111 protein-coding genes, 3 pseudogenes and 1 riboswitch (2 of these 115 running past the window's edge) are annotated in these 114,111 nt (G+C 57.0%); of the genes and pseudogenes, 49 read left to right on the plus strand and 65 right to left on the minus strand.

Annotation, left to right across the window (positions count from 1 at the left end; translation table 11 throughout):
• Together ACR3ES_RS19810 and ACR3ES_RS19815 are read right to left on the minus strand one after the other, a co-directional pair.
• Window positions 1–598 carry the 5' portion of an aminotransferase class IV family protein gene (locus ACR3ES_RS19810; RefSeq protein ID WP_170429505.1) on the minus strand. The gene continues 50 nt to the left of window position 1, outside the view, so the window shows 598 of its 648 coding nt (coding positions 1–598); it begins with the start codon at window positions 596–598; its stop codon lies off the left edge, out of view.
• Window positions 553–1,680, minus strand: a complete 1,128-nt coding sequence (locus tag ACR3ES_RS19815; RefSeq protein ID WP_170429762.1) for an aminodeoxychorismate synthase component I — start codon at window positions 1,678–1,680, stop codon at window positions 553–555. The genes ACR3ES_RS19810 and ACR3ES_RS19815 overlap by 46 nt, the downstream gene beginning before the upstream one ends.
• A 177-nt stretch (window positions 1,681–1,857) precedes the next feature.
• Here ACR3ES_RS19815 and carB point away from each other — a divergent pair, with 177 nt between their 5' ends.
• Window positions 1,858–5,202 (plus strand): carbamoyl-phosphate synthase large subunit, encoded by a 3,345-nt coding sequence (gene carB, locus ACR3ES_RS19820; RefSeq protein WP_170429502.1) that lies wholly within the window; start codon window positions 1,858–1,860, stop codon window positions 5,200–5,202.
• Window positions 5,203–5,262: 60 nt separating this feature from the next.
• Here carB and ACR3ES_RS19825 read toward each other — a convergent pair whose 3' ends face one another.
• The 3 genes from ACR3ES_RS19825 to ACR3ES_RS19835 are packed head-to-tail and all read right to left on the minus strand — an operon-like array spanning window position 5,263 to window position 9,827.
• Window positions 5,263–8,313, minus strand: a complete 3,051-nt coding sequence (locus ACR3ES_RS19825) for an efflux RND transporter permease subunit (protein ID WP_170429499.1) — start codon at window positions 8,311–8,313, stop codon at window positions 5,263–5,265.
• 12 nt (window positions 8,314–8,325) lie between these two features.
• Window positions 8,326–9,363, minus strand: coding sequence for an efflux RND transporter periplasmic adaptor subunit (locus ACR3ES_RS19830; protein WP_170429496.1), 1,038 nt, complete (start codon window positions 9,361–9,363; stop codon window positions 8,326–8,328).
• A complete protein-coding gene (locus tag ACR3ES_RS19835) occupies window positions 9,351–9,827 on the minus strand; it encodes a MarR family transcriptional regulator (RefSeq protein ID WP_170429493.1) in 477 nt (158 codons plus the stop codon). The genes ACR3ES_RS19830 and ACR3ES_RS19835 overlap by 13 nt, the downstream gene beginning before the upstream one ends.
• Window positions 9,828–9,993: 166 nt before the next feature.
• On the opposite strand from ACR3ES_RS19835, the gene ACR3ES_RS19840 reads away from it, so the two are divergent.
• Window positions 9,994–11,118, plus strand: a complete 1,125-nt coding sequence (locus ACR3ES_RS19840) for a beta-ketoacyl-ACP synthase III (RefSeq protein WP_170429490.1) — start codon at window positions 9,994–9,996, stop codon at window positions 11,116–11,118.
• A 38-nt stretch (window positions 11,119–11,156) separates the two neighbouring features.
• Here ACR3ES_RS19840 and ACR3ES_RS19845 read toward each other — a convergent pair whose 3' ends face one another.
• On the minus strand, window positions 11,157–12,896 hold the full coding sequence (locus ACR3ES_RS19845) for a hypothetical protein (RefSeq protein WP_480426395.1): 1,740 nt from the start codon (window positions 12,894–12,896) through the stop codon (window positions 11,157–11,159).
• 203 nt (window positions 12,897–13,099) lie between these two features.
• Window positions 13,100–13,561 (minus strand): hypothetical protein, encoded by a 462-nt coding sequence (locus ACR3ES_RS19850; protein WP_480424294.1) that lies wholly within the window; start codon window positions 13,559–13,561, stop codon window positions 13,100–13,102.
• A gap of 358 nt (window positions 13,562–13,919) precedes the next feature.
• Between ACR3ES_RS19850 and ACR3ES_RS19855 the strand changes: the two genes are divergently transcribed.
• Window positions 13,920–14,498, plus strand: a complete 579-nt coding sequence (locus ACR3ES_RS19855; RefSeq protein WP_170429481.1) for a thymidine kinase — start codon at window positions 13,920–13,922, stop codon at window positions 14,496–14,498.
• Here the strand turns inward: ACR3ES_RS19855 and ACR3ES_RS19860 are convergent.
• The 5 genes from ACR3ES_RS19860 to ACR3ES_RS19880 form a co-directional block, all read right to left on the minus strand.
• Window positions 14,495–15,445 carry a 2-hydroxyacid dehydrogenase gene (locus ACR3ES_RS19860; protein ID WP_170429479.1) on the minus strand — a complete coding sequence of 317 codons (951 nt, stop codon included), beginning with the start codon at window positions 15,443–15,445 and terminating at the stop codon, window positions 14,495–14,497. The genes ACR3ES_RS19855 and ACR3ES_RS19860 overlap by 4 nt on opposite strands.
• A complete protein-coding gene (locus tag ACR3ES_RS19865; protein ID WP_170429476.1) occupies window positions 15,445–15,783 on the minus strand; it encodes a tRNA-binding protein in 339 nt (112 codons plus the stop codon). The genes ACR3ES_RS19860 and ACR3ES_RS19865 overlap by 1 nt, the downstream gene beginning before the upstream one ends.
• Complete coding sequence (proC, locus tag ACR3ES_RS19870) at window positions 15,776–16,591, minus strand: pyrroline-5-carboxylate reductase (protein WP_170429473.1); 816 nt, start codon at window positions 16,589–16,591, stop codon at window positions 15,776–15,778. Before proC ends, ACR3ES_RS19865 begins: the two co-directional genes overlap by 8 nt.
• Window positions 16,592–16,629: 38 nt before the next feature.
• On the minus strand, window positions 16,630–17,130 hold the full coding sequence (locus tag ACR3ES_RS19875) for a YbjN domain-containing protein (protein ID WP_170429470.1): 501 nt from the start codon (window positions 17,128–17,130) through the stop codon (window positions 16,630–16,632).
• 322 nt (window positions 17,131–17,452) lie between these two features.
• Window positions 17,453–17,701 (minus strand): accessory factor UbiK family protein, encoded by a 249-nt coding sequence (locus ACR3ES_RS19880; protein WP_170429467.1) that lies wholly within the window; start codon window positions 17,699–17,701, stop codon window positions 17,453–17,455.
• Between the two features lie 98 nt (window positions 17,702–17,799).
• On the opposite strand from ACR3ES_RS19880, the gene lgt reads away from it, so the two are divergent.
• From lgt to ACR3ES_RS19905, 5 genes are all read left to right on the plus strand, one after another.
• On the plus strand, window positions 17,800–18,687 hold the full coding sequence (lgt, locus tag ACR3ES_RS19885; RefSeq protein ID WP_170429464.1) for a prolipoprotein diacylglyceryl transferase: 888 nt from the start codon (window positions 17,800–17,802) through the stop codon (window positions 18,685–18,687).
• Entirely contained in the window at window positions 18,684–19,751 is a 1,068-nt protein-coding gene (locus ACR3ES_RS19890) for an SAM-dependent methyltransferase (protein WP_170429461.1), read from the plus strand. Before lgt ends, ACR3ES_RS19890 begins: the two co-directional genes overlap by 4 nt.
• Entirely contained in the window at window positions 19,748–20,506 is a 759-nt protein-coding gene (pgeF, locus tag ACR3ES_RS19895) for a peptidoglycan editing factor PgeF (protein ID WP_480424296.1), read from the plus strand. Before ACR3ES_RS19890 ends, pgeF begins: the two co-directional genes overlap by 4 nt.
• Before the next feature lie 271 nt (window positions 20,507–20,777).
• Window positions 20,778–20,906 (plus strand): hypothetical protein, encoded by a 129-nt coding sequence (locus tag ACR3ES_RS19900; RefSeq protein WP_480424297.1) that lies wholly within the window; start codon window positions 20,778–20,780, stop codon window positions 20,904–20,906.
• A 328-nt stretch (window positions 20,907–21,234) separates the two neighbouring features.
• A complete protein-coding gene (locus tag ACR3ES_RS19905) occupies window positions 21,235–22,017 on the plus strand; it encodes a Hint domain-containing protein (RefSeq protein WP_170429455.1) in 783 nt (260 codons plus the stop codon).
• Between the two features lie 117 nt (window positions 22,018–22,134).
• Here the strand turns inward: ACR3ES_RS19905 and ACR3ES_RS19910 are convergent, their stop codons facing one another.
• A complete protein-coding gene (locus ACR3ES_RS19910; protein ID WP_170429452.1) occupies window positions 22,135–22,635 on the minus strand; it encodes an Lrp/AsnC family transcriptional regulator in 501 nt (166 codons plus the stop codon).
• Window positions 22,636–22,859: 224 nt separating this feature from the next.
• On the opposite strand from ACR3ES_RS19910, the gene trxB reads away from it, so the two are divergent.
• The 3 genes from trxB (at window position 22,860) to ACR3ES_RS19925 (ending at window position 27,606) form a co-directional block, all read left to right on the plus strand.
• A complete protein-coding gene (gene trxB, locus ACR3ES_RS19915; protein ID WP_170429449.1) occupies window positions 22,860–23,801 on the plus strand; it encodes a thioredoxin-disulfide reductase in 942 nt (313 codons plus the stop codon).
• Between the two features lie 191 nt (window positions 23,802–23,992).
• Window positions 23,993–25,693 (plus strand): adenylate/guanylate cyclase domain-containing protein, encoded by a 1,701-nt coding sequence (locus ACR3ES_RS19920; RefSeq protein WP_480424298.1) that lies wholly within the window; start codon window positions 23,993–23,995, stop codon window positions 25,691–25,693.
• A 194-nt stretch (window positions 25,694–25,887) separates the two neighbouring features.
• Window positions 25,888–27,606 (plus strand): bifunctional sulfate adenylyltransferase/adenylylsulfate kinase, encoded by a 1,719-nt coding sequence (locus tag ACR3ES_RS19925; RefSeq protein ID WP_170429446.1) that lies wholly within the window; start codon window positions 25,888–25,890, stop codon window positions 27,604–27,606.
• Window positions 27,607–27,723: 117 nt separating this feature from the next.
• Here the strand turns inward: ACR3ES_RS19925 and ACR3ES_RS19930 are convergent, their stop codons facing one another.
• The 5 genes from ACR3ES_RS19930 to ACR3ES_RS19950 all read right to left on the minus strand — a co-directional run bounded on the left by ACR3ES_RS19930 (window position 27,724) and on the right by ACR3ES_RS19950 (window position 30,963).
• On the minus strand, window positions 27,724–28,386 hold the full coding sequence (locus ACR3ES_RS19930; protein WP_170429443.1) for a hypothetical protein: 663 nt from the start codon (window positions 28,384–28,386) through the stop codon (window positions 27,724–27,726).
• Window positions 28,387–28,514: 128 nt separating this feature from the next.
• Window positions 28,515–29,384 (minus strand): glycosyltransferase family 10 fucosyltransferase, encoded by an 870-nt coding sequence (locus tag ACR3ES_RS19935; protein WP_170429440.1) that lies wholly within the window; start codon window positions 29,382–29,384, stop codon window positions 28,515–28,517.
• Window positions 29,381–30,268 carry a PhzF family phenazine biosynthesis protein gene (locus ACR3ES_RS19940; RefSeq protein WP_170429437.1) on the minus strand — a complete coding sequence of 296 codons (888 nt, stop codon included), beginning with the start codon at window positions 30,266–30,268 and terminating at the stop codon, window positions 29,381–29,383. Before ACR3ES_RS19940 ends, ACR3ES_RS19935 begins: the two co-directional genes overlap by 4 nt.
• Window positions 30,269–30,319: 51 nt before the next feature.
• The gene (locus ACR3ES_RS19945) at window positions 30,320–30,544 is read right to left on the minus strand and encodes a DUF1150 family protein (protein WP_170429434.1); all 225 of its coding nucleotides are present in this window, start codon (window positions 30,542–30,544) and stop codon (window positions 30,320–30,322) included.
• Window positions 30,545–30,549: 5 nt separating this feature from the next.
• Complete coding sequence (locus ACR3ES_RS19950; RefSeq protein WP_170429431.1) at window positions 30,550–30,963, minus strand: Hsp20 family protein; 414 nt, start codon at window positions 30,961–30,963, stop codon at window positions 30,550–30,552.
• Window positions 30,964–31,128: 165 nt separating this feature from the next.
• Here ACR3ES_RS19950 and ACR3ES_RS19955 point away from each other — a divergent pair, with 165 nt between their 5' ends.
• From ACR3ES_RS19955 to ACR3ES_RS19970, 4 genes are all read left to right on the plus strand, one after another.
• Window positions 31,129–31,353, plus strand: coding sequence for a DUF465 domain-containing protein (locus ACR3ES_RS19955; protein WP_170429428.1), 225 nt, complete (start codon window positions 31,129–31,131; stop codon window positions 31,351–31,353).
• 86 nt (window positions 31,354–31,439) lie between these two features.
• Window positions 31,440–31,925, plus strand: a complete 486-nt coding sequence (gene purE, locus ACR3ES_RS19960) for a 5-(carboxyamino)imidazole ribonucleotide mutase (RefSeq protein WP_170429424.1) — start codon at window positions 31,440–31,442, stop codon at window positions 31,923–31,925.
• Entirely contained in the window at window positions 31,922–32,677 is a 756-nt protein-coding gene (locus tag ACR3ES_RS19965; protein WP_170429421.1) for an NAD(P)-binding domain-containing protein, read from the plus strand. The genes purE and ACR3ES_RS19965 overlap by 4 nt, the downstream gene beginning before the upstream one ends.
• Before the next feature lie 2 nt (window positions 32,678–32,679).
• Window positions 32,680–33,747: a 5-(carboxyamino)imidazole ribonucleotide synthase gene (locus ACR3ES_RS19970; protein WP_170429419.1), complete on the plus strand. Its 1,068-nt coding sequence runs from the start codon at window positions 32,680–32,682 to the stop codon at window positions 33,745–33,747.
• A 69-nt stretch (window positions 33,748–33,816) separates the two neighbouring features.
• Here ACR3ES_RS19970 and ACR3ES_RS19975 read toward each other — a convergent pair whose 3' ends face one another.
• The 6 genes from ACR3ES_RS19975 to ACR3ES_RS20000 all read right to left on the minus strand — a co-directional run bounded on the left by ACR3ES_RS19975 (window position 33,817) and on the right by ACR3ES_RS20000 (window position 39,592).
• Window positions 33,817–34,968 (minus strand): alpha-D-ribose 1-methylphosphonate 5-triphosphate diphosphatase, encoded by a 1,152-nt coding sequence (locus tag ACR3ES_RS19975; RefSeq protein WP_170429416.1) that lies wholly within the window; start codon window positions 34,966–34,968, stop codon window positions 33,817–33,819.
• Window positions 34,965–35,738 (minus strand): esterase/lipase family protein, encoded by a 774-nt coding sequence (locus ACR3ES_RS19980; protein WP_480424301.1) that lies wholly within the window; start codon window positions 35,736–35,738, stop codon window positions 34,965–34,967. Before ACR3ES_RS19980 ends, ACR3ES_RS19975 begins: the two co-directional genes overlap by 4 nt.
• Before the next feature lie 38 nt (window positions 35,739–35,776).
• A complete protein-coding gene (locus tag ACR3ES_RS19985; RefSeq protein WP_170429757.1) occupies window positions 35,777–36,619 on the minus strand; it encodes a DMT family transporter in 843 nt (280 codons plus the stop codon).
• Window positions 36,620–36,757: 138 nt separating this feature from the next.
• Entirely contained in the window at window positions 36,758–38,401 is a 1,644-nt protein-coding gene (groL, locus tag ACR3ES_RS19990; RefSeq protein ID WP_170429410.1) for a chaperonin GroEL, read from the minus strand.
• Between the two features lie 55 nt (window positions 38,402–38,456).
• Window positions 38,457–38,744 (minus strand): co-chaperone GroES, encoded by a 288-nt coding sequence (locus ACR3ES_RS19995; protein ID WP_170429407.1) that lies wholly within the window; start codon window positions 38,742–38,744, stop codon window positions 38,457–38,459.
• Window positions 38,745–38,917: 173 nt separating this feature from the next.
• Window positions 38,918–39,592, minus strand: a complete 675-nt coding sequence (locus tag ACR3ES_RS20000) for a DUF2161 family putative PD-(D/E)XK-type phosphodiesterase (protein ID WP_170429405.1) — start codon at window positions 39,590–39,592, stop codon at window positions 38,918–38,920.
• A gap of 120 nt (window positions 39,593–39,712) precedes the next feature.
• On the opposite strand from ACR3ES_RS20000, the gene ACR3ES_RS20005 reads away from it, so the two are divergent.
• The 8 genes from ACR3ES_RS20005 (at window position 39,713) to ACR3ES_RS20040 (ending at window position 46,490) form a co-directional block, all read left to right on the plus strand.
• Window positions 39,713–40,693, plus strand: a complete 981-nt coding sequence (locus ACR3ES_RS20005) for a TraB/GumN family protein (RefSeq protein WP_170429402.1) — start codon at window positions 39,713–39,715, stop codon at window positions 40,691–40,693.
• 110 nt (window positions 40,694–40,803) lie between these two features.
• Window positions 40,804–41,724: a manganese-dependent inorganic pyrophosphatase gene (locus tag ACR3ES_RS20010; protein WP_170429399.1), complete on the plus strand. Its 921-nt coding sequence runs from the start codon at window positions 40,804–40,806 to the stop codon at window positions 41,722–41,724.
• 120 nt (window positions 41,725–41,844) lie between these two features.
• The gene (locus tag ACR3ES_RS20015) at window positions 41,845–42,720 is read left to right on the plus strand and encodes a TIGR01459 family HAD-type hydrolase (RefSeq protein ID WP_170429396.1); all 876 of its coding nucleotides are present in this window, start codon (window positions 41,845–41,847) and stop codon (window positions 42,718–42,720) included.
• A 101-nt stretch (window positions 42,721–42,821) separates the two neighbouring features.
• Window positions 42,822–43,265, plus strand: a complete 444-nt coding sequence (locus ACR3ES_RS20020; protein ID WP_170429394.1) for a MaoC family dehydratase — start codon at window positions 42,822–42,824, stop codon at window positions 43,263–43,265.
• 133 nt (window positions 43,266–43,398) lie between these two features.
• Window positions 43,399–43,890, plus strand: coding sequence for a ClbS/DfsB family four-helix bundle protein (locus tag ACR3ES_RS20025; protein ID WP_170429391.1), 492 nt, complete (start codon window positions 43,399–43,401; stop codon window positions 43,888–43,890).
• Between the two features lie 163 nt (window positions 43,891–44,053).
• Window positions 44,054–44,986 (plus strand): bifunctional riboflavin kinase/FAD synthetase, encoded by a 933-nt coding sequence (locus ACR3ES_RS20030; RefSeq protein ID WP_170429754.1) that lies wholly within the window; start codon window positions 44,054–44,056, stop codon window positions 44,984–44,986.
• Window positions 44,983–45,456 (plus strand): YcgN family cysteine cluster protein, encoded by a 474-nt coding sequence (locus ACR3ES_RS20035; RefSeq protein WP_170429388.1) that lies wholly within the window; start codon window positions 44,983–44,985, stop codon window positions 45,454–45,456. Before ACR3ES_RS20030 ends, ACR3ES_RS20035 begins: the two co-directional genes overlap by 4 nt.
• The gene (locus ACR3ES_RS20040) at window positions 45,456–46,490 is read left to right on the plus strand and encodes a beta-eliminating lyase-related protein (protein ID WP_170429386.1); all 1,035 of its coding nucleotides are present in this window, start codon (window positions 45,456–45,458) and stop codon (window positions 46,488–46,490) included. Before ACR3ES_RS20035 ends, ACR3ES_RS20040 begins: the two co-directional genes overlap by 1 nt.
• 33 nt (window positions 46,491–46,523) lie before the next feature.
• Here ACR3ES_RS20040 and ACR3ES_RS20045 read toward each other — a convergent pair whose 3' ends face one another.
• Window positions 46,524–47,339, minus strand: a complete 816-nt coding sequence (locus tag ACR3ES_RS20045; protein ID WP_170429383.1) for an alpha/beta fold hydrolase — start codon at window positions 47,337–47,339, stop codon at window positions 46,524–46,526.
• On the minus strand, window positions 47,336–47,938 hold the full coding sequence (locus ACR3ES_RS20050; RefSeq protein WP_170429379.1) for a 2-hydroxychromene-2-carboxylate isomerase: 603 nt from the start codon (window positions 47,936–47,938) through the stop codon (window positions 47,336–47,338). Before ACR3ES_RS20050 ends, ACR3ES_RS20045 begins: the two co-directional genes overlap by 4 nt.
• 107 nt (window positions 47,939–48,045) lie before the next feature.
• On the opposite strand from ACR3ES_RS20050, the gene ACR3ES_RS20055 reads away from it, so the two are divergent.
• Together ACR3ES_RS20055 and ACR3ES_RS20060 are read left to right on the plus strand one after the other, a co-directional pair.
• On the plus strand, window positions 48,046–49,065 hold the full coding sequence (locus ACR3ES_RS20055; protein WP_170429376.1) for a ribose-phosphate pyrophosphokinase: 1,020 nt from the start codon (window positions 48,046–48,048) through the stop codon (window positions 49,063–49,065).
• Window positions 49,066–49,248: 183 nt separating this feature from the next.
• Window positions 49,249–50,067 (plus strand): M15 family metallopeptidase, encoded by an 819-nt coding sequence (locus tag ACR3ES_RS20060; RefSeq protein WP_170429373.1) that lies wholly within the window; start codon window positions 49,249–49,251, stop codon window positions 50,065–50,067.
• A gap of 33 nt (window positions 50,068–50,100) precedes the next feature.
• Here the strand turns inward: ACR3ES_RS20060 and ACR3ES_RS20065 are convergent, their stop codons facing one another.
• From ACR3ES_RS20065 to ACR3ES_RS20095, 7 genes are all read right to left on the minus strand, one after another.
• On the minus strand, window positions 50,101–50,451 hold the full coding sequence (locus tag ACR3ES_RS20065; protein WP_170429370.1) for an H-type lectin domain-containing protein: 351 nt from the start codon (window positions 50,449–50,451) through the stop codon (window positions 50,101–50,103).
• 115 nt (window positions 50,452–50,566) lie between these two features.
• Window positions 50,567–50,977, minus strand: a complete 411-nt coding sequence (locus ACR3ES_RS20070; RefSeq protein WP_170429367.1) for a F0F1 ATP synthase subunit epsilon — start codon at window positions 50,975–50,977, stop codon at window positions 50,567–50,569.
• A gap of 12 nt (window positions 50,978–50,989) precedes the next feature.
• Window positions 50,990–52,414: a F0F1 ATP synthase subunit beta gene (atpD, locus tag ACR3ES_RS20075; RefSeq protein WP_480424304.1), complete on the minus strand. Its 1,425-nt coding sequence runs from the start codon at window positions 52,412–52,414 to the stop codon at window positions 50,990–50,992.
• 20 nt (window positions 52,415–52,434) lie between these two features.
• Window positions 52,435–53,313, minus strand: a complete 879-nt coding sequence (locus ACR3ES_RS20080; protein ID WP_170429361.1) for a F0F1 ATP synthase subunit gamma — start codon at window positions 53,311–53,313, stop codon at window positions 52,435–52,437.
• Window positions 53,314–53,325: 12 nt separating this feature from the next.
• On the minus strand, window positions 53,326–54,864 hold the full coding sequence (gene atpA, locus ACR3ES_RS20085; RefSeq protein ID WP_170429357.1) for a F0F1 ATP synthase subunit alpha: 1,539 nt from the start codon (window positions 54,862–54,864) through the stop codon (window positions 53,326–53,328).
• Complete coding sequence (locus ACR3ES_RS20090) at window positions 54,865–55,425, minus strand: F0F1 ATP synthase subunit delta (RefSeq protein WP_170429354.1); 561 nt, start codon at window positions 55,423–55,425, stop codon at window positions 54,865–54,867. It lies immediately after the preceding gene.
• Window positions 55,426–55,740: 315 nt separating this feature from the next.
• Entirely contained in the window at window positions 55,741–56,475 is a 735-nt protein-coding gene (locus ACR3ES_RS20095) for a methyltransferase domain-containing protein (RefSeq protein WP_170429351.1), read from the minus strand.
• Window positions 56,476–56,536: 61 nt separating this feature from the next.
• Here ACR3ES_RS20095 and gloB point away from each other — a divergent pair, with 61 nt between their 5' ends.
• The 3 genes from gloB (at window position 56,537) to ACR3ES_RS20110 (ending at window position 60,863) form a co-directional block, all read left to right on the plus strand.
• A complete protein-coding gene (gloB, locus tag ACR3ES_RS20100; protein ID WP_170429348.1) occupies window positions 56,537–57,304 on the plus strand; it encodes a hydroxyacylglutathione hydrolase in 768 nt (255 codons plus the stop codon).
• 174 nt (window positions 57,305–57,478) lie between these two features.
• Window positions 57,479–59,803: an ATP-dependent Clp protease ATP-binding subunit ClpA gene (gene clpA, locus ACR3ES_RS20105; protein ID WP_170429345.1), complete on the plus strand. Its 2,325-nt coding sequence runs from the start codon at window positions 57,479–57,481 to the stop codon at window positions 59,801–59,803.
• 169 nt (window positions 59,804–59,972) lie between these two features.
• Complete coding sequence (locus tag ACR3ES_RS20110; protein ID WP_480424311.1) at window positions 59,973–60,863, plus strand: YHYH protein; 891 nt, start codon at window positions 59,973–59,975, stop codon at window positions 60,861–60,863.
• Between the two features lie 32 nt (window positions 60,864–60,895).
• Here ACR3ES_RS20110 and ACR3ES_RS20115 read toward each other — a convergent pair whose 3' ends face one another.
• The 3 genes from ACR3ES_RS20115 to ACR3ES_RS20125 all read right to left on the minus strand — a co-directional run bounded on the left by ACR3ES_RS20115 (window position 60,896) and on the right by ACR3ES_RS20125 (window position 64,426).
• A complete protein-coding gene (locus ACR3ES_RS20115) occupies window positions 60,896–62,638 on the minus strand; it encodes a peptidoglycan -binding protein (RefSeq protein WP_170429338.1) in 1,743 nt (580 codons plus the stop codon).
• A 3-nt stretch (window positions 62,639–62,641) separates the two neighbouring features.
• Complete coding sequence (locus ACR3ES_RS20120) at window positions 62,642–63,826, minus strand: biopolymer transporter ExbB (RefSeq protein ID WP_170429335.1); 1,185 nt, start codon at window positions 63,824–63,826, stop codon at window positions 62,642–62,644.
• A gap of 69 nt (window positions 63,827–63,895) precedes the next feature.
• Window positions 63,896–64,426 carry a gamma-glutamylcyclotransferase gene (locus ACR3ES_RS20125; protein ID WP_170429333.1) on the minus strand — a complete coding sequence of 177 codons (531 nt, stop codon included), beginning with the start codon at window positions 64,424–64,426 and terminating at the stop codon, window positions 63,896–63,898.
• Between the two features lie 67 nt (window positions 64,427–64,493).
• On the opposite strand from ACR3ES_RS20125, the pseudogene ACR3ES_RS20130 reads away from it, so the two are divergent.
• Window positions 64,494–65,494, plus strand: a pseudogene (locus tag ACR3ES_RS20130) (DUF2125 domain-containing protein).
• Here ACR3ES_RS20130 and ACR3ES_RS20135 read toward each other — a convergent pair.
• From ACR3ES_RS20135 to ACR3ES_RS20150, 4 genes are all read right to left on the minus strand, one after another.
• Window positions 65,491–66,351 carry an extensin family protein gene (locus ACR3ES_RS20135; RefSeq protein WP_170429328.1) on the minus strand — a complete coding sequence of 287 codons (861 nt, stop codon included), beginning with the start codon at window positions 66,349–66,351 and terminating at the stop codon, window positions 65,491–65,493. The pseudogene ACR3ES_RS20130 and the gene ACR3ES_RS20135 sit on opposite strands and share 4 nt — an antisense overlap.
• Window positions 66,348–67,268 carry a prephenate/arogenate dehydrogenase family protein gene (locus ACR3ES_RS20140; protein WP_170429326.1) on the minus strand — a complete coding sequence of 307 codons (921 nt, stop codon included), beginning with the start codon at window positions 67,266–67,268 and terminating at the stop codon, window positions 66,348–66,350. Before ACR3ES_RS20140 ends, ACR3ES_RS20135 begins: the two co-directional genes overlap by 4 nt.
• Window positions 67,265–68,350, minus strand: coding sequence for a histidinol-phosphate transaminase (gene hisC, locus ACR3ES_RS20145; RefSeq protein WP_170429323.1), 1,086 nt, complete (start codon window positions 68,348–68,350; stop codon window positions 67,265–67,267). Before hisC ends, ACR3ES_RS20140 begins: the two co-directional genes overlap by 4 nt.
• A gap of 64 nt (window positions 68,351–68,414) precedes the next feature.
• Window positions 68,415–69,830: an aminotransferase class V-fold PLP-dependent enzyme gene (locus ACR3ES_RS20150; RefSeq protein WP_170429320.1), complete on the minus strand. Its 1,416-nt coding sequence runs from the start codon at window positions 69,828–69,830 to the stop codon at window positions 68,415–68,417.
• Window positions 69,831–69,932: 102 nt separating this feature from the next.
• On the opposite strand from ACR3ES_RS20150, the gene ACR3ES_RS20155 reads away from it, so the two are divergent.
• Entirely contained in the window at window positions 69,933–70,394 is a 462-nt protein-coding gene (locus ACR3ES_RS20155; protein WP_170429317.1) for an Lrp/AsnC family transcriptional regulator, read from the plus strand.
• 60 nt (window positions 70,395–70,454) lie between these two features.
• On the opposite strand, the gene rpsD is transcribed toward ACR3ES_RS20155, so the two are convergent.
• The 7 genes from rpsD to ubiT form a co-directional block, all read right to left on the minus strand.
• Entirely contained in the window at window positions 70,455–71,075 is a 621-nt protein-coding gene (gene rpsD, locus ACR3ES_RS20160) for a 30S ribosomal protein S4 (RefSeq protein WP_170429314.1), read from the minus strand.
• 218 nt (window positions 71,076–71,293) lie between these two features.
• Window positions 71,294–71,815 carry a hypothetical protein gene (locus tag ACR3ES_RS20165; protein ID WP_170429311.1) on the minus strand — a complete coding sequence of 174 codons (522 nt, stop codon included), beginning with the start codon at window positions 71,813–71,815 and terminating at the stop codon, window positions 71,294–71,296.
• Window positions 71,816–72,225: 410 nt separating this feature from the next.
• A complete protein-coding gene (locus tag ACR3ES_RS20170) occupies window positions 72,226–73,350 on the minus strand; it encodes a SufD family Fe-S cluster assembly protein (RefSeq protein ID WP_170429308.1) in 1,125 nt (374 codons plus the stop codon).
• 30 nt (window positions 73,351–73,380) lie between these two features.
• Window positions 73,381–74,091, minus strand: coding sequence for an ATP-binding cassette domain-containing protein (locus ACR3ES_RS20175; protein WP_480424314.1), 711 nt, complete (start codon window positions 74,089–74,091; stop codon window positions 73,381–73,383).
• 483 nt (window positions 74,092–74,574) lie between these two features.
• Entirely contained in the window at window positions 74,575–75,495 is a 921-nt protein-coding gene (gene ubiV, locus ACR3ES_RS20180) for a ubiquinone anaerobic biosynthesis protein UbiV (RefSeq protein WP_480424316.1), read from the minus strand.
• A gap of 5 nt (window positions 75,496–75,500) precedes the next feature.
• Window positions 75,501–76,502, minus strand: a complete 1,002-nt coding sequence (ubiU, locus tag ACR3ES_RS20185) for a ubiquinone anaerobic biosynthesis protein UbiU (RefSeq protein WP_170429302.1) — start codon at window positions 76,500–76,502, stop codon at window positions 75,501–75,503.
• A gap of 10 nt (window positions 76,503–76,512) precedes the next feature.
• Window positions 76,513–76,962, minus strand: coding sequence for a ubiquinone anaerobic biosynthesis accessory factor UbiT (ubiT, locus tag ACR3ES_RS20190; protein WP_170429299.1), 450 nt, complete (start codon window positions 76,960–76,962; stop codon window positions 76,513–76,515).
• A 188-nt stretch (window positions 76,963–77,150) separates the two neighbouring features.
• Between ubiT and ACR3ES_RS20195 the strand changes: the two genes are divergently transcribed.
• A complete protein-coding gene (locus ACR3ES_RS20195) occupies window positions 77,151–77,567 on the plus strand; it encodes an Rrf2 family transcriptional regulator (protein WP_170429296.1) in 417 nt (138 codons plus the stop codon).
• Here ACR3ES_RS20195 and ACR3ES_RS20200 read toward each other — a convergent pair.
• A complete protein-coding gene (locus tag ACR3ES_RS20200) occupies window positions 77,543–78,064 on the minus strand; it encodes a DUF2478 domain-containing protein (protein WP_170429293.1) in 522 nt (173 codons plus the stop codon). The genes ACR3ES_RS20195 and ACR3ES_RS20200 overlap by 25 nt on opposite strands.
• A gap of 11 nt (window positions 78,065–78,075) precedes the next feature.
• Window positions 78,076–79,293 (minus strand): NnrS family protein, encoded by a 1,218-nt coding sequence (locus ACR3ES_RS20205; RefSeq protein ID WP_170429290.1) that lies wholly within the window; start codon window positions 79,291–79,293, stop codon window positions 78,076–78,078.
• A gap of 260 nt (window positions 79,294–79,553) precedes the next feature.
• Window positions 79,554–79,759: riboswitch (cobalamin riboswitch) on the plus strand.
• Between the two features lie 149 nt (window positions 79,760–79,908).
• Between ACR3ES_RS20205 and ACR3ES_RS20210 the strand changes: the two genes are divergently transcribed.
• From ACR3ES_RS20210 to cas2, 10 genes are all read left to right on the plus strand, one after another.
• Window positions 79,909–81,777 (plus strand): TonB-dependent receptor domain-containing protein, encoded by a 1,869-nt coding sequence (locus ACR3ES_RS20210; protein ID WP_170429287.1) that lies wholly within the window; start codon window positions 79,909–79,911, stop codon window positions 81,775–81,777.
• A 2-nt stretch (window positions 81,778–81,779) separates the two neighbouring features.
• Window positions 81,780–82,607, plus strand: a complete 828-nt coding sequence (locus ACR3ES_RS20215) for an ABC transporter substrate-binding protein (protein WP_170429284.1) — start codon at window positions 81,780–81,782, stop codon at window positions 82,605–82,607.
• Window positions 82,604–83,587, plus strand: a complete 984-nt coding sequence (locus ACR3ES_RS20220) for an iron ABC transporter permease (RefSeq protein WP_170429281.1) — start codon at window positions 82,604–82,606, stop codon at window positions 83,585–83,587. The genes ACR3ES_RS20215 and ACR3ES_RS20220 overlap by 4 nt, the downstream gene beginning before the upstream one ends.
• Window positions 83,584–84,351 carry an ABC transporter ATP-binding protein gene (locus ACR3ES_RS20225; RefSeq protein ID WP_170429278.1) on the plus strand — a complete coding sequence of 256 codons (768 nt, stop codon included), beginning with the start codon at window positions 83,584–83,586 and terminating at the stop codon, window positions 84,349–84,351. The genes ACR3ES_RS20220 and ACR3ES_RS20225 overlap by 4 nt, the downstream gene beginning before the upstream one ends.
• The gene (locus tag ACR3ES_RS20230; protein ID WP_480424319.1) at window positions 84,339–84,995 is read left to right on the plus strand and encodes an adenosylcobinamide amidohydrolase; all 657 of its coding nucleotides are present in this window, start codon (window positions 84,339–84,341) and stop codon (window positions 84,993–84,995) included. Before ACR3ES_RS20225 ends, ACR3ES_RS20230 begins: the two co-directional genes overlap by 13 nt.
• On the plus strand, window positions 84,988–85,989 hold the full coding sequence (locus ACR3ES_RS20235) for a DUF6925 family protein (RefSeq protein ID WP_170429275.1): 1,002 nt from the start codon (window positions 84,988–84,990) through the stop codon (window positions 85,987–85,989). The genes ACR3ES_RS20230 and ACR3ES_RS20235 overlap by 8 nt, the downstream gene beginning before the upstream one ends.
• A 266-nt stretch (window positions 85,990–86,255) precedes the next feature.
• A complete protein-coding gene (gene cas9 / locus ACR3ES_RS20240; protein WP_480424321.1) occupies window positions 86,256–88,058 on the plus strand; it encodes a type II CRISPR RNA-guided endonuclease Cas9 in 1,803 nt (600 codons plus the stop codon).
• A complete protein-coding gene (locus ACR3ES_RS20245; protein WP_480424323.1) occupies window positions 88,055–88,291 on the plus strand; it encodes a hypothetical protein in 237 nt (78 codons plus the stop codon). Before cas9 ends, ACR3ES_RS20245 begins: the two co-directional genes overlap by 4 nt.
• A 75-nt stretch (window positions 88,292–88,366) precedes the next feature.
• Window positions 88,367–89,278 (plus strand): type II CRISPR-associated endonuclease Cas1, encoded by a 912-nt coding sequence (cas1, locus tag ACR3ES_RS20250; protein ID WP_170429272.1) that lies wholly within the window; start codon window positions 88,367–88,369, stop codon window positions 89,276–89,278.
• Window positions 89,275–89,619, plus strand: coding sequence for a CRISPR-associated endonuclease Cas2 (gene cas2 / locus ACR3ES_RS20255; RefSeq protein ID WP_480426398.1), 345 nt, complete (start codon window positions 89,275–89,277; stop codon window positions 89,617–89,619). Before cas1 ends, cas2 begins: the two co-directional genes overlap by 4 nt.
• A 171-nt stretch (window positions 89,620–89,790) precedes the next feature.
• Here the strand turns inward: cas2 and ACR3ES_RS20260 are convergent, their stop codons facing one another.
• Genes ACR3ES_RS20260 through ACR3ES_RS20270 form a run of 3 tightly spaced genes read right to left on the minus strand, consistent with a single transcriptional unit; the run spans window position 89,791 to window position 92,824 of the window.
• Window positions 89,791–91,080, minus strand: coding sequence for a DUF6522 family protein (locus ACR3ES_RS20260; protein ID WP_480424325.1), 1,290 nt, complete (start codon window positions 91,078–91,080; stop codon window positions 89,791–89,793).
• Window positions 91,073–92,236 (minus strand): P-loop NTPase, encoded by a 1,164-nt coding sequence (locus ACR3ES_RS20265; protein WP_170429269.1) that lies wholly within the window; start codon window positions 92,234–92,236, stop codon window positions 91,073–91,075. Before ACR3ES_RS20265 ends, ACR3ES_RS20260 begins: the two co-directional genes overlap by 8 nt.
• A 24-nt stretch (window positions 92,237–92,260) precedes the next feature.
• Window positions 92,261–92,824, minus strand: coding sequence for a MarR family transcriptional regulator (locus ACR3ES_RS20270; RefSeq protein WP_170429266.1), 564 nt, complete (start codon window positions 92,822–92,824; stop codon window positions 92,261–92,263).
• 86 nt (window positions 92,825–92,910) lie between these two features.
• On the opposite strand from ACR3ES_RS20270, the gene ACR3ES_RS20275 reads away from it, so the two are divergent.
• The 3 genes and pseudogenes from ACR3ES_RS20275 to ACR3ES_RS20285 all read left to right on the plus strand — a co-directional run bounded on the left by ACR3ES_RS20275 (window position 92,911) and on the right by ACR3ES_RS20285 (window position 96,291).
• The gene (locus ACR3ES_RS20275) at window positions 92,911–93,774 is read left to right on the plus strand and encodes a sigma-70 family RNA polymerase sigma factor (RefSeq protein WP_170429263.1); all 864 of its coding nucleotides are present in this window, start codon (window positions 92,911–92,913) and stop codon (window positions 93,772–93,774) included.
• Window positions 93,775–94,320: 546 nt separating this feature from the next.
• A pseudogene (locus ACR3ES_RS20280) lies at window positions 94,321–94,449 on the plus strand (IS5/IS1182 family transposase); the annotation flags it as partial.
• Between the two features lie 1,032 nt (window positions 94,450–95,481).
• Entirely contained in the window at window positions 95,482–96,291 is an 810-nt protein-coding gene (locus tag ACR3ES_RS20285; protein ID WP_480634743.1) for a hypothetical protein, read from the plus strand.
• A 1,098-nt stretch (window positions 96,292–97,389) separates the two neighbouring features.
• Here the strand turns inward: ACR3ES_RS20285 and ACR3ES_RS20290 are convergent.
• Both ACR3ES_RS20290 and ACR3ES_RS20295 read right to left on the minus strand, forming a co-directional pair.
• Entirely contained in the window at window positions 97,390–97,515 is a 126-nt protein-coding gene (locus ACR3ES_RS20290; protein ID WP_480425520.1) for an integrase core domain-containing protein, read from the minus strand.
• A gap of 247 nt (window positions 97,516–97,762) precedes the next feature.
• A pseudogene (locus tag ACR3ES_RS20295) lies at window positions 97,763–98,003 on the minus strand (transposase); the annotation flags it as partial.
• A 307-nt stretch (window positions 98,004–98,310) separates the two neighbouring features.
• On the opposite strand from ACR3ES_RS20295, the gene ACR3ES_RS20300 reads away from it, so the two are divergent.
• Complete coding sequence (locus ACR3ES_RS20300; protein ID WP_170429249.1) at window positions 98,311–99,408, plus strand: hypothetical protein; 1,098 nt, start codon at window positions 98,311–98,313, stop codon at window positions 99,406–99,408.
• 341 nt (window positions 99,409–99,749) lie between these two features.
• On the opposite strand, the gene ACR3ES_RS20305 is transcribed toward ACR3ES_RS20300, so the two are convergent.
• A complete protein-coding gene (locus ACR3ES_RS20305) occupies window positions 99,750–100,679 on the minus strand; it encodes a helix-turn-helix domain-containing protein (RefSeq protein ID WP_170429246.1) in 930 nt (309 codons plus the stop codon).
• A 178-nt stretch (window positions 100,680–100,857) separates the two neighbouring features.
• Between ACR3ES_RS20305 and ACR3ES_RS20310 the strand changes: the two genes are divergently transcribed.
• The 4 genes from ACR3ES_RS20310 (at window position 100,858) to ACR3ES_RS20325 (ending at window position 103,572) form a co-directional block, all read left to right on the plus strand.
• On the plus strand, window positions 100,858–101,043 hold the full coding sequence (locus ACR3ES_RS20310; protein ID WP_170429243.1) for a hypothetical protein: 186 nt from the start codon (window positions 100,858–100,860) through the stop codon (window positions 101,041–101,043).
• 305 nt (window positions 101,044–101,348) lie between these two features.
• Window positions 101,349–102,128 carry an AraC family transcriptional regulator gene (locus ACR3ES_RS20315; RefSeq protein WP_170429241.1) on the plus strand — a complete coding sequence of 260 codons (780 nt, stop codon included), beginning with the start codon at window positions 101,349–101,351 and terminating at the stop codon, window positions 102,126–102,128.
• Window positions 102,106–102,810 carry a TetR/AcrR family transcriptional regulator gene (locus tag ACR3ES_RS20320; protein ID WP_170429239.1) on the plus strand — a complete coding sequence of 235 codons (705 nt, stop codon included), beginning with the start codon at window positions 102,106–102,108 and terminating at the stop codon, window positions 102,808–102,810. Before ACR3ES_RS20315 ends, ACR3ES_RS20320 begins: the two co-directional genes overlap by 23 nt.
• Before the next feature lie 444 nt (window positions 102,811–103,254).
• The gene (locus tag ACR3ES_RS20325; RefSeq protein ID WP_480425521.1) at window positions 103,255–103,572 is read left to right on the plus strand and encodes a DUF3768 domain-containing protein; all 318 of its coding nucleotides are present in this window, start codon (window positions 103,255–103,257) and stop codon (window positions 103,570–103,572) included.
• A gap of 1,175 nt (window positions 103,573–104,747) precedes the next feature.
• Here the strand turns inward: ACR3ES_RS20325 and ACR3ES_RS20330 are convergent.
• From ACR3ES_RS20330 to ACR3ES_RS20375, 10 genes are all read right to left on the minus strand, one after another.
• Window positions 104,748–105,773, minus strand: coding sequence for a LacI family DNA-binding transcriptional regulator (locus tag ACR3ES_RS20330; protein WP_170429233.1), 1,026 nt, complete (start codon window positions 105,771–105,773; stop codon window positions 104,748–104,750).
• A 26-nt stretch (window positions 105,774–105,799) separates the two neighbouring features.
• Window positions 105,800–106,237 carry an ester cyclase gene (locus ACR3ES_RS20335; protein WP_170429230.1) on the minus strand — a complete coding sequence of 146 codons (438 nt, stop codon included), beginning with the start codon at window positions 106,235–106,237 and terminating at the stop codon, window positions 105,800–105,802.
• A gap of 3 nt (window positions 106,238–106,240) precedes the next feature.
• Window positions 106,241–107,080 (minus strand): carbohydrate ABC transporter permease, encoded by an 840-nt coding sequence (locus ACR3ES_RS20340; RefSeq protein ID WP_170429226.1) that lies wholly within the window; start codon window positions 107,078–107,080, stop codon window positions 106,241–106,243.
• A complete protein-coding gene (locus ACR3ES_RS20345) occupies window positions 107,077–107,565 on the minus strand; it encodes a carbohydrate ABC transporter permease (RefSeq protein ID WP_480425523.1) in 489 nt (162 codons plus the stop codon). Before ACR3ES_RS20345 ends, ACR3ES_RS20340 begins: the two co-directional genes overlap by 4 nt.
• 78 nt (window positions 107,566–107,643) lie before the next feature.
• A protein-coding gene (locus ACR3ES_RS20350; RefSeq protein WP_480634744.1) for an IS3 family transposase occupies window positions 107,644–108,772 on the minus strand; the annotation gives its coding sequence in 2 pieces (ribosomal slippage) (window positions 107,644–108,538 and window positions 108,537–108,772; 1,131 coding nt in all).
• Window positions 108,773–108,816: 44 nt separating this feature from the next.
• Window positions 108,817–109,308 carry a hypothetical protein gene (locus ACR3ES_RS20355; protein WP_480473646.1) on the minus strand — a complete coding sequence of 164 codons (492 nt, stop codon included), beginning with the start codon at window positions 109,306–109,308 and terminating at the stop codon, window positions 108,817–108,819.
• A gap of 116 nt (window positions 109,309–109,424) precedes the next feature.
• Window positions 109,425–110,654, minus strand: coding sequence for an extracellular solute-binding protein (locus ACR3ES_RS20360; RefSeq protein WP_480424332.1), 1,230 nt, complete (start codon window positions 110,652–110,654; stop codon window positions 109,425–109,427).
• A gap of 28 nt (window positions 110,655–110,682) precedes the next feature.
• Window positions 110,683–111,894 carry an ester cyclase gene (locus ACR3ES_RS20365; RefSeq protein WP_170429218.1) on the minus strand — a complete coding sequence of 404 codons (1,212 nt, stop codon included), beginning with the start codon at window positions 111,892–111,894 and terminating at the stop codon, window positions 110,683–110,685.
• A 524-nt stretch (window positions 111,895–112,418) separates the two neighbouring features.
• Window positions 112,419–113,630: an aminomethyl transferase family protein gene (locus ACR3ES_RS20370; protein WP_170429215.1), complete on the minus strand. Its 1,212-nt coding sequence runs from the start codon at window positions 113,628–113,630 to the stop codon at window positions 112,419–112,421.
• 58 nt (window positions 113,631–113,688) lie between these two features.
• Window positions 113,689–114,111 carry the final stretch of an aldehyde dehydrogenase gene (locus ACR3ES_RS20375; RefSeq protein ID WP_170429212.1) on the minus strand. 1,056 nt of this gene lie beyond the right edge of the window, so 423 of the gene's 1,479 nt are visible here — the last part of the coding sequence; its start codon lies off the right edge, out of view; it ends in the stop codon at window positions 113,689–113,691.

Here is a 114,111-nt window from a genome sequence, read left to right on the forward strand (position 1 = left end):
TGAATACAGTTTGTGCGCTTTGCAGATCGGTCAAGGTCAAAATGGCTTCTGAAACGGTGTCTTTCTCCAACAGTTCTTCTCGCAAAACGCCCGGCAATAGCCCGCAGGATAAGGCCGGCGTCAGGATCCGCCCGTCTTCTGCTTCTAGAAAGAGGTTGGTGATCGTGCCTTCGCACAGTTCGTTCCGCTCGTTCAGAAACAGCAGCTCATCCACGCCTTTGGGCATCGACGCCCGTGCAGCGTCGTAGATCGCCCTGTGGGTTGTCTTGTGCCCCAACCAGATGTCCGAGGACAAGAGCCGGTCATCCGCAATGGCCACCTTCCAAACCGCTGGATTGGACGTCAAAGGGGCCGTGGTCATCTCGAACCCGCCCGACGCGTCCATGGTCAGCCGACACCGGAGCTGTACGTCTCCGATCAGGCCAGTCAGCGCGTTCAGGGCACCCTCTTGGGAAAACGGAAGCGACAAAGCAGCGGCGGTTCGTGCCATGCGCGCCAGATGACGGGCTTGCCGCACACATCCTTGTTCCGGCTGGTAGCCGAAGGTTTCGATCAGACGGAAATCAGGCTCAGTTGGCGCGCAAAGCGGGCTTTCCATAGCGCTTCCTCATACTCGGATGGGGCCGTGCTGTCCCAGACGACACCACCGCCCACGTTCAGGGTGGCCTTGTCTTGCGTGACCATCAAGGTGCGGATCGCCACGTTGAATTCAGATCGTCCATCCGGTGCGGCCCAGCCAATTGTTCCACAATAGATATCCCTTGGCCAAGGCTCCAGCTCTGACAGAATCTCCATGGCCCGGATCTTGGGGGCTCCGGTGATCGAACCGCAAGGGAATAAGGCCCTCAGGATATCGGACAGATCTGCCCCGACCTGCAGCTGCGCCTGCACCAGCGAAATCATCTGATGCACAGTGGCATAGGTCTCCACCTTAAACAGTTCAGGAACCTTGACGGTGCCGGGCAAGGCGACACGGCTGATGTCGTTGCGCAGCAAATCAACGATCATCAGGTTCTCGGCGCGGTTCTTTTCGTCCTCGGACAGAAAGTTCCGGCGGCGCGCGTCCTCGGACAAGTCCTCGCTGCGGGGTTGGGTGCCCTTCATGGGACGCGTTTCAATGCGCCCCGTTTCATCCGTACGATAGAACAGCTCGGGTGACCGGCTGAGAAGATCGGGCAATCCGTCCTGTTCGATCAACGCCCCATGCCCCACCGGCTGACTGGCCGCAAGTGCTGCATACAGCGTCCGGCTATCACCCTGAATGGTCAGGTCGATGGGGAAGGTCAGGTTGGCCTGATAGATGTCACCGGCACCAATCGCCTCGTGCACAACCTCGAACGCACGGGAATAGCGCACCTCGTCCCATCTGGGCTGAAAGGCCGTGATCCCACCGCGAGGCTTTGGCAGGTCACACGCCATTGGAGGATCGTACACGCCAAAACACATCAACGGCAGGCCTCGGCCATTCGGCAAGCGCGCGGACAGGCGCGGCTCCAACACATATCCAAGTTCGTAACTGGCATAGCCTGCCAGCCAGGCGCCCTCTGCGCGCGCGTCATCCAGCGCTGCCAAAGCAGCGGGAACACCCTCCGCATCGTCTGCGCGGATCACCCGGAGCGGTTGGTCAAAACAGGTGCCTGCCCCGGCGGGTCCCTGATCAAAACGAATACGCAAGTGCATCCTCATAAGCCGTGCTGCGCGATATAGACAATACGCGGTCAGGGGAAAGGGGGGAAAGCGGCAATTTCATCCCTGTTTCCGATCCCCCTTGCACCTTTTCGCGCGGTCCCTATAACGCAGGACAATTTGGGTGCTTGGGCGGTGCCCTGACTCGCGGGAAATCGAAGGAATTGGGCCATGCCGAAGAGAACCGACATCCAGTCGATCATGATCATCGGGGCGGGGCCCATTGTCATCGGTCAGGCGTGCGAGTTCGACTATTCCGGCGCTCAGGCCTGCAAGGCGCTGCGCGAGGAAGGTTACCGGGTCATACTGGTCAACTCGAACCCCGCGACGATCATGACCGATCCCGGTCTGGCGGATGCCACCTATATCGAGCCGATCACGCCCGAGGTCGTTGCCAAGATCATCGAGAAAGAACGCCCCGACGCCCTTTTGCCCACGATGGGTGGACAAACTGGCCTGAACACATCGCTGGCGCTGGAAGAGATGGGTGTGCTGGAAGAATTTGGTGTCGAAATGATCGGTGCCAAACGCGACGCCATCGAAATGGCTGAAGACCGTAAGCTGTTTCGCGAAGCGATGGACCGGCTTGGTCTCGAAAACCCCAAGGCAACCATCATTACCGCTCCGCGCAAAGCAGATGGCGGCGCCGATCTGGATGCGGGTGTTCAAATGGCGCTGAACGAACTGGAGGAGATCGGCCTGCCCGCCATCATTCGCCCGGCGTTTACCCTTGGCGGTACAGGGGGCGGTGTGGCCTATAACCGCGAGGATTACATCCACTTCTGCCGCTCGGGCATGGATGCTTCGCCCGTCAACCAGATTCTCGTCGATGAAAGCCTGCTGGGCTGGAAAGAATACGAGATGGAGGTGGTGCGCGACACCGCCGACAATGCCATCATTGTGTGTTCGATTGAGAACGTCGATCCGATGGGCGTGCATACCGGCGACTCGATCACCGTGGCCCCTGCCCTGACGCTGACCGACAAGGAATACCAGATCATGCGCAACGGCTCGATTGCCGTTCTGCGCGAGATTGGCGTCGAGACCGGTGGCTCGAACGTGCAATGGGCGATCAACCCGGATGATGGCCGCATGGTCGTCATCGAGATGAACCCCCGCGTGTCTCGCTCGTCCGCTCTTGCGTCAAAAGCGACAGGTTTCCCGATTGCCAAGATCGCCGCCAAGCTGGCGGTGGGCTATACGCTGGACGAGTTGGACAACGACATCACAAAGGTCACGCCCGCTTCGTTCGAGCCGACCATCGACTATGTCGTCACCAAGATCCCGAAATTCGCGTTTGAGAAGTTCCCGGGTTCTGAGCCTTACCTGACCACCGCAATGAAATCGGTAGGTGAGGCCATGTCCATCGGCCGCACCATCCACGAATCCATGCAAAAGGCCCTGGCGTCGATGGAATCGGGCCTGACCGGGTTTGATGAGATCGAAATCCCCGGTCTGAACGTGGGTGCTTGGGAAGAAGCAGACGATAAGGCCGCCGTGATTAAGGCGATCAGCCAGCAGACCCCCGACCGTCTGCGAACAATCGCGCAAGCGATGCGTCATGGCCTGAGCGATGATGAAATCTTTGGCGTCACCAAGTTCGATCCATGGTTCCTGGCCCGTATCCGCGAGATCATCGAAGCCGAGCGCACCGTCCGCAAGGATGGTCTGCCCGTCACCGAGGGAGGTATTCGCAAGCTCAAGATGCTGGGGTTCACCGACGCGCGTCTGGGTAACCTGACAGGCCGCGACGAAGCCAACATCCGCCGCGCCCGCCGGAATCTGGGCGTGAGCGCCGTGTTCAAGCGCATCGACACCTGTGCCGCTGAATTCGAAGCGCAGACGCCCTATATGTATTCGACCTACGAGGCCCCAATGATGGGCGAAGTCGAATGCGAAGCGCGCCCGTCTGATCGCAAAAAAGTTGTTATCCTTGGTGGTGGGCCGAACCGGATCGGTCAGGGGATCGAGTTCGACTATTGCTGCTGCCACGCCTGTTTCGCGCTGACCGAGGCTGGGTACGAGACCATAATGGTCAACTGTAATCCCGAGACGGTCTCGACCGACTACGACACCTCGGACCGTCTGTATTTTGAGCCGCTGACCTTTGAACACGTGATGGAAATCCTTACCAAGGAGCAGGAAAACGGCACGCTGCACGGCGTGATCGTTCAGTTCGGCGGGCAGACCCCGTTGAAACTGGCCAATGCGCTTGAGGCCGAAGGTATTCCGATCCTCGGCACAACACCGGACGCCATTGATTTGGCCGAAGACCGCGAACGCTTTCAGGCCCTGGTCAACGAACTTGGCCTGAAACAGCCCAAGAACGGTATCGCATCAACCGATGAGCAGGCGCTGGAAATCGCCGAGGATATTGGCTTCCCGCTGGTGATACGCCCCTCTTACGTTCTGGGCGGTCGTGCAATGGAAATCGTGCGCGATATGGATCAGTTGCGCCGCTACATCAACGAGGCCGTTGTGGTTTCAGGCGACAGCCCTGTTCTGTTGGACAGCTATCTGGCCGGTGCAGTGGAACTGGACGTCGACGCGCTGTGCGATGGCACCGACGTGCATGTGGCTGGTATCATGCAGCATATCGAAGAGGCCGGCGTCCACTCGGGCGACTCGGCTTGTTCGCTGCCGCCCTACTCTTTGTCCAAGGAGATTCTCGGGCAGATCAAGGATCAAGCTTTCAAACTGGCCAAGGCACTGAACGTTGTCGGTCTGATGAACGTCCAATTTGCCATCAAGGACGGTGAGATTTTCCTGATCGAGGTTAACCCGCGTGCATCGCGTACTGTCCCTTTTGTCGCCAAAGCCACCGACAGTGCAATTGCGTCGATTGCGGCGCGTGTCATGGCGGGTGAAAAACTGTCCAACTTCCCAATGCGCCCACCGTATCAGGACGGTCAGGACACCAAAATTGCGGACCAGATGACATTGGCCGACCCCGACATGCCCTGGTTTTCGGTGAAAGAAGCGGTGCTGCCCTTTGCCCGCTTTCCCGGCGTCGACACGATCCTGGGCCCGGAAATGCGCTCGACCGGTGAGGTCATGGGTTGGGATCGCGATTTCCCGCGCGCTTTCCTCAAGGCACAGATGGGGGCGGGCATGGTCCTGCCATCATCCGGGCGCGCCTTCATTTCGATCAAAGATGCTGACAAGACCCCTGCCATGTTGGAAGCCACGCAGGTTCTAGCCGAGCGCGGTTTCTCATTGGTGGCGACGCGCGGGACGCAGGCCTGGTTGGCAGAACGGGGCGTAGCCTGCGATCTGGTCAACAAGGTTTATGAGGGTCGCCCGGACGTGGCCGACATGCTGAAGGACGGGCAGGTCCAATTGGTGATGAACACTACCGAGGGAACGCAAGCGGTCGAGGACAGCAAGGTCATCCGCTCAATTGCGCTGTATGACAGGATCCCCTATTTCACTACGGCAGCGGCAAGCCATGCAGCGGCGCTTGCGATCAAGGCGCAGGCCGAAGGGGATGTTGAGGTAAAGTCGTTACAAGGGTAATCGCACCCTTATTAAAAGGCCCCGGAATTGCCCCGGGGTTTCCTCACTTATCAACGGGTTTCACACAGCGAGCTGCACCGTCATTTCCATTTTTTCATCCCGTTTGAAAAACAAAAGATAGAACACCGGCGCCGCGACCATCGTCAACACGGTGGCAAATGCCAGCCCGCCCATGATCGTCACGGCCATCGAGACAAAGAACGCATCCGTCAGCAAAGGCGCCATCCCCAATATCGTCGTAATTGCGGCCAGCATGACCGGACGCAGACGCGAGACCGAGGCTTCAATGATCGACTCTCGTAGTGGTTTGCCCGTTGCACGAACCAGATCAATCTCTTCGACCAGGACGATGCCGTTTTTGATGAGCATCCCTGACAGGCTGAGCAGTCCCAATAGTGCCGTAAACGTGAACGGCAGTCCCGTTCCGAGCAAGCCGATCACCACACCGTTGACCGACATCGGCACAAGCAGCCATATGATGATCGGTTGTCGTATCGCATTGAACAGCAATACGGAAATCAGAACCATGATTAGGAGGCTCAGTGGCAACTGCCTGCCCAGACTTTCCTGCGCCTCGCTTGAATCTTCAAACTCGCCGCCCCACTCAAGCTTGTAGCCTTGAGGAAGCTCGATCGCTTCTATCGCATCGCGGACTTCGCTGTGCACCTGTGCAGCGGTCAGGTCTGGTGGGATGTCGGCACCAACGGTGATCGTCAGCACCCGATCGCGGCGGTGAACCAGCGTATTGAGGGATTTGTACTCAAATCCATCCACCATCTGTTCAATGGGTACAAACTTCTCGGACTGGTCCGAGTACACCACCTGATCGACAATCGAGTAGTCGCCGTCCGCCGGGCGACGCAGGATGATCGGTATCAGTCGATCCCGTTCGCGTAGCACGCCCCCGGTTATCCCGTCCGTCGAAAACTGCAGCGTTGCGGCGATATCCTCACGTGTCACGCCGGCCGTCTGCGCGCGTTCGGTGGCATAGATCGGCTGAACCGCCAGTTCCTGTTCGCGCCAGTCATGATGAACGCGCAGCGCGTTTGGCGACGCTGCCGCCATGCGCTGGACCGCCTCATCCGCCAGTTGACGCAAGATAACCGGGTCGCTACCCGAGAACCGGGCCTGGATCGGATCGCCTCCGCCAGGGCCAAAAACCAGACGTTTGGTTCCAAACTCTCCCTCGGGGAACTGGGCGGTTCCAAATGCCTCCAGATCCGCCTGCAGCACCGGGATATCGTCCAGGGTTTCGGTGCGGATGATCATGTGACCATAGCTGGGGTTCGGCTTTTCCGCAGAATAGGTCAGCATGAAACGTGTCGCCCCCTGCCCCACAAAAGTGGTTACGGAGACGACATCGTCCCGTGCGGCCAGCCAATCCTCAAACACCGCCATATCCGCGGCTGTGCGTGCGATGGGCGTACCCTGCGGCAGTTTGTAATGAACAAAGAACAAAGGCGTGTTCGAATTCGGAAAGAACTGCTGCTTCATCAGACCAAAGCCCGCATAGCAGACGACCGTGACTGCGACGAGGCCCGCGACGACCAGCCAGCGGAACCACAGCGCCCAGCGCAGGATGGCACCGTAGACACGGAACAGGATGCCGCTATAGGCGTCCACCTCGCCTTCTTTACCCTGCTTGAAGAAGTAGTGCCCCAGCATTGGCGTCACCGTGATCGCAAGCACCCAGCTGAGCAGCAGCGAAATGCCGATCACGGCAAACAGCGAGAACAGGAATTCACCGGTCGCATCTGGGCTGAGGCCGATACCGGCAAAGGCCATGATACCGATGACCGTCGCCCCCAGCAGCGGGATTTGCGTTTTCGACGCGACCTCTTCGGCGGCGTCTCGCGAGGATTTGCCGCGCAGCATTGCGATCTGCATGCCTTCGGCCACCACAATGGCGTTATCCACGAGCATCCCCATGGCAATGATGAGCGCGCCCAGCGAAATCCGCTCCATCTCGATTGAAAACAACGACATGAAGAGCAGCGTGCCCACCACTGTCAGCAACAGGGTCGAGCCAACAACGACCGCCGCGCGCCATCCCATGAAAATCCCCAGGACCGCGACCACGATGGTGACGGACATGGCCAGGTTCACGAGAAAGTCGTTCGATGCCTGCTCGACCACTACGTGTTGCTGGTAGATGGGCAGTATCTCAACACCAAAAGGAATGTCCGCGTCCAGCTCGGCGAGTTTCGCGTCGGCACGCTTGCCGACCTCAACGATGTTTTCGGTGGCCAGCCCAGCAATACCCAATGTAAAGGCCTCGACCCCGTCGAAACGGATCATGATCTCTGGATCCGTCTGACGTCCGCGATAAACGTCGGACATGTCAAACAGGTTGATCACCTGACCCTGGGACCCGACGGACAGGCCAGCGATGGCCGAGACGCTGTCGGACCCTTCAGCCGTAAGGATCGTTGTGCGGTCATCACTCGACCGCACAGACCCCGAGGCATTGACCGAGTCGGCATTGGCAATCGCGTCGTTGATGGCCTGGAACGGGACATTCTGGTTCACGGAAATGGCAAGGTCGGGTTCGATAAAAATCGCCTCGTCCGGCAGGCCCTGCACTTCGACATCTGCAACCCCGTCCACCGTTAGCAATTCGCGGCGCAGGAACGTCGCAAGCTCATGCTTTTCAGCGTCCGAAAACCCTTCGGCAGTAACTGCGTAGAACAGACCAAACACGTCGCCGAACCCATCGTTTACAAACGGTGCCCCGACCCCGGACGGCAGGCCCCGCGCTGCGTCGCGCACCTTTGCGCGCAGACGTGTCCAGATATCTGGAAGCTCCGTGCCGTCATAGGTGGATTTGATCTCGACCTCGATCAGAGAAAAACCGGGCTGATTGACCGACGTAATCGTGTCCACTTCGCCCATCTGCTGAATGGCGGATTCCAAAGGCTCCGAGACCTCCAGAGCGACCTGCTCAGCCGTGGCGCCCGGATACTCCGTGGCGATCACGGCGTTCTTTATGGTAAAGGCCGGATCTTCCAGCCGACCCAGCGACAGAAATCCCCAGATGCCCCCAAACAAGGCAATGAGAATGATCAGCCACGTATAGAGCGGTCGATCAATAGAAGCGCGCGCAATCTTCATCGGTCCGCCCTATTAGTTCGAAAAGCCGGCAAAGCGGCGCACGGCCTGACCATCGGTCAACACTGCGCCGCCAGCCACAACGATCTCATCGCCATCAGACAAGCCAGTCAGAACGCGGACGTCGCCTGTCTGCGTCGGCTCTATTATGACCGGAACACGGCTCACAGTGCCTTCATTGGCACCAACAGGTGTGAACACCATGGCGCTCAGATCGCCATTTGCGTCCGCAACAATGGCCGTGGGCGGAACGATGATACCCGAGCGCCCATCCTGAATCTGAGCATTGACGGTCACCGACGAGCCGGGAAGAATTTGCACCCCTTCGGGTGGGGTTAGGCCGAACTGGATGCGAAACGTTTGACCCACGCTTGACGATTCTGCATCAAATTCACGGATCTCAAGCGGGTAGATTTCGTCGCTGACCGGGAATTTGGCTGTGATCGTAAGGTCGTCATTCTGGCCGGAACGCTGGAACAGAATCTCCGGCACATCCACTTCGATCCGCAGTTCGGACATGTCGTGAATACGAACGATTGGTGTGCCTGCTGAAACGGTTGAGAACGCTTCGACCGCGCGGCTGGACACCAGCGCGTCAAAAGGCGCGGTCAGCGTGGAGTTTTCCAGCTCATATTCCGCGTCTCGCAGGGCAATCGCGGCCAGTTGCGCTTCGGTCTCTGCATCGTCGACCGCGACCTGGCTGGCTGTGGTGCCGCGCAGGCGGGACAGGCGCGCCTCGGTCCGGTCGGCTTGATCTTTTTGAAGGCGCGCACGATCCAGGCGCAGCTCGAACGGTTCCTGATCGAGGCGCGCGATCAGACCATCTTTGGGAATGACAAACCCCTCGGTCACCGGCATCTCAACGATTTGCCCGGCGACCTGAAACGCAAGATCAACGGTTTGGCGTGCAGCCACACGGCCGAAAAACTGACGGGAAAAGCCTGGCGTTGTTTCGCTCACCACCATCAGTTTCACCGGTTTTGGAATGTCTTGTGCAGCAATCGGTGTTGCCAGCACGGCCAATGCAAGGCCCAGAGAAGTTAAGAGTCGCATGTCTTCAGTCCCTCGGGAATTCCGGTTTTCAGAATATTGTCTCGGATTTTGCACGCCATTCGCGCGAATTCGGCGGTTTCTTCGTCATTCAGACCCGATGCGCGGTGAAACAGATCCCCGGCCTCGGCGACCAGCATATTGCGGGTGTCCTCACCCTGTTTGGTCAGAACCAACAGCCAGGCGCGTCGGTCCGCCGGGTCGCGTTCGCGGGTTAAGTAGCCTGCCTGTTCCAGAGCGTCTGACGTGGCAGTGATTGTCGATGGCACCGAGAGCATATCTGCCGCCAGAACGCCCATGCGTTTGGGTTGATCCAGTTTGATGAGCATGTGACATTCGAGATGGCTCAGGTCCGTTTCGATACTGTCAAAGGTTTCCTCCAGTTTCCAGTAAAGGGCATACACCCCCATGATCGCCTGAATTTCAGGGCTAAGGCGACCAAGCCTGGAAGCGATGTCGTCCGGCATGAAGATTCTCCTTGCGAGTCAGCGCCGCATATACTTCATTTTCTGAACCATTCAAGATGTGAAGTTGAATTTGATCAATTCGGAGGCGTTCCCTTGGGTCAACATCACTTGATCAAAAGTCGATGTGACTGCATTTTGGGCAAATCCGAAACTTTCAGGACCCGACATGTATACCCCCGCGATCACCGGCACCGGTGTCTTCACACCCGAGAACGTCATCACGAATGCCGAACTGGTCGTTGCGTTCAACGCGTATGCCGACAAGAAGAACGCCGAAAATGCGGACGCGATCGCAGCAGGTCAGATGGACCCGATGCAGCATTCGTCCGAGGAGTTCATTCTCAAAGCCTCGGGCATTCAAAACCGGTACGTGATGGACAAATCCGGCGTGTTGGATCCGGACGTGATGCATCCTTCGCTGCGCCAGCGAAGCGATGATGAACCCGGGATTATGACAGAAATGGCGGTGGATGCCTGCAAAAAGGCGCTGGCTCAGGCGGGGCGCAATCCGACCGATGTCGATCTGGTGATCTGCGCGGCGTCAAACCACGAGCGCGCCTATCCCGCCATTGCCATTGAAATTCAGCAGGCGCTGGGGATCGAAGGATTTGGGTTCGATATGAACGTTGCGTGTTCTTCTGCAACCTTTGGCATTCAGGCGGCAGCAGACATGGTGCGCTCGGGCTCGGTCCGATCAGCCCTGGTGGTCAACCCCGAGATCTGTTCGGGTCATCTGGAATGGCGAGACCGGGATTGCCATTTCATCTTTGGCGATGTGGCGACGGCCACACTTATCGAACGGATTGAAGAGGCCCAAGGCCCGCATTTCGAAATTCTCTCGACCCGCTGCGCCACAGCATTCTCGAACAACATCCGCAACAATAATGGCTTCCTACGCCGCTCGCGCCCCGATGGGATGATCGACCGGCGCGACATGCAATTCATGCAGAACGGACGGAAAGTTTTCAAAGAAGTCCTGCCCATGGTCAGCAAACATATCAGCGACCATATGGATGCTGAAGGTGTGGAAAGTGAGGGTTTGAAACGTCTGTGGCTGCACCAGGCCAACAAGACAATGAACGACTTCATCGGAAAAAAAGTCTTGGGCCGCGAGCCGGAGCCGGGCGAGCAGCCCAACATTTTACAGGACTACGCCAATACGTCGTCAGCCGGATCAATCATTGCGTTCTCCAAATACTCTGACGATCTGCAGGATGGCGATATCGGATTGATCTGCTCGTTTGGTGCGGGCTATTCCGTTGGGTCCGTGATCGTAAAACGGCATGGCTGAACCTTCGCCGGGGCCTTTATTGTCGGCGTTTGGTCGAGCTAACCGTTCCTGACGCGAAAGATGTGGAACGCGGCATCCGAACCACCGTCAATTTCTTCTAGAAAAGCCGGCAGTTCCCCGGACAACAACCCAGCTGTTAAACCTGCACCCTCAGACACAGACGACCAGTAGTTGGTCCTTGGGTGAAACTTGCAGATTAGTAGATAGTCGACGCCCAACTCTGCCAGACGGGCCTCGATAGCGGATACCTCTGATCTGAACAAATCGATCTGCGCGAGAAGCCCGGCTTCGTTGCGGTGATAATTTCCGGCAAGTACCGAGTGAGGCGTATACCGCAGAATGTACGACGCGTAATCAAACCCAACGATGACCAAACCCGGGGGCAAGTCGCGTATTTTTTTGAAAGAGTGTTCGGCGTTACATGAAACCACACCGAGAATTTCGCCAGGCTCGTCTCTCGCACTCTGATCCTCACGTGCTGCCAACGCAGAATACCAGTTTTCTATTCGCCCACCGGTTTTCGGCGACATAAATGCAACGAAAACGATCATTAACACACCAAACAACTTTTGTCCCTCAATCTTGTACATTTGATACAAAACCCGAAGGACTTGTGCTTGTACTGCCACCAGAGACATTGTCAGAAACGTCATCATCCGAGACTGGTACAAGAACAGCAGGAAACTGACCGTCATCAAGCACAGTAACAAAAGATACTCAATCTTGAATTCTGATGCGCGGATAAACACCACCGCCGCAAAGATGCTGAACACGGCGATCCCGAGCAGCGCTAGCGTTTCACCAGCATGGCGTTGAATGACCAGAGTGACGTTTTGCGCCTCTGTAATCTGACTCAGCCAATACTCCTGGACATCAGTAGACATCTCATCAATCGGGTTTGCGAGACAATGTGGCGCGTAAACGTACGCAACGAATACAACAACCGTGCCAACCGCCAGAAAACAAAGGATTCGTGCCCAGACAACCGAATTGGACAGAAGATAGGCCGAACCAAGCAGTCCGACTGCAGACAGACTGGCGGGTAACACCACACTCAGTGTAAACGCATCGCACCCCGGAAACAAAAAACTCTCGCGACTTGCTGTCGATAATGCTGTCAGCAACAGCGTCAGGAGTATTGCGGCACTAAAGGTCATTGTCCTACGACGACTTGGCTCCCCGACGATGATCCAGTCTGCTGCGACAAAGAGGCCGATCAAAGCAATCTGAGCAAGCGCCTCTGCGCCGATGGATACCGATAGCGCGAGACAGGCACCCAATGCCCAACCCGCATACGACTTTTGCTTTCGTAGGATAAAGAGCATCACCGCCGTCAAAAACAACAATACCTGCAATCCGTGGTGATCAAATGAGAAGTGATCGAACTTACCGGAGTTCAATATTGCCAGCGCTCCCATAGCGAGAGCGGAAACCGCTCCCGCACGTCCTCCCAGCGCACCACCGGTTACCGCAAAAACCCATAAGGTCAGACCTGCCAACAAAGATGGCCAGAGGAACGCGGTCAGGTTCAGGGCCAATTCAGGTGGCAAAATCAAAGCACTCAGCCAGTAGATGGCAGCAATTGGCGCATCGACCAGACGCGACCAATGCATCAACGTACCGTTCCCTGGCCCAAGACGGTGCTGGTAAGGGTCAAACCAACCTTGTCCTGATTGCAGGTCAACAACCGAAACCCATCGCATTGTGTCATCCGGGCCTTCGACATGGCCACCGAGCATCATCAAGGTAAGGAGCACAACAAATGCGACCCAATACATCCGCCACGAAAACCGGTCAGACCGGATGGTGTACGGCTTCTGCAAGTTATGCATGGGTGTCTGTCCCGGGACTTGATCTTAGAGTTCGGCCAGTAGGCTGGTTATGACTCAGATACACTTGGCTTGGCACCAATTGTTTTGACTCGGGTCAAAGAAGTTTTGCGGTGTTGCGGAGATACGTTTGGCGCGGCCGAGCGTTTAGCCTAGCTCACACTTTCTTCTTCCAGATGCAGTTTCATCTCGATCAGTACTTGCTGCAGCAAGCTGGTTTCTTTCAGAAGGCGTTTGGCTTCGTTGACCGTGATGATGCCGTCCTCGATCGCCGCCTGATACTCGGTCATCAGCATGGCGAAGCGCTGGCTGAGCGCGATGACGTCCGAGTTCACGCCTCCGGTGCGTGGTGTGTCGGTGTTGCGCCCATCATAGGACAAGGTGATGTTCTTGAGATCGGCCAGTGCCGACGTGACATGCGGATAGGACGCTGCATTCTCAAGCCGGGCTACCGCATGGACAGGCATAAACCTGTCCGCATGTTCGGCATTGTCGGAATAATACCGGCCCAGCGTTGCCTTGGACTTGCCCGTTATTTCACAGGCAGCTTCGATTCCGACATCCTTGACCAATGCCTCGGTGTGCTTCTTCAGATAGGCCCCAATATCTGCCATGTGTTTACCTTTGTTACCGCGCGCGCCCGTCCCGTATCTAGATTTGGGGGAAAGGGTGGGGAAATTTCCCATATTCGAGTCATAATTGAAATGCCATATATTGGCTATCCCTCAGATATGCGGGGGATTTTGTGAGTGAGTGGCGGCAGTTCCTGCCGGTAATGAGTGAAGATGAGGCACTTTTTTAGCCTCATGGTGGTTTGGCCGTTAATGATGGCCGACGGCGTCGCTGTTGTGGACGCGGGGGTTCCATCCCCAAAGAGCGCAAGCTCGGCCTTTGTGAGTGCAATGGCGACGTCGGTTTATCCCAAGGCAGTGATGGCTTGTTCGTTTGGTCCAAGCCCTTTAGACCCGCGGCATGGCCAAGCTGTACTTCAACTATTCCACTATGAACGCGGGCAAATCGACCGTGTTGCTTCAGGCATCGCACAACTACCGTGAACGCGGCATGGATACCTATCTGATGACCGCGGCAGTGGACGGGCGTGCGGGTGCGGGGCGGATTGCCTCGCGCATTGGAATATCCGAGCAGGCGGACACATTTCGCCCACAAGACGATGTTTTTGCTATGATTCAGCGCCGGTTGTCCGCCAATCCCGTTGCCTGTGTCTTTGTCGATGAAGCTCAGTTTTTATCCGAAGATCAAGTCTGGCAACTGGCCCGCGTCGTCGACGATCTCAATGTTCCAGTTCTAGCCTACGGCTTGCGGGTGGATTTTCAAGGCAAGCTGTTTCCCGGCTCGGCCGCCCTGTTGGCACTGGCAGATGAGATGCGCGAAGTGCGCACGATCTGCGAGTGCGGGCGCAAGGCCACGATGGTGATTCGCCGCGATGAAAACGGACAAGCCATCACCGAAGGCGCGCAGGTGCAGATTGGTGGCAACGAGACTTATGTCTCGCTCTGCCGCAAGCACTGGCGCGAGGCTGTTGGGGATTAAACCGGGTTTGGCACGGCTTGGTCGGCCACAAAAGCCGCAACGTTGTCCAGCGCCATATGGCCCATACTTGTGCGGACTTCTTCGGTTGCCGTTCCCAGATGCGGCAGCAAGGTGACGTTGTCCATGTCGCGCAGGGCTTGAGGGACATCCGGTTCGAATTCATAGACGTCCAGTCCGGCACCCGCGATCTGACTGCTCTGCAACCCAGCGATCAGCGCGGATTCCTCGATGACCTCGCCACGCGCAATGTTGACCAGTATCGCCGACGATTTCATCGCTGATAGAACCTGCGCGTTAATCATATGCCTGGTTTCGGTTCCGCCGGGAATGGCCAGAACCAAAAAGTCCACAGCGCCCGCCAACTCCAGCAGGTCAGGGACGTACATGGCCGGAAAATCAAGCTGTTTAGCACTGCGTGCCGAATACGCCACCTGCATCCCAAAACCGAAATGGCAGCGTCGCGCGATGGCCTGACCGATACGGCCCATGCCGACAATGCCAACCTGCTTCCCAGTGACGTGATGTCCCAGCATCTGGGTGGGGTGCCAGCCTTCCCATTGGCCCGAGCGGACCAGCCGCTCGCCCTCGCCCGCGCGGCGCGCGGTGGACAGCAGTAAGGTCATAGCAATGTCGGCCGTGGCATCTGTGACCGCTCCGGGGGTATTGGAGACCTGAACACCCGCCACCCGCGCCGTCTCCACGTCGATATGGTTGTAGCCAACTCCAAAATTGGCGAGCAATTTGCAACGTGGCTCGGGCACCTCGACAAAAACCGCTGCGCTGAACTGGTCTCCCAGTGTAGGAACAACTACGTCAAATTCGGAGAGCGCGCGTATAAGTTCGGAATGGGTCAGAGGCAAAGTCGAGGTTCGGAACTCAGCATCGAATTCGGAGCGGGCGCGATCCTCGACCGCAGGTGTCATCGGGCGGGTGACCCAGAGCTTCATCAGTGCATCCTCCCGCCCAAAGGCACATCGGTGTCGGGTCCAATCAGCACAACCTCACCCGCATGATCCGGCATTCCCAACACCAGCACTTCGGACATGAATTTGCCGATCTGACGGGGCGGGAAGTTCACCACGGCCAACACCTGTTTGCCGACCAGAGCCCCCGCATCGTAATGCGCGGTGATCTGGGCCGAGGTCTTTCGTTCGCCGATCTCCTCCCCAAAGTCGATCCACATCTTGATCGCGGGTTTGCGGGCCTCAGGGAATGGCTCGGCGCGGATCACCTCGCCCACGCGAATATCGACTTTGAGAAAGTCGTCAAAACTGATCTCATTCACGCGAAAGTTCCTTTGATCGATCGGTTGCCGCCTTGACGGCGCGGTGCAGAAGATCCGGAAAGCCCTGTTCCTCGTGCATCAAAACCTCCAATGCGGCCTGAGTGGTGCCTTTGGGCGAAGTCACGTTGACGCGCAGTTGCGACGGATCTTCGTCAGAGGCCATGGCCAACGCCCCGGCCCCGGCAACTGTGGACTTGGCCAGTCGCATCGCCAGATCGTGCGACAGGCCCTGTTTTTCACCCGCCGCCGCCAGCGTTTCAATCAGATGAAAGACGTAGGCCGGACCGGAGCCGCTTAGCCCGGTCACAGCATCCATCTGTGCTTCATCGTCCAGTCGGACGGTTTCACCAATGGCCGTAAGCAAGTTTTCCGCCAATTCGAGATCGTCATCCGAAGCACGCGCGTTGCCAATCAAGGCCGTGATTCCCTGTCGGATAGCGGCCGGTGTGTTGGGCATGGCGCGAATGATCGGAGTGCTGCCGCCCAATACCTGTTCAAAGGTCGCAATCGAAGTGCCCGCTGCCACGGATATAAACAAGCTGTCACCGCCGCCCAGCGCCTGAATCGCTGGCAGAGCCGCGCCCATCATCTGCGGTTTGACCGCCACCAGCACCACGGCGGGCGCTTCGGGAAGTGGTGTATTGATGTTGACGCCTTGGTTCTTCAGCCAGCCAGAGGGTTTGGGATCAATAACCCAAACGGATGCAGCTGGCAGCCCATGATCCAGCCAACCCGCCAGCATCGCAGATCCCATCTTGCCGCATCCCAGAAGCACCAGCCCCTGCTCCGCGACGCGCGACATGTCCATGATTGCCCCTCCCCTGCATTCCGGTTCGGGGCAAAGCTTTACGCGCGGCCGTAGGCCTCTGCAATGGCGACTTGCATCGCATCTTCAGGACTGCGGTTGCCCCAGGTCACAAGCTGGATTGCAGGATAATACCGCTCGGCACTGAGGACGGCAGCCGTGATCATCGTGTCAATCTGATCCGGGCTGGCCATCTGACCGCCAGACAGAACCAGCCCATAGCGATACACCATCAGTTTCTGGTTGGCCCAATAGGTGAATGCACCGGCCCAGCACTGATCGTTCATATGGTTGAGCAGTTCGTAAAGCTCGGATTCGCGATCGGTCGGCGGTTCCATTTCGAAAGAACAGACCATGCGCAGAGTTTCGTCGTAGTTGGACCAGGCCAGTGTGATTGAATATGTCCGCCACTGTCCTTCGACCGCCATGGCGATCTGATCGTCACCGATCCGGTCAAAATCCCAGTCGTGATGTTCGGCCAGATGTTCAACAATATCGATCGGATGAAGGTCTTCTTCGAGAAATTGCTCGGAAAGGGCCATGATGCCACCTCACTAATCTCTAGCATTTGGGGGCTGGCAGCGCCCCAGCGCTAGTTGCCTGCTCTACAAGCCGGGCTTCCCCCGCGTGCTCGTACTAAATATGGTGCGATGTAGGTGAGACTCTGACAACCCCCAATTTTGGGGATATCAGCAATAAGTTGTGGATAGCCGGCAACGACAGTCAAAATATTGGCATGTAACGCAGCTTTGTCTTGATAAAATTCTGCGATGCGTCAAAACTTCGCCGCACCACACAAGCCGACATCGGATTGTGCGGACGATGTTCTGCAGGACATTCAGGTTTGAGAGCAGCGCCCGAGCGCTACTTTTTCGATTTCGCCTCAAGCGCTGCGATACGCTCTTCGAGCGCCGCGTTCTCTTCGCGGGCTTTCTGCGCCATGGCGCGAACCGCGTCGAACTCCTCACGCGTGACAAAGTCCCGGTCGGCCAGCCAGCGGTCGATCATTGACTTCATTGCGTTTTCGGCCTCTTCCCGCGCGCCCTGCGCCACGCCCATGGCATTGGTCATCAACTGAGAGACATCATCCAGGATCTTGTTGCGGGTTTGCATGGTCTTACTCCCGATTTCGCACTTGCTGTCTATATGGGTAAAGAATAGCGCGGACACAAGGTTGACTTGCCCTGCACACCCCGGGCAATGAGGCGCACATGCAGGCTGTTCTGAATTTCCCCGATCTGTCGCCCGAATTGTTCTCGATCTCGTTGTTCGGGATGGAGTTCGCCCTGCGGTGGTATGCGCTGGCCTATATCGTGGGCATTCTGATTGCCTGGCGCATGGCGATGATGGCGCTGCGCCGTCCCGGTTTGTGGCGGGACGACAGGCCACCGATGCCAGCGGATCAACTGGAAGATCTGGTCACCTGGATCATCCTGGGTGTTATCTTGGGCGGGCGTTTGGGCTTCGTGCTGTTTTATCAGCCTGGATACTATCTGGCGCACCCGCTGGAAATTCTGATGGTTTGGCAAGGTGGCATGGCCTTTCACGGTGGCCTGCTAGGTGTTGTTGTGGCGTCTTACCTGTTTGCCCGCCGCCACAAAACTCAAGTTTTGTCGCTGGGTGATCTGATCGCCTACACCGTGCCGCCCGGCCTGCTGCTGGGGCGTTTGGCCAATTTCGTCAATGCTGAGTTGTGGGGCCGTCCAAGCGAACTGCCGTGGGCCGTGATTTTTCCCGGCGCTGCGGCGCAGGACTGTCCCGGTGTGGTGATCGGCATGTGTGCCCGGCACCCGTCGCAGCTGTACGAAGCTGCATTGGAAGGCCTTCTACTGGGGGCCATGCTGGTTTGGCTTGCCTATCGACGTGGAGCGTTTCGCAGGCCGGGTCTGGTGATGGGCGTTTTCTTTGCAGGCTACGGCGCCTCAAGGTTTCTGGTTGAGTTCTTCCGTCAGCCCGACGCGCAATTCGTTTCGCCGGGGAATCCACTGGGGCTGGCATTCCACATCGGCGGATATGGCCTGACAATGGGGCAAGTACTGTCCTTGCCGATGATTCTACTGGGCCTGTGGCTTGCCTTGCGCGCCGGACGGGTCCGGTGACACTTCTGGATCATCTCGTCGCGCGCGTCCGGCAAGACGGGCCGATGAGCGTTTCAGATTACATGACAGAATGCCTGTTGCACCCGACGATGGGCTATTACACGACCCGCGATCCGCTTGGGACACGGGGGGATTTTGTCACTGCACCTGAAGTCAGCCAGATGTTTGGCGAACTGATCGGACTGTGTTTCGCGCAAAGCTGGATGGATCAGGGTCGGCCTGCCCGGTTCGCGCTGGTAGAACTTGGCCCGGGGCGCGGAACGCTCATGGCCGATATCCTGCGGGCGACGCGCGGCGTTCCGGGATTCCACAAGGCTGCAGAGCTCTGTTTGCTGGAGGCGTCGCCTGTCTTAAGGAAAATGCAGGCCGAGACGCTGGACGCGTGTGACCCAATATGGATCAGCAGCATCACCGATCTGCCGGACCTGCCGGTAATGCTGGTGGCCAACGAATTCTTCGACGCCCTGCCCATCCGTCAATTTCTGCGCGATGGCGACGGCTGGCGCGAGCGGTTGATCGGCGAACAATCGAACGCCCTTGGATTCGGTTTGGGACCCAGAGCACCCCAGTTGGCCTTGCAGGACAGGCTGTCGGACACACAGGACGGCGATCTGGTCGAGCTGTGCGCGGCGGCAGGGCCGATAGTGACTGCCATTGCTGCGCGGATTGCCGCGCATGGCGGAACGGCACTGATCATCGACTATGGCGACTGGCATTCACTGGGTAACACGTTTCAGGCCCTGATGCGGCACGAGCGCGTTGATCCGCTGGCGGCACCGGGCCAGGCCGATCTGACGTGCCATGTCGACTTTGAACCTTTGGCACAGGCCGCACGGGCGGGGGGATGCGCGCATACGCGGCTGACACCACAGGGGGTGTTTCTGGAACGGCTTGGGATCACTGCGCGGGCCCAAGTTCTGAGCAGAACCCAGAGCGGTTCTGAACTGGACGGAACGATTGCCGCACATCGCCGGTTGACGCACCCGGAGGAAATGGGAAACCTGTTCAAAGTGCTGGGCCTCTATCCAGTGCATTCGGCACCTCCACCGGGACTTGAGCCATGACGCTGGAAATTCTGACCTCAGATATGCTGTCCCCTGTCCGGCACGGATTTTTCAGTCGCCGCGGCGGTGCATCCTCGGGAATATTTTCGGGACTGAATTGCGGCCATGGATCGTCTGATCAGACCGAGGCCGTAGCATTAAACCGTCGTCGTGTGGCAGACGCGATGGACGTAACCGCCGACGCGTTGATTGGCGTGCATCAAGTTCATTCCCTGACGGTCTTGACGGTCGAAGGCCCAATCAATGGCGACAAACCCAAAGCCGACGCGGTTGTGACGGCGACACCCGGTCTGGCCCTTACGATCCTGACAGCCGACTGTCAGCCGGTCCTGTTTGCCGATCCTGACGCTCAGGTCATCGGTGCCGCCCATGCCGGATGGCGCGGTGCGCTGGACGGTGTGCTTGAGGCAACCCTGGACGCCATGGAGACTTTGGGCGCCGATCGTTCAAACACCCGTGCTGTAATCGGACCTACAATTTCGCAACGGGCCTATGAAGTCGGGCCCGAGCTTTTGGACGATTTCATCGCGGATTCACCGGAGAACACCCGGTTTTTTACCAACGGTCAGGGCGACCGTCTGCAGTTTGATCTGCCCGCCTTTGGCCTGCACCGGCTGAGGCGGGCCGGAATCGGAGATGCCGAATGGACGCGGCATTGCACGTATTCGGACCCGGACAGGTTCTATTCCTACCGCCGTGCAACCCACGCCAAAGAAGCCGATTACGGGCGCCTGATTTCTGCCATCAGATTGTAGTTCTTGCCCGAAATAAGGCAGTTTTGCCACCTTTCCGCCACAATTGTTTTGTTTACCTAAGGCAGAATCGTAACGAGTTTTTGCCGGTCTTCAGGTTGTTAACTGACATTCAGACACGTGAATTCCGGCATCGGTATTAGGAAGGGCTATCAAACTTCATTTTTTGTCCGCATTTGATCCCGCATAAGCCTTATCCCTGCCGCAAATCAGCGTCACGTTAGGTTCATAAGGGATACGAGGCATCAGACCTCAAACAGAGCAGGATCAAGAAATGAAACCGAAATCTCGCTTTCTCAGCGCGGTGGTTGCCGCGACACGGAACCAGGAACTGGACATGCCGTGGAAACGAGTTTCAAGCAATTCTGTCAGGGTTGCCCGCCGTCTGGCGGCTCGACGCTGAAACAGGAACCCCAACGGACCAAGCTGCCGGTCCCGATGGGTCAAACATGCATCAGAAACTGCTCCGGTCTGATGCGTGAGAGGTCGCGATACATTCCGCGGCATGTTTTTGGGGTGTGTGTGCGGGCAATTGCAGCCTGCAAAGTACGAGTTTGTCTGGGGGGTCAATGTGTTGACCGATGGAACGCGAAATTATGTCGCTGTGTACTGCCTATTCGGCCGGTGCCCAGAGGTTACCCATTTGTTTCAAGGCAAAGAATCAGTCTGCCATGCGGGCCAGCACGGGGGTACGCCCCGCCCAGCGGAGTATTAAGAAGGATGGGATATTTATGACTATTCCAAGTTCATTGGCCCGCGCGGCCAGAAATGCGGTCGGTACGTCGGCCGTTTTGAGAGAGCTGCCGCGGCCGGCTGAAACGCCAAAGGCACAGCTGCGGCGCTATGAGGTCAGCAGCCTCCTGAAAAACGGCGATGTTTCTCAAACACGCCACATCGCGCCCGCTCTGCCCATGTTCGAGGACGCGTTCTGCGCCTTCTCACGCGGCTCGCTGGTCGAAACCGAGCAGGGACCGATGGCGATCGAGGACCTGATGCCGGGCGACAGCGTTCTGACACAGGATGAGACCTCTGAAACCGTGTTGTGGAAAGGATCGGTCACACTGATCCCCGGACGCGAGGATTCGCGGGGGCGAACACGACCGCTCACCCGGATCATGGCCGATACGTTCGGGATGCAGAAACCAATGTCCGGCGTCATTGCCGGTCCGGCGGCCCGGCTGCTTGGCACACCGGCGCATCTGCGCCATCTGCATGGCGGCGCACCGATTCTGGCGCCGGTCGCCGAGTTTCAGGACGGAATGGGTGTTATCGAAACAATGCCGCCTACACCGGTCGAGTTGTTTCACATTTGCCTGAGGCGACACTCTGTAATCCGGGTCGACGGTTTACAGTTTGAAACCTATCACCCAGGTGTGAACGCGGTTCGGATGATCAGCCATTCGCTTCGCTCGATCTATTTGAACCTATTTGCGCATATCGAGTCGCTGAACGATTTTGGCCCGCTGCTGATGCCGCGCGCCGGAGATGGAGAAGTGGACGCGATTACGGCGTGAGTTGTTAACAATTACTGCAGAGCGGGGGCATCATGCAGATATTACTGAGTTGGATCTTGTTTATGGTGATTTCGGCGCTTTTGCCGCCGTGCGCCACGCAGCCAAACACTATGCGGTTCATGCCGTCCGGTTCATTCGTTCTTCCAGAACGTCGAACGGTACGCCTGGGTCGTCTTTTGCGCCGCGGATAACAAGCGAGGTTTTGACGCTGGCCACGTTCGGCGTGGTCAGCAGTTCGCCCGTCAGGAACTGTTGAAAACTGCTGAGGTCCGGGGCCACGCATTTCAGGATAAAGTCCACCTCGCCATTCAGCATGTGACATTCCCTGACCAGAGGCCATTCGCGGCAGCGCTCTTCGAACGCGCGCAGCTCCGTTTCGGCCTGACTGTCCAGACCGACCATCGCAAAGACCTGAACCTCAAAACCCAATTCGCGCGCGTTGACCTCAGCGTGGTAACCGGTGATGTAACCGGATTCTTCCAATGTGCGCACTCGCCGCAGACATGGCGGGGCCGAGATTCCAACCCGTTTGGCCAGCTCCACATTGGTCATGCGACCGTCTGCCTGCAATTCCGCCAGAATCTTGCGGTCGATATCATCCAGCCGAGTCGTGACCATAAAACGCTCCTGATTTTTCGGTTCTTATATCAGCACCCCGCTCGTGCGCAATATTGTTTCGCAACGGCGCAATATTCTTTGTTTTCAAAACTCTTCTTCCTGCATTGTCATTCCGTCAGCGCATAGCGGGTTAACCGCAGGAAAGGGCTTTAAGCGTTGGCGACCCGCCGTTATATCCTAGCGACGGGTGAAAACCCATATCAGGCAGTTCGAGCGGGGATACCATGGCCGACACACGACACACCAAGGTTCTGATCATTGGATCAGGACCCGCAGGATATACCGCCGGCGTCTATGCCAGCCGAGCAATGCTGAACCCTATTCTTGTGCAGGGGATCGAGCCGGGTGGTCAGCTGACCACCACCACCGAAGTCGAGAACTGGCCGGGGGATACCGAAGTTCAAGGCCCGGACCTGATGGTCCGGATGCAAGATCATTCCAAGGCCATGGGATGCGAAGTGATCGGTGACATCATCAGCGATCTGGACCTGAGCCAGCGACCTTTCACAGCCAAGGGCGACAGCGGCACCACATACACAGCCGACGCCGTGGTTCTCGCGACGGGTGCCCGGGCAAAATGGCTGGGCCTGCCCTCTGAGGAGAAATTCAAGGGGTTTGGAGTTTCGGCCTGTGCCACATGCGACGGTTTTTTCTATCGCGGGCAAGAGATCGTTGTCATCGGCGGCGGCAACACGGCTGTGGAAGAAGCCTTGTTCCTGACCAATTTCGCAAGCAAGGTCACCCTGATCCATCGCCGGGACGAGTTGCGCGCCGAGAAGATCCTGCAGGATCGTCTGTTTAAGAATGACAAGATCGAACCACTCTGGTTTCATCAACTGGAGGAAGTGATCGGCACCGACGCGCCGCTTGGGGTCGAGGGTGTACGCGTCAAAAACGTCAAGACAGGTGAAATCACAGAGATTCCGTGCAAGGGCGTTTTCGTTGCCATCGGGCATGCACCTGCGAACGAATTGGTTAAGGATGCGTTGGAAACCCACATGGGCGGGTATGTGGTTACCAAACCGGGGTCGACCGAAACCTCAATCCCCGGTGTTTTTGCGGCCGGTGATCTGACCGATCACATCTACCGTCAGGCGGTCACCAGCGCTGGAATGGGATGTATGGCCGCGCTGGATGCAGAGCGGTTTTTGGCCGAACAGGATTAGTAAAAGCCCGGAACGCGGGGTCTTGGCGGCAATTTTGCCGGACTTGCAGCATGGTCGATCGCCGGTCACTCGGCGACCGGCCAACACCAGATTTACACTGACCTCGTCCACACTCCAAGATTTGCAGTTGGCCGCCGCCTTGACCGATCCCCGGAGGAACAGCACACTTGCACAAAATGAGGTGATTGCAGGTGGCAGCCTTAAACAGCGCTCTTTGGCGGGGCGGGTGGGCAACCCGGCTTAGGATCGGCAGTGGGCTGATCCTGTTTGTTTTTGCTTTTTTTCATTTTATCAACATTGGCTTAGGCCTGTTTCACACAGATTATCTGCACGACATGCAGGACGGTCGAAAGGCCGTCACCCGGCACAATGCCATGAGCGTGGTCATCTACGCGGCGCTGATTGTTCACGCAAGCCTGGCTCTGACCTCCGTTGTCCAGCGCAGAACCTTGCGCATGCCATTCAGCTCGGCACTGCAGATCGTTTTGGGGCTTTTGATCCCTGTGCAATTGATCTCACACATCGTGCACACGCGCTACGCACATGAGTTTTTCGACGTGAATGACGAGATGGGCTATATCATAATCCTGATGTGGCCCAATTCGGCCATCTGGATGCAGAGTGCCCTGCTGTTGATCGTTTGGGTCCACGGCTGCATCGGTCTGCACATGTGGCTGAGGCTGACAAAATGGTGGTCAAGAACCGTGCCGTATCTGATCGGTTTGGCTGTCTTTGTCCCAGCCTTTGCCCTGGCCGGGCTGTTGACAGAAGGCCGGCGCATCTGGGCGGATTTCGCGGACGCGTTTTTGCGGGAACAGTACATTGAGCACTATAACTGGCCATCGCCCGAAGAATTTCAGGTTCTGACGAGGGTCAAGGATAACGGGCTGTTTGCATTCCTGACTGCCCTTGGTGTCGTCGCTTTGGTTTATGTAGGACGAAAGCTTTGGCGTCGCAGGCATTCCGTTCGCATAAAATACACCCGTGGCCCGGAAGTGGTCGCGGAAAAAGGGATGACGCTGCTTGAGATTTCACAAGCCAACGGCATACCCCATACCGCGCTGTGCGGCGGCAAGGGACGGTGCACAACCTGCCGGGTGATCGTGGAAGACGGAGCCGATGCCCTGCCCCCGCCCAGCGATGTCGAGGCTCGCAGCTTGGCAGCCGTTGGCGCATCACCTCAGACCCGGCTTGCCTGTCAAATTCGCCCCACCGAGCCGCTATCTGTCTTTCGTGTCTTTCGCCCGGATGGCGGCCGCAATCGCGGGCACGCAAGTCAGGGTCAGGAACGCCAGCTTGCGGTTTTGTTCCTGGATATGCGTGGGTTTACGGCACGCACCACGGGGCAGTTGCCATATGATATCGTCTTCCTGCTCAACCGCTTCTTCGATGCGATTGTCCCTGCCATAACCAACGAGGGTGGTGTCGTTGACAAGTATATGGGAGACGGTTTGCTCGCCGTTTTCGAAAAACCGGATGCGAAGAGTTCAGCCCGCGCAGGCCTTGCAGCCGCTATAGACATCAGCCGCGCGTTGGACAGGTTCAATCAGCAATTGACCTCCGAAGGCAGCCCCGGAATTCGCATCGGCATGGGTCTGCATCTGGGTGATCTGGTTCTGGGTGAAATCGGTGCGGCGGGACATGCCGCACGCACCATCATCGGCGATGCCGTCAACGTCGCCAGCCGTCTGGAAAGCGAAACCAAAGCCCTGGGCGTCGAACTGCTGGTGTCTGATGAGCTGCTGCAGGCGGCGGATGTGACCATCAACCCTGATGACATCCGTCTTTTTCAACTGCGCGGCGTCTCACAACCTGTTCCGGCCCTGCCGGTCAAGCGGGCCTCGGACCTCGCGCAACCCGTTCACGGTCAGGAACACATGTCCCCGGCCTGACCGGATTGTTGACAGTACCGGGAACTGCGGTTCCGTTTTGTCCTAGGGCGCGGAAAATCCTTCCATTCCAGAGAAAAACCGCGCATATCGTCCTTTGTTTCATTAAGGCCTGTGGACTTCGTCGGACAGCCGGGGCAAATGCCCTCCACAACTGCGACACACTGGCAAAACAACACTGCGATAAGAGTATTCTGATGACGATGTTAAGCAATCTGGCGCCCATTTCCGAATTGTATGTTTCTTATGACTCGGCGCAAAAGCTGAAGGTTGAGGCCGCCGATCTGACAAGCTGGGATTTGAGCCCGCGCCAGATCTGCGACCTTGAACTGTTGATGAATGGTGGGTTCAACCCGCTCAAAGGCTTTCTGAGCGAGGCGGATTACAACAACGTTGTCGAGAACATGCGTCTGGCGGATGGCACTCTGTGGCCGATGCCGATCACTCTGGATGTCAGCGCGGATTTCGCAGATCAGATTGAGCTGGGCCAGGACATTGCGCTGCGCGATCAGGAAGGTGTCATCCTGGGCACCATGACGGTGACCGACCGCTGGACACCCGACAAAGCACGCGAGGCCGAACATGTGTTTGGCGCAGACGATCAGGCGCATCCGGCCGTCAATTATCTGCACAATGTTGCAGGCAAGGTTTATCTCGGCGGGCCTGTGGTTGGCATTCAGCAGCCCGTCCACTACGACTTTCGCGCGCGGCGCGATACGCCCAACGAATTGCGGGCCTATTTCCGCAAACTGGGTTGGCGCCGAATCGTGGCCTTCCAGACCCGCAACCCGCTGCACCGCGCGCATCAGGAACTGACCTTCCGCGCCGCAAAGGAGGCACAGGCCAACCTGCTGATTCACCCGGTCGTCGGCATGACCAAACCCGGCGACGTGGACCACTTTACCCGCGTGCGCTGTTATGAAGCCGTTCTGGACAAATACCCAGCGGCTACAACCTCGATGTCGCTGCTGAACCTGGCGATGCGCATGGCTGGCCCGCGCGAGGCGGTGTGGCACGGTCTGATCCGGGCCAACCATGGCTGCACGCATTTTATTGTGGGACGCGACCATGCGGGCCCCGGCAAGAACTCGGCCGGTGAGGACTTTTATGGCCCCTATGATGCGCAGGACCTGTTCCGCAAGTATCAGGACGAGATCGGCGTCGAGATGGTCGACTTCAAACACATGGTTTATGTGCAGGAACGTGCCCAATACGAGCCAAATGACGAGATTCTGGACAGGGACAACGTCACCATCCTGAACATTTCAGGCACCGAGTTGCGCCGCCGTCTGGCCGAGGGGCTGGAAATTCCGGACTGGTTCAGTTTTCCAGAAGTCGTGGCCGAATTGCGCAAAACACGCCCACCGCGCAGCCAGCAGGGCTTTACCGTGTTTTTCACCGGTTTCTCAGGCTCGGGCAAATCCACCATCGCCAACGCGCTGATGGTCAAGCTGATGGAGATGGGCGGTCGTCCCGTGACCCTGTTGGACGGGGATATCGTGCGAAAGAACCTGTCTTCCGAATTGGGATTCTCCAAAGAGCACCGCGACCTGAACATCCGCCGCATCGGCTATGTGGCCAGCGAGATTACCAAGAATGGTGGTATTGCCATCTGCGCGCCGATTGCACCCTATGAGACCACCCGGCGCGCGGTGCGTGAAGATATCGAAGCCTTTGGCGCGTTCTGCGAAGTGCATGTGGCCACCAGCATCGAGGAATGCGAGCGCCGTGACCGCAAGGGGCTCTACAAACTGGCGCGTGAGGGCAAGATCAAAGAGTTCACTGGTATCTCGGACCCGTATGACGTGCCGGAAAATCCCGAATTGCGCGTTGAGACCGAGAATGTTGAAGTCGACAACTGCGCCCATCAGGTTCTGCTGAAACTGGAAAGCATGGGCCTGATCGCCGGGTCGTAAGGATCAAGAGTGAAAAAAGGCCCTCTTGATGCGAGGGCCTTTTTGTTATTGGGAAGCTATTGTTTCCAAAACCGCCAGATCACCATCTCAGGCTTTCTGTCATATATTAAATGCGACTTAGGGTTGGGCAGCAGGCTGTGCGGGAGGACACATGCCCAAAAGACGGCAGATTTTCTCGAAAAAAGCGTCAGTGACATTCCACAACCAATTCGCAGCATGAAGCACATTGAGCACCACGTTCCACCAGTTCGTTGGAAGGAGGCTGGACAGCGCTTCGACCACCTGACCGTACACTCCGTTAGCAATATCAGCGGCGACATTCAGCACGCTATTGATTGCATTCTTCAAGTCAAACTCGCCAGTGGGCAGAACTGGGACTCCAAGCTGAACTAAAATAGTTGAAGCTATTGTTTTCAAGGCCAATTTACAGAGCTTACAGGGCAAGCCGCGAAAAGCGCTGGAAAAGCCGCGTCGAACTTGAGAAATGATAACCTTTAGTTTTGCCACCCCACGAGAAGCAAAACTAAAATATAGAGGTACAGCACCGCTTGTTTCACCTTTAAAAACCTGCCCAAGCTCGCTTTCCTGAGTTTCACTAGATGGTATGTCAGCTTTGATTTCCACGTGACCTGAAATTCTATGAATTACGACAAGTGTATCTGCATCAAAATCCTCGAGCTGTCTTGTAAATGAGAACTCGCCATCAATGAGCTCTATTTGCGTCTCTTCGACTACGACATCATCCGATTGGTACTTTTCCGAAGTAACGACGTGCGTCATAATATGACCCCCAATAGACTAAAAAACGAATAAAAACAAAGCTACTCATGAAAGTGGCACGACTGTCAAGATGTTTGGTGCGGGCCGGAGCGTCGAATTCCTTTTAAAGCGTTGTAATTTAAATAAAATCAGGCAACTCTCAGCTCTTTTCTAATTGTCGCAACGGCGCGCCGTTCGAAATCGCCGAAATCCGCTGCTTTCGACTGGATCTTTGTCAAATAGGGTAAACGATTTGCGTAGTCCTCGACCGACGTGGCGCTGATGGCCTTATGAATTTCGTCTTCGGTTTCGCACAGAACCATGCCAGCAGTGTCCATGAAATCCGCGATGTTCGGGCAACCCCAATAAATCGGAACGGTCGAACACAGGATCGCATCGATCAGCTTTTCCGAGAAATAGTTCTTTTCCTGGACGTTCTCGATCACTACCGAGTAACGGTAAGGCGCCAAACCGTCGGACTTGTGTTCAAAGGGTGTATAGCCGCGCCCCATGATGTCGACATCCGCGCCGGTGTCACGCACCCAGTCAATGACGGAATGGCGCAGTTGATGTCCCGCAAGGTCACGTTTGGCCGACGCGATCAGAGAGCAGGATTTAATTTTTTGGACTGGCAAATCGCGCCAATCGGGCACCATGGTCGCGCCATAGGGCAGAAAGACGGCGTTCGGGAGGCTTTGCAGCAAGACGTCGTGAAAGGTGAGCACGCGAAAAAACCGTCGCCAGGTAAACCGCAGCATCCGGTCGTGTTTGCCATGAATGGCAGACGGCTCGCCCATCATCAGCGAGATTTGTGCCCGCGTGCCCCGACGCAGACGCAGATGCACAGTTGAATTCGGATACATGATCAGGTGATCCGTAGGCGCGAGTTCAGTCACTGTTTTGCCTATCAGGCGATCCGGGCAGCCTTCAGGCCAGATGAGATCGGAAAGCGGTACGCGGCCGAGCTTCGGGCCCAAGCGGTGGCCATAGGGCAGGATGGCGATGGCCGGTTCGGTCATGCCAGGCGTTCGGGCAAATCGACCTGCCCGCGCATCAAGACGTGACCGCGTCCGGCGACATTGATTCCGGTCATGGCAGCAATCGGGCCGACCCGGGTTACTATCGCCTGACCCGGACGGCCCATATCATGCCCTTGTTCGGCGACAAACCTGTCCTTTTCCATCAACCCGTATTTCCAAAGGTAGGCAGCCATGGCACCAGTAGCCGATCCGGTAAAAGGGTCCTCGGGCGGGCTGGGCGGCGCCATCAAAAGACGCGAGAACGTGTCACCGGCGGATGTCGCGCCTTGTAGCGTCACCAAAAACGGCTCGGCCATATCAGATCCGGAATGCCCAGCGGCTGCGGCAACCTTGCGCAGAGGGCCCTCGTACAAACGCGCGGCCCGCAAGGCTTCGTGATCGCACAGGACCGTAATACAGAACGGCAATCCGGTTGAAACCATCCGGGGCGGTGAAATGATTGCATCTGTCCTTAGCCCAATGGCGGAAGCGACCAGATCTTCGGGGACGTGTACGCCAAACTCCGGCGCGATCTGTGTCATTTCGATTTCGTCGCCGTTCAGCTGGATCGACACCAGACCTGCGCCGGTCTCCAGGGTCAACGCATCGCCACTGATCAGTCCACGGGAGCGCATGGCCGCAACCGTGGCGATGGTCGGATGGCCCGCAAATGGGATTTCGCGGCTGGCGAGGAAGTATCTTACATGCACATCGGCAATGTCGGACGGCCCGGTAAATGTGCATTCCACCAGCGAGGTTTCGCGGACATAAGCGGTACACACATCCTCGGGGAGTACAGCGCCGTCATGAACGACGGCACATCCATTGCCCCCAAAAGCGCGATCACTAAAGGCGTCCACCCAATCAAAACTGTACCAGCTCATGCGCCCTGTTTCCGGACCTCATCACGTCGTTTCAAGGATCGCAGGGCCGTTTCAGTGAACGGCCACAGGCGAAAGATCGTGCTGTCGCGCAAGAGAAAAGGCCAGCTTGCGGTCGGCCACAAGCGCCAATTGCTGGCCATCTGAATCGTGTACGGCATAAAGATGGTCCAAATCGCCCGCCTGATCGCGCAGATCACGCGGCAGGTCGGCCACATCCACGACTTTGACATAAACGATCCGGTCGCCTTCAGTGTTGATCTCAATTGGTGTATTCATAGCTCTTACCCCTTTTTTATGTTGATTGTCTGCACCACGGTCTCCGGAACGGCGCGTGTCAGATCCACGTGCAATAGTCCGTTTTCCATGATCGCCTCGCCAACTTCGACGCCATCGGCCAAGACAAACATCCGCTGAAACTGCCGAGCGGCGATGCCGCGATGCAAGAACACACGGCCCTCTGTGTCGTCGCTCTGACGACCCCGGATCACCAGTTGACGATCTTCGATGGTGATCGACAAATCCTCTTCTGCAAAACCGGCTACGGCCAGGGTGATGCGATAGGAGAAATCCGAGGTCTGTTCGATATTGTAGGGCGGATACCCTTCATTGCCGGCCTTTGCAGACCGTTCCAGAAGGCGTTCCAACTGCTCGAACCCCAAAAGATGCGGGTATGAGCCAAGAGTAAGTTTTGACACGTTTTCTCGTCCTTTATTGTCAAAGCGACGTTTGGCGCGGTCCCTGCTTAGGCAACCGCACATATTAGAATATGGGAAGAAATCAGGATGTCCACAAGGTCTGGCCGGATTCACCTCAACACACTATTCTGTGTGGAATGCACCACCTACCAAATTGAGTCGCCCATGAACGCGCCTACCGACCTTTCGATGAAAACAGATGAAGTTCTGAAAGTTGAGTTGGAGGTTTTTCGTCGACAACATCGGGATCTGGACGAAGCCATCGAAGCATTGCAGGCCACAGGCACGTCGGATCAACTGACCATTAAGCGTCTGAAAAAGCAGAAATTGAAGCTGAAAGACCTCATCCGCCTGATCGAAGACCGTTTGACCCCTGACATTATCGCCTGACATGCGACGGGAAGGCCCTAACACATTGCCACGAAGGCGGATTTGGCTATAGTGCGCGCTCTTTGACATGCCGGGGATACGAGCGGATGGGTGAGATCAAAGTGGGAATCATCATGGGCAGCCAGTCGGATTGGCCCACGATGAAGGAAGCTGCCGATATTCTGGACGAACTGGGCGTGCCCTACGAAAAGCGCATCGTGTCGGCCCATCGCACCCCTGATCGTCTGTGGGAATACGGAAAAACCGCCGCCCAGCGCGGGTTGGACGTGATCATCGCGGGCGCAGGCGGTGCGGCACATTTGCCTGGTATGATGGCCTCAAAAACCCGGATTCCTGTCATCGGCGTGCCGGTACAGACACGTGCCTTGTCCGGCGTGGATTCCCTCTACTCCATTGTGCAGATGCCCAAGGGATTTCCGGTCGCGACCATGGCAATCGGTGCGACGGGCGGGGCAAATGCAGGGCTGATGGCGGTTGGCATTCTGGCGTTGCAGGATGCATCACTGGCCGACCGGCTGGAGGCATGGCGTGCTGCTCTGTCGGCCTCGATTGCCGATGAGCCCGAGGGATGAGCCGCATAGGCTTTATCGGAACCGGCCATATCGCGGCCCCAATGGTGCGATTTTTGGCCGCCCGAGGGCACGAAATTGCGGTCACCGAGCGAAGTGCCGATGTATCCGCGGCTTTGCGGGCCGAGTTGGGCGTCACCATTGGCTCACCGCAGACCGTTGTCGATTTTGCTGAGATTGTCGTCCTGTGTCTGCGCCCGAACCGCGCTAGCGAGGTCTTGGGCCCGCTGACATTTCGGAAGGATCAACAGGTCGTGTCTGTTATGGCTGACGTTTCAAAAAATCAGCTTGCTGAGATGTGTACGCCTGTTTCGGACTTTGTACAAACCATTCCCTTAGGCTTTTTGCAGGCCGGGGGCTGCCCGCTGGCCGCTTATGGCAATGATCGCCTGCTGGCCGCTCTTTTTGAACCGGAAAACCCGGTGGTCAAGGTGACGGATGAGGCGGCGTTGAACGCGCATTTCGCAATCTGCGCGCTTGTTCCCGGCCTTTTGGATCTGATGGCCACCAGCGCCGGGTGGCTGGCAGAGAAAACGGGCGATGCGGACCGGTCGGAGTTTTACACAACTCAGTTGGTGGCAGGCTTCCTTGCAACGATGGAAAAAGGCGGAGCCGGGCAACTGGCCCAAGAGCGCGACGCGCTGGCCACGGAAGGCACGCTGAGCTTGCAGATGACGGACACGTTACGGTCGGGCCAAGTGCACGAGGTGCTGCGTTCCGCCCTGACTGCGATAGAAAAACGTTTGGAGACGTGACGATGACGGACATGCTCGCCCCCGGGGCGACAATTGGAATTCTCGGTGGCGGGCAGTTGGGACGCATGTTGTCGGTCGCTGCGGCGCGGCTGGGATTTGTCACCCACATCTACGAACCGGGTGCAAATCCACCTGCGGGTCAGGTCGCCGACCGGATCACAACGGCGCCCTATGACGATACAGAAGCTCTGATTGCCTTTGCGGACTCGGTCGACGTCATTACCTACGAGTTTGAAAACATTCCGACCGAAGCGCTGGACCTTCTGGAAGCGCATCGCCCGATTCGACCCGGACGTGAGGCGTTGCGGGTCAGTCAGGACAGATTGACCGAAAAGACCTTTCTGCAGGATCTGGGGCTTCAGACGGCACCCTTCGCCGACGTTACAGATGCCGAAAGCCTGCGCGCGGCCATGGATGAGATTGGTACACCCGCTATCCTGAAAACCCGTCGTTTTGGTTATGACGGCAAAGGTCAGGTGCGCCTGCGGATACCAGGTGATGCCAAAACCGCACTGGCCGAGATGGCGGGGGCGCCTGCCATTCTGGAAGGGTTTGTGACGTTCACGCATGAAGTTTCCATCATAGCGGCGCGGGGACTGGACGGTCAGGTGGCCTGTTTTGATCCCGGCGAAAATGTGCACCGCGACGGTATCTTACACACAACTACTGTTCCGGCCCGTTTGCCCCCGACGCAGCGCACGGACGCAGTTCTGTTGGCAGCCAACATCCTCAACGCCCTAAAATATGTGGGCGTCATGGGGGTCGAATTGTTCGTGACGCCGGACGGGTTGATCGTGAACGAAATCGCTCCGCGCGTACACAATTCAGGCCACTGGACACAAAACGGCTGTGCCGTCGATCAGTTCGAACAGCATATCCGCGCCGTGGCGGGCTGGCCGCTGGGCGACGGGCAGCGTCATTCGGATGTGGTGATGGAGAACCTGATCGGCCAAGACATGGACCGCGTGCCGGATCTGGCGGGTGAGCGGGATGTGGCGCTGCATCTTTACGGTAAGGCCGAGGTCAAGACCGGGCGCAAGATGGGCCATTTCAACCGGATCATACGCTAGGGGTGGTTGTGCTGTCGCACGATGCCTCCGGCGGGAGTATTTGGGAAAAGATGAAGGGCCAGGATCATGTCATGCGATGAATCGCGCGGCGATGTCTCCGCATAGATAACTGAAACGCCCGCCCGCCACAGTGGCGGCGACCCGATCGCTTTCAGCGTCAAGGATGACTAAATCCGCGCGCTGTCCGGGCATCAACCTTCCCCTGTCGGTCAGACCCAAAACCTGCGCCGGGCCGGACGATATGAGGTCCCATGCGCCCGCCAAGTCCAGCAGACCGCTTTTGGCCAGCATCAACGCGGCGCGACGCGGGCTGGGGTAATGGTAGTCGGACGCCAACGCATCACACAGACCCATCGCGATCAGGTCCACTGCACTGGCATTGCCCTTATGCGATCCGCCCCGCACCACATTGGGTGAGCCCAGAATGATATGATCACCAGCAGCACGAGCCGCTTCGGCAACCTCCAGTGTTTCCGGAAACTCGGCAATGGACACGCCTCTCTTACGCCACCATTCACGCGTGTCCGCCGTCGCGTCATCATGGCTGCCCAAGCGCACACCCAGTCGGAGCAGGTCTGCGCACAGGGCTTCGACGGCAGCGGGCACCTCGTCCCGGCGCGCGTGCATGGTTTGCAACATCTCAAGATGCGCTTCGGGACTGCGCCCGGCCTTCAGGGCTTGTCCTGTCAGACGGGGGGGCGTGCGCCCCTGTGCCAGCCGGTCATGTGGCAAATGGTCGTTGAAAACGACATAGGGCACCTGCCACCCGACGATCCGGTCTGGCAATCCGTCATAGTCATCCAGCATATGGGTTTCAAAACGCAGTTGCGGGATAAGATCGGTGACGACCGTGCCCCTGACCGAAGCGATTGCTCCAAAGACCTGCGCAGCAAATTCAGGTCCGCGCACACCGCCTTCCCAACTGTGGAACTGGGCCAGAACGGCGGTGGTAATCCCGTTTGCGGCCAGTTCCGCCTCAACGGACAGGATACCTTCGGACATCTGTTTCATCGCGCCCCTGCGCGGCGCAATATGGCGTTCGAACCCGTCGCCATGAAGGTCCACGATCCCAGGCAGAATGAGATATCCGGACAGATCGATCCGGCGCCCTACCCGATCCTTCTGCACCAATCCGTCAGCGATGGACAGGTCAGCAGGCGTCAGCCCGTCCTCCGGCAACAGAACCTCCGCGCCGGAGAGCGTCAGGTCGAGAGCGGTCATCGCGTGGGTTCCGAGTCGGGTTCAGCGCAGTCTTCGCCGATGCAGATCTCGTCTATGACGTCCATCACGCCATCCAGCCAGGTGATCTGTGGATCGAACTGCCCGAACTCGATGAAATGCAACGCCTGCGCCATGACGCGGGGGTTATTCATCATGAATGTGTGCGTCACCGGCAGTACAATATGATCTGTCATTCCGTCGACCTTGGTGCTTTCAATCGAAACCTTGCCGTCATCCGGACCGTCGACCAGCGACGAAAACAGCGGGTTCAACGAGTTTTCACCAGCGATGAAGCCCAGTTCGAAATCGACCGTGGGCAGTTTACGCGGAATGCCCTCGGGGCCTGTGCCCAGCTGAAGCCCAGCCGGCCCGTTCAGGTAGCCAAACACTTCCCACGCGCTCAACTCATCAACCAGCTGGCTGCCCTGGTTCGGCGGGCCAAGCATGACTACCCGCCCCAGGTTTTCCGGACGGTTGTCCTGTAACCAGTGGCGCAACAATATGCCGCCCATGGAATGCGCCACAACGTTGACTGTATCATCCCCGCAAGCGGCAAAAGCGTCTGGCAGGGTCTGGGCGGCCAGTTCAGGTATCCCCAGATCGGTCGAGGGATAACCCGGGCGCACAACCTCATATCCATGGGTCTTGAACAGTTGCTCCATGACAGAAAAAGACGCCTCGGTCCGCGCCAGCCCATGCAGCAAGACCACGCATTTCGCATGGGCCGCCGTGGCAAACAGGCAAAGGAACAAGGCGCACAGGAGTCTCATACCCGCCAGATAAAGCCAATCCTGTGTCGATGAAAGACCTAGCCTGCCTTCGGGCGCAAGACCGCCAATCCGATACCGCCGAGAACAAGCACGGTGCCGATCAGCAAACGGCTTCCGGCGATCTCTCCCAACAACACGACACCTGCGACGATGGCAATGACCGGCACGCTGAGTTGCACAACAGCCGGAACAGCAGGTGCAAGCTGAGGCAACACGCGGTACCACAGCGCGTATCCAAGACCGGATGTCACGCCGCCCGACACAATGGCGAGCAGATATCCAAAACCGGTCATATGCCACCCATCGACCGTGACCATCAAAGCAAGCGTTGTGACAGGCAAAGCCACCACGAAATTAGCCGCTGTTTCCTGCAACGCATCCGGTTCGCTGCGGCCAGCCAGAGAGTAGACGGCCCAGCCGACCCCGGCCGCCATCATCAACATGGCCCCCACCGGGTCCACCTGAACCGGGCCGGACGGCGAGAGCACATAAGCCAGACCACTCAACGCAATCCCTGCGCCGGCCAGTTGCCGAATTGAAGGTATCGATCCGGTCAGTGTGTTCGCGGCAAACATGGTGATCTGCACAATACCAAAAAGGATCAACGCCCCAAGCCCGGCATCCAGTGTCAGATAGGCCAACGAGAACCCGATCATATAGAGCGATAAAGACCCCGCTCCGACGGCCCGCCGCCGGTTCAGAAGGGGCAATTGACCGCCACGCAAGAAAACCAGTGCGGCCAACACAATTGCGCCAGACAGCACGCGCACCACTGCAAACCCGGCGGGATCACTGGCGTCGCTGTCGATTGCAAGGCGATTCAGAATCGAATTCGAAGCAAAGGCGCACATGGTCAGGGAAGTGAGCAGGAACAGTTTCATATCAACCGCATAGCGCTTTCCTACCGCCTTGCACATTCTCTTTCTTCTGATCGGCACTGCGCCGCGTCTTTGATGGATCAAAATAAAACGGGGCCGCCCGCAGGCGACCCCGTAAGTAAGCACTATGGCTCGGTCAGCTTACATCATGCCGCCCATGCCGCCCATGTCGGGCATGCCGCCGGCCGGTGCCGCGCCTTCCTTGGCGGGCTTGTCGGCCACCATGGCTTCGGTGGTGACCAGCAGACCGGCAACAGACGATGCGTCTTCCAGAGCGGTCCGAACCACCTTGGCGGGGTCGATGACACCAAACGAGAACATGTCGCCATATTCTTCGGCCTGAGCGTTGAAGCCAAAGGACGCATCCGAGGATTCGCGAACCTTGCCAGCGACAACCGCACCGTCGACACCTGCGTTTTCAGCGATCTGACGCAGCGGCGCTTCGATTGCCTTACGCACGATGTTGATACCGGCATTCTGGTCAGCATTCTCGCCTTCCAGAGATTCCAGAGCCTTGCCAGCCTGGACCAGCGAGACACCGCCGCCGACAACAACGCCTTCCTGAACGGCAGCGCGGGTCGCGTTCAGAGCATCGTCCACACGGTCCTTACGCTCTTTCACTTCCACTTCGGTCATACCGCCGACGCGGATCACGGCAACACCGCCTGCCAGTTTAGCAACGCGCTCTTGCAGCTTCTCACGGTCGTAGTCGCTGGTGGTTTCTTCGATCTGGGTGCGGATCTGGCCAACGCGGGCTTCGATCTCGGCTTTCTCGCCTGCACCGTCAACGATGGTGGTTTCGTCTTTGGTGATTTCGATCTTCTTGGCGGTGCCCAGCATGTCCATGGTCACGGACTCGAGCTTCATGCCCAGATCTTCCGAGATAACCTGACCGCCGGTCAGGATCGCGATGTCCTGCAGCATGGCTTTGCGGCGATCGCCGAAGCCTGGTGCTTTAACAGCAGCAATTTTCAGGCCGCCACGCAGTTTGTTGACAACCAGAGTTGCCAGCGCTTCGCCTTCAACATCCTCAGCAATGATCAGCAGCGGCTTTTGCGACTGGATCACCTGCTCGAGCAGCGGAACCATCGGCTGCAGCGACGACAGTTTCTTTTCGTGCAGCAGGATCATGCAGTCGTCGAGTTCTGCAACCATCTTGTCTGCGTTGGTGACGAAGTAAGGCGACAGGTAGCCACGGTCGAACTGCATACCTTCGACAACATCGGTCTCGGTCTCCAGGCCTTTGTTTTCTTCGACGGTGATAACGCCTTCGTTGCCAACCTTCTGCATCGCGTCTGCGATCTGCTGGCCGATTTCAGCTTCGCCGTTGGCTGAGATGGTGCCGACCTGGGCAACTTCTGCCGAGTCTTTGACTTCGCGCGACGCAGCTTTGATACCTTCAACAACCTTGGAGGTTGCCAGGTCGATGCCCCGCTTGAGGTCCATCGGGTTCAGGCCTGCTGCAACCTGCTTGAGACCTTCGCGAACGATGGCTTGGGCCAGAACGGTTGCGGTTGTTGTACCGTCGCCGGCTTCGTCATTGGTGCGGCTGGCAACTTCTTTCACCATCTGCGCGCCCATGTTTTCGAACTTGTCTTCCAGTTCGATGTCCTTGGCAACGGTTACACCATCTTTGGTGATGCGCGGTGCGCCAAAGGATTTATCCAGAACCACGTTGCGGCCTTTGGGGCCCAGGGTCACTTTAACAGCGTCGGCCAGGATGTTCACACCTGCCAGCATGCGGTTACGGGCATCGGTGTCAAATTTGACGTCCTTAGCAGCCATGTTGTTTCTCCTTGAGAAAATATATTGAGATGAAGATCAGAGAAAGCGCGCAGGCTTACTCGATGATCCCCATGATGTCGCTTTCTTTCATCATCAGCAGCTCTTCGCCGTCGATCTGAACCTCGGTGCCCGACCATTTGCCGAACAGGATCTTGTCGCCAGCCTTAACAGCCATCGCGATCAACTCGCCGCTGTCCTTGCGCGCGCCTTCGCCGGTCGAGACGACTTCGCCTTCGCTGGGCTTTTCTTTTGCGCTGTCGGGAATGATCAGTCCGCCTGCGGTTTTTTCATCGCTTTCCACACGGCGAACCAGCACACGGTCATGAAGCGGTTTCAATGCCATCTTTGCAGCTCCTTGGGCTCAAAGTTTGTTAATCCTCCCCCCGCCGGATGGCGAGGCGTTAGCACTCGGATTACTTGAGTGATAACGCCGAATAGCTAGGGGGTCGTACGCACCGTGTCAACAACGAGTACGGGAAAATTTTCCCCAGGGTGGAATTCGGCCGGGACCAGCCGTCAATCGGGGTCTTCCCAGCTATATGCCCAATGCTTGAGACCCTTATAACCGGCCTCAGACAATGCATAAATGCCGATATCCACCTTTTCGAACCACCCGTAATGGTTCTCACGCATCAGGCGCGTCGCTTCGGGTACTCCAGTGGCCTTGGCAACCGCGGCCCCACGCGTGGCACCGCTTTCCGCCAGGTGGCTCGCGCATCTCAAGGCATCCTGGCGATAAGCGGTAACAATACCGTGCCGAGTCGCACCGCCCGCATTCGGGTCGCCCTGCAAACGGTCGAATTCACGCAAAAGCCGCGCCGCCTTTTTCTTGTCCCTGCGTGGCGCATACGGACCGGGATCACAGTGTACCTCAACCGTCCGATCACACCGAACCGTTATCAGACCCAAACCCAGGCGGCGACACAGGGCGAGGTTGTCTTTGAGCAGGCGCCGGGCGTTGCGCCCCTTGGGCTTGCACACCGCAACATAAACCTGATCGGTCAGTTTCAGCCGGGTTATCGCCTGATGAAAGAGGGCCAATGAGAACTTAAGTTTGAGCTCCACGATCACCGGAGCTTCCTCGTCGCGCACAGCAACGATATCGGCAGCACCAACTTCACCTTTGACGGTGTAACCCTGACGCTCCAGAAGCGCCTTGATAGGTGGGTAAAGATCCTGCTCGCGGTCCATGGTGTTATGCTATGCAATTTACTCGTGATTGCCAGACGTTCAGTTTCCAATGGGTTGAACAGCATCGCGTTGCGCCGCTATGTCTTGGGCGCGACTTTTATCACGTTCAGGGTTTTCAGAATGCGATTGCTGACCTTCCTTGTTTTTCTGCTGTTGCCTGTTTCGGTTCAGGCGGCTTGTGACGGGCGCGATCTCAGGCCCGACATGACGCCCGAAGCAAAGGCACAATTGCAACAGGCCTTGGACGGCATTCCATTTCCCGAGGGCAACCATTGGATTGCAACCAAAGACGGTACGGTCCTGCACCTGATCGGGACCCTTCACACCAGTGACGCCCGTATGGAGGCCGTTGTTGAACGCCTGACGCCGACGTTGGGCAAGGCTGATGCGTTCTATTTTGAGGTCACGCAAAATGCGATGGACAGGTTCGAGCGGAACCTGGCCCAAGATCTCAGTCCGGTTCTGATTACCTCTGGTCCGACGCTGATCGATCTTATGACCGAAGACGACTGGTCCGAGCTTTCATCCAAGCTGACAGAACGCGGAATACCGCCGTGGATGGCGGCAAAGATGCGCCCGTGGTTTCTGAGCATGATGCTGGGCATTCCAACCTGCCTGATGGAAGACCCGGATGCCAACAATGGTATGGACGCGCGCCTAACCGAGCTGGCCGAAGCGCGAGGTATCCCGCAGCACTCTCTGGAACAGATCGAGGACCTGATGGCGATGTTTGATAGCCATCCCCTTGAAGAACAAGTTCAGTCGCTTGTGCGTTTAGCCGATGCAATGCAGGGCAGCGAGGATCAACTGGCCACTATGGCAAACGCCTATATGGAAGAAAAACACGCCGAAATTCTCCAACTGGCGCAGTTGCAGGGTCTTGAACTGTCTGGTCTGTCTACCGAAGAATTCAATGAAGAGTGGGAGGGGTTCGAGCAACAATTGCTTGTCGAACGCAACGCCAACTGGATGCAGCACATTTTGGACATTCAGGATCAGACCGCGGTTATTGCTGTTGGTGCGGGCCATCTGAGCGGCGATCACGGATTGCTGAACCAATTAGATCAGGCTGGATATACTCTGACACGAGCACCGTTCTAGGCAGTTGACCCGAAATTCAGACCTACCGTCGCAGCAAAATTGACGATGCGTGACAATGCCCGTTGCCCGCCCTATAAGGCGCGCAAATTTCCAATCCTCAGGACGCAGACATGACAATTCAGGTTTTTGGTCACAAATCCCCCGATACCGACTCGACCGGGTCGCCCATCATCTGGGCCTGGTATCTTAACGAGATCAAAGGTGAGCCCGCCGAACCCGTATTGCTGGGTGATCCGAACACCGAAGCTGCCTTTATGCTGGATCGGTGGAACCTGCCCAAGCCGCGCATCATCGGCGACGTGGCCGAGGATACGCCGGTTGTTATCGTTGACACCAACAACCCGGCAGAGCTGCCCGCCAGCATCAACAGCGCCGATATCCGGGCGATCATCGACCATCACAAACTGGTCGGTGGCCTGGAAACCAAAGGCCCAATCGACATCACCGTGCGCCCGCTGGCTTGCACCGCGACGATCCTGGTCGATCTGATGGGCCAAGATGCCGCCAAAATGCCAGAAGCTATCAAAGGCGCTGCGCTGACATGCATCCTGTCCGACACGCTGGAGTTCCGCTCACCCACGACCACCGCGCATGACCGCCATGTCGCCGAGAAACTGGCGGCAGATCTCGGTCTCGACGTTTCGGCTTATGCGGCCGACATGTTTGCGGCCAAGTCGGATGTCTCGTCCTTCTCGGATGCCGAACTTATTCGCATGGACAGCAAGGAATACGAAGTGGACGGCACCAAGTTCCGCGTTTCGGTTCTGGAAACCACGGCACCCGGCGTTGTACTGGACCGCAAGGACAGCCTGGCTGGTTCGATGACCGATGTCGCCCAGGAAGACGGCGTCGATCAGGTTCTGCTATTCGTGGTCGACATCCTGAACGAAGAAGCCACCTTGCTGGTGCCAAACGATGTGGTCAAAGGCGTTGCTGAAAAGAGCTTTGGCGCGTCGGTTGAGGGAGACAGCGTTGTTTTGCCCGGCGTGATGAGCCGCAAAAAGCAGATCATCCCGAACCTCAAGGTCTGATCGGCTGAGCTCTCAGAGGTCAAGACGCCCAGAACGGACGGCGGGGGCAGCACCCTCTGGCAAAACTGGTCAAGCTCTGCCATAGGCTTGGCCGTACTCTGCTCTGCCGAAAGAGGCTCTATGACCCAGATCATTCACGCTCTCAGCGACATTTCCGAACGCTACAACGCGCTGTTTGTTGATCTTTGGGGCTGTGTGCACAATGGCATCACCGCGTTCCCCGAGGCCGTTGCTGCCCTGCAGCAATACCGGGCCATGGGCGGATATGTCGTGTTGGTCACCAACTCTCCCAAACCCCGCGCAGGGGTTGCCGAACAGCTGGTTCATTTCAATGTGCCGGCGGATTCATACGACACCATTGCAACGAGCGGTGACTCGGCGCGGTCCGCGATGTTTCGGGGCGTGGTTGGGCACAAAGTGTATTTCATGGGGGAATGGCAGCGGGACGCGGGCTTTTTCGAGCCGCTGAAAATTCTGCACCACCCTATTCATATTGAAAGCGTTCCGTTGGATCAGGCCGAAGGCATTGTGTGCTGTGGCCCGTTCGACCCGATGGCAGACCCCGATGTGAACCGACCCGACTTTCTGTATGCCAAACAAATGGGCCTGAAACTGCTCTGTGCGAATCCTGACATTGTCGTGGACCGGGGTGAGGTGCGCGAATGGTGTGCCGGCGCTTTGGCACGGCTGTACACCGAAATGGGCGGCGAGAGCCTGTATTTCGGCAAACCGCATCCGCCGATCTACGATCTGGCCCGCCGCCGGCTGCAGGAACTGGGGGCGGATATCGCAGATGGTGACATCATGGCGATCGGAGATGGCCCACACACCGACATCATGGGTGGTATGGGTGAGGGAATCGATACGCTCTTTATCTCGGGTGGGCTGGCCGCTGCCGAGACCAAAACATCGCATCACCCGCATGCCGAGTCGCTGGCCGACTATATTCGGCAAGAAAAAATCAATCCGACCTACACAATTGGGCGCCTGAGATAGCCATTTAGGGCTTGATTTTCTGCAGTTGCGAAGTAATAAAGTTGCCAACACTGGGCCGTTGGTGATTTTTTCTTTCACGGCCGATATCGAGTGAGGGTGACATGTTGGACAATCTTCCACGCGGAACGATCTGTATCGAAGACATCGAAATGGGCATGAGCCGGCACCTGCGCAAAGTGGTGACGGACGAAGATATCGAAATGTTCGCGCAGGTTTCTACCGACCGGAACCCGGTGCATCTGGATGATGACTACGCCCGCGATACGATATTCGAGGGCCGCATCGCCCACGGAATGTTGACGGCAGGCCTGATCTCGGCGGTGATCGGAGAACAACTGCCTGGCCATGGGACGGTGTACATGGGCCAATCGCTCAAGTTTCTGGCCCCTGTCCGCCCCGGCGACATGGTCTATGCCGAGGTCAAGGTCGTCGATATCGACTTCTCCAAACGCCGCGTCAAGCTGGATTGCCACTGTTCGGTGGATGGCAAAAAGGTGCTGGTCGGCGAAGCCATGGTTCTGGCTCCGTCACGCAAATTCGACTGATCCGGGAACCCAGCGCATAACGATTTACTGCCCCGTTTGTAAATCGCGGCAAGTGTTGATCTGGGTCATATGGCGTTCTCCTCAATCAAGGCAGGCTGCACCGCAATCGGACCAGCTACGTTGATGGTGGATGATGGCTGCAACACACAAATCTGATCTTCTGGACATTACTCAAAAGGAATTTGCCAAGCTGCAGGCCTTGATTGCGCCGGTAACTGACCAGAAGGCCTTGCAAAAAGACGAAGATGACACGTCGATAAAGGACGTGATCGGGCATCGCGCGCACTGGATCGACCTGTTCCTGAGCTGGTACGCCGATGGGCAGGCTGGGAAACCCGTTTACTTCCCGGCTAAAGGATACAAGTGGAACGAGCTTAAGCGCTACAACGCCGAGCTGCGCCAGACGCAGGCGGGCCTGTCGTGGGGCGCGGCAATCGCAGCACTGGAGGACAGGTACGCAAAGCTGATCGCGTTTATCGAGGCGAACCCGGACTCAGAGCTGTATGGTGGCCCCATGAAAGGGGGCAACAATAACTGGACGCCCGGGCGATGGGCCGAGGCCGCCGGACCAAGCCATTTCAGATCGGCGGCAAAGTACATCCGTGCGCGATTGAAAGCGATGTAACGGTGTCAGCGGCTTTGCCAACCCGGACAAAAGGCGAAGCCCCTAGGGTCGAACGAGAAGGAAGCGGAATTTCGATGATCAGGCGGCATGCGAACGCGTAAATCACGCCTGGTTCGAAAATGAGGTGCTTGAACATATCCCTGTGGGACAGTACCCAAGCCTCATGCACATCATCCGGGATTTCCAGTTTGTCGAGCTAGAAGATCGCGGCGCAAGCGCGGCGATCGGAAACTTTGACGGTGTCCATATCGGGCACCGTTCGGTCATAGAACTGGCCCGCAGTGCGGCGCCCGACGCACCCTTGGGCGTGCTGACATTTGAGCCGCACCCGCGTGAGTTTTTCGCGCCTGACGCCGCTCCGTTCCGTCTGATGCGGGGCAGCGCACGGGCGCACCGCCTGGAAAAGCTGGGTGTGAAAAAGCTGTATGAACTGCCGTTCAACGCAGCCCTGGCCGGATTGGCGCCGGAAGAGTTTGCACGCGACGTGATCTGCGACGGGCTCGGCCTGTCTCATGTCGTTGTCGGCGCTGATTTCTGCTTCGGAAAAGGGCGCAGTGGAACGGCAGACGATATGGTCCGGTTCGGTAAGGAGATGGGGTTTGGCGTTACCATCGCGCCCCTGATGGAACGCTCGGAAAACGTGGTTTCATCGACCGCGATCCGCACTGCGCTCAGCGACGGCCGCCCGCGTGATGCGGCGGCAATGCTGGGCCACTGGCACCGGATCGAGGGTGAAGTGGTTGGCGGCGAACAGCGGGGGCGCGAATTGGGGTATCCCACCGCCAACATGTCCATCGAAGGCCTTCACCCCCCCGCGTTTGGCGTTTACGCCGTTCTTGTGGATGTGCTGGATGGCCCACATACGGGCAGCTATCACGGAGCCGCATCGATCGGTGTACGGCCGATGTTTCATGGCGAGGTTCCCAATATCGAAACCTTCCTTTTCGATTTCTCCGGCGATCTGTACGGCGCAACCCTGTCCGTTGGATTGGTCGAGTACCTGCGCCCCGAGATGACCTTCGATGGAGTGGACGGGCTGGTCGCGCAAATGGATGCTGATTGCGACCGTGCACGCACCCTGCTGGCGGCCGAATGAGCAAAGACCCGATTGATCGTTCGGACCTGTCCCCGCGTTTTTGGGAACGCAAACCCCTGCGCAAGATGAACCCGCGCGAATGGGAAGCCCTGTGTGACGGCTGTGGCAAATGCTGCCTGAACAAGCTGGAAGACGAGGACACGGGCGAGGTTGCCTTGACCTGCGTGGCCTGCCGCTTGCTGGACGATGAAAGCTGTCGGTGCACACAGTACGACATTCGGCACCAATTTGTTCCGGAATGTATCGTAATGACGCCTGACAATATCGACACGCACGCGTATTGGCTGCCACAGACGTGCGCGTATCGGTTGTTGTGGGAGGGCAAACCTCTTTACGACTGGCACCCGTTACTGTCTGGTACGCCAGACAGCGTCCATGCTGCAGGTGTATCGGTGAAAGGACGTACCGTGTCAGAGTTCGAGACGCCCGAAGAAGACTGGGAAGAATACATTATTGAGGAACCCAACTGATGCATTTTGCCTCTGACAATTCCGGGCCGGTTCACCCCGAGGTTCTGACAGCGCTGGCTGAGGCCAATCAAGACTATCAGATGGCCTATGGCGCGGACACGTTGATGAACGAAGTGCGCGACCGGATTCGAGGGATTTTCGAAGCCCCGGGGGCCGCAGTCTATCTTGTGGCGACCGGGACGGCGGCAAATTCTTTGGCATTGGCCACTCTGTCAAATCCCTGGGACACCGCGTTCTGTTCACCCGTGGCCCATATCCACGAGGACGAGTGCAATGCCCCGGAATTCTACACCGGGGCAAAGCTGACCCTGGTACCTGGTGGCGACAAGATGTCCCCCGAGGCCCTGCGCAAGTCGATCCTGGCCGAGGAAACCCGTGGCGTGCATGGACCGCAGCGTGGTCCGGTTTCCATCACGCAAGTGACCGAGCGGGGTTCGGTTTACACACTGCAAGAGTTGCAGGCGCTCTGCGACGTGGCAAAGGAATACGGCCTGCCGGTTCATCTGGACGGCGCACGCTTTACCAATGCGCTGGTGGCCCTGAATTGCTCGCCGGCCGAGATGACTTGGAAATCCGGGATGGACGCCGTCAGCTTTGGTGGCACCAAAAATGGGTTAATGGGCGTCGAGGCGGTGATCTTTTTCGACGAAAGCAAAGCCTGGGAGTTTGAGCTTCGTCGCAAACGGGGGGCGCATCTGTTTTCCAAACACCGCTATTTGTCCGCTCAGATGGCCGCCTATCTGCGAGATGACCTGTGGTTGCGATCGGCTCGAAAAGCCAACGCAAACTGCGCGCAACTGGCGGATGGCCTGCGCACTGCCGGAGCCGCATTCCTGCATGAGCCGCAAGCCAACATGATCTTTGCGAGCTTCCCCCGCCGCACGCATCGGCACCTGCACGAAGCCGGGGCCGTGTATCACCTCTGGGGGTGTGAATTGGATGGGGCTGACGAGGATGAAATGCTGGCCTGTCGCCTCGTCTGCGACTGGTCCATTGGAACGGACCAAATCAAGCGTTTTCTCTCGCTGCTTTGACAACGCGGCCGGTTTTAGAATCGAGCATACGGTTCATGGGCAGGACGACCAGAACTCGAAAATTTGCGCGGCTGTTTCCTGAGGATGCGAAATGGGTAGCATGTGCCCTGCCCCGTTGATGCACACCTCTCTGGCGGCGGGCAGGCGGCGCTGGAGACCTGCGTTGATTGCGGCAATCGCCGGATGCGTCTCAGCGCCCCGCATCAGCAGAACCGGCATGGTGACCTGATCCAGAATACCCGGTTTCAGAAACCCCGAACGGTCGCCGAACAACACGTCTTCGACCGGAGGGACCAGTTTCATCCCACGCACCATGGCTGCGCGCGTCTTTTCAGGCAGATCGGGCCAACGTGGACTGTCTTCATCGGTCCACAACCGATTGAACAGACGCGCGGCCAGCCTGTCATCGCCCGCCGCCAGCGCTGCCGCATAGGGCTGCGCATCTCGGTCATGCTGCTTCATAAGCAAAGGTGCGTCTTGTTTGGCCACCGCAAAGAATACAGGTTCGATCAGCACAGCACTGCGTATCAGGTCGGGATGTTCGATGGCCAAACGCAGGGCAACCATCCCCCCAAAGGAATGTCCGATCACATCCATGGGTTCTGCAATCTGGTCTAGTGCCTGCGCGGTCACCGCATCAAAAACATCGCTGTGACCATCCCAATCCGGGCTGCGCCCATGTGAGAGCATGTCCGGCGCAATCAGCGTTGCCTGATCCCCAAACGCAGCCGCCAGCCCAGCCCATGCCCCGGAATGCGCAATCGTGCAGTGCAGGGCGAGCACCTTGCGCGCGCCGCCTCCAAGCTCTCTGACAAATGTCGGGTGTGAGGGCGAACCCTCGCATGTCACCCCTTCATCTCCGCCAAATGGTGGTCGAGATCGTCGAGCCGGTCCTGCCCCCAAAAGCGCTGACCGTCCGGTGTGATGTAGAAGGGCGCACCAAACACACCCCGGTCAACCGCCTCTTCCAGATTGGCCGCATAGGTTTCTGCTCCGACGAGTAGGCCGCTGTCGGCCAGGTTGGGGTCAAAACCGGCATCTGTCAGGCAATCGCGGATCACGTCGTCCTGGGCGATGTCCTTTTCCTCGGCCCAGCAGGCGCGCAGCAGCGAATGGCATAGTTTTCCAACATCGCCTGAGCCGTCCTGAATGGCTGCGATCACCGCATAGGACGAGGGCGCCATATTGGTTGGCCAATGTGCCGGTTGCAGATTAAACGCCATGCCGAGTTTCTTGGCCTGACGCTGCAATTCCTGAACACGGTACTCCTGGCGGGAGACATGTCGGTCCTTCGGTGGCGTCCCCCCGGTGCGGCCAAACAGGGCAATGATGTCCATCGGTTTGTAGTTGATCGTGGCCCCGTGTTTCGCGGCAACCTCTTCCAAACGCTGGCCCGCCAGGTAGGAATAGGGCGACAGTGTCGCAAAAAAGTAGTCAATCTCGGCCATGTTCACTTTCTCCGCTGCGTTATCTTTGCGGGACGGTAAGGCCATGCTAAGCGGAGTCAACATCACGAATCTGTCACATTGCCATTGCTGCCCGGGGACCTCAGCCGATGCCGACACTTCACGAACCCAAGCTGATCGCTGGGAACGCAAATCTTCCGCTTGCCGAAACCATCGCACGCCGCATGAGCCTGCATCGCGGCGTTGACCAGGGCCTGGTCGATGCACGGGTCGAACGGTTCAATGACGGAGAGATTTTCGTTGAAGTGTTCGAGAACGTCCGTGGCGAGGACATGTTTATCATCCAGCCGACCTCGAACCCGGCCAATGACAATTTGATGGAACTGCTGATTATCGCCGATGCGCTGCGCCGATCATCAGCCTCGCGGATCACTGCCGTGATCCCCTATTTCGGATATGCCCGTCAGGACCGCCGCACCAAGGCCCGCACACCGATCAGTGCCAAACTTGTAGCCAATATGCTGACCGGTGCGGGACTCGAGCGGGTTCTGACCATGGACCTGCATGCCGCTCAGATTCAGGGGTTCTTTGATATTCCAGTAGACAACCTCTACGCCTCACCGATCTTTGCGCTGGATGTGAAAAACCAGTTTAGGGACCGGATGGACGAGATCATGGTTGTTTCGCCGGACGTGGGCGGTGTGGCGCGCGCACGGGAATTGGCCAAACGGATCAATGCACCTCTGTCGATCGTCGACAAACGCCGCGAAAAAGCAGGCGAAGTGGCCGAAATGACGGTGATCGGGAGCGTTAAAGACAGAATTTGCCTGATTGTCGACGACATGTGCGACACGGCGGGAACGCTGTGCAAAGCGGCGCAGGTTCTTTTGGATAATGGCGCGAAAGAGGTACACTCTTACATCACGCACGGCGTTATGAGCGGCCCTGCAGTTGAGCGTGTGACCAACTCAGTCATGAAGTCTCTGGTTCTGACCGACACGATCGAACCGACCCCTGAGGTGAGCAAGGCCAAGAATATCCGCATCGTTCCAACCGCTCCGATCTTTACACAGGCGATCCTGAATATCTGGAACGGAACAAGTGTGTCTTCGCTATTCGAAGACCGGACGCTGATCCCTATTTACGAATCGCTCTACCATATGGATTGAGACCTCAAGGCGGACGTCCCTGGGTCCACCTTCTTGGACTTTAAGCAGCCCAGATCGAACGCCCCTCTGAGTCAATCAGCACGTTTCGATCAAATCCGCTCAACTTACTTGACTGCCGTGCGGTGTTTGGCTGCAATATTCAGGTATTGCGCCGCGAAGAGTACAGTCAAAAGGGACAGGTTGTTGCTGGATTACTCGAAGTTTCGGGACCGCCCAATTCCCAGAATCGCAAACCCGCCAACGGCCTTGGACTACAAGGACTTATCTGTCGATCTGACCGATAACCGCGCGCAGGAACCATTGGTAGATCTCAGCGATTACGGTGTGTCCGGCCTTAACTTCTATGCGCGGCGCGACGGTTTGAACGCGCCCTATCGCCGGTCGCTATCGACTTCGGAGCCGCAAGTTCGTGTTCGCGAATCGCTTGCCGACAGGCTTTCAGACATCAACGAAGAACTGGTCAATTTGGGTATTGAATTCTTTGCCCTAAATGGATTTCGGCCATTGGCGGTGCAGCAAGACCTGTGGGCATTCTTCATGTCCGAGGCCCGAACAACCTTACCCGATCCAACAAAGGAAGCATGCGTCGCATTCGCGGGCCAGTATTGTTCGGACCCGCGCCGTTTTGAGGTCACCGATCCACGGACATGGCCGACCCATATCACCGGCGGGGCCATCGACTTGACGCTACGTAATCTGGAAACCAAGGAACACTTATTCTTTGGCGGTGTGTTTGACGATCCCGCAGCCGTCACCCACACGCGGTTTTTTGAAGAGCGTCTCGAAACGGTTGGTGGTGATTGCGGGCAGTTGACCCTGAGCGAACTGGAAGCGCTGCAAAACCGCCGCCTGCTGTATTGGGCGATGTGTAGCGCCGGGTTCACCAATTACGCGTTCGAGTGGTGGCACTACGATTTGGGAACGCAGTTGTGGGCAGCAAATCGATCCGCCGCCAACGACGGCAATCCGGTGACGGCATGGTACGGACCCGCTGTGCTCTAGGTAGCGTTCGCACAGCAGGAAAAGCCGATGCGCTCATGAAACATCCCAATCATCTACATGCGCGACTTCGCCAATTGCGATCCAGGCAACCCGTATCCGTGCAATACGAGTGTCGGACCACGTCCGAAACACTGCGTGGAACTCATTAGGTGTAATGTCTTCGGCCTGCACCTCGGCACGCAGCGCTGACGACGTATCGACATCCCACAGTGACACGCCAATCTGCACCAAAGGCACCGAACGAAATGGCTCGCTAAAGCGGATCGCGGTTCGACGTTCGCGGGGGCCATCTCCGGTCCACATGTCTCCGCCTTCGGCGAACTCGGAGAACAGCACTTCTTCGCCCTGATCGATGCCGATGGGATGGGTCTGAAATTTCTTCATACTGTCATCATCGTTCAACAATTCCCGCAACGTATCCCGAGCTTTTAGCAAAAGCACGACAAAAAACGGCCCAGCTTTCACTGGGCCGTCTAAAAACACTAACATTCTGAGGCCGTTACAGGCTCATATGCGTCCCAAGGGCTTCCATATCGGCCAGCAGCTTCGCAGCATCGTCGACGATGGTTTGATCATCACCGGCCTTGGCGGCCTCGTGCGAGGCGCGCGCCTCTTCGATCATCTCATCCAGATGAGACCGAGTCACCTCTGCAACCGGAATGGCCTTTTCCGCCAGAACCGACAGGCTGTCGCCGTTGATCTGGGCAAACCCGCCAGTGACCAGGTATTCGCTGGACCCTTCGGGCGCTTCAACCTTCAGCAGACCGGGGCGCAGGGTTGTGATGGTGGGGGCATGATCAGGCATCGCCGTCATGTCCCCGTCCGCGCCGGGAATCTGGACCGCGCTGGCCTCAAGCGAAGCAAGGCTCCGCTCGGGGCTGACGAGGTCGAATTGCATTGTGTTTGCCATCAGGTTTGCTCCTTAGGCGGCTTCTGCGGCCATCTTCTCGGCTTTGGCGACCACATCGTCGATGCCGCCAACCATCAGGAAGGCTGCCTCGGGCAGGTGATCGTATTCGCCAGCGACAACAGCTTTGAACGATGCGATGGTCACGTCCAGAGGAACCTGAACGCCCGGCGAACCGGTGAAGACTTCGGCAACGTCGAACGGCTGCGACAGGAAGCGTTCGATCTTACGGGCGCGTGCAACGGTCAGTTTGTCTTCTTCCGACAGTTCGTCCATGCCGAGGATGGCGATGATGTCCTGCAGCGACTTGTAGCGCTGGAGGATCTGCTGAACGTCGGTCGCAACCGCGTAGTGCTCTTCACCAACGATGGCCGGGTCCAGCAGACGCGACGACGAGTCGAGCGGGTCAACAGCCGGGTAGATACCCTTTTCCGAGATCGCGCGGTTCAGAACGGTGGTCGCGTCCAAGTGCGCAAACGAGGTTGCAGGCGCAGGGTCGGTCAGGTCGTCCGCAGGAACATAAATGGCCTGAACCGAGGTGATCGAGCCCGACTTGGTCGAGGTGATGCGTTCCTGCAGGGCGCCCATGTCGGTCGCCAGTGTTGGCTGGTAGCCCACCGCCGAAGGAATACGACCCAGCAGAGCCGAAACCTCGGAGCCCGCCTGTGTGAAGCGGAAGATGTTGTCGACGAAGAACAGAACGTCGGTACCGGACTGGTCGCGGAACTGCTCGGCCAGGGTCAGACCGGTCAGAGCAACACGCGCACGCGCTCCGGGAGGTTCGTTCATCTGTCCGTAAACCAGGGCCACCTGCGATTCCGACAGGTTGTCCGGCTTGATCACGTTCGATTCGATCATTTCCCAGTACAGGTCGTTGCCTTCACGGGTCCGTTCGCCAACACCCGCAAACACCGAGTAGCCCGAGTGCACTTTTGCGATGTTGTTGATCAGCTCCATGATCAGAACGGTTTTACCAACGCCGGCACCGCCGAACAGGCCAATCTTACCGCCTTTGGCGTAGGGGGCCAGCAGGTCCACAACCTTGATGCCGGTCACCAGAACCTCGCTCTCGGTCGACTGTTCGTCGAACGCAGGGGCGGGCTGGTGGATGCCCCGGGATTCGGATGCGTTGACCGGGCCTTTTTCGTCGATGGGTTCGCCCACAACGTTCAGGATTCGGCCCAACGTCGCGTCGCCGACCGGCACCGAGATCGGGCCACCGGTGTCGGTGACTTCCTCGCCACGGACCAGGCCTTCGGTCGCGTCCATCGCGATGGTACGGACGGTGTTTTCACCCAGGTGCTGAGCAACTTCCAGCACCAGGCGCTTGCCGTTGTTGGTGGTTTCCAGCGCGTTCAGAATTTCAGGCAGCTGATCTTCGAAGTGCACGTCGACGACGGCCCCGATGATCTGTGTGACTTTGCCTTTTGCATTCGCCATGTTTCGTCTCCGGTTTGTCTCTACAGCGCTTCGGCGCCGGAAATAATTTCAATCAGCTCGTTGGTGATCACAGCCTGACGCGAGCGGTTGAACTGGATCGTCAGCTTGTCGATCATTTCACCCGCGTTACGCGTTGCGTTGTCCATCGCGGACATCCGTGCACCCTGTTCCGACGCTCCGTTTTCGAGCAGAGCCGAGAAGATTGCAGTCGCAACCCCTTTGGGCAGCAGGTCGGCCAGAATGGCCTCTTCGCTGGGCTCGTAGTCGAAAATGGCACCGCTGTCGTCACCTGCCGCTTCGTCCTCGAACGAGGCGGGGATGACCTGCTGTGCCGTCGGGATCTGGGTCACAACGTTGACGAACTTCGAATAGAAGATCGTGGCAACATCGAACTCACCCCCGTCAAAGCGGGATAGGACGTCCTTGGCGATGTCTTGCGCGTTGGTGTAGCCAATACGCTTGACCTCGCTCAGGTCGACATGTCCAACGAACAGATCGCCAAAATCACGCTTGAGCGCATCACGGCCTTTCTTACCGACGGTCAGAACCTTGACCGTCTTGCCTTTGGCACGCAGCTCGTCCGCCTTTTGGCGGGCCAGCTTGGCGATGTTCGAGTTGAAGCCGCCGCACAGACCGCGTTCAGCTGTCAGCACAACCAGCAGATGCACATCATCACTGCCCGTACCACGGAGCAGCTTGGGGGCGCTGTCGCTGCCCCCAACCGACGCCGCCAGCCCCGCCATCACGGCATTGAACCGCTCGGCATAGGGGCGCGAGGCTTCGGCAGATTCCTGGGCGCGGCGCAGTTTTGCAGCCGCGACCATCTGCATGGCTTTGGTGATCTTGCGGGTCGATTTGACCGACTCGATCCTGTTTTTAAGGTCCTTCAGACTAGGCATCGGAACCTCCTATCAAGCGAAGGTTGCGGCGTATTCGTCGATCGCTGCCTTGATCTTGTCGGACGCTTCACCTTTGACCTTGGGATCTTCGTCGGTGATCCACTTCAGCAGGTCAGCATGCTTACCACGCAGATGCGCCAGCAGACCAGCCTCATAGCGGCCAACATCCGAGACGTCGATCTTGTCGAGGTAACCGTTGGTGCCTGCGAAGATGACGCAGACGATTTCCGCGTTGGTCAGCGGCGAGTACTGCGGCTGTTTCATCAGCTCGGTCAGGCGCGCACCACGGTTCAGCAGTTGCTGGGTTGCGGCGTCGAGGTCCGAACCAAACTGTGCAAACGCGGCCATTTCGCGATACTGTGCCAGTTCCAGTTTAACCGGACCAGCAACCGATTTCATCGCATCAGTCTGAGCCGACGAGCCCACGCGCGAAACCGACAGACCGGTGTTCACAGCAGGACGGATACCTTGGTAGAATAGTTCAGTTTCCAGGAAGATCTGACCGTCGGTGATCGAGATCACGTTGGTCGGAATAAAGGCTGATACGTCACCACCCTGCGTTTCGATAACCGGCAGAGCGGTTAGCGAGCCCGCGCCGAAGTCTTCGTTCAGCTTCGCCGAACGCTCCAGCAGGCGCGAGTGGAGGTAGAATACGTCGCCCGGATACGCTTCACGTCCGGGCGGACGGCGCAGCAGCAGCGACATCTGACGATAGGACACAGCCTGTTTCGACAGGTCATCGTAGATGATCAGAGCGTGACGGCCATTGTCGCGGAAGTATTCAGCCATCGCGGTCGCGGCGTACGGTGCCAGGAACTGCATCGGTGCCGGGTCGGACGCGGTTGCGGCGACAACGATCGAATAGTCAATCGCACCGGACTCTTCCAGTTTCTTCACCAGCTGCGCAACGGTCGAACGCTTCTGACCAACCGCAACGTAAACGCAGTACAGTTTCTTCGACTCGTCGTCGCCCGCTGCGTCGTTGTAAACTTTCTGGTTCAGGATGGTGTCCAGCGCCACAGCGGTTTTACCAGTCTGGCGGTCACCAATGATCAGTTCCCGCTGGCCGCGGCCGATCGGGATCATCGCGTCAACCGATTTCAGACCGGTTGCCATCGGCTCGTGCACCGACTTACGCGGGATGATGCCGGGGGCTTTGACGTCTGCAACGCCACGCTTCGAGGCCTTGATCGGGCCTTTGCCGTCCAACGGGTTGCCCAGACCGTCAACAACGCGGCCCAACAGTTCGTCACCGATCGGAACGTCCACGATCGAGTTGGTGCGCTTAACGGTGTCACCTTCTTTGATGTCACGGTCAGACCCGAAGATAACAACACCGACGTTGTCGCTTTCCAGGTTCAGCGCCATACCCATGATGCCGCCGGGGAATTCGACCATCTCACCGGCTTGTACATTGTCCAGGCCGTATACACGGGCAATCCCGTCACCGACGCTCAGCACGCGGCCGATCTCGGCCACTTCGGCTTCCTGACCAAAATTCTTGATCTGGTCCTTCAGGATTGCAGAAATCTCTGCAGCTTGGATTCCCATTTATCCGACCTCTTTCATTGCATTCTGTAGGGAGTTGAGCTTCGAACGGATCGAGCTGTCGATCATTTTCGAGCCCACTTTAACGACAAGACCGCCGATGAGGCTTTCATCAACGGTCGCATTGATTGTCACGGTTTTGCCCACACGCTCGGATAGCGTTTTGGACAGTTTATCCAGTTGCGTCTTGGTCAGCGCCTTGGCCGAGGCGACATCGGCGGTCACTTCGCCACGCTCTTCAGCCAGCATGTCGCGCAGCACCTGTACCAGCTGCGGCACAACGAACAGACGACGCTTTTCAGCCATCAGGCCCAGCGTGTTGCGCAGGATGGTGTGCAGACCCATCTTGTCGGCGATTGCGGTGATTGCGCCTTCTTGTTCTGCTCGGGAAATCAGCGGTGAAGCGATTAGGTCGCGCAAATCGGCACTTTCGTCCAAAGCTGCTGCCAAGTCATTGATGCCGGTTTCCAGACCTGCGAGGTCTTTATTCTCTTTGGCGATCTCGAAGATCGCAGTGGCATAGCGTTCGGCAATGCCTGTGGAAATCGAAGCTGGTTCGGACACGTCCACCCTTCCGATATTTGAGGCCCCGAATTCGCGTTGCGGCAGCTACCCCGGGGGCGTGAAGAAACCCCGTCCAGAAGGCCGGGGATCAAAATCAACGGGGGTCTAGCAGAGCCGAACCAACCTAGCAATATGTTATGCCGGTCAGTCACTTTTGCACAAAACGTTTACTTTCAAACGGTTAGGCAAAGTGCGACCCTTTTGACCGGTTCTTCCGTTTGAAAAATGTTACGAAGTTGCAGCTTTTTGCGATTCCTGTGGCGAAATTCTCGCAATTTAGCGGGAACCAATTTTCAAAACGGCCTGCCAAAATCGCTAAGCTGGCTTTAAGAGACCATCCAAAGCCTTGATCGGGCGTCGGGCTGTATCCTTGGTCACGCTGCCGCTGGGCGGCCGGATATGCTTGGTTGCTTCGACCATCAATACCCCGCCCGCCATGATGGTCGGCAGACGCTGGCCGGTCTTTTCAATCAGCCCGGACGATTTCAGCCAGAACCGGCGAAACGAAGGTGGCAAATAGAGCGCCGAGCAATGATTTTCCGGAGCAAAATGATGCGCCCTCAGCTGGTTCTCCAATTGCGAAGCCGAGTAGGGATGTCCAAACCCAAACGGTGTCACGTCCGAGCGCGACCACAGCCCTGCCCGGTTCGGAACAATAAACAGGGCCCGCCCGCCAGGTCCCAAGACACGCCAGCACTCGTCGAGCAACTGATTTGGTCGTTCAGAGGTCTCCAACCCATGCATCACGATCAACTTGTCCACGTGCCCGGTTTCTATCGGCCAAAGGGTTTCTTCGGTCAGCACGGACACGTTGGGCAGTCCCGCAGGCCAAGGCATCACCCCTTGCGGTCCGGGCATCAAGCCAATCACACGCCTGGCATCGGCCAGATAGGGACGCATTAAAGGCACCGCAAAGCCAAATCCTGCGACCGTCTGTCCCTTGGCCTCGGGCCACAGATCTGTCAGCCGACCACGGATCGCAGCCTGCGCCGCGCGCCCGAGCGTGCTGCGGTAGTAGAAATTCCTCAGATCCTGCACATCAAGATGCATTGCGGACACCTGGACAATCGGCTTAGCTGGGCGCAGTCTAGCAATGAAAGGGCAAAAGGCCATGCCTCTTGAGATCGTAACAATCCCATGCCTTAGCGACAATTATGCCTATCTTGCGCACAATGCCGCCAGCGGCCAGACTGCCCTGATCGACGCGCCCGAAGCGGCCCCAATTCTGAAGGAGTTGGGCGACCGGGGATGGACCTTGAGTCACGTGTTGCTGACTCACCACCACTGGGATCATGTGGATGGCCTTGCCAAAATACTTGAACGACAGCCCGCCAGGGTAGTCGGAGCGGCGGCGGATGCGCATCGCCTACCCAAGCTGGACCTTCAGGTGGCCGAAGGTGACGTATTCGAAATCGGCGGAGAGCCGGTGCACGTGTTGGATGTCTCCGGCCACACAATCGGGCACGTCGCATATTACCTGCCGGACAGCGCCGTGGTCTTTACCGCAGACAGCCTGATGGCCTTGGGCTGCGGTCGGTTGTTCGAGGGCACCCCCTCGCAAATGTGGACCTCACTCAGCAAACTGGCGGCACTGCCCGACGACACGCTGGTCTGTTCCGGTCATGAATACACACAGTCGAACGCAAAGTTTGCCATTACGGTGGATCCAGACAATGCGGCTCTGCGGGATCGCATGGCAGATATTGACCGCGCCCGCGCGGCAGGAAAGCCGACCGTGCCCTCGAGACTTTCGCTTGAAAAAGCCACAAACCCGTTTCTGCGCGCGGATGACCCGGCGATTCTCGCACATCTGGGAATGAAAGGGGCTGATACAGCGTCCGTTTTTGCGGAAATCAGGGCTAGAAAAGACCGGTTTTAGTGCCTATTTGCCTCTCTTCACAGTCACGGTCACAACAAATGTGACTGTCAAGTGTAAGAAAACCCTTGAAGCCGGGCCACGATCAACCAAACTCTAATAGTATGAGGACATGGTTGGGATGGGGATCCGGCCTAAAGCCCGGCCCTTCCGACCCAATACTAGAGGAGCACCCGCGTGCCTTCATTCTCGAGCACATTGGAACAAGCCATACACGCGGCGCTTGCAGCCGCCAATGAACGGCGCCATGAATTTGCAACGCTAGAGCATCTGCTGCTGGCGCTGCTGGAAGAACCTGACGCGATACGCGTCATGAAAGCGTGCAGTGTGGACCTGGACGAGTTGCGCAGCACCCTGATCGAGTTCATTGACGAAGACCTGTCTAATCTTGTGACGGACATCGACGGATCCGAGGCCGTTCCAACCGCTGCGTTCCAGCGCGTCATCCAGCGCGCTGCGATCCACGTGCAAAGCTCGGGCCGTACCGAGGTCACAGGCGCCAATGTGTTGGTCGCCATTTTCGCCGAGCGTGAGAGCAACGCGGCTTATTTCCTGCAGGAACAGGACATGACCCGATATGATGCGGTCAATTTCATCGCGCATGGCGTGGCAAAAGACCCGGCTTACGGTGAAAGCCGGTCGGTCTCTGGTGCGGATCAGGTCGAAGAAGAGGTTCAGTCCGGGTCCGGTGATTCAGAGCAAAAGGAAAGCGCGCTCGGTAAATACTGCATCGATCTGAACGCAAAGTCGCGCGCAGGAGACGTGGACCCGCTGATCGGACGTGCCGCCGAAGTCGAACGCTGTATTCAGGTGCTTTGCCGCCGCCGTAAGAACAACCCGCTGCTGGTGGGCGATCCGGGTGTCGGGAAAACTGCGATTGCGGAAGGTCTGGCCCATAAGATCGTTGGAGGTGAAGCGCCCGACGTCCTGGCCAACACGACCATTTACTCGCTGGATATGGGGGCCCTGCTGGCCGGAACACGATATCGCGGTGATTTCGAGGAACGCCTGAAGGCTGTTGTTACTGAGTTGGAGGATCACCCCGACGCGGTGCTGTTTATTGACGAGATTCACACCGTCATTGGCGCTGGCGCGACCTCAGGCGGCGCAATGGATGCGTCCAACCTGCTCAAACCGGCGTTGCAAGGTGGCAAGCTACGCACCATGGGTTCTACGACCTACAAGGAATTCCGTCAGCATTTCGAAAAGGACCGCGCGCTGTCGCGTCGGTTCCAGAAAATTGACGTGAACGAACCGTCGGTTGAAGACAGCGTGAAAATCCTGCGCGGTCTCAAGCCCTACTTCGAAAAGCACCACGATATCAAATACACCGCTGATGCGATTAAAACCGCTGTTGAACTGTCGGCACGCTACATCAATGATCGCAAGCTGCCCGACAAGGCCATCGACGTGATTGACGAGGCCGGTGCAGCACAGCATCTGGTTGCGGAAAGCAAGCGCCGCAAAACCATCGGTGTGAAAGAAATTGAGGCCGTAGTCGCCAAGATCGCCCGCATTCCACCGAAGAATGTCACCAAGGACGATGCCGAGGTCCTCAAGGATCTCGAAGTGTCGCTCAAACGCGTCGTGTTCGGTCAGAACGAAGCGATCGAAGCTCTATCGAGCGCGATTAAACTAGCGCGTGCTGGTCTGCGCGAACCTGAAAAGCCCATCGGCAACTACCTGTTCGCCGGTCCTACCGGTGTTGGTAAAACCGAAGTGGCCAAGCAACTGGCGGATACGCTGGGCGTGGAACTGCTGCGGTTCGACATGTCGGAATACATGGAGAAACATGCAGTAAGCCGTCTGATCGGTGCGCCTCCGGGATATGTCGGGTTCGATCAGGGCGGTCTGCTGACCGATGGTGTTGACCAGCATCCGCATTGCGTGCTGCTGCTGGATGAGATCGAGAAAGCCCATCCGGACGTATTCAACATCCTGTTGCAGGTCATGGATCATGGTGAGTTGACCGATCACAACGGCCGCACCGTGAACTTCCGCAACGTGGTCCTGATCATGACATCCAATGCCGGCGCACAGGAGCAGGCCAAGGCGGCCATCGGCTTTGGCCGGGATCGGCGCGAAGGCGAGGACACCGCTGCGATCGAGCGCATGTTCACGCCGGAATTCCGCAACCGTCTGGATGCCGTGATCTCATTCGCACCGCTGCCGAAAGAGGTCATCTTGCAGGTTGTCGAGAAGTTCGTGCTGCAACTTGAGGCTCAATTGCTGGATCGTGGCGTCACCATCGATCTGACCCCGAAAGCTGCCGAGTGGCTGGCCGATAAAGGCTATGACGACAAAATGGGCGCCCGCCCGCTTGGCCGCGTCATTCAGGAGCATATCAAAAAGCCGCTGGCCGAAGAGCTGCTATTCGGAAAACTCGCCAAAGGCGGTGTTGTCCGTGTCTCGGTCAAGAAGGGAGAATTGAACCTAGAAATTCTGGGGCCAGATCAACCCCGCATTCCGGGCGACAAGCCCCCGCTGCTGACTGCGGACTGATCCAAACCACCATTTCGAAGTATGGGACACCCGGCGATGTGACATCGCCGGGTTTTTCGATTGAGTTGGCGGCCAAAATTAGCATGCCGCTAAACTGCTTAAAAACCTGCGACGGAAATACTCTGCTGCATCGTTCTAATCTCATGGCGACCAATCAGGGAGACTGGGAGTGAACACAAGAATTGTCGCTATTTGTGGCACCGCCTTTGCTTTATCCGTTGTTGCTGTCATTGCCACGGCACAGCATCGATTCCGATACCATGACGAAACACAGTCCCAACCGCTGCGGCTGGTTCCGGCCACGGTTGATCCAGGCGCCAGTCGTACGCAGATCAACGAAACTGCATCGAAACTGCGCCTGTCGGGCAACGGCATTCCGGATCATCTGGTCGGGCAGTTTCCCAACCGCGGCAATCCGCATCAAATGACCAGCCAGAGCGTCAACCTGAACATTCCCAAAACGCCGAAGCAGAACGGAACGGTGACGCCATTGCGCATGGGTTGGAATTTCGGCGTTTCGCTCAATGGTGTTGTGTTTGACCCGCTGGCCGCCGAGTTCTGGAAAGGCGACCCGCGATCTGGCTGGTCCTACAACGCGCTGGGTGGCGCCATAGCGCTGGGTCTCGACGAAAACTACGCGCATGTTCAGGCAAACGGAAAGTATCACTATCACGGCGTGCCGACCGGGTTGGTCGAGCTGCTGGACTGGTCACCTGACGCACATTCGCCGCTGATCGGCTATGCGGCTTATGGGTTTCCAATTTATGCCATGACGGGCGTGATCGACGGGCGCGTGAGCGACATGACTTCGTCTTACCGGCTGAAGTCCGGGAACAGACCCGGCAGTAGAATGCCCAACGGGCGCCATGACGGGACGTTCAACGAAGATTATGTCTACGTTGAGGGCACCGGCAATCTCGACCAGTGCAATGGCGCATTCACAGTATCGGCAGAGTACCCTTCAGGAACCTACGCCTATTTTCTGACCGAGGATTACCCGGTGGTCCCGAGGTGCTTTAAAGGCACGCCCGACCAGAGCTTTCAGTTTGCCCGACGGTAGGCGCGGTATCCGTTTGCCAGACACACTGTCGGTTACCGCTCTGTGAGTTTCAGCTCGATCCGACGGTTCTGCGCCCTCGCTTCGGGTGTGTCCGCCGGGTTGACGGGTTGGAATTCACCAAACCCGTTGGCCGCAAGCCGGTTAGGCGGGATGCCCAGCGCATCCACCATATAACGAACGACCGACAAGGCGCGACCCTGGCTGAGTTCCCAGTTGTCGCGATACCGACCCGAGCCAGCCAAGGGCACATTGTCGGTGTGACCATCCACTCGGATCACCCAATTCAAGCCCTCTGGAATTTCGGCGGCGACGCTGCGCAAGATATTGGCCACCTTGGCCACCTCTTGCCGCCCTTCAGCAGACAACACCGCCGAGCCCGTATCAAAGAGAACTTCGGACGAGAACACAAACCGATCGCCTGCGATCCGGACGCCTTCCTGATTGCCCAGCACATCGCGCAGCCGCCCAAAGAATTCCGAGCGGTAACGCTCCAGGTCTTCGGCCTGCGCCGTCAGTTGCAGGTTTTGACCGGCCAGCGCTTCGGCTTCGGCCTCCAGACGGATGCGCTCGGCTTCTTCCAGCAAGCGCCGACGCCGTTCTTCCGAAGCCGCGCGCGCCAGAGCGGCGTTCAGATCCTGCCCCAAGGTCTGGATCTGAACTTCGGCCGCTGCGTTGCGGTCTTTGAAATCATCCAGCAGGGCCTGTAGAGAGCCCAATTGACCGCGCAAGGCGGCAATCTGCTGGTTCAGCAAAGCCGTCTCGCGTTGCGCTTTGGCGGACAGCGCTTTTTCTACGGAAATCGCCTCGCGCGCCACAGCCAACAATGCCTCGCGCTCGTCTGCCAGTGACCTTTGGCTTTCGGCGTCAGCCTGCGCCTGAGATTGCGCCGCCAACGCGGCCTGCAGCCGCGCCTGTAACTCCTCGTTGTTCAGTTCGCCGAACTGTCGTTCAAGTTCCGCTTTGGCCGCCTGCGCGGCCGCCAGAAGGGTCAGGGTATCTTCGGCCTCCTTGCGCTGCGCCTCAAGCGCCAAGGTCATGGCCGTGAGTTCGGCGTCTGCGTCCTGCAGCCGGGCGCGCAAGTTTTCGGCAGCAGCAGCCTCGGCAAGTCGGGCCGCTTCTTCATCCGTCAACTGCTGTTCCAGTTCGGCAATCTGCGCGGCACGCTCCTCGCCGCTTTGCTCCAAATCCGCGACCAGAGCCTCCAGCGCTTCGCGACGGGCCGCTGCCAGACGCGCGGCCTCGGCCTGCGCATCGATCTCATCACGGCTCTGCGCGAGAGCAAGGTTCAGGGCCTCCTGCTCGCTCAGCAGTTGCTCTCGCTGGGTTTCAAGCGCCTCGATGTCCCCCAGCGCCCGTTCCTGATCTGCGAGCAAAGCGGCGACCTGCGCCTCGAAATCGGTAATTCTCGTTTGGGCCTGATCCAGTGCCGCAGCCTGCCGGTCCCGCTCGGTTGTCAGCGAAGCAATCAGAGCTTGAGCCTGAGACAGGTCGTCTTCGGCCTGCGATAGCGTCGTGTTAAGAGCCCCCAACCGCGCCTGGAGCCGGCTGTTCTCGCGTTCTTCGAGACCTAGCGCGCCGGCGAGTGCCGCAACTTCATCGGAGAGCGCTGTAAGCTCGTCCTCCTGTCCCGAGATGGTTTCGCGCAGGACAAACTGCACCACCATGAAGATGGTCAGCACAAAGGTCAGCACCATCAAAAGCCCCGTCATCGCATCCACGAAGCCGGGCCAGACCGAGCCCTGGAATCGTTGACCTGTGCGCCGCGACAGGGCCATGGGTCACTCGCCTTCCGGCGTGGTGCGCACCGCGCCGCGCGGCAGGGTCAACGCCTTGACCAACAGTTCGACATCCTTGCGAAACTCGTTCATGCTCTCTTGACGACCTGCGGAAATCTCTTCGAGGATCCGCAGCAACTGTACGTCCATCGACCGTAGACGCATGCGGCTTTCCGCGTCGATCCCGTCGCCGGAATCTCTGTGATCTCGCATGTGATCTAGCAAAGCATCTTGCCCCAAAGCCACCCGTTCCAATGCCGCCGTGACACCTTCGGTTTCGGACTGACGTGTGTTCAGTTCACCGATGGTGTCGACCAACTGACCCAGCTTGGCCGAAACTTCGGCGCGGTCTGTTTCCTGTGCCGAGAACAGGGTTTGCAGCGCATCCATCTGTTCGGACATTGCATCCAGAACCGGCGTCAGGACTGCAATTTCTGCACCTGCGCCCTCCTCTGTCCCGGCAAATCCAACACGCGTGATCGAGGACAACCATTCCTCGAGTTCACGATAAAACCGGTTCTGGCCGTGACCCGCAAACAGCTCCAGCAATCCGACGATCAGCGAGCCCGCCAAACCCAAGAGCGACGAGCCAAAGGCAACGCCCATCCCCTGCAGTTGGGCCTCCAGCCCGGTCATCAACCGATTGAAAACGGTCAGTCCTTCTTCCCCTTCCTGCGGGTTCAGGCTGCGGATTGTGTCCACAATAGCGGGCACCGTGGTGGCCAGGCCAAAGAACGTACCCAACAGGCCCAGATAGATCAGGACATTGGTGATGTAACGTGTAATCTCGCGTTCTTCCTCAACCCGTTCGGCCACGGAATCGAGGATGGATCGTCTCGAGGTGGAACTGATCTGCGAACGCGCGCCTCTCTCTCGCAGTAAGGAGGCCAGCGGTGCCAACAACTGTGGCGTGCGCGCGTCTTCGCGCACCACCCCGCCCACAAAGGCCTCGATCCAGCGGACGGAGCCGATCAACTGTGTCACCTGATAAAAACAGGCAAACACGCCGATCACAAAGACAAGTAGGATGAAGCCGTTGAGGTACGGGTTCGCATAAAAGACCGGAAGCACGTAAGGCAGCGCCATAAAGACCCCAAGACCCGACAGCCCGATTGCGATCAACATCATCACAATTTGACGAATGGGATGCGAGAAATGCGGTCTCGCGCCCTGATGTGCCTGCGCCATGCGCGTGGTTCCCGGTTATTGCCTGCTCTAGCGCGAATCTAGCGAAAATCCGCCGGTGACGCCAAGGGTTTATGCGGTAAGGCTTCGAACCCGTTGCGACAACCACTCAAGATCTGGATCGCTTAACCCGATCTCGGCCAGATGCTCAACTGTGTTATACAAGTATTCGGTGTTAGGCCCCCGCCCGCCCACGGCCTGTGCAATGATCCGGGCCTGATCCTCCAACGGCATGCCGCCGCAATACTGAACGTGATGCGCGTCGATCACGTAAGTCACGGCATTTACTACACTGCCCGTCTCCAGATGCACGTCCAGCATACGTTCGACATAGGCGGATGAGATCAACTCGCGTTCTCTTAGCTCGTGCAGCGTGCGGTCTTCGTGACCCTCCTCAACCGCCAGCGCCAGCCCTTTGCAATGGGCTTCAACCTGTTCATCGAGCGCCAGCACAAGCCCCGGCTTATCCTCCGTTCCGCGATGATGGATCGAGCTCATGCAGAAGGATCGGGCATACCCGAGCAGGGTCGCGCGTTCACTGTGCGCCACGGGAAATCCCGGGTTCCACAACAGCGATCCATATCCGAAAACCCACATCGTCATTGCACTGGTCCTTGCCCGTTTCGGCCTATAAACATCAATTCCAAGGCAGGAAAAAGGGCCATTTCTCATGCGCCGTCTGATACGAGTGTTCATTTTGGTTGCGGTGGCATGGAGCGGCTATTGGTTCATTGCCAGCTACGGCTTGCGCAGCGCCTTAACGGGCTGGTTCACCCAGCAGCAGGCGCTTGGCTGGCAGGCCGACTTTTCCGCCGTTGAAACCGCCGGTTACCCAACCCACCACGTGACCCGCCTGGACAACCCGGCCCTCGCCGATCCGATCAACGGAACAGCCTGGAGCGCGGATTGGATCGAATTTGAAAGCCCGGCCATCTGGCCCGGACGGCAAGTTCTACGCTTTGCCGACACACCGCAACGATTGTCCTATTTCGATCAAACCGCCACGATCGAGGCCAGCGCCTTGCAGGCCGAACTGCAACTGCAACCCGGCGTTGCGTTGGTTCTGGAAAAATGGCTCTGACCGCAGGGCCATGGTCGATTACCGAGGACGCGGACGCGCTGGCCGCGGGCAAAACCCTGGGTCTTGTCATGGAACAGACCGCTACGCCCGAAGCTTACGCCATTACGATGCGCGCAGACGGGTTTGCGCCCGGAGACGACCTGCGTGATCTGATGAAATCAGCCGCATCGCTGCCGCAGACGTTTGAAACGCTGGAACTGGACGCGGTTGTCACCTTTGACAAACCTTGGGATCGCAGCGCATTGGAGGAACGACGCCCACAACCGGTCCAGGTTGGGCTGCGGTTGGCTGAAATCAAATGGGGCGAGTTGCGCCTGTTCGCGACCGGCGAGCTGGATGTCGATAGCCAAGGTATCCCCACCGGCGAGATTGCAATGAAAGCCGAAAACTGGCGGGACATGATTGCGATGGCAAATGCTGCCGGTGCCCTGCCCGATCAGGCAGTTGACCCGGTCACCCGCGCCCTGAACTTTATGGCCAGTCTTGGCGGAAACCCCAACGCATTGGATTTACAACTGAATTTCCGCGACGGATTTGTCGCGCTAGGCCCGCTGCCCCTAGGTCCGGCGCCTCGATTGATCCTGCGCTAGCGACAATACGGGCCGCTGCGATACCGTGCCGTATCCAGGTGAAAATGATCGCGGTGATGCTGGTCTGAATTGGGGCCCAGAACCGTTCCGAACGGACCGCAGGCACCGCGCCAGACTTTCTTGAGCTGCGTCTGCGACGGGTTTTTGCGCCACCCATCGTAGACAGTGACAACTTCGCCGTCTGCCATGACGAAACCGGATATGTCGATCGCGCGCCCTTTGCCGTGCTCTGAGATTCGGGCGCCTTTACGGTTGTTTCGTGTGCGGCAGACGTAATGGGCGGCTACCTGCAACTGTACCACCGGTCCGCGCCGCTTGAATGTTGGCTTGACGGATCTGTCGACCCACTCGTTCAGTGCAATTGCAGTGCCACAGTCCATTGTCGATGGGCGACTGAGCGTGACACCGGACACCGATGTGATCTGAACTGCATCCTTGACACCACAGGCCTTGATCTTTCCGGGAACCGTGCCAACCGGTTTGCCCTGGATCGCGATATCGCCGCACACCGACCCCTTGCGCAGTTTACGCTTTTTGAACAGGGCGTCCTGCTCCAGAGCCTCGGGCCGCAAATACGGCATCAGCGAGGTTTCCGGCCCAAGCAACGGCAGATCCGCGGGACGAGCCGCAACCGCCAGAACCTGCGGAGAGGCCGGCCGGAGTTCAGGGCGCAATTTCGGAACGGTGATCACCAGAGCGGCTTCGCTCAACACCACATCCTGCAACGGCAGAGCATTTCCCGAATACGCAATCGGCCGCGCCTGTGGCACAAGGGAACGTTCCAAAGCCGAGACCTGCGTCGTCGCTGCGAATACAGCTGCAAATCCGGTCAGCAATCTACCCCAGAACCAGTTCATGAGCTTGCCTTTCCTCGCCCAAAGTCAGGCGCATCGGTATCTTGCCCGGCGTCAATGATCCCCCGACGGATGGCACGGGTGCGGGTAAAATAGTCGAACAGATGCTCTCCGTCGCCGGTTCGGATCGCGCGTTGCAATGCAAAGAGTTCTTCGGTGAAACGCCCAAGGATTTCCAGCGTCGCGTCCTTGTTGGTCAAGAACACGTCCCGCCACATGGTCGGATCAGAAGCCGCAATGCGGGTGAAGTCGCGAAAACCGGCAGCCGAGTACTTCACGACCTCGCTGTCTGTCACGCGGCGCAGATCGTCGGCGACGCCAACCATTGTGTATGCAATCAGGTGCGGTGCATGAGAGGTTACAGCCAGAACAAGATCGTGGTGATCGGCGTCCATTTCATCGACATTGGATCCCATGCCTTCCCACAAGGCGCGCAGCCGCGCCGTGGCATCCGGATCTGACCCGTCGACAGGCACCAGCAGGCACCAGCGGTTGTCGAACAATTCGGCAAACCCGGATTCTGGTCCGGAATGCTCGGTTCCGGCCAACGGGTGACCAGGGACAAAATGCACGTTGTCAGGGATATGCGGAGCCACAGTCCGGATCACGTGACGCTTGACCGACCCGACATCCGTAACGGTTGCGCCGGGTTTCAGACCCGGCGCGATGTCCTTGATCACGGCCTCCATGGCGCCAACAGGCACACACAACACAACCAGATCGGCGCCCTCAACAGCCTCTTGCGCAGTATCGCAAACCCGGTCGCATAACCCGATGCGACGGGCCGTCTCGCGTGTAGCCTCGGACCGAGCATAGCCGGTGACCTCGCCCGCAAGATTCGCGCGTTTAACCGCCCAGAATATTGATGAGGCAATTAGGCCGAGCCCGATCAGCGCCACGCGGTCGTAAATCTGGCTCATGCGGCGCCCCCTTTGAACGCGGTAACGGCCGCAACAACACGGCGGCAGGCCTCTTCATCGCCCACGGTAATCCGCAAAGCGTTCGGCAGGTTGTAACCCGCAACCCGGCGCACGATCAAACCCTGCGATTTCAGATAGTCATCGCAGGCCTCCGCCTCGGCCTGATCTGCAAAGCGGGCAAGGATGAAATTGGTGCAGGACGGATCTGATGGAACACCGATCTTATCAAGCTCTGCGGCCAGCCAGACCCGCAGGCGGGCGTTTTCGGACTGACAGAATGACAGGAATTCGACATCGCTCACTGCAGCCTGTGCCGCAGCCAGCGCCGTGAGCGACAGGTTGAACGGCTGACGCACCCGGTTGAGCACATCGATGATCGGTTGCCAAGCATAGCCCCAGCCAACCCGCATACCACCCAGCCCGTAAACCTTGGAAAAGGTCCGCGTCATGATGACATTCTCATAGCGATCTACCAACGACGCGCCGCCGTCGAACCCATCGACGAATTCGGCATAGGCCCCGTCGATCACCATTAGGCAGGACTTCGGCAATGCCTCAGCTAGGCGCTGCAACTCGCCGTCTGAAATCATGGTGGAGGTCGGATTACCGGGGTTGGTCACAAAAACGATCCGGGTTCGGTCGGTCACTGCCGCCAGAATTTCATCCACATCGACATGACGGTCCCGCTCAGCAACCATCACCGGAGTTGCACCGACCATACGTGCGATGATCGGGTACATCGAGAACCCATGCTCGGTATGGATGACCTCATCGCCCGGACCGGCATAGGCGTGCGCCACAAATTGCAGCACCTCATCGCTGCCGACACCGCAGATGATCCGTTCGGGGTCCAGCCCGTGCCTCTGACCAATCGCGGCACGCAGGGTGCTGTGATCGGTACTGGGGTACCGGTGCAAGGTCGCAGCGCTGTCGCGAACAGCTTCGATAGCTTTCGGACTAGGACCAAAAGGGTTTTCGTTTGAGCTCAGCTTGATCACATGTTCGACCCCGGCCACATGTGACTGCCCGCTCTGATACAGCGCGATGTCCATAATGCCGGGTTGAGGGGTGATCTTGGTCATGAGAGGCTCCGTTCAATGGGCCTCTCATACCTGTGTCAACGCGTTGAGAAAAGCGGCAATTCCCTCAGGCTGCTTTGAAACGAGCCGTCGCCGGATCCGCATTATAGTAAGGCGCGAACTCCTCGGTCCGGCGGGACAGGTCATTGACGCTGTCGATTATGAACTGAACCGTCTCCGCGCTCATCAGATAGGAGAAGTTCAGACGGACCCAACCAGGTTTCTTCATCTCTTCTCCGGCAGACAATGCCGCATGCAGGTCTTCGGATGTCTTCTGGTCGATACCCAGCAGACGGTGCGCATAGGGACCTGCGCAGGCGCATCCGCCACGCGCCTGAATTCCATAGATATCGCTGAGCATACGTGTGAAAAGCTGCTGATGGACCGGTTGTCCAGCCGTATCACACACCAGAAAAGAGTAGATCGGCAGACGGTGCGGGTTGTCAGCGCCCAGCAACGTCAGATGTGGATTGTCTTGCCATCCGTCCAAGGCCATACGGTTGTACAAGGCCTCGCGCCGGGCAATCTCGCCCGTACCAACGACGTCCTTGATTATGAAGGCTAAGGCGGCACGAATGTCGCCGATGACATTCGGTGTGCCGGCCTCTTCGCGCGCCGACAGATCTTCGCTGTAATCATGCCGCCAGGGCGAGACAAAGCTGACAGTACCGCCGCCGGGCCAACTGGGGCTGGTACGCTGAACGGCCTGTTTGTTGACGATCAATACGCCGGAGGCACCGGGACCACCCGGGAACTTGTGCGGGGATACGACGATGGCATCCTTGCGCGCGCCGTCCTCGCCCATTTCCATGGGCAGGTAAGGACCACCTCCGGCATAATCCCAGACAGCAAGCGCACCATGTGTCTTGAGAACCCGTGTGACAGGATCAGGATCGGTGATGATCCCAGTAACATTGGATGCGGCCGAAAATGACCCGATCACCAGATCGGCATCCGCGTGCGTCCGCAGCGCACTCTCTAAAGCCCGCAGGTCAACACCACCCTCTGCCGCCTCGGGAATCTCGATCACCTGCGCCTTGCTTTCGCGCCAGGGCAGTATGTTTGAGTGATGTTCATAGGGCCCGATCAAGACAATCGGTCGGTCAGCCTCCTCCACCCCCAGTAGACTGACCAACCGATTGAGACCCGCAGTGGCACCGGACCCGGTAAAAATCACCGCGTCTTCTCCCCTCGCGCCGACAATGCGGGCAATTTCCGCGCGCGCCTCGCGCCGAAGCCGGGTCATGTAGGACCCGCAGTAGGAGGCTTCGGTGTGGCTGTTGGCATAAAACGGCAAAACATGTTGTGCCACAAAGTCTTCGACCTGCCGCATGGCGCGGCCCGAAGCGACGTAGTCCGCGTAGACAAGCGGGACATCCCCATGCAGACCCGGGATCAGAACATTCTCTCCGATCAGCCCGTCGCGCAGCGAGGAATTGTGAGTAGAGGACTGGATTTCCGCACGAAACTTGGACAGGGTCATAACATCGGCTCCTTACTGTGCCACCAATGTGATTGATGTATAGCGCACAAACCTCACCTTTCTTTGCGTAGATTTCTAAAATTTTGTGTCATATGATGAGTAATGGAACGGAAAATAGATCAGATTGACACACGCATCCTGAAGGAACTGCAAAAAGACGCCACCCTGTCGCAACGCGAACTGGCCGACCGGGTTGGCGTGTCGCAAAACGCATGCTGGCGTCGGCTCAAAGCCTTGAACGATAGCGGAATACTAGAGGGTTCATCGGCGCGCATTGCCCGCGAAAAGCTGGGTCTAAGCCTCGTGGTGTTTGTGATGCTGCGAACCCGACATCATTCGACCGACTGGCTGAAGGCATTTCGCAGTCATGTCCTGACCATTCCCGAAGTGGTGGACTTTCACCGCATTGGGGGGGATTACGACTATCAGCTAAAGGTCGTGACGCAGGACATGGCAACCTACGACAAAGTTTATCAGCGTCTGATCGAAAAGGTCGAGTTGGACAGCGTCACCTCGTATTTTGCGATGGAGGCGATCGCCGAAGGGCGACCGCTCCCTCTGTAACGTGCAATAAAAAAAGGCCGCGCAAACCGCGCGGCCCAATCTATCCGGTGTCGGCGAAGATCAGTTCTTCGCGTAGAATTCAACAACCAGGTTCGGCTCCATCATGACCGGGTACGGCACATCGCCCAGCGACGGAGCGCGCACGAAGGTTGCAGTCATTTTCGAGTGATCCGCATCGATGTAATCCGGCACATCACGCTCTGCCAGCGCGGCGGCTTCCAGAACAACGGCCAGTTGCTTGGACTTGTCGCGCACTTCGATCACGTCGCCTTCCTGAACGCGGTAGCTGGGGATATTGACCCGCTTACCGTTCACTTTGACGTGGCCGTGGTTCACGAACTGACGTGCTGCAAAAACGGTCGCGACGAATTTGGCACGATAGACGACGGCGTCCAGACGGCGCTCCAGCAGTCCGATCAGGTTTTCACCGGTGTCGCCTTTGACGCGCTCCGCTTCAGCGTAGATGCGGCGGAACTGCTTTTCGGTCAGGTCGCCATAATAGCCTTTCAGCTTTTGCTTGGCACGCAGCTGCAGACCAAAGTCCGACAGTTTGCCTTTGCGGCGCTGGCCGTGCTGGCCGGGGCCGTATTCGCGGCGGTTGACCGGGGATTTTGGACGACCCCAGATGTTTTCGCCCATCCGGCGGTCGATTTTATGCTTGGCAGACGTGCGTTTGGTCACGGCTGATCTCCTTCGTTAACTCGAGGCCCTGCGGGCCACTATGAAGGGCGTTGTCCTCTTGAGGTTTCCCCCATGACAGGCATCCCCTTGCAGGGGCCACCAACACCAATGAAGCCGCGCTTATATCCGGAGAAATGGCAGAGTCAACAGATGGTGCAAAGTTGTCAGAAAATTTGCAGCTACCCGGATTTTCCGGACCCGGACCAAACGCTGATCAATCAGCCTTGGTGAAGCGGCCGCGGTGAATTGGTTGCGACGAGGCGGCCGTCATCGACCCACGCGTCCTGTGTCTTTGCCATGCTTGGAAAGGCGATGACGGTGGCACCCGTTTCGGTTTCGACATCGCGGCGCATCTCAAGCTCGCTGACTTCGCTGATCCAAAAATCCTGGTCTCGGGGAGGAAAGCTGTCCTCAAACACCAATGTCGGGATAATTTCGTTGTCTTCAACGATAAGGGCTGCGGTAAAGCTCTGCGCCCCGTTGGTCATCACAACAGACCCGCTTTGACGACCAGAAACCTCGTTTGTTGCGGCAAAACGATCCGTCGCACGCGCGGTAAACCCATCGGCATAGCCAGTCTGCCCAATGCTGCACACCACGCTTGTGTCAAGCATCACGGCCTGCCCACGCCAAGACCACGCCGCACCAACGGCAAGTGAGGCCAAGGGAGCATTCTCAAGCCCGTCAATCTCTGTTTGCGTCCATGATATGGCTGCGCGACCGTTGTATCCGGTTGTCATCTACCCGCCCGTACCTTTCAACACCCCACCGTTTACTCATTCATGCTTATCAGCGCGGATTCCGGCGGAAAAGAGACGGAAATGCAGCATTCACAAGATTGTTGCAGAACTGAATCAGGTACAATCTGGGCGCGCGCCAGACCGATCTCTCAAATACTTTGGGTCTTTAACTCTGAAAGAGCGCCAATAAGACCCTATGCCCAAGCAGGATCTATTGCTTTAGGCTCAGGAAACCCAGCTCTGCCTGAATGGCGGATCGGTACCTGAGTCAGACCCCCAAATGCCCCGGAGCGGCATCAGCGACTACCTGAAAGTCTGACACCCAAAGCGACGTTTCATCCATTCAGTTGAGAGTGGTCCTAGACACTCTCCTGATGTTAAAACTATTGTGCCTTTAGCGCCTGCCCATGTCACATGCCACCGGATTTTGCGCTTGCAACCAAATCCACTATGCGGGCCCGAAGTCGGGATGGAATGGCGTCGCTTTCGAGCGACAGGAACCCCTGAACGATCAGATTACGCGCGGTGTCCTCGTCCAGTCCGGTTGCCATAAGATAGTTCAGCTTGTCGCTGTCAATCATGCCCACGCTTGCCTCATGGCTCAACATCGCGCCCTCCGCCAGGGCCTGAAGCGCAGGTACTGCAGTAATCTCGCCGCGATTTGAAAGCTTAAGCCCGTCACAGCCCAGGAAGCCGTTTGTTTCCGTCGCTTCGCCCACAAGCCTTGCGTTGTTGATGATGGTTCCGCCAGCGGAAACCATCCGCGCAACGTCTTCGGACTTTGCACCGGACCCTCTGAGAAAGGTCTCGGTTTCTATTACCCGCTCAGTCCCTTCGGCGGCAAAAATGATCGCCTGACTGACGGCATTTGTGTCATCCTCAAGATATGTCGAGGACTGACTGAACTGACGAGCGACGGGCGCCATCATTATCGCCGTGGACTGGCTGCGCACCCCTGCATCCATCTGAGTATAGCCGTAGGAATAAACCTGCATGCCCGTGCCCCAATGCTCGATCGAGACGGATCGGCAGGACGACCCCTTGCGCATATAGAGTTCGCCGACCGAGATATGGCGACCTTTATGAACGTTAGTGGGCACGGCGGAGCCCGAGATCATGTCAAGCTCGGCCCCTTCATCAATCAGAGTGACATCGTGAGTAAACTGCCGCCCCTGCGGGGTATTCAGCAACGTAAAGCTTTGAACAGGCAGTGTGACCTTTGCACCGGGTTTGACCCAAATGAAGTGACCCAGCGGATCGTGCATGTGCTCGGCCACCATTGCAATGTGGTCATTGCGGTCAGGCGAGACCAGCCCAAACATGAGGTCCTGAACGAAATCGTAAGTGCGCAATGCCTCGCTAAGCGGCAGTATTTCCACGCCCGGATCATTCGACTGCACAAATCGCATTTCAGTATCGGCCAGAATGCTGGTTGCCGCGCGATCACCTAAATCTCCGAACCCGACATCCATGAGAATGTCGCGTTCTTCGTTACTCAGATTGAGACCTGTTGTGTGATCCTTAGATCCGGTCATGTCACGGTTTCCTTAATACTATGTTCGGGACTAGTCTGCGGGAACGGTATAGCCATCGGTTTGCACATGTTTGAAAAGCGCCTGCGGATCGCCAGAATGCAGGATGCGGCCGTCACGCATGATATGCGCGCGATCCGCTTTCACATGGTTCAGGATCAGTCCGGTATGGGTGATCACAAAACCCGAGCAAATACGGCCATGCTGGTCAGGTGCGCGAACCACGCGTGCGATAGCATCGCCAACCGCAGTCACATGTTCCAGATCGACACCGCTTTCGGGCTCGTCAAACAGCAGAAGCCGGGGGTCCTGCAGGACAAGTTTCAGCACCTCCCAGCGTTTGATTTCACCCCCCGAGAAACCAACATTCATGTCCCGGCCCAGGAAGTCTGTTAGATCAAGGGCATCCGCTTCGCCGTCAAGCCGGTCTTCCGCACCAAGCGCATTAGCGAAACTACGCACTGTTACGCCATCAAGGCTTGGGGGGCGCTGATAAGCGAGGCCAATGCCCAAACGCGCGCGTTCATGCAGGTCCATATCCTGAATCGCATTGCCGTCGAACCAAATCTCACCCGATGTAATCTGAAATGGTGGGAGCCCCATGATCGCCGCCAACAGACTTGATTTACCGGATCCGTTTGGTCCCAAAAGCACATGCAATTCGCCATCCGGCAGCGTTAAGTCAACGCTGTCGAGGATTGTTCTACCCTCAACTGAGACGGTGAGGTTGCGGACATCCAGCATCCATGCCTCCATTTCTGACAAGAATAGTAAACTTTTCCTTACCGAACAGAGATATGATTCAAATCAACTAAAGAAAGGGACTTTGGAATTTATCGGCGGGACAGGCCCGATCCCTAGGCACCGTCATGGAGAATGAAGCCCTCTCAGCCAAACTGCCTCGTTGGTGCCGTGTCAGACACGAAACCGTTCTGCGGGATCTCGATTAGCGATTGGAGGTTAATCAGATCCGCTTTATCGCCGATCCTATCTATCCACTGTTAATTGAGTTCAAGCCGCTCCGACACATTGCACGGCGAAAGGCTCCAGCGCTTCAAACCGGCCTTGCACAACTCTCATCTGCGCGCTTGGATACGAAGATGCATGGCTGCTTTCCTGGTGACCAAAACGCGGCCTGCATTGCTTGGCCATAGCGGTTTTTTGATTGCAAGATCGCTGTCTGCTACCTCGTGCGCATTGGGTTAGCCGCCAAACTCGCCAGTTCCGCTAGGCCTGCTGCGCCCGGGTCGCCATTTCGATGCGTCTGTACCCCGCTTGGCCGTGGTAGAACCCATTGCTGAATTCAGTTTCACCGCAGAGACCGCGCAATGCCGTATCGGCACGATCCGGTTCCAGCCGCCCCTCCAACGTGTCCCGAAAGATGCTGGAAACGGCGACCATATCCACGTTTTGTGGCTGCAGACGAAGGTGGCTGACGCCATCGGCCACCAGCATCCCTATTTCTTGCAGCAACGAGACATAACATTCGGATTGAGTCTGAATCCCGTTCACACGCAGGATCGACCGGTCATCCGTGGTGCGGAGCGGCATTCCATCGGCATCGTTCTCACAGACGAACTGGCAGTTGTCTTTTGTCCGGTCATGCGCGCGCGCGTGATAGCAGCGCGCCGAAACGGCCAGCGACGTACGGCCGAAAACCTGCACTTCAACCCCCAACCCAAGGGTTCGGGCCTCACGCGTGGCCGCAGCGATAGCCTGGGATGGCATTTCGGGCGGCAGGCAAATATGCCGCGCGCCCTGCCGCGCCATCCACGCGATGGTCGCCTCGTTATAAGCGTTCATAAACGGACCGATGCGGTGTGGCTGCGCGCCACGTTCGTAAAGACCGGCGGCGTTATTGAGTTCGACTTCGGGTGTTGTCATGGCGGCCAGGTCGGCCGTCGCTTTGCGCTCGCGTTTGAGCATGACCTCGGCCAGCGAGGACAGGATCACAGTCTTTCCCGCGCGTTCCAGCCGTTCAATGGTTTCGGGTAAATCGGCCTCGTGAAACGGTGCGCGTTTGGAACAGATGACCTCGCCCAGGTAGACCTCATCCACCTCAGCCTCATCGGCAATGCGAGCATAGAAGTCGCGCCGTGTTTCGGCAGACCAGTGATAATAGATTGGACCCAGCGTCAGTTTTGCCATCGCACTCACCGCCATTTCTTGGTTTCGAACGCGCCCTGGGTTTGCTTCTGACCTTCTGTCAGAGCTACCAGATCCGCGATATCCGCTTCGCGGCCCGCAAGAATATCATCGACCGCCCGGCAAAAGGCCGAGACGACGCCGCGCACATAGGATTTCGACCGCTGCCGGCCCTCGATCTTGAAGGCATGCACACCAGCGTCCAGCAATTCGGGAAGAAGGCGCGACAGGTTCAGGCTGATCGGCTCTTCGAAAGCATAGTAACTGCCAGACCGATGAGGCGCCCTGTATCGGCCCTTGCAGATGGTCGGATAGCCCGCTTTTTCGTCCGCGCTGAAACAGTCGATGGTAAAGCCGCCAAGCTGGCTGGACATCTCTCCGGTGTCCTCGTTGCGGATATACTCCACATCCGACGCGGGTGAGCAAACCCCATCCATATTAGTGGATTGTCCGGTCAGATAATTGGTCAGGCTGCATCGCCCCTCAACCATCAAACCATGGTTGCCAAAGATGAAGGTTTCGATCTCGCAGGGGATTTCTTTCCTGATCTGGCGGATTTCCGGAATGGTCAGAATACGGGGCAGCACCACGCGCTTGACCCCGAAACTCTCGCAATAATAACGGATGGCCTCGGGGCTTGAGGCCGCCGCTTGCACCGACAGATGCAACCGCACTTCAGGAAAGGTCCGTGCGATGTAATCCGCGACGCCCATATCCGCGACAATGAAGGCGTCCACACCGGCTTGCGCGCCCAGATCGGCAGCCTCGCGCCAGAGACTGACCTTACCGGCAGGCGGATAAGTGTTCAGGGCCAGCAGCACCTTTGCCCCCCTGCTATGCGCGTAAGCCGTAGCCTCGGCCAGTTCACCGGGCGTGAAATTCAGCCCCGGAAAATTCCGCGCGTTGGTGGCATTCTGAAATCCGCAATAGACGGCGTCGGCACCGGCATCGACGGCCGTGCGCAGGGCAGCGGGCGTACCCGCCGGGCAGATCAATTCTCCTAGGCTCATCTTGGTCCTCTCAGGTATAGCTGCGCCGCAACCGGGCGAGAATAGCGCGCCCGGGCGGTCCGAACAGGTCGGCGGCTTCTTCCGCGATGGATCCATCTACATCGTCCAGCGCATTGCGCAGGCGCACCACCGCCTCGGTGTTTCCGGTGATCGTTAGATCGCGTGAAAAAAAGGCGGCGTCGCCGTCTTCGTCCGCGTCCAGAAGCTGCAGCAGCAACAGAAACTTCCCCTTGATGGATGCCCCGGCTACCGGCAGCGCATTGCGCGGAACGGCCCGAAAAACCAATGCGTCCGGATTAGGCCTGAGATGCAGAGCAAACGGGAATTCGGCGGGATCAATTACAAAATCGGTTTTTTGATGTTCGCCCAGTCGGGAAAACATCGACGGATGCTCTTTTGCGATCCTGTGGACCACTCGGGTCAAGAGGGGCTGCGCTACGGTGCAGGCGATGCGCGCCACTGCACGGGATCCTGGTAACACGATGTGGTTTCGGCTTTTTGTCTCCATAGGAGTCATGGCACACTTACCTTTGTGGGTTCTGCCAGTTGCACCAACCGAGGCTTCTTTCGATATGATCGGTTTGGTAGTAACTTCGGGACCTACGCCTTGCGAATGCGCATTGGAAATACCAAATCGAGGTTGCGACGATGCGTCTCACGTCTTTTACGGATTACGGCCTACGAATTCTCATGCATGTGGCGAGCCACCGGGATCGTCCGTTCACAACCGCGGAACTCGCCACTGAGCTGCAGGTTTCAAGAAACCATCTGGCCAAGATTGTTTCCCGGCTGGCGTCAAGCGGTCTGTTGCAAACGCGCCGGGGCGGCGCGGGCGGTCTAACGCTGGCTCGGCAGGCCGATGACATTCGCTTGGGCGATGTCGTCGCGCTGCTCGAATCCGACCAACCCTTGGTCGAGTGTTTCGCGGTTTCCGGAAGTTTGTGCACATTGCTGCCCGGTTGCCGGCTGAAGGGCAAACTCGCTGACGCCCAGGTGGCATTTTATGCCGAACTGAATCGCAGCACTCTGGCGGATTGTCTCTACGACTCAGACATCAGATTTTGAGCCCGCGCGTCGGCCGTTGCCGCAAGACACCAATCGACGATGGCTTCAAGATTTGGTTGCAACCGTACTGCCAATCCGCCTTCAAAGGCGGCAAAAGCCGTGCCGGACGCACCAACCCCGACGACCACCGGAACATCGTGCTCAAGCGCCTTGCCGATTGCCGAGACAAACCCCCGTCCTTCGGCCTCTTCCGGTCCGAATTTGTTCAGGATGAATAAGTCCGCGGTTTCTATGCTACCGTTTTCAACCGTTGATACCGCTTCGGCGATGGCCTCGGGGTTCAGTCGGCACGCGTCCGACCCGCCACCAAGGTCTTGTGTCACCTTGATAACCGGACCGTCTGGCAAGACGGCAACCAGCATATCGCATCCGTTTTGATAACCGCTTTCATACTCCAGATGTTTGACGATACCAGCCAATGTCACGCCGCGTGCCTTCAGCAGCGATGCAGCTTCTGCCAGCAAGCGGTCGGTTTCGCCCCGTTCGGGCGAGGTCACACATGCAATCCTCAAGAACGGTCCTTTCCATCGGTATAGGCCTCATCAATGGGCAAGAGCTTACCGCTTAGCACGGGCTGAACCACCGGACCAATCAGCGCAGGCAGGTAACCGGCCAGAAGCACCAGCCAGGCCAGGCACCACAATACGGCTGAAAATCCCGTGAATTCATAAGTCTGGTTGGGGAAAAGAGGCACCGCCAACCGAAATGCCGTCGTAATCCAAAGGGTCACAAACCCAAAGACAAAACATCTGCTGGCTTTGAGATGCCCGTTTACTCTCCTGGCGGCGGCCCGGCCTGCGACCGCCATGATCCGACCCCCCATTGCCCCCATCGTCACGGCATGAAGCGCATCTGTTTTTGGGTAGCCAAACAGCTCCAACGACGTCGCCCCGATCAGTATGAACCCAAAGGGAAGCCAGGCGAAACCGACATGCATCGCCAGCAACAGCGGTTCGGACAGAACTCGTCTGGTTTGCCACATGCGCATGTCCCAAAAAACGAGCAAACCGGCAGCAATCAAAAGGAAATATGCCACCTCAACATGTTGTGCGACCAGTGCGACCAAAGCAGCCAGCGTGACCAGCGTACTCAAGCGTTTCGAAGGTCTTAAAGATGGGGTTGCATTCAGACCATATCGCCGGAGCCAGTTGTCGGTGAAGGCGGGAATGATCTTTGCCCCCACCACCTGCATCAGCAGCCCTGCGCCGATCACAACCAATTGTGCGATCGCAGCGCTTTGCCAGGCGCCGCTCGTCAGCGCTGCGGTGGTGAATGCCGCATCAGAAGCACCCAAGGCAAGAACTGCCAGCCCGAATCCCGCTTTGTTGTAGTTTCCGGCAGCAAGCGTGTACCCGAGTACAATCGCTCCCAAAAGAAGAAAGTAACTGGCGTTGATCGCCAGCAAAACCCAGAGCGGCAGAAATCCCGCACAAGCAATGGCAAACCGGGCGAAAACCCATGTGACAAGCAAAGCCGCCAAAGGCAGTCCGACCACAGGGGGCCGCTTGGTCCAGCTCGGTAACGCCGTCAGCAAGTACCCTCCCACAGCAGCCGCCAAAAAACCGAAGAACAATTCGTGTACATGCCACAGATGCGCGGGCTCGAAGAATGGAGGAGGCAACCCCAGCCACACACCAAGTGGCCACCAGGAAATGGTGAACAGAGCGCACAAAAAGGCGGCGGGAAACAAGCTCCGATAGGGCGCGGACAAGATACTTATGTTCAATGCACAACCAATCCCCTCGGGACTATCCGAGACATCTCGCCTTCCATTTCATCAATCCGGAATGTGATCAAATGAACCCCGGAATGGCGTTTGCGATAAATCGACGCGGATCGCGCGGTCACCTGGCGGTGGGCATCGGATTTGCCGCTTTGTGGCGTAGGCGCTCACCGCTTTGCCAGCCCCAAAGTCCTCATAGATAACACGCGACTTTTTCAGAGTTTTTTGACAACTTAACAATTGACAAATCACATACCTCTCAGCGAAGTTTTGCGCGTTCTGGTCCGGGTGGAAGTCCATCCGGATAATAGGGAACGGGGTGCGGCGCTTGCGCCAAATCCTCGACTGCCCCCGCAACTGTAGGCGGAGAGCTTTGTCGGTATATGCCACTGACCCCAACAGGGGATGGGAAGGCCCGGCTCAGCACTGACCCGCAAGTCAGGAGACCTGCCAGAACGATCACCCTGTCCGGACGCGGGGCGCGTCTGGGGCAACGGTCTATCCGTAGCGGTGACATTTTCGCCGTCTGCGGAGGCTAATTCCTCCAATGACCAATCTGTCCAGGCATCCTTGCGGGTGTCTTTTCCCTTCCTTTCCGAAGGGGCCATGAGGAATAAAATGAAGAAGACTGCCGTGCTGAAAGCATCGATCTCAGCAGCGCTCGTGCTTTCCACAACCGCCTATGCTCAGGAAGCAACCGACATTGGAACTGTCGTGATTTCTGGCGGGTTCACTCCAATCGAAGAACAGAAATACGGTCGCGCCGCCAGCATTGTCACCGCAGAAGAAATCGAGCAGCGCGGTATCACGACCGTCCAGGATGCCCTGCGGGCCGTGCCAGGCGTGTCGGTCAACGGCTCGGGCGACACATTCACCCAGGTCCGCATCCGCGGCGGCGAAGCGAACCATACACTGATCCTGATTAACGGCGTTCCCGCTGCTGGTGGTGACGGAGAATACATCCTGTCGGGCATTCAGACCGCCAACATCGAACGCATCGAAGTGCTGAGAGGTCCGCAGTCGGTCTTTTACGGCTCGAATGCTTCCGCAGGTGTGGTCAACATCATCACCAAAACAGGTGGGCAAGGCCGCGAATACGGCGGCACCATCGAGTTTGGGGACGGCTACAACGCGTCTGCCCGGTATTCATACCGCAACGATCTGGGCGGTGTGGCGATCGGCATCGCGCGGCTGGACGATCATGGATATGATTACTCTGGCAGCAACGGTGAAAAGGACGGAGTTGAGCGAACAACGATCGACCTGACCGGGGACTATATCGTAGCTGAAGGCCTGAGATTGGGCTTGGTATTCCGCAACTCGCTGGAAACTTATGACTTTGACCGCACCAATTTTCTTGCAAAAACCCCCAAAGCGTACGTTGTGGACGACCCCGACCAAAGCTCTGAGCGAAAAGAGCGGCTGGGACAGATATATGCCGAATACACAGCGATGGGCGGCCAGATGGTTCACCGGTTCAGCTTTGACCGGACCGACAACGAACAGACTACCAACAATGGTACACCAACAGAAACGGATCGCGACTCGGCGCGGTACCTGCTGAGCCTTGGGCTGGACGGGCGGGCGACCGATGACAGTAACCATCTGCTGAACGGGATTTTGGAATGGGAAGAGGACAGCAGCTCTTCCAACCCGGACTTTGAACGGGAAACGCGGTCTTACGCGCTTGAATACCGTGGGTCGCTTGAGAGCGGCCTGAACGTACAGGCAGGCGTTCGCTACGACGATAACAAAACCTTCGAGAACGACTTCACCTGGACCCTGGCGGCCTCTTACATGCTGCCCAGCGGTGCCCGCCTGCATGGCTCTGCCGGAACCGGGATTGTGAACCCGTCGTATTTCGAGCTGTTTGCAGACTCGTTTGGGTTCGTCGGCAATCCAAACCTGAAGCCTGAGAAAAACAAATCTTTCGATCTGGGGGCCGAAGTACCGTTTTGGGCCGGTCGTGGTCTTGTCGATGTCACCCTGTTCCACGACGATGTAACCGATGAGATCACCTCGGTCTTCGATCCGGGTCTGGGCAGTTCGACGTATGTGAACCAGCCTGGCGACAGTACCCGTCGCGGGGTCGAGGTCTCGGGAACATTGCAGGCGACCGACGCGCTCGACCTTCGCTTGAGCTACACATACATAGATGCCAAAAATCCGGACGGCACGGTCGAAATCCGGCGCCCGGGCCATGAGTTCCTGTTGACGGCAACGCAGGAATTCCTGCAAGGTCGCGGCTCGGTCACAGCAGATTTTCGCTATGTTCTGGACAATTATGACACCCAGTTCTTTGATGGTGACGGTACCCAGAAGCTGCCCAGCTATCTGACCGTTGACGTGGCGGCGCAATACGCGCTGACCGACACCGTCAAACTGACGGGCCGGATCGTGAACCTCCTCGACAAGGAGTATGCCGATGTATGGGGTTATGCCAAGCGAGGCCGCACCGCTTATGTCGGTCTGAGCGCGGCGTTCTGACCATGAAGCTGTGGCTGATCATCCTGTGTTTCCTGGCCGGCCTGACCAATATGGCCGGGGCGCAGCCGCAGCGCGTGGTGTCAATGAATGTGTGCACCGATCAGCTGGCCATGATGCTGGCTGCACCCGGACAATTGCTGTCGGTGTCCCATCTTGCACGGGATACCCGTGTCTCAGCCATGGCCGGGCAGGCCATGCGCCATGGGGTCAACCACGGCCTCGCCGAAGAAATCTATCTGCAACAACCGGATCTGGTCATTGCAGGCCGGTTTTCGACAGTAGCGACAGTCGACATGCTGCGGCGGTTGAACGTTCCCGTTGTTGTCTTTGACCCCGCCCGCTCGTTGGAGGATGTCCGCAAAAACATCCTGAGAATGGGAGAGGTTCTGGGGCGTCAGGAGGCGGCAGCAGACTTGCTTCGGGACTATGAGACCGGGCTTGCTGCCTTACAGTCTGCTGAGGCTGGCCCGCGCGCTGCGATTTATTCGGCGCGCGGCTGGACATCCGGTGAGAAGACGCTATCCGGCCAGATTCTAAAGGTCGCCGGTCTGCAAAACATCGCCACAGAGATGGGTATGGATACCGGGGGCATTCTGCCACTTGAACAATTGGTGCTGTCAGAACCGGAAATCGTGATTACCTCGCAACCGTATCCGGGCCACAGCCGGGCCGAGGAATATCTGCAGCACCCCGTTGTCGCGTATCTGCGCACCCGGTCCGGCCAGGCCTTGATGTCGGACCGGGATTGGGTCTGCGGCACCCCCTATGTTTTGCGCGCGGTCGAGGAACTAAACAAGGCGCGCAAGACCTGGCAAGAGAGCGGCGGATGACACGGTTGACCTTTATTCTGCTATGCTCTGTGGCGGGTTTGTTCCTCGTCTCGCTGGTCATTGGCCCAGCGGACGTGCCTGCCATTGATAGCCTGACCGCCCTGTTTTCAACCGACTACGGCCCGTTGAGTCTGGTGATGCGCGAAATTCGCCTGCCGCGTGCGATCCTGGCCGTGCTGATTGGTGCCAGCCTGGGACTGGCCGGTGCCGCGCTGCAGGGCTATTTGCGCAACGCGCTGGCCGAGCCCGGGCTGATCGGCGTATCGGGTTCGGCGGCATTGGGTGCAGTGCTCGCCATCTACACCGGGCTGGCGGCCAGCAGCACATTGGCCCTGCCGTTCGCAGCGCTGGCCGGGGCCGTGGCGGGGGTCACGCTGATCATGATCCTTGCCGGACCGCGCGGCGGCTCTCTGACCCTGATCCTTGCCGGGATCGCCATCTCTGCACTGGCCGGGGCGCTGACCTCGCTGGTGCTGAACCTATCCCCCAACCCGTTTGCCGCCAATGAGATCGTGTTCTGGATGATGGGGTCGCTGGCGGATCGCTCGATGGTACATGTCTGGCTGGTTCTGCCCTTCTTCCTTGTCGGTACCGCCCTGATCGCACTGACTGCCCGGGGTCTGGATGCCCTGACGCTGGGCGAAGATGCTGCCGAGACCCTGGGGATCGATCTGTCCCGGCTGCGCATGCTGCTGGTCCTTGGAACAGCGGCCATCGTCGGCGGGGGAACTGCCGTTGCCGGTGCAATCGGGTTCGTCGGCCTTGTGGTTCCGCATATCCTGCGACCAATGGTCGGGGCCAGCCCTGCCCGGCTGTTATGGGCCTCGGCCCTCGGTGGGGCTGTCATGCTGCAACTGGCCGATATCGCCGTTCGCCTGATCCTGCCCGCCCGCGATCTCAAACTTGGTGTGGTCACAGCCATTGTCGGTGCGCCACTGTTCCTGCATCTGATCTACAAAACGCGAAAGGAGTTGCTGTGACCGGCTTCGACCTGCGCGACATCGGCGTCACCCTGCGCCAGCGTGAGGTGTTTCGCGATGTCTCGCTGACGATTTCTGCAGGTGAGATGGTTGGGCTGATTGGCCCCAACGGCGCGGGCAAGACCAGCCTGATGCGCGCCGCTCTGGGCTTGATTCCCCACGCAGGCCATAGCGCAATAGCCCGTCTGACCGCGCGGGAACGGGCCGGAATGGTGGCATGGATGCCGCAATCGCGTGAGATCGCATGGCCAATCACAGTAGAGCGTTTGGTCGCCCTGGGGCGGCTGCCGCATCTTCCGCCAACGGGCACACTGCCTGAACAGGATCGAGCTTTGATCAATCAGGCCATCGACAGGCTTGATCTCGACCCGCTTCGCGGGCGCGCCGCATCCCGGCTGTCCGGCGGCGAGCAGGCGCGCGCGCTGATTGCGCGGGCGGTGGCGCAGGACACGCCCATTCTGATGGCAGATGAGCCGATCGCCGGTCTGGACCCGGCGCATCAGATTTCAACCATGCGCGTGTTTCGCGATCTGGCCGACGAAGGCCGGGCCGTTCTGGTGTCGATCCACGATCTGGGTCTCGCGGCCCGTCACTGCACCCGCCTGATCCTGATGGCCGAAGGTGGCCTGCTTGCGGATGGCCCCCCGGCGGATGTGCTGTCCCCCACCCTGATGGCGCGTGCGTTCGGTATCTCGGCCTGGCACGAGGACACCGCGTCCGGACCCGTATTTCAGCCTCTGGAGGTTGTCAGGTGTCCGGCCTGACGCTGGATGCCCCATGGCTGCGCTTTGACCTGGGGCAGCAGATGGAGGTTCTCAGCTGGTCAATCAACCGACCCGGCTTCGTTCGGGCGTCGCAGATTTTGTGGCGCGAGGTGCGCAACGCCGATTTGCCCGAAGGTATGGATGTGCGCCTGTGGCTGGTCAAAGAGTTGAGCCGTCGGAACAGTGAGAACGCCGTGGTGTTGCTCACGTCGCGCGCGATATCGCATTTTGTCTCAAGAACTGCCGAGGTCGGGGACATTCGGGCACAGGCGGTGGCAACGGTTGGCCTGTCAAATGGCGAGCGGGTCGGAGCCCGGGTCGATCATCGCGGCCGCGATTGGGGCACCATCAACGTAGCGGTGCGGGTTAGCACCGGACTCAGCCAAACGGCCTTGCTTGAGACCATGAGCATCGTTGTCCAAGCCCGCACCGCCGCCGTCATGGATACCAGGTTCGACCTGCCCACCGGAATCGCCACCGGCACCGGTACGGATTGTGTTGCGGTTGCGGCCCCCGCCGGATCGACCGAATTTGCCGGGCTGCACACCGACACCGGCGAGGCCGTTGGCCGCGCCGTTTACGATGCGGTCACCGCTGGAACTGCCGCATGGATTACGCAACGAAAGGAGCAGAGGAATGCTTGATCTGACGAAGGTCGCCCATGAGGCCCTGTCACAGGAAGAGACCGGCTGGAACATGGGATCATTCGGTGCCATTGCCGAGTTCCATCACGTCACAGGTGATCCCACCCCAGCGCCCGTCGAAGGACTGACACAGGTCACGTCGCGTGGCGGCGTCCGAATCGACGATCTGCACAACGTTGTGCCTGTCGCATATGAAACCCTCAGCCCGAAGCCGCATCGCTGGACTCAAGCTGTTTCTCTGTGTCTGCCAGAGGACATCGCGGTCATGAACCAGCGCGATGTGTTGACCGAACTGGGGCCGGATACCGGCGCCATACGGGCGCAGGACCGTGGCGATATCCTGTTCGACATGGGTTTGAACCAGTTTCAGGTGGATTTCTGCATTAGCACGGGGGATCAGGATCTTCTGAGCACCCTGCGGGAAAACGCCGACCGGTCTCTGTTCGAGGTCGAAAACCCGACGATGTCAGCTATTCTGGCCGCGCATCCGCATCGCGTGGCGTTGACCCGGATCGGACGTGTCGAGGTCTATCAGATGATCGGCGGCCCGGACACCAATGGCAAATCCCCGGAAGGGCCGCACACCCATGTGCTGCCCAAATTGCTACGGGCGGGGCGCACGCATTCCGCCAATACTCCGATCCCGGAGGGTCTGACCCCTTGCGCTGGTCTACACCCCGAAAACCCGGTGATCGGCCGGTTGGATGAAGACAAACCGTTCAACCGCGACGCCTTTGATGCGTTTCAAAAGCTTTTGAACGCCTGGGCACCCCAGGATTACCTGCGTGCAAAGCAAGAGGTCTGGCGCCTGCTGGAACGGGGTGTGCCCCCAGCTGAGGCATCCGAACCGGCCAGCCGTGTGGGCCGCGCTGGCTGGCGCAACGGCATTCGCCAGTGGCGCGTTTTGCATGGCGAGAGCGCGCTTCTGACCGATTGGGCAGCAGCCTTTGACCGAGAGGCCGAACTGACCGACCCGGAAAACCCGGGACACTAGCATGAGGCAGCCCACAGGTTCCGCCGTTGCCGAGCTGTGGGTCTGACCGTAGCCATTGGCCGGTGGCACGTATCGCGATGCTGCGTGATATCCGGACTCGCGATGCACCCGCTCTGTCCCGGCGGACAGTACAAACCCGAAGCCCAACAAAAAACGCAGGCCCTGGCCTGCGTTTCAATGTGGTGCAATCGAATGCTTGTTAACGGCTCGACCGCGAATTTTGAACAGCTACAATAGTTCAGCACCTGCCTGCCCGGCAACGTGAGTTGCGGCTGGACAGCGATCAGGCCGAAGCCACCGCGCACGCGCCCTTGCCCGAAGGGTATGGGCGGCTGGGGGAAACTGCAACGCGGCGTATTCTGACCGCGCTTGAGGCCGATGTAATCCTATATAGCGCGGCGGTCGCGGGTTGTGGCTGGGATCATTCCGACGGGCGCACCGGCGAGGTAGTGGAGGCCCTGCCCTATTATGGAGAAATCCTCGACCGCCACGTGATACCCGGCACCTATGATGAGAATGACGACGACATCACCCGCTATGGCCGGATCACCAACCCCACCGTGCATATCGGCCTGAACCAGTTGCGGCGGCTGGTGAACATGATCATCACCGTTTATGGGAAACCCGATGAGATCGTGGTGGAACTGGCGCGCGACCTGAAGCTGTCCGAAGATCAGAAACGCGTGGTACAGCGCGACATCAAAAAAAACACCGAGGGGGCGATTACACGCGGGCAGAAGCTTGAGGAACTGGGCGTGCCCAACACCGGCGCGCACCGTATGATCCTGCGCCTTTGGGAATCGCTGGGCGACGATGTCATGATCCGTAACTGTCCATACACCGGCCGCCGGATCAGCGCCGGAATGCTATTTGACGGCTCATGCGACATAAACCACATCCTGCCCTATTCCCGTACCCTGGATGACAGTTTCCCGAACAGAACCCTGTGCCTGCGCGAAGCGAACCGCGCCAAGGCCAACAAGACCCCGTGGGAGGCCTGGGGCGACACTCCGCACTGGGGCACGATTGCCAGCAACCTCAAGAACCTGCCCGACAACCAGGCATGGCGCTTTGCCCCCGACGCGATGGAGCGGTTCGAGGGCGAGAACGACTTTTCCGCGCGCGCGCTCAAAGACACGCAATACCTGTCCCGGATCGCGCGCAGCTATCTCGAGGCACTGTATGATGGTGGTGACGGCAAAAGCCACGTCTGGATGGTGCCCGGCAAACTGACCGAGACGCTCCGCCGTCATTGGGGACTGAACGGCATTGGACCCCTCACCGACTGCGGCAACCGTACGGTTAAAGCCAAAAACCGTACCGATCACCGGCACCATGCCATCGACGCGGCTGTCATTGCAGCCACGGATCACGGGCTGATCAAACGGATCTCCGACGCTCATCGTCGCGAGGAAACCGAAGGCCTCGAGTATGAGGCCCGCTCCACCCCGCCCCCCTGGGAGGGGTTCCGCGCCGCTGTTGCGGAACAGATCAGCAAGATCATCGTCAGCCACCGCGCCGATCATGGGCGCATCGACCTGCGCGCACGCAAGGCCGGGCGCGACAGCACGGCGGGCCGGCTGCGCAATGACACCGCCTATGGGCTTGCCGGTGGGGGCACTGTCGTCAGCCGCAAGCCGCTGACAGCGCTGAGCCCCAAGGACATCGAACTGACAACCGCGGAGCAAACATCCGCGATGCCGATCTGCGCAGACATCTGGCCAGAGTCACCAGCGGGCTGGAAGGCAAGGCGTTCGAGGCCGCGCTGGCGGCCTTTGCCGCCTCGCCCAAACTGCCCGACCAGACCGACAATCCCTATCTCGGGATCAGGCGGGTACGTATGGAGGAGACCCTGCAACCCAGCGCCCGCATCGAGGTCGATGACGCCGATGGCAAGCCCTTCAAGGCATACAAGGGCGACAGCAACCAATGTTATGAAATCTGGCGGCTGCCCGACGGCAAGCTTCGGGCGCAGGTCGTCACGACTTTTGAGGCGCATCAATCTGCAGTTGAAAAGAAACCGCACCCCGCGGCGAAACGCCTGCTGCGCATCTTCAAGCGGGACATGATCCGGATCGAACGGGATTGCGCGGTCATCACCCGATATGTCCAGTCCATGCACATCAAGAACGGCCTGTTCATCGCACCGCATACCGAAGCAAACGCCGACGCGCGTGACCGGGACAAGGACGATCCCTTCCGCTTTCTGCAAATGGGGGCCGGTCCCCTGATCAAGGCTAGGGCGCGCAGGGTCTTTGTGGATGAGATCGGCCGCCTGCGTGACCCCGGCCCAAGGCAGTAGACCGAATTTTGAGAATCCGGCGAAGAGCAATAAAATCAGAGCATTATTGATCCGTTTCTTTTCGGGCTCCTCGATTTGGACCAGACTTTTGATATTGCGACCGACGGCCGCCACCTGTCGCGCGACCGGGGATTTCTGAAAGTCTCCGAGGGGGGATCGGAAATTAGCCGCACCCCGCTGGCTCAGATCGCGGCGGTCATCGTCCACGCACATGGCATAACCTGGCCGACATCTCTGCTGGTCGAGCTTGGCGAACGTGGCATACCGGTCGTTCTGTCCGCCACCAATCACGCCCCCGGTCCGGTTGTGCTGCTGATCGAAGGGGACCACGCGCAGGGCGCACGGATGCGGGCACAATGGACCGCCAAGGCACCGCTGCTCAAACAGGCCTGGAAACGGATCGTTGTGGCAAAAGTTAGGATGCAAGCCGCCGCACTGGAGATGGTCGGCGAATCCCCGGCACCCATGACCATGATGATACGCAACGTCACCTCGGGCGATAGTGCCAATATCGAGGCGCAGGCCGCCCGATACTACTGGCCTCGTATGATGGGACCCGAATTCCGGCGCGACGCAGCGCAAGGCGATGAAAACGCCTTGCCGAATTATGGCTATACCGTGCTGCGCGCCGCCGCCGCCCGGGCGATTTCAGCAGCCGGGTTACACTCGACCATCGGCCTGTTTCACTCGAACCGAGGCAATGCCTTTGCGCTGGCCGATGATCTGGTCGAGCCTTTTCGCCCTCTGGTCGATTGCGCCGTGCGTTCACTTTTACCCCAGCAGGGAACGCAGGTGGACAGCACTGCAAAGCAGGCCTTGGCGCGGCTGATCGCAACCGATCTGCCATTGGGAAAAGCCGTTACACCTTTGTCCGTTGCGCTGATGAAACTCGCAACCTCTCTGGGGCAGAGTTTCGAGACCGGCAAACTGGACCTTGGGCTGCCTGCGCCCCCTGACCCTCTGACATTGGCAGGGTTGGGAACATGAACAGCGACAGAACCGTTCTTTCAGGATACCGGCTGATGTGGATACTTGTGATGTTCGACCTTCCAACCGAAACCAAACCGCAACGCAAGGCGGCGACGGATTTTCGCAACCTCCTTCTGGACGAAGGGTTCGAGCGCAGCCTGTTTTCGGTCTATGCCCGGTTCATGAACGGGAAAGAGGCGTTTTCCACCCGCGTGCGCCGGATTGAACAAAACCTGCCGGATTCGGGGGACGTTCAGGTATTGAACTTCACAGACCGCCAATATCGCGATATTATTCACTTCTCGGATCAGGGGCGGAAAGGCCCTACGAAAAACCTCGATCAACTGGTGATGTTCTGATGCGATTCGCGCTGGAAACTCAAAACATGCCCGAGGCAAACGCCATGTATTACAAGCGCTTACCTCGATATCTATTTCAGCTGTTCAAAATTCGCGGTCTAGCCGCAACGCGGTAACCGCGCAGCGCAGGTAGCAGTCCGTAAAACCAAGGGCGCTTCAGGCAAGCCCGCTTCATACCGTTTTATCGGCTGGTGTTTGCGTCGATCCGTCCACCCGATCAGAACCGTCCTTAATCGACTGCTCAAGCCAGCGTACTTCTCGAAGGTGAAAATCCTGATCGCTTTCACCTTCGCGATGCCCTCGCGAAAGGCTCTGCGCCAATTCAAAAAAGCCTTTGGCCGGTAATTTGTCGCGACCCCGGCTCACAACACGGGCAGCAATAAAGGGGCGACCCGCGGCGGCATCCTGGCGCATCGTCGTTTCAAGCGCCCGTGTAACCCGACCGACCGCGCCGGGTGTCCACAGGCCAAGCGCACGCGCCAGCGATCCGTATGTGACGGGAGTGCGGTCGGATGGGAGACCCGAAAGCAGGGCGCGCACGCGATCTGTAAGCTCTCGTTCGCGCGCTAACGCCGCACCGGTTTCGCGCGGTGGCGGAATTTCCCGCGCGGAGCCGTCACTAAGGATCTCTGCGGCCCAGGCACGCCTTGTGGAGCGCATAATGATTCGGGTTTTGCCTTCATCCCGTCCTTCCCCGGCCTCGGTGACGCCGGTAACGTCGCCCTGGCGCAGACCGACGCGCAGGGCGTCAGCCGTAAGCCCCAGCTTTGGCGCAAGATAGTCCGGATCGACTGTCACCTGCCCCCCATCCCACCGGATCACACCCTCTGGGACCATACGGTTCAAAACAGGAGACTGCGGGGCGTCCTGAGAATAAAACGGATTGCTGCCTGCAGCGTGGTCCGTCACATCCACGATCTCTCGGATCTGCGGCAATGCGGCGCGCAGCATGCGCTCGACTCCGTTTCGCAACGTAATCGACGACGCAGCACAGCCCTGGCACCCGCCGGACATCTGCAGATAGACCGCGCCACCCTCCACGCGCTCCGCAGAAATCTGACCGCCATGCGCGGCAATGGATGGGTTGACCTGCCGGTCAAGCAACTCTTTGACCTGCTTGAGCAGAGCCGCATCGGGATCGTCGTTTTCCGATACTCTATCGCCTTCCAAGGGCGTATCGGTTTCGTCGAGAACCCGGCGAATGGCGGCGGCAACGGCGGGCTTCAGCACCGCCCAGTCCGCGCCGGTCTCTTTGCGTACCCAGATCGTCGCCTCGCTCACCTCGATCCTGGCCACCCCCGGTGCCCTGAGAAGGCCTTGCGCCAAGGGGGCCTGGCCCACTTCATCGAACTGGACTGATCCGCCCGGATTGATTGGGACATCCAGGACAAACCCCATGACATCAGCGTCCCTGGTAGAGGCCTGCGCGCGAATGCGCCGGTTGTACGGCATGTTAGACATCTTCAAGCTCCGTCCCCTGCATTTCGCGAAGGGCTTTGAACGTATAAATTCCGGTCGAATGACCATCGGTGAACGCAAGACCCAGCGCGTAATTCCCGACGCTCCAAACACGCGTCAGACCAATTCCCAACGGCACAGTCTCAGGATCGAGCAGGGGTGCACTTGTCATCTCGTCACGGCACTTTGCGCACGAGCAGGCGAGACGCAGGTCTCTTGGGCTCAGGCATTTCTCGGCACCATCACCCCACTCGATTGTCAGACCGCCCTCGTCGTAATCAAGTGCAACAAGAACGTCTGGCGCGCCGTTATCGGCTTTGGCCGGAGCAGGCTTGCCCTTCCCGTCGGCGAGCGTCCAGGAAAATGGCGTCGCAATCCCGCCCGAGCCACGCGCGGTTTGTGTCAAAGCTGCCGCAATACCGCGATAAGCAGCGGCGGCCGGGCTGTCGGGTGCGGCGCGAACCAGAGGCCTGCCGTCATCGCCACAATCAACCACATTGGGGTCTAGTGGCACTTTGCCAAGAAACGCCACGCCCAGTTCCTGCGCGATGGCCTGACCCCCACCTTGATGGAAAATGTGGGTCACCGTCCCGCAGGACGGACAGGTAAAACCGCTCATGTTCTCGATCACACCCAGAATGGGCACATTGACCTGCTCCATCATGCGCAAGCCGCGCCGGGCGATCTTGAGGCTGACATCCTGAGGCGTGCTGACCACAACGGCGCCGGTAAGCGGAAACGCCTGCGCCAGCGTCAACTGGATGTCGCCGGTCCCGGGCGGCAGATCCAGCAGCAGGACGTCCAGCTGGCCCCAATCCACCTGTCTGACAAACATCTGAAGATATTTTGTAACCATGGGTCCGCGCAGGATGGCGGGCTTGTCGTCGTCGGTCAGCATGGCCATCGAGATGACTTTGACGCCGTGCGCCTCGGCCGGAACGACCTTTTCCTCGGGGGACATGGCTGGTTTCCGGGCCGGGATACCCAGCATCCCCGGAATGGACGGGCCGTAAATGTCCGCGTCGACAATCCCAACAGACAACCCGGCCTCGGCCATCGCAACGGCGATGTTTGCCGAAACCGTTGACTTGCCAACGCCGCCTTTACCGCTGCTGATCGCGATCATACGGGGGGCCGGGGCTTGCTCAGGCCTCGTCATCCTGCTCTCCTCAAGTTTGAATTCTCAGGTCGGTTCGCGATAGCTGGCACATAGTTTGTCGATCTGATCCACCGCCAGTTCGGCGGACATACAGGCGCAATACGCCGCGCCGTCGCTGGAAGTGAAATGACTGCACCCGTTGCAGGTGCCGAAAGCCGGCACATCCCGCAATTCAGCAACGGCGATCGCCAACCGCGACAGCGTTTCCAGAAACTGCTTGCGCTCACCACGCTTCAGACCGCCGATGACCCCGATCAAGTCACCGAGCGGATCATCCTTGAGACACTGACGGCCCGCCTGTGTCAGATCAAAATACACGCTGCGCCCGTCCCGCTCTGATCTGTGACGCGTTACCAACCTTTTGCTTTCAAGAGATTTTATGATTTGCGACGCAGTGCCGCGCGTGGTCGCCTGGAAGTTAGCAAAGTTTGATGGCGTGCGCGTGTCACCATTGGCCCGCGCAAGAAAACGCAGACACGTCCACTGCGCCGCCGTCAGCTTGGACCGGCCATCTTCACTGCGCGCCGCGCGGCCCACATGGATCAGCAACTCGGCGATACGGTCAGGTGTTTGATGCTCATCGCTCATGCAAAAATAGTATAGAACCGAAATCATTTTGACAATAGTATCGACGCGTGTTTAGTATCGTTTCGAAATTAAAAGAGTCGGATACTATGAACAAGCCGCTACCAAACTGGGGAAGCCGCGCACGCTTTAAACGCACGGCAGACATGCTATCGGAAGATGAAGAACGCCACCTGATGCTGGCGTGGCAGAACCGTCGCGACGCGCGCGCGCTCGATAAACTTGTGCATGCCTTTAGTCCTTTGGCTGCTGCCGCGGCAAAACGGTTCAAACCGGGTCCCGGCGAGGCCGACCCGGACCTGATGCAACAGGCGCTCATCGGTCTGATAAAAGCCGCAAACCGTTTTGACACGGATCGCGACAATCGCTTTTCAACCTATGCATCCTGGTGGGTACGCGCCGAGATCCAAGACTATTTGCGTGCGAACAAGTCGATCGTCCGGCGACCAAATTCCGCGCAAACCCGCAAGGCAATTGCCGAAATCGCTGCGCTGGAAACAGAGATGGCGGCCGATCCCACGATTGACCGCGCAGAATTTGAGACGCGGCTCGCGAAGGCTCTGGATATTGGCCTTAACCGGGTCGCAGAACTGCGTGCGCTGGCTATGGGGTACGATCATTCGCTAAATGCGCCCGCGCTTGATGACGGCAGCGAGGAACGTATCGCACTGCTTGCCGACCCCGAGAGCCTCGATGATCCGGCGCCGCTGCACGGGCTGGAAACGGCAGCCTTGCGCCGGGAACTTGTAGACGCCCTGAGTACATTGCCGGTTCGCGAACGCGACATCATTATCGCGACCCAGTTGCACGACCCGCCAGCGACATTGGAGGGTCTCGGTGCACACTACGGCGTCTCAAAGGAAAGGATCCGCCAATTGCGTGAACGCGGCTTTGAACGCCTGCGCGAGATCATGATCCGGCGGGAATTTGGCGCACATTACTTCTGCTCTTAGACTTCCACAGACCCTTTTCGAGGGCCTGCTCCGCAACCCTGTTAGCGAGAGCGAAAACTCAACGATTACCGACCGGAGGCGGCAGGAGGGACAATCTGGTTTTCCAGATATTGCAGGACGATGCCTTCGGTGATGTTGCCAAAGGGGGCTAAGAAATGCCCCCTTACCCAGGAACCGGCGGCCCCAACGGTTCTGCAGCGGGAGTTCCTCGCGCTGCATTTTTTGAAATGAACGACCCTTCATCCTGCTAAATAGACTGAAAGTGGCGATTTTCGGCGGCACGAGACAGACATGTGGACATGTCGGATGACGGCACCCAGCGCCGCAGGTCGACCATGTTCTCGCGGTAGATTTGACGAGTGATATCGCGCGCCCACAGGCCTACCCGACCGGCTTGGTGTCACCCCCGGGGTAAAGATATGGCTCGGTTCTTTCACACTGAACGGAGCGTGATGATCAACGCAACCCGATCTCAAGCTGACCGTGCGGCTTTCAGCCTTTAGGGTAAAAAAAGGAAGGGCATGGGTGTCTGATCCATTGCCCAGCAACCGCATTGAGATCGCGTTCTACAAATTGAAGGGCTGGTGCGAGACCGCGACCCGATATGAACGATGGACCAAGGTCTTGCGCTCAGCCATCGCGCTCGCGGCAACAACCTTCATTTTTTGGCTATGAGCCCCGACTCGAACGTCTTTTGCTTGAAATTCTCTCGCACCCTAACGCGACTGAACGTTGCCTCAAGATAGCCCATCTCCACCAAAGACTGGATTACGACACCCAGCGAGATATTCCCGATATTCTCAGTTAAAGTATGATTTCGAACTGTCAAAACATCAGTTGACTGGTCAGGTGTGTCATCACAAATCAATCGCACGGCGCGTAGAACGTTTAGCTCGACATCTGACAAAGAACCCAGACTCAGGTCCATCTCGAGTGTGACCAATAGCTCGCGGAGGCGAGCAAATGTCGTTGTTCCAATTCTGCCGCTACTCATGAGCCCCGGCCTGCCAGATCGCTGGACCGAAAAACACCATTGCTCGGCAGACAGTTGTCACAACGCCACGAGCTGCAATTTAGGGAGCAAACACACTCCGCTCGTGAGAACGATGTGCTCAACGCACTCGTATACGAGTGACTTGAGGCAAAACAAAGGTTGATCATCATGCCTTGCTTGTTGTGTCAACGTTCTTGAACCTGCCACAAGAGGTCACTTTAGCCTCCCGAGCACGGACGTAACGCGCACTTTAGCCGAACATCTGGTCAAAAAACAAGTCATTATGATTGTATGTTTACCCTACGTAATCTCCCATAGCTTGAATAGGCTGCGCGCAACCAAAAGTACTAGACGGTAAAACAGGTATTCGACCGTCGACACAACCAGATCACATGGCTATCGGAAGCTCAGGTTCAACCCGGACACTCTCTGATAGAGCCTGGAACTTTTGTAAGCTCGACGCGCGGTCTCTGACGATCCATCTCAGCCAGTAAAGTCAGCATAATCAGAACTATGGCACTTTTTCCGCCAATCCATCCCAACAGAAAATTTGCGATCAAGCTTGGCGGGATCCCTACAGAACCAAGCAGGTTTGCTTGCAAGACAGCCGAACGGCGAAGCGATCGATTGGCAACTTGCTGCGCACTTGCTTGCGTTAATAACTCTTTGCGTCTAATACGATGAAATCATTTTGAATATTTTTGTGGGGAAAAATGTCCTTTTTAGCTTTGCTCGAGGCCCGAGAATGGCAGGCCGTAAAAGCACACATCCGTCGGCTAATCGAGTTCAGCGTCTTACATGGCGCTGCTGTCGTCATGACACTCTTTGTGTCCTATCCTGTTCAGGAATTCCTGATACGAGATGGGCTTGACCAAGCCTTGTTCATGACGCCTGCCCTTTTGTTTTTTCCGGCTGTTGTCAAAGCCCTGGCCGCTTGGATGTATGGGTGGTGGGCTGTATTATACATTCTGCCGACAAGCGTCGTTCTACATAAGTTTTTTTTGGGGAACCTAATCGAGTGGAACCACTTGGCAATTGTCACAATCTATTTAACAGCCGCTCCTGCCGTAAAGCTCTGCCTTGAACAGTTTGGCTTGGATTTCGAAACATCCAGGGAGCTGCACACATGGAGATCTCTATTTGTCATAATGGTTTTTTCATCGGTGGTGACAGCGAGTTCGATCCTTGTCTTGATCGGTGATCCGAATTCCATCTTAGAAGGTGTACTTTTCGCCTTGCTGTTTGTTCTGGGAGACGCTACCGGAGCGATGATCTTCCTTCTTTCATTTCTAGTCTATTTCCGCCTTAGGGAGAGATCGGTAAATGGCTTGGCCCCCAAAAAAGGCTCAATCCATCCTCACAATAAACCACGGAATACAAACGCTAGCGTTTGGGTGGCTCAAACATCGCGAACCAGCAAAAATCTAGTCTTAAGATGCAGGCACTCTTGTCACGGCGAAGCGCGCCGCGCCTTTTCTTTTGAACATATCCTCGGAGGCACCAGCATTATGCACCATCGGTGACCACGTTTACACCCAACCACCGATAATTTCGACCGCTGAGATGATATACCAGAAGGCGACCGCCAAGACGCATTACCGCTTTAGGCGACGCAAGCAATCAGGTTGACTTTTTAGACACACACGGATAACCGATATATAGAAAGCACCAAACTACTATATAAGAAGCATCAAACCAACCGTGGTGACGTTCTGCCGAACCCCACGATAATTTGCATTGACCGGATGGAGAAAATTTGTGAACTTATTCAACGAGTTACAGTAGGCTTGGTTGACACTCGTGTAATCAAGTCCCTTGTCAGGCTCATTCTGCAATTGAAGCGTCTGGTTCTTACTGAGGGCCGCCTGATTGAAAATCGTCTTAAAACCCTTTGCCGCTGTATTGCAGTGGATCTGTGCATGTGACTGATAATGAAGATAAAATATGGCAGATAGCACGAAAATTACAACCGTGGCACGTCTTCGCGACCTTCTCGCCACTTTAGAACGTGATCTTGGTTTTGAATCAATTTCTTCAAACGAATTGGACATACTTTACGTCGTCCGATTGCTTTGCGATGAGTCCCCAATTGACACAGCTGAGACTGCAGACATTCGTAATCACAAAATAGTGAAGGGGATGAGTCAACCGACCTTCAACAGGGCACTCCGGTCCCTAATAGATCAAGGTTACCTTGAACCTGCTCCGAATTATAAAACGAGACATTACCGGCTTGGCCCTAAAACAGCGGAAGCATAGCGAGGCTACTGTAAAGGCATCTGCCGGACTGCAGGTTGGCCACATCGACCAACCTTCAGCCCAGCAAATTTGCGCGCTAGCCGCAACAAACGAAACCTCGTATAGGTTGTTCGCAGTCGGATCGGCTGTCCAACACTTCCCATGAAGACAAGAGTTGCGACGCTGCCCCACGAACCGGGCCGTTAGGATGGAGAATCCACTACTGTTGCCTTCTTGTGACCAGGTTGCGGTCAAGACCTACTGAGCAGAGCCTTTTTGTATTTCAAGCGCAGCAGGCCGCTCGCACGTCTGGGATTGACTTGGACAACTGGTGCCAATCCTGCAAGCGATTTGCGCGGCGTCTGTGTGTTGTAGCCGATCCTTCAGTCATTGAGGATGTTCCGTGCATGATCAAGATTGCCGAAGATGTTGTCGTTTAAGCGTTCATCTCGCAGTCTGCTGTCAAGTGACTCTACAAAGGCATTCTGCATGGTCTTGTGCAGCGCAATGTCATTTCCGTTCCAATGTCACAGACAATCACATCGGACTGGCTGCAACGACCGATCAGTTCAGCTAATTCACGGGTCATCCGCGCCCCAGGCAAAGAACGATTCACAATACTAGCTAGATCCTTTCGTCTACAATCATCCGCCATGCACAACACGCGAAACCGCTGGCCATCTTCAAAGGCGTCGGACGCAAAACCCAGCTAACACCGTTGATTGGCCCGATTCGGCACGCGAACAGACTGCCTCGATCCGGCAGTGCAGCATTGTCCAGCACCGCATCAGTCGGCGTGCGTTTCAGCTTGGCGTTCCCGTCCTCAAGGGCGCGCATTTTCTTGGCATCTGATACGTTCATATCGTAAACTTCGCTTTGTATTTTAGAACGTCGCGTCGCTGATGCCACATCGACGACACAGCTCCTGCACAGCAACCCCAGCCTCATATTGTTTGATCACTTCAATAATCTGTTCCTCTGCAAATCTGCGTTTCATTGCCCATCCTTTGCTTGGACGGACTACTGCCCCTTCGGTGGCCTGAATTCAGCGAGCGGGGTTAAATGCTCTTACCCTCTCTTTCTCAGATTTAATCTGGCCAGCATGTTCTCCGAAGAGCCAAATCTCCGAAAAGTCTCAAGTCTTTGAGGATGCGCGATGGAGTTTTTAGACGCCGTTGCACTTGAGGACCTACGACAAAGTAAAAATTTTGTCATATTGACTTTTTAAGTCTGCTATGTTGACCTCAAGGACGAAGAAGCTGCGATACCCAAGCGAACCAGATGAAACTGCCGAGGCTGGAATAATGCACGACGATGCGCGCTATGACAAATTGGCAGTTGCAAACAAGTCAGATGCTGTTTGGACCCTTGCCCTCATGGCTGCCGGGGCTCTTTGGGTCGCCTTGGTGGCTTCGACTATCTTGGGGATCGTGCTGCCTTCATATTACGTTTTTCCACTTATTTCAAAATACTTAGCGATAGCCTTGGCTGTCTTTACACTCACAACTGTAGTTCGTGCCGTGCGCGATAACATTAGCTTTTGGTCCACACAAAAAGACACCATTGCTAAGAGACATCGTGGCAATCCTTACGACCCAAAAGGGCAGATGGTTCTCAGTGTTGTAAGCGGATCACCATCTGATGGATATCAGCGTAGAATCCTAACACCCATGAAAAGTCATATAGACTATTGTAAAGCAAACGCTGGCCAATGTACCGAGACTGCAAAAGATCGCTCTCGACAACTGTGGAGAAGCATCACCAAACTTGAAGACCTTGCCCGCCGACTTGCTTCAGAAGCGAAAGTTGCCCCGATCCCCCGCAAAGCGGTTTCCACGCCGATACATGCCGGCAATTTTCTGGCAAGCGCCAACACCCTTGACCCGTTAACCCCTAAGAAGGTTCTGTTTTCGGAACGCATCCACGACGATCTTGTTGATCGGCTTATTGCGGCGGCAAACAGCATACAGCGGGAATCCGAAAGCCGGTCAACTGATATCATTGGGTATTTTGGTCAGGAAGGCAGTTCGGACCTCAAGTCAATTGACGCTTGGGCCGATAATACAGGAAATACGGTTGTTGCCATGTCTCCCGACGAAAACTGGCAAACTATTCAGTCATTCCTTCTCATAGCAAAAATTTGCTTTGTAGACGCCGATCTTATGGGCGACCTGGAAGAAACTATTTCGTTTTGCCTTCAGCTTCGGAATTTCGATCCCAGCGTCAAGATCATTATGGTCTCCAGCCAAGTCAGAGGTCACGATTTGACGGCCGAAAGAGCGGCAATTTGCGATGCAACACTAAAATCGCCACTCACTATCGCTGCGGTAAATGAAGGAGTTTCAGCTGCAAAGACCAACTCACATGGAAGACTTTCATTTGGAAATTACTCACCTATTTGAAGGCGACTTGGGTTTTGATCTGGACTGCTGCGCGGTTGTAAAAGCAATTTATTGGGCACCTTGCGACGAGCCGATTGACCCTGCCCACGCGTTTTCGGCTTTTTGCTGCACTGCACTGTGAACCCAGCGGCTATGCGAGAAGTGTCTTACTTGACCAGTGGTTGTTTGCAGTTCACCAGTCGCCAAATCAAGCCGCTGTTTCGGGCGGAATGGTCATATGACCTTTGCGCTTGGTATGAGGCGCGTTGTTTAAGACCCAAGCATCCCTGCAAGGATCATCGAACGACATCTTTCGCGTTCCGACGTGTCCAGCACCAGAGTTTTGGGACACTTTAAATCGGTTAAGACTTACCGATGAAGCTAGCTGGCGTTGCCCCGGTATGTTTACGGAATGCTCTGTAGAATTGCCTTGAGTCGTTGAAGCCATACTTCTCTGCGATAGCCCGAATAATTCCGCGCCTAGGTGGTGACCGGGTCAGCTCTGAGACGGCGAGTTGTGTCCGGCGCCTCGTGATGTAGCCGGCGACTCCGTTTGTTTGATTGAACAACCGATAAAGGGTTGCGCGCGATACTCCGAATTTCTCGCACAATACGTTGGGGCTCAGTGAGGCATCTTTAATGTTATTTTCAATGTATCGTTGGATCACCTTGCGCCGCGCGCTGCTTTCGCGCATCGCGTCACGGTCTGGCGGCTCTCGCAACAAAGGTTCAAGAAATCCGCAGATACCATCTGCCAGCTTGTTTCCGTCTTCCAAACTGCATTCATCTAAGCTTTTTCGAAGGTTGAAGAGCAATGAGCGCAATACGGCTCCGACTGAGGATTCGATTGAAAAAACACGACTCGGAATGGCCTCACCAGGCAGTTTTCCGAGACGAACGCTCGGCACATACAGAACGAAAATTTCGCTATTTGTTGGGCAATCGCTTAGCACCTGATCGCGCGGGTTGCTTATGTGCACAGCATCCAGACTTTTCGGCTCCAAGCTGTCGCCCCAAGCACAATATTGTCGGCAGCGCTTCAGATAAGAGATTGAGATCAAGTTCTCTTTGTCAGGGAGCGGTGGCCTCAGGCAGTTTATTGGGGCCGCACGGAAATGAACAAAGGTACAATCATTCATCCACCAAACATTAGAACTCAGGAAGAAACCGCTTCTGCAATTTGGATACAAGTTTAATGTAGGATAGTTTCGCCATAAGTTCTGCACGGCATCGATGCGATCTTCTTGGGCAAAACGCACCCTGTCAAAATTCAGATGAACTACAGGTTTCATGATACTTTAATATTCTCTTTTTGACTAGCTTTCAACGCTAGCTGATGCCTCAGAAAGTGTCTGTGACATAGTTAACTAACCGGCTGAACGGCATTGTTAGAGACGATTTGACACTCAAGTCGAGACTTCAGGTCATTGATGTGGGAAGAAACTGTCAGTACAAGTAACGAGTTTAGGATTGCAGAACGCAAGTCATTTGCTCGCTGGCCAGCGTTCTGACGAAATTCTTAACTTAGACTGGAGCCTTGGCATGCTGGCGTTTAGTGATCGGGGAAGTAAAGTTCTTGAAGGGGTGGCCATTTTTGCTTTGATTTCATTGCCTTGGAGGCATTTTAAACAAAAGGGGGTCATGCTGGCATCTTGAACACCTCGGCTTTTGCGAGCGACGCTCTGTTGTCCAAGGATCGACTCGGGGTTCCCACTCAAATGCCGCCCTTTGGAGTGTACGCGAACACGTGCAGCGTACCATCCGAGGACAGGCTCAACTTTTGGAACTATTTAAACCAACCAGCATATTCATTGTGGCCAATCGATGGTGATGCGTCGAATTTCTGCGCATCCATTGCATGCTGGCGTGCAGGGAAAGTTGTCTTTTCGCATGTTGCGATAAAACCTGGTGACGGGAGCGCATATCTATGCAGGCTGGAGCGGATTCCACGCAAAGTGCTTATGATACGCGCGTTTATCCAATCGGATGAATGTGGCCTGATAGGCAACGAGGCAGTGGTTTCCTTACCGGGCGAAGTGCACCTTTATCCTTACGGTCAGAAATCAAGGTTGATAACAAGACATATTGAGCATGTAACCGCCTATGTCCCTTTTGAGATGCTGGGCTATAATCATACCGGTGCGCCAAGGCAAACCAGGCTCGAGGCGGGTTCACCGAGTGCAAAGCTGCTCGGAAATATGCTGGTGGCAACACTGGACAATATTGGCAGGGGAACACATGAGGACGCAGCTCCACTTGGTCAGTCATTTGCTGGACTTGCTGGCAGCTTAATCGGCGATGTCCGAAAGAACTGCAGTGGACACGAAGTATTCGAACGCGCTCGCGGCGCTGCACTCCGAAGCTTCATCCTTGAGCGCCTCTACGATTCCGAGTTGACGATCGACAGGATTTGCAGCGCATTTGGCGCGTCTCGAGCAACCATCTACCGTGAATTCGAACGCGAAGGCGGAATTGGTCGGTACATTCGAATTCATCGGCTTCACAGAGCGATGTTGGATCTTACAATGACTGGTCGTGAGCGCGGGGGAATATCCGAAATCGCCACAAGGTACGGGTACCGCGAAGCAAGTACCTTCACGCGAGCATTTCGCCGACATTTTGGTGCGCTGCCAAGCGATTACCTGGGGAGTGAAGCTGATCGCGATCAACCCTGTACGGCGACGTCAAATCAGGCTTATTCAGCGCCGATCGCACTGATTGACCGTTGGCTTTCTGCGTGACTCGCAAACCAGTTTCGGCACGGAATTTCTTGACCATGATGTTCAAATTGACTGCTTTCTACTAAACTACTTCTATCGAGACCAAATCCAGGATCTTAAAATGACACAAAGATTCAGCGCAGTTCTGGATGAGAAAATGCAGAACGGAGAAGTTGACCATATTCTCGACACCGCTGAGCAATTGGCCCGTCGAGGTGGCTATTTCAGTTTCCAAATCTGTGATGTGGCCAAAGCTTCAGGGATTCCGGAACTGGCAATTCAAGCGCACTTTGATAGCAGGCAAGACTTGTCTGTAGCTTTAGTCAAAAGGTACACAGCCTCGCTGATACGCGCATTGGGATCACCAGAACAGGCTAAGCCACTGGATCATCTTATTAATATCTGGGGTCATGCTGCCCGCCAGGATGGGCAGATGTGTCTGTGCACTCTCTACGGAGCAGAAATCTCTGCGCTCCCTCCGGCCGTGACCAAAGCGACGAGAGCCTATTATCAGTCGGTATCAACGTGGATTGCCGATGCGCTAAAGTGCGATCACAACGACGAACACGCAGATGCTGTTCTTGCCATTTTGTGCGGCGCTTTGCTAACCGTTCGATCTCTTGACCGGCCAAACGATTTTGAAAAGATTGCACACTTGCTTGTTCAGCCTGTGGAAGCGTCCTGCAGTAGAGCGAACTCCTAACACCTTTGTTAACTTGGCGTGTTCGTTGCGCGGCACCCAATAGCTGGCGAAACTGGCATAGGCACGGGGGGGTGTCTCGTATTTACATACCCTTTCTAGAATGTTGAGTAACCGAAAAGAAACAGGGTGTTTCCGATCGGCCTTTCACGTCAGAGAAAACAAAAGGGGAACCATCGAAACGCGAGACAACACAACCTCAAGAACTGAGACACACGGTCAAAGACAGAAATACGCAATTGCTATAAAGTCGAAGACTGCCAATCTCACAATGTGTGGTGGCTCAATAATCTGGATAGAAAGCCACAACTGGGGCGAATATTAGGTGGGGAATTAATGAGATCAACTGCAAACGCAGCCGCTCGTCGGTCTCAATACAGGTATTGCTGCACGGAACTGGCACAGATCGCCGAACAGAACGATCTTTTTAGATCGTCTTGGCCGTTGATGCCACAGTTGGGCCGCATCAAGCTCTCTGAGGACATCTCCGCCCAGTCGGGGGAGTTTCAGATTGCTTGCTTGGAAGCTGTCAGGGCTTACAGCGATTTCTCCTCAGACAACGATCCACATGGGACGCACGAGGCGGGGTCATTTGAGGTGTTCGGGAAAACCCTCCGGTTTGAGATTGTGCTGTATGACGCAACATACGCAACCGAGGCGGCGGACCCTTTGGATTTGGAGAAAACGAGACGAATCTTGACGATTTATTCCACTCAAACGCCCGACTCGATTGGTGGAAAAGTCTCAAGGCTCGATCCGATCTAATTGTTATCGAATCCGTTTCTCTCTTAGTAGCATCAAAGGCCAGTATCACGCGAAGCACCGTGCGTGATCGAACAGCGGATCGAAGAATGGACCGAAACACTCGCTTCAGCCTGCCTGCCCGGCGCTTTGCCGTACAGGCCGACCCGCTATGTCAGGTAATTGCGAGGGACAGAGGCAGCTACCGCCTGAGGCAAAGCAGAGCGAAACAGCTCAAAGACAACTGCTAAAATGGAACTCTGCTTGATCTTGCCGGACCATGGCGCCTTTCTGGTCTCGAATGTCGGGTTTTTTGAGCTGTTGATACAGATTGCGCAGTACACACTCCGTTCTTGATAGTACGTGAATGAGGCATCCAGTTCATTGATGCAGGCAGTTTCGATATAATTCAAGTTTTGCACTGGCACTCCACTTCCTCGGTGCAAACGACCGAAAAAGCTGGACTAAAAAAGTCTACTTGACTTACCTCCATAGGATTCCAGAGCATAGTTTGAGATTGCAGAGCACCTGTCACCTCAAAGTGAGTCAAGCAGGCACCTGATTAATAGAATTGAATTTGCACCGGCGGCGCAAAGACATTCAGCTTACGCCCCAAGGGCACGCAAGGATCACCTCACTCAATCATTATAAATTCAATTTGACTATTTATTGAGATTCGTCTAACGTGATCCACGGTGCAAAGTACTGCCACTCACACCGTGAGAAGGACTGGCCTTGACCCCCTCGGTCAGTCCTTCTCCATCATTGTATGCTCTGGCTTCCGAACTGGTGAATGAGCAGAACCGCGGCGGCGACGTCTGAGACAATGAATGGACGCCACGGCCCCAAACCATGTTACCCGCGGGAGAAGCGTCCAAAAAAGACGGGCGGGTTGCTGGCGCGCTTGCCAATCCAAGTTCGGTGTCAACACCAGCGTGGCCGGGCCGGATCGCAACCGGGGTCGGTTTTTCGATGCGATCCGTTGTCTGAACAAGGTACGCCTATCCCGACTTTCGGCTTGCCATTGAGACGCTGCGGTCCGTCCCGTCCTTTAGGACATTCGCTGCACTTGCAACGCTTGGTTCGGATTCAACGCGTGGAACACGGACTGGGTTATTGTGTTTCCTTCACATTCAAAACTCAGAAGGAAAAGGCACCTTCATTCGATGCCAAAAATCAGGATACATGTCCCGTGCAGTTCAACCCCGCGATTTGACGGTCTGCCTTTCAATCAACTTTGGCGCCAATGCTATGTTCTCGACCTCGGTGGTTTTGTCCCCGACCAACTCGTTGATCTGGCGCACTGCGTTTGCAACCATCTTGTTAACGGGCTGTCGCAGTGTAGTTAGTGAAAACTCAGGCATGGCGGCCATCGGGATGTCGTCGAACCCAATAACAGAGAGCTCGTCGGGAATACTGAAATTCAACTCGTTCCGCAAAATGCTGATCGCTTCGATGGCCATGTAATCATTCAGCGCAAAAAGTGAATCTGGGTGGGCCGTCTCCGGGTCGCCAAACATCCTTCTGATTGCTTCACCCGTTCGCTGAAGATCAAAGTGACCAACTTCATGTGCATAGAGGCTGTGACCATTCTCTCTCAGTTCGGCTTCAAAACCAAACTTTCGATCCCGGCTGGTGGAAGAGCGCTCCCACCCGGACAGCAGTGCAAGTCTTCGGTGACCCGTTTCGAGCAGATGCCGCGCAGCCATACGTCCGCCTGAAACATTGTCTGTTGTAACGCTGGCAATACCATCATGTTCTTGAAAACGATTGAACATCACGACAGGGATATCGCGTTGAGAACAGAATTTAACCAGGGTTGAAGACAACTCGACAGATGCCGTGATGATCCCATCGACCTGATACTCCAACAATTGGGATACGGTCTCTTCGACGCCCTCATCTGTGCTGGGCATCATAAAAACGAGCGCGTGGAACCCGGTTTTTTGGAGTTCAATGCAGAGTTTCTCAAGCGCGAGCGCATAGAACTGATTGTCCAAATAACTAAACAACAGCGCGACTATGTTTGATCTTTGTGTAATGAGCGATCGCGCGATCGCATTGGGGCGATACCCCAACTCGTCCGCGGATTTAAGGATGCGTTTTTTTGTTTCAGGGGAAACGCCCGATTGGGTCGGCGTGCGGGAAAAAGCCCGGCTCACCGCAGATTGAGAGACGCCAGCATGGCGCGCAACATCAATTGAAGTGACCTTGGATTTTTTCAATGGAACTCACGCCAACCCGTTTTGCATTAGCTTTTCTTGACAGCTGCCATCAGATCAACACCCAATTGCTTGAACGTGTCGACGTGGTCAACCATTACCCAGTTTTCTTTCAGTTTACCATCGACCACCAGCCAGAAATCCGAGAAGCGCATCTTTACCGGTAGACCAGTGGGCGGCAGACCCAGATATTCACCTCTTTGGTGGCCGGTCAGGTATCCGGTCCCTGCAATCCAGTTCTCGTTGGCGAACTCGATCTCGTGGCTGACATGATAGTCGGGAAACGCTTTGTAGAATTCGGCAAGAACATCATATTTGAAGCGTTCGCGTCCATGGATGTCGCCAAAACCCGGCGGTCCGTGCCAGATCATATCCTCATGCCAATACTGATCATGCGCATCAAGATCCTGCGCGTTCAGCGCGACATACATATCCTGAATAAGTTTGAGGTTGGATTCGGCAGTCATGTTTCATCCTTTCACTGCACCTGCGGTCATCCCAGACACGATCTGTTTCTGGAAAACGAAAACCAAAATGATGATGGGTATGGTGATCGAGACAGCCCCGGCGATCCCGTGCATCAGCCGCGCGAGGCTTTGGTTCTGGCCCATGTAACTGCCAAGAGACGCGGTCATGGTGGCCATATCGCCATTCATAAGTTGGCTGGAGATGATGAAGTCGTTGTAAGCCAGCAGGAAGGAAAACAAACCAGCAGTCACGATACCTGGCCACATGACGGGCACAATCACACGAAAGAAAGCCTGCCACCGATTGCACCCATCAACCAACGCAGCTTCGTCCAATTCCTGCGGAATATTCATGAAAAACGCCCGCAGCATCCAGATTGTAAACGGTTGGTTTATAGCGACAAGAACGATGATGAGTGTCTCGTATCGGCTCCAGATTCCCAGCTCGAAAAAAGCTGGACGATAGGCTGTCAGCAACACAACATGCGGCATTGCGCGAAACACCATGGCGGCCATCAGCAGCCAAAACCCAAGTGAGCCTCGGTACCGCGATAGTGCATATGCCGCCAAGCAGGCGATCGTAAGTGACACAACAACGGTCGAAGCAGTCACAATTGTCGTGTTTATTGCATACTGCCAGAATCCGTCTTCGACCCAGATGTATCTGAAATTCTCCAAGGTCATTGGAGCCAGCAGTTTTGGCGGTGTCGAGAACGCATCTACGGGTTTGCGCAATGAGATGATGAACATCCAAAAGAACGGCAGCAGCGCGGCAAAGAACCAGAACCAAAGGCCAAGGTTGATCGATACTCGAGAAGCTAGGTTGAGTTTCGCGGGTCTCATTTTTCGGCTTTCTGATCTTTGTAGGTCCGGATCATGATCGGTATCAGCAACACAACGACCCCAGCCACTGTCAGCACGGCGTACGCCGCGGCCTTGTGGATATTTCCCTCAAAAACAAGCGTGTAGTAGGTCAGATACTGTACTGAATTTGCGAAGACACGCGAACCGAAGACCAGAACGGGCTCAAACACCCGGTAGCTATCCATCACATGGATTAAGGTGATCACGGCAAACAATGGAGACAGGTGAGGGATTACGACATATCGAACGCGCTGCCATGGCGTTGCGCCGTCTATGATCGCCGCTTCAAGCGGCTCTTCCGGTACCGTTTGCAACCCTGCATATAGTATGATGAATGCGAAGGGTGCAGCAAACCAGACCCCGTAGGCGATGATCACCAGCCGTATCGTGACCTGATCGGCAAGAAAGTAGAATTTGCCGAGGCCCATGGCTTCTAAGGTCGCGGCGATAACACCGCCATCAATGAATAACCAATAGACCGCGAGGGACGAAACTACCGGAGTTTGGACCTGTCGCGTTTTTGTGCCGCTCCAAGTGCTCGTTTAAACCACTTTCCATTCGAAGGCGACGGGACTTTTCCAGCCCAGTGCTGAGTGTCGGCGGCGCGGATTGTAGAAGCCGTTGATGTATTCGAAGATGGCCGCTTCAGCCTGCCGTCGGGTTTGCCATGACCGCCGCCAGATCAGCTCAGCTTTGATCGTTTTGAAGAAGGTCTCGACGGCGGCGTTATCATAGCAATTGCCTTTGCCGCTCATCGACACTTTGAAGTCATGTTGGCGCAGGATCTTCTGATAATCGTGGGAACAGTATTGGCTGCCACGATCCGTGTGGTGGATGCAGTCCTTCGGTGGTGATCTGAAGGCGATAGCCATTCTCAGCGCCCTGATGGCCAGGTCTCGCTTCATCCGATTGCTAACAGCCCAGCCAATCACACGGCGGGAATGCAAGTCCAGAATGACGGCGAGATAAAGCCAGCCTTCACGGGTCCAGACATAGCTGATGTCACCAGCCCATGTCTTGTTCGGCTGATCCGCTGTGAAGTCCCGATCCAGTAGGTTGGGCGCGATATTGAACTTGTGATCGCTGTCTGTCGTGACCTTGTGCTTGCGTGTTCTCAACACGGATATGCCGTTCTGGCGCATCAGGCGACCAACGCGACGATGCCCCACAGCCAAACCAATTTCCTTCAACTCTTCAGTCATGCGCGGCCTGCCATAGCTGCCCAAACTGAGGCGTGACTGTTCTTTGATATGCGCCAGCGTGACCAGATCAGACCGCTGTCTGCGACTGGCAGGGCGGCTGCGGAAGGCACGCAGACCGCGTGCGCTGACACCGACGACATCGCATAACCGGTTGGCTGGAAAGCTGGCTCTGTGTTCTTCGATAAACCTAAATCTCATTGCTTTAGGCCCGCGAAGAACTGGGTGGCCTTTTTTAGGATTTCCTCTCCTCCTTGAGGAGCCGGATCTCCCGTCGAAGTCGCTCATTCTCTTGAGCGAGGCTCAAATCCTCTTTGGAAACCACGTCTGTATCTCGGTGCGCTGTGATCCATTTGTTCAGCGTGGACATCCCGACACCTAGATCATCAGCCACCTGCTTGCGTGTTAGCCCACTGGTCAATGCGATACGCACCGCATCTTGCCGGAATTCGGCCGTCCGTTTCAGTCCCATAGTCAGTCTCCTTTGCTGCAGTAGATGCTATCAAAGGAGCGGCATCAAACCGTGACAGGTCCAGTTACGATCATTGGCAGAAGCGTCACAAACACAACCGAGCCGCGCAATTGCACCGTTACTCGATTGGTTGCAAGGGCGAGACCGAATCCCAGGATCAGTATGATCGGTGTCGTCACAAAGGTATAAAGAAGCGTGAATTCCAGCGCGGACCAGAAATCTACATCACTGATTTCTCGATAAAGCGCTTTGATGAACTCTCTGGGGCTTTCTACTTTGGTCCTATCGATAGAGGCCTTAAGACCCTCCACATCGATAGCATTCTCTAAGTTTTGCCCACCGACATATTTCCAGACTTGTACTGGATTGCCGTCAGCATCCAACACCGACTGCGGAACCATTCGGGTGACTTCCCGGGTTTGCCCGCCGAACAGAGGCACCTCAGTCTTCACCTCTTTCAACTCAGTTTGAGTAAAGGATTGATACACTGCGAGATAGACAATCGCGACCAGGGGAAGTGCGATAAGCAGCAGCATTGACACCAACGACGGTGCAACGAACGAAAAGAAGGTAGAGCGCTTCACTGAACTATCCCGTCAGAGGTTTGGTGCCAGCCAAAATTGGTCGACGTAGCTGGCACCAGGGATTTGGCCTATTTCAAAAGGCCCTGATCACGCGCAGCGGCGCGATACGTCTTTGTTGCATCGGCCAAAGAGTCTTCGGCACTTTCTTTACCAACAATAAAGTCCGCGATGTTCTCACCCAGGGCTGAATGCGCCAGGGCCGCTTGCGGGTTCATCGGATAAGGGGGGGCGCCCGCAACAACCGTGTCAGTGATGGCCGTTGTGTATTGGCCTGGCTCATAGGCCGACCGAATCCAGAGGGTTACATCGTTGTTGTCTTTGACCGTTTCAGCCCGCATCGCGTGCATCAGAACTTGGAAGGTTAGATCTGGATCACCATCGAGGTTCTTTGGCATAACATAACCGTCCCACCAGAATGTCGATGCAGGAGCCCCGCCTTCAACCATAACGGGCGATGGAGCAAACCCAATCTTACCAACCACGGTGCTTTCGTCGGGATTGTCCATACCCGAGGCTTCATTACCCCACATAACAGCCATCGCCACGTCACCTTGCTGCAACTGACGCTTCACGTCACCGAAGTCCATCGACATCGAATTTGGCGACATGTATTTGTATAGCTCGCCCATTTTTTCCAACGCAGCGATCGCCTCGGGCGTTTCGAAAGTAGAGTCGGATGTCTCTGGATCGAACAGTGTGCCACCATTCGCCAAAAGCATATTGACGTACTCGTTTGCCAACTCCCAGCTGTTGCCAAAGGCAGCACCATACGGGTGTTCGATTCCGGCTTGCTTGAGCTTCTCGGATGCCTCTATAACTTCGTCCCAAGTCGTAGGGACTGCAATGTTGTTCTCTTCAAAGATGTCCTTGCGGTAGAACAGGTGTTGAGCGTTGACCATGAAGGCAATCGCCATAATGTCGTCACCAAAACGGATCAGCATCCCGTCTTCAATGTCATATTTGTCGCGGTACTTCTCGACCAGGTCATTCAACGGGCGAAGTTGTCCCTTAGCCTGAAGCAGAGTTATCGAGCTATTTGCAACAGCGGCTGCATCCCAAGGAGATGTTGAGGCTTCAAACGCTTTGTTCGTTTCTTCTTTGTGATCCGTGGTTAGCTTGGTTTCGACGACAAGACCGTCTCGCTCACATGTTTCCATTTCTGCAGCCAGAACTTCCAGCGCTTCGAAGAAGTTGGACAGGACATTTACTTCGCCCGAACCTTTGATCGTGCATTCGGCCGAAGCCGCAATCGGGCTCAGCCCGATGGCCAATGCTGGCAGTATGTGTTTCAGTTTCATATCAACCTCCGTGTTGCCGCTGCCGCGGTTAGGTGTCGCCCAGAATCTGCATCAAAATCCCGAACTCATTGAAAACAGTCCATTCTTTCTGGACCTTGTTGTTATGAATATGCCACTGAGTGATGCCCCAGATATGAGCTTCCTTGCCGGTGGGTTCGCCGTATGGACCGTTCCCCCGGTGCGCGCCGACGCCACCCCAGCGAATTGAGACGAGATACCCGTCTTTGGCATTGCCCATCCAATAGATGTCATCGACGGCCATGCGAATGTTCGGGAACATTGCGACCATCGACATTACATGTGAGCGCATCTGGCCTACGCCCCGGTAAACCCGACTGGTTGAGCCTTCGAAAACGATGTCTGGTGCATAGACCTGATCCATCGCTCCGAAGTTCCTGCGGTTCCAGATGCTCTCAAACGCCGCTTGAACGAATTCACGAACGTTGCCGTCAACCACATCCGGGATCGCCTGGCGCTCCGGGAAGGCCTGCCCGTCCAGGCGCTTCGGGTCACTTGCAGCAAAGTTTGGTGCAAACGGGCCTTGCGGGCGCTGCGAGGCAATGCGCTTGGCCATTTCACCCACGTCAAAGCCCATCTGCTGGATCAGGGCGGCAGTGTCGTAGGCGACGTGTTCGTCATAAATTTCATTGTCGCGAGCAACGCAATTGGCGATGCAAAATAACCGCAGAGGGCGATTGGTAGGGGGGCCAAAACGAGAAAATCCCGTATTCGTCCCCATAATCATCGTGCGATGCGAGGTGTGAAAGCTCACATCATCGTTGCCAGCCCATATCACTTCATCCGCAACAAGGCGTACATCCGGAATTGCATTATTGGTATGAACGGTGTCTGCGACAATCTTGTCGCGGCCATATTGAAGGCCCACATCATCCCAGACGCGGCAGTCATGGCTGTAAGTGTCATAGATACAGCCGATGTCCTTCTCCTCCCAGATTTGGTGGGTGATCCGGACGATGTAGTCGACGATGTTCTTATACTTGTCCTCAAATCCGCGCATCGAGTGCGTAGCAAGGTGATCGGGCTCCCTGCCAAGAAAATCCTTCGTGCCGCCGCGACGGTACTCTTCCAGCGAGATCGAATAATCCGTTGGCATGTGCTCGTCTTTTAAGGGGCTAAACCGAATATGCGTTACCTTGTTGGCGTTCTTCACTTCGCCACGCACCGGCGGTTTCACCGACGCGGCTGCGGAATCTTCGGGGAGTTTACTTTTCTGTGTCACGGAGGCCTCATGGATATCATTTCCGCATACGTATGCGAAACAAATCTGTAGTGAATATTTGATTCTGTCAAGGAAGCCTTGCTTACATGCGGTGACTTCAGCGAATACCTAATAAAATAGCTCTCATACTTTCATTGAATTCTAAAAAAGTTCGCATACCTATTCATTGAAATTTTGAGTCTTTGAAATGACCCGACTTCAAGACTAATGGTGCTTTGGCTGGTTCAGCGGAGCGAATGGCTCGGGGAGGTTGTCACCCATGACGAGGTGGAACCCGAGGTAATCTGCTGTCTGGTCGGGTGTGATTCCCGTCCTCATCAGTAGATCTGCAGCATTTTGCCGCCAGCGCGCCGATCTTTGCAACTCTAGCGGAAACGCAGCGGGAGGCTGCAAGCCCACAGTTGCTGTGACGCCCTCAATCGTGGGTCAAATCGCAAAATCGCCCATCCAGAGTTACGCATGGGACCTGCTGCCCAGCAACCCTAGCACCGAAGCTTGAATTGACAGTCGAGACGCCCCCCGCACTAGCCGGTCCATGCCTCCGGGCCCGCCGGTACGCTTAGGTTTTTCCCACGTACGATGTCGCCCTCTGCGTCGTACATCGGCAGGCTGCAGAGCTGCGCGCTGTACATCTTGCCGTTCGCTCCAACCACTTCCACTTCTGTGCCAGGGCCTATGTCAGGATCATCCATGCGCACAAGCGCAACGCCACATTCCTGATAAGGTGACCAAGTCGAGGAGCATACCTGACCGACAATGTCCCCGCCAATCGAGATTGTCCGTCCTCGCTCCGCAATCCCACCGCGCACGCGCATCCCAAACGTACGCGAGCGTTTGTCGGCCTTTTCAAGCGCTGCCTTGCCGATGAAACCGGGCTTGTCCATCTGGACAAAGTGGCCAAGTCCGGCGTCGAACGGCGTGGTTGTGCTGTCGAACTCGGCCTGGCTCATCAACCCGGCCTCAATACGACGAGCGCGGAAGACTGGCGTTCCGGTCAAAATCATACCGTGCTTCTGGCCTACCTCCCAGATGCGGTTGCCAACCTTCTCGGCATCGTTTTCCGGTCTCAGATAGAATTCCCATCCAAGCTCATTGGAAAACCCGGTGCGGGTGATGATTACCTCTTCCCCGGCGATCATTACGGTTGCGACGTCGAAGTAGCGCCAAGGATCGGGAAACTCACCGTCAATTGCGTCGCGCAGCACATCCATCGCGCGGGGCCCCTGAACCTGCGTGACCCAGACATTCGGGTCGGAAATCGTCACATCGTATATATGCGCATGGGCCATGTACCATTTGATCAACTCACCGTCAGCTTGCGCCATCCAGAACTTGTCCTCGGCCAAGCGTAGCATGACCCCGTCAGTGATCATCCCGCCATGGTGATAGAGGACGAAATTGTACGAGCAGCGGCCCACCCTGACCCGGCTCACATCGCGGGCAAACACATGGTTCGCGAATGCCTCGGCATCCGATCCGGAGATTTCCACTGGAAATTCGCCGGTATTGCGCAAAATGACTTTCTGACGAACGGCCCAATATTGTTCGTCATCGGTGACATGGTTCAAGCGCTCCGGCGTCATTCGGTTGTTGTAAAGCGAGTATTCCGGGTCGAAAGGTAGCTCCATGTAAGACAACGGATGCGGTTTCATGATCGAGCTGAGTTCGATCGGGCGACGGTCCTCGATCGGGATCGCCTTGATAGTATAGCGTTTGTTCAAGATGCTTCGATGCATGTCCCGTATTCCGTATGCAGGGCTGAGTTTAAGGGTGGTGGTGGAACGAGACTCCCCGTTACCTCATGACAAAGGGGTTGGCAGCTGTCGTTTGCTGCGCAATCCAGACGGATTTGACCTGGCAAAATTCCTTGATCGCCTCTTGTCCACTTTCGCGCCCTTGACCAGAGCGCTTGAAACCGCCGAACGGCGTCATGAAGCTGACAGCGCGGTAGGTGTTCACCCAAACCGTCCCGGCCTTGAGCTTGTCAGACATCCGGAAGGCTCGGCCGATATCCGATGTCCAAACTCCTGCGGCCAAACCAAACAGGATATCGTTCCCGATGCGGATCGCGTCCTCTTCGGTGTCGAAGGGGATCACCGACAGGACCGGGCCAAACACCTCCTCCTGTGCGATACGCATGTCATTGGAAACGCCGGTAAAGATGGTCGGCTCAATAAAACGGTCCCCTTTCGCGCCTTCGCCTGTAAAGGGCTTGCC

Source organism: Ruegeria sp. B1 (genome assembly GCF_056535885.1).

What these genes read in the sequence shown, in the direction of transcription:
- ACR3ES_RS19815 (WP_170429762.1), bottom strand. Translation starts at nt 1,680, where the DNA reads ATGCACTTGCGTATTCGTTTTGATCAGGGACCCGCCGGGGCAGGCACC.
- carB (WP_170429502.1), top strand. Translation starts at nt 1,858, where the DNA reads ATGCCGAAGAGAACCGACATCCAGTCGATCATGATCATCGGGGCGGGG.
- ACR3ES_RS19825 (WP_170429499.1), bottom strand. Translation starts at nt 8,313, where the DNA reads ATGAAGATTGCGCGCGCTTCTATTGATCGACCGCTCTATACGTGGCTG.
- ACR3ES_RS19830 (WP_170429496.1), bottom strand. Translation starts at nt 9,363, where the DNA reads ATGCGACTCTTAACTTCTCTGGGCCTTGCATTGGCCGTGCTGGCAACA.
- ACR3ES_RS19835 (WP_170429493.1), bottom strand. Translation starts at nt 9,827, where the DNA reads ATGCCGGACGACATCGCTTCCAGGCTTGGTCGCCTTAGCCCTGAAATT.
- ACR3ES_RS19840 (WP_170429490.1), top strand. Translation starts at nt 9,994, where the DNA reads ATGTATACCCCCGCGATCACCGGCACCGGTGTCTTCACACCCGAGAAC.
- ACR3ES_RS19845 (WP_480426395.1), bottom strand. Translation starts at nt 12,896, where the DNA reads ATGTATTGGGTCGCATTTGTTGTGCTCCTTACCTTGATGATGCTCGGT.
- ACR3ES_RS19850 (WP_480424294.1), bottom strand. Translation starts at nt 13,561, where the DNA reads ATGGCAGATATTGGGGCCTATCTGAAGAAGCACACCGAGGCATTGGTC.
- ACR3ES_RS19855 (WP_170429481.1), top strand. Translation starts at nt 13,920, where the DNA reads ATGGCCAAGCTGTACTTCAACTATTCCACTATGAACGCGGGCAAATCG.
- ACR3ES_RS19860 (WP_170429479.1), bottom strand. Translation starts at nt 15,445, where the DNA reads ATGAAGCTCTGGGTCACCCGCCCGATGACACCTGCGGTCGAGGATCGC.
- proC (WP_170429473.1), bottom strand. Translation starts at nt 16,591, where the DNA reads ATGGACATGTCGCGCGTCGCGGAGCAGGGGCTGGTGCTTCTGGGATGC.
- ACR3ES_RS19875 (WP_170429470.1), bottom strand. Translation starts at nt 17,130, where the DNA reads ATGGCCCTTTCCGAGCAATTTCTCGAAGAAGACCTTCATCCGATCGAT.
- ACR3ES_RS19880 (WP_170429467.1), bottom strand. Translation starts at nt 17,701, where the DNA reads ATGCAAACCCGCAACAAGATCCTGGATGATGTCTCTCAGTTGATGACC.
- lgt (WP_170429464.1), top strand. Translation starts at nt 17,800, where the DNA reads ATGCAGGCTGTTCTGAATTTCCCCGATCTGTCGCCCGAATTGTTCTCG.
- pgeF (WP_480424296.1), top strand. Translation starts at nt 19,748, where the DNA reads ATGACGCTGGAAATTCTGACCTCAGATATGCTGTCCCCTGTCCGGCAC.
- ACR3ES_RS19900 (WP_480424297.1), top strand. Translation starts at nt 20,778, where the DNA reads ATGAAACCGAAATCTCGCTTTCTCAGCGCGGTGGTTGCCGCGACACGG.
- ACR3ES_RS19905 (WP_170429455.1), top strand. Translation starts at nt 21,235, where the DNA reads ATGACTATTCCAAGTTCATTGGCCCGCGCGGCCAGAAATGCGGTCGGT.
- ACR3ES_RS19910 (WP_170429452.1), bottom strand. Translation starts at nt 22,635, where the DNA reads ATGGTCACGACTCGGCTGGATGATATCGACCGCAAGATTCTGGCGGAA.
- trxB (WP_170429449.1), top strand. Translation starts at nt 22,860, where the DNA reads ATGGCCGACACACGACACACCAAGGTTCTGATCATTGGATCAGGACCC.
- ACR3ES_RS19925 (WP_170429446.1), top strand. Translation starts at nt 25,888, where the DNA reads ATGACGATGTTAAGCAATCTGGCGCCCATTTCCGAATTGTATGTTTCT.
- ACR3ES_RS19930 (WP_170429443.1), bottom strand. Translation starts at nt 28,386, where the DNA reads ATGACGCACGTCGTTACTTCGGAAAAGTACCAATCGGATGATGTCGTA.
- ACR3ES_RS19935 (WP_170429440.1), bottom strand. Translation starts at nt 29,384, where the DNA reads ATGACCGAACCGGCCATCGCCATCCTGCCCTATGGCCACCGCTTGGGC.
- ACR3ES_RS19940 (WP_170429437.1), bottom strand. Translation starts at nt 30,268, where the DNA reads ATGAGCTGGTACAGTTTTGATTGGGTGGACGCCTTTAGTGATCGCGCT.
- ACR3ES_RS19945 (WP_170429434.1), bottom strand. Translation starts at nt 30,544, where the DNA reads ATGAATACACCAATTGAGATCAACACTGAAGGCGACCGGATCGTTTAT.
- ACR3ES_RS19955 (WP_170429428.1), top strand. Translation starts at nt 31,129, where the DNA reads ATGAACGCGCCTACCGACCTTTCGATGAAAACAGATGAAGTTCTGAAA.
- purE (WP_170429424.1), top strand. Translation starts at nt 31,440, where the DNA reads ATGGGTGAGATCAAAGTGGGAATCATCATGGGCAGCCAGTCGGATTGG.
- ACR3ES_RS19965 (WP_170429421.1), top strand. Translation starts at nt 31,922, where the DNA reads ATGAGCCGCATAGGCTTTATCGGAACCGGCCATATCGCGGCCCCAATG.
- ACR3ES_RS19970 (WP_170429419.1), top strand. Translation starts at nt 32,680, where the DNA reads ATGACGGACATGCTCGCCCCCGGGGCGACAATTGGAATTCTCGGTGGC.
- ACR3ES_RS19975 (WP_170429416.1), bottom strand. Translation starts at nt 34,968, where the DNA reads ATGACCGCTCTCGACCTGACGCTCTCCGGCGCGGAGGTTCTGTTGCCG.
- ACR3ES_RS19980 (WP_480424301.1), bottom strand. Translation starts at nt 35,738, where the DNA reads ATGAGACTCCTGTGCGCCTTGTTCCTTTGCCTGTTTGCCACGGCGGCC.
- ACR3ES_RS19985 (WP_170429757.1), bottom strand. Translation starts at nt 36,619, where the DNA reads ATGAAACTGTTCCTGCTCACTTCCCTGACCATGTGCGCCTTTGCTTCG.
- groL (WP_170429410.1), bottom strand. Translation starts at nt 38,401, where the DNA reads ATGGCTGCTAAGGACGTCAAATTTGACACCGATGCCCGTAACCGCATG.
- ACR3ES_RS19995 (WP_170429407.1), bottom strand. Translation starts at nt 38,744, where the DNA reads ATGGCATTGAAACCGCTTCATGACCGTGTGCTGGTTCGCCGTGTGGAA.
- ACR3ES_RS20000 (WP_170429405.1), bottom strand. Translation starts at nt 39,592, where the DNA reads ATGGACCGCGAGCAGGATCTTTACCCACCTATCAAGGCGCTTCTGGAG.
- ACR3ES_RS20005 (WP_170429402.1), top strand. Translation starts at nt 39,713, where the DNA reads ATGCGATTGCTGACCTTCCTTGTTTTTCTGCTGTTGCCTGTTTCGGTT.
- ACR3ES_RS20010 (WP_170429399.1), top strand. Translation starts at nt 40,804, where the DNA reads ATGACAATTCAGGTTTTTGGTCACAAATCCCCCGATACCGACTCGACC.
- ACR3ES_RS20015 (WP_170429396.1), top strand. Translation starts at nt 41,845, where the DNA reads ATGACCCAGATCATTCACGCTCTCAGCGACATTTCCGAACGCTACAAC.
- ACR3ES_RS20020 (WP_170429394.1), top strand. Translation starts at nt 42,822, where the DNA reads ATGTTGGACAATCTTCCACGCGGAACGATCTGTATCGAAGACATCGAA.
- ACR3ES_RS20025 (WP_170429391.1), top strand. Translation starts at nt 43,399, where the DNA reads ATGGCTGCAACACACAAATCTGATCTTCTGGACATTACTCAAAAGGAA.
- ACR3ES_RS20030 (WP_170429754.1), top strand. Translation starts at nt 44,054, where the DNA reads ATGCACATCATCCGGGATTTCCAGTTTGTCGAGCTAGAAGATCGCGGC.
- ACR3ES_RS20035 (WP_170429388.1), top strand. Translation starts at nt 44,983, where the DNA reads ATGAGCAAAGACCCGATTGATCGTTCGGACCTGTCCCCGCGTTTTTGG.
- ACR3ES_RS20040 (WP_170429386.1), top strand. Translation starts at nt 45,456, where the DNA reads ATGCATTTTGCCTCTGACAATTCCGGGCCGGTTCACCCCGAGGTTCTG.
- ACR3ES_RS20050 (WP_170429379.1), bottom strand. Translation starts at nt 47,938, where the DNA reads ATGGCCGAGATTGACTACTTTTTTGCGACACTGTCGCCCTATTCCTAC.
- ACR3ES_RS20055 (WP_170429376.1), top strand. Translation starts at nt 48,046, where the DNA reads ATGCCGACACTTCACGAACCCAAGCTGATCGCTGGGAACGCAAATCTT.
- ACR3ES_RS20065 (WP_170429370.1), bottom strand. Translation starts at nt 50,451, where the DNA reads ATGAAGAAATTTCAGACCCATCCCATCGGCATCGATCAGGGCGAAGAA.
- ACR3ES_RS20070 (WP_170429367.1), bottom strand. Translation starts at nt 50,977, where the DNA reads ATGGCAAACACAATGCAATTCGACCTCGTCAGCCCCGAGCGGAGCCTT.
- atpD (WP_480424304.1), bottom strand. Translation starts at nt 52,414, where the DNA reads ATGGCGAATGCAAAAGGCAAAGTCACACAGATCATCGGGGCCGTCGTC.
- ACR3ES_RS20080 (WP_170429361.1), bottom strand. Translation starts at nt 53,313, where the DNA reads ATGCCTAGTCTGAAGGACCTTAAAAACAGGATCGAGTCGGTCAAATCG.
- atpA (WP_170429357.1), bottom strand. Translation starts at nt 54,864, where the DNA reads ATGGGAATCCAAGCTGCAGAGATTTCTGCAATCCTGAAGGACCAGATC.
- ACR3ES_RS20095 (WP_170429351.1), bottom strand. Translation starts at nt 56,475, where the DNA reads ATGCATCTTGATGTGCAGGATCTGAGGAATTTCTACTACCGCAGCACG.
- gloB (WP_170429348.1), top strand. Translation starts at nt 56,537, where the DNA reads ATGCCTCTTGAGATCGTAACAATCCCATGCCTTAGCGACAATTATGCC.
- ACR3ES_RS20115 (WP_170429338.1), bottom strand. Translation starts at nt 62,638, where the DNA reads ATGGCCCTGTCGCGGCGCACAGGTCAACGATTCCAGGGCTCGGTCTGG.
- ACR3ES_RS20120 (WP_170429335.1), bottom strand. Translation starts at nt 63,826, where the DNA reads ATGGCGCAGGCACATCAGGGCGCGAGACCGCATTTCTCGCATCCCATT.
- ACR3ES_RS20125 (WP_170429333.1), bottom strand. Translation starts at nt 64,426, where the DNA reads ATGACGATGTGGGTTTTCGGATATGGATCGCTGTTGTGGAACCCGGGA.
- ACR3ES_RS20135 (WP_170429328.1), bottom strand. Translation starts at nt 66,351, where the DNA reads ATGAACTGGTTCTGGGGTAGATTGCTGACCGGATTTGCAGCTGTATTC.
- ACR3ES_RS20140 (WP_170429326.1), bottom strand. Translation starts at nt 67,268, where the DNA reads ATGAGCCAGATTTACGACCGCGTGGCGCTGATCGGGCTCGGCCTAATT.
- hisC (WP_170429323.1), bottom strand. Translation starts at nt 68,350, where the DNA reads ATGACCAAGATCACCCCTCAACCCGGCATTATGGACATCGCGCTGTAT.
- ACR3ES_RS20150 (WP_170429320.1), bottom strand. Translation starts at nt 69,830, where the DNA reads ATGACCCTGTCCAAGTTTCGTGCGGAAATCCAGTCCTCTACTCACAAT.
- ACR3ES_RS20155 (WP_170429317.1), top strand. Translation starts at nt 69,933, where the DNA reads ATGGAACGGAAAATAGATCAGATTGACACACGCATCCTGAAGGAACTG.
- ACR3ES_RS20165 (WP_170429311.1), bottom strand. Translation starts at nt 71,815, where the DNA reads ATGACAACCGGATACAACGGTCGCGCAGCCATATCATGGACGCAAACA.
- ACR3ES_RS20170 (WP_170429308.1), bottom strand. Translation starts at nt 73,350, where the DNA reads ATGACCGGATCTAAGGATCACACAACAGGTCTCAATCTGAGTAACGAA.
- ACR3ES_RS20175 (WP_480424314.1), bottom strand. Translation starts at nt 74,091, where the DNA reads ATGCTGGATGTCCGCAACCTCACCGTCTCAGTTGAGGGTAGAACAATC.
- ubiV (WP_480424316.1), bottom strand. Translation starts at nt 75,495, where the DNA reads ATGGCAAAACTGACGCTGGGTCCAATCTATTATCACTGGTCTGCCGAA.
- ubiU (WP_170429302.1), bottom strand. Translation starts at nt 76,502, where the DNA reads ATGAGCCTAGGAGAATTGATCTGCCCGGCGGGTACGCCCGCTGCCCTG.
- ACR3ES_RS20195 (WP_170429296.1), top strand. Translation starts at nt 77,151, where the DNA reads ATGCGTCTCACGTCTTTTACGGATTACGGCCTACGAATTCTCATGCAT.
- ACR3ES_RS20210 (WP_170429287.1), top strand. Translation starts at nt 79,909, where the DNA reads ATGAAGAAGACTGCCGTGCTGAAAGCATCGATCTCAGCAGCGCTCGTG.
- ACR3ES_RS20215 (WP_170429284.1), top strand. Translation starts at nt 81,780, where the DNA reads ATGAAGCTGTGGCTGATCATCCTGTGTTTCCTGGCCGGCCTGACCAAT.
- ACR3ES_RS20220 (WP_170429281.1), top strand. Translation starts at nt 82,604, where the DNA reads ATGACACGGTTGACCTTTATTCTGCTATGCTCTGTGGCGGGTTTGTTC.
- ACR3ES_RS20235 (WP_170429275.1), top strand. Translation starts at nt 84,988, where the DNA reads ATGCTTGATCTGACGAAGGTCGCCCATGAGGCCCTGTCACAGGAAGAG.
- ACR3ES_RS20245 (WP_480424323.1), top strand. Translation starts at nt 88,055, where the DNA reads ATGATCCGGATCGAACGGGATTGCGCGGTCATCACCCGATATGTCCAG.
- cas2 (WP_480426398.1), top strand. Translation starts at nt 89,275, where the DNA reads ATGAACAGCGACAGAACCGTTCTTTCAGGATACCGGCTGATGTGGATA.
- ACR3ES_RS20260 (WP_480424325.1), bottom strand. Translation starts at nt 91,080, where the DNA reads ATGTCTAACATGCCGTACAACCGGCGCATTCGCGCGCAGGCCTCTACC.
- ACR3ES_RS20265 (WP_170429269.1), bottom strand. Translation starts at nt 92,236, where the DNA reads ATGACGAGGCCTGAGCAAGCCCCGGCCCCCCGTATGATCGCGATCAGC.
- ACR3ES_RS20270 (WP_170429266.1), bottom strand. Translation starts at nt 92,824, where the DNA reads ATGAGCGATGAGCATCAAACACCTGACCGTATCGCCGAGTTGCTGATC.
- ACR3ES_RS20275 (WP_170429263.1), top strand. Translation starts at nt 92,911, where the DNA reads ATGAACAAGCCGCTACCAAACTGGGGAAGCCGCGCACGCTTTAAACGC.
- ACR3ES_RS20285 (WP_480634743.1), top strand. Translation starts at nt 95,482, where the DNA reads ATGTCCTTTTTAGCTTTGCTCGAGGCCCGAGAATGGCAGGCCGTAAAA.
- ACR3ES_RS20300 (WP_170429249.1), top strand. Translation starts at nt 98,311, where the DNA reads ATGCACGACGATGCGCGCTATGACAAATTGGCAGTTGCAAACAAGTCA.
- ACR3ES_RS20305 (WP_170429246.1), bottom strand. Translation starts at nt 100,679, where the DNA reads ATGAAACCTGTAGTTCATCTGAATTTTGACAGGGTGCGTTTTGCCCAA.
- ACR3ES_RS20315 (WP_170429241.1), top strand. Translation starts at nt 101,349, where the DNA reads ATGATACGCGCGTTTATCCAATCGGATGAATGTGGCCTGATAGGCAAC.
- ACR3ES_RS20325 (WP_480425521.1), top strand. Translation starts at nt 103,255, where the DNA reads ATGCCACAGTTGGGCCGCATCAAGCTCTCTGAGGACATCTCCGCCCAG.
- ACR3ES_RS20335 (WP_170429230.1), bottom strand. Translation starts at nt 106,237, where the DNA reads ATGACTGCCGAATCCAACCTCAAACTTATTCAGGATATGTATGTCGCG.
- ACR3ES_RS20340 (WP_170429226.1), bottom strand. Translation starts at nt 107,080, where the DNA reads ATGAGACCCGCGAAACTCAACCTAGCTTCTCGAGTATCGATCAACCTT.
- ACR3ES_RS20355 (WP_480473646.1), bottom strand. Translation starts at nt 109,308, where the DNA reads ATGCTGCTGCTTATCGCACTTCCCCTGGTCGCGATTGTCTATCTCGCA.
- ACR3ES_RS20360 (WP_480424332.1), bottom strand. Translation starts at nt 110,654, where the DNA reads ATGAAACTGAAACACATACTGCCAGCATTGGCCATCGGGCTGAGCCCG.
- ACR3ES_RS20370 (WP_170429215.1), bottom strand. Translation starts at nt 113,630, where the DNA reads ATGCATCGAAGCATCTTGAACAAACGCTATACTATCAAGGCGATCCCG.